The following is a 114,228-nucleotide window of genomic DNA, read 5'->3' on the forward strand; positions in this document are numbered from 1 at the left end:
CCCTAACAGATGGTACGCCCCATAACATCATGTACACCTCGGGCACCACCGGCAAACCCAAGGGTATCGTCCGGGAAAACGGCGGTAATGCTGTGGCGCTGTGCTATGCCATGCGCCATATCTATGGCATGCAGGCCGGCGATGTGTGGTGGGGCATTTCCGACGTGGGCTGGGTGGTCGGCCATTCGCTGATCGTCTACGGGCCGTTGATGAGCGGCTGCACCACGGTGTTCTACGAAGGCAAGCCGATCCGCACCCCAGACGCCTCGGCCTACTGGCGGGTGGTGGAGCAATACAAAGTCAATGCGCTGTTCTGTGCGCCCACCGCCATGCGTGCCATCCGCAAGGAAGACCCGGAGGGCGAGCTGATCCGCAAGCACGATCTCAGCTCGCTGCGCCAGCTGTTCCTGGCGGGTGAGAAGCTTGACTCAAGCACCCATGAATGGCTGGAGCGGGTCAGTGGCAAACCGGTGCACGACCATTGGTGGCAGACCGAAACCGGCTGGCCGGTCACTGCGCCCTGCGTCGGGCTGGAGGGCAGCGCGGCCAAGCCGGGCTCAAGCAACCGGGCGGTACCGGGCTACCATGTGCGTGTCGTGGATGACGAAGGCCACTTGCTGGGGCCTAATCACCAAGGCTCGATTGTCATTGCCCTGCCGTTGCCGCCCGGGTGCAGCCAGACGCTATGGGGTGACCACGAGCGTTATTTGCAGGCCTACCTGCGCACCTATCCGGGTTACTACCACACAGGCGATGGCGGCTACCTGGACGAGGATGGCTTTGTCTACATCATGGGGCGCACGGATGACGTGATCAACGTGTCCGGGCACCGCCTGTCCACCGGCGAAATGGAAGACCTGGTGGCCTGTCACCCGGCGGTGGCCGAGTGCGCGGTAATTGGTGTGCACGACGAGATCAAGGGGCAGGTGCCGCTGGCGCTCGTTGTGCTCAAGGACGGCGAGGGCATCAGCGAGGCGCAGTTGCTGGTGGACTTGGTGGGCAGCGTGCGCGAGGCAATCGGCCCGCTGGCCTGTTTCAACCGGGTTCGGCTGGTGAAGCGTTTGCCTAAAACCCGGTCGGGGAAGATCTTGCGGGCGGTGCTGCGCAAGATTGCCGACGGGCAGGACTATGTGCCGCCTTCGACCCTGGATGACCCGGCGGTGCTGGGGGAGATCGAGGGGGTGCTGGCGGATTTGCCCAGGGCGGGTTGATGAGCTGACTCTTCTGGCCTCTTCGCGGGGTTACCCGCGAAAAGGCCGTTTCAGGCAATGGAGATCTAAGGGGCTACCTGATGCAGTTGCCCCAACCGGCTGCGGGTTCGCATCAGGTCGGCAAGCGGCCCGCCAAGGCTCTCTTCCAGCGGTCGCTTGCCAATCACCGTCACTTGGCGGTCCTGGTCATACAGCACATCCACCAGGTTGACGAAGCGCTGCTGGGCTGCCAGCGAACACTCCGCCAAGTCATCCAGCCCATCAATGATCCACTCATCATACTGCTGCGCCAGCGCCAGGTAGTCGATCACCGCCGTGGCCTTTTCGCACAAGTCGTCAAACCCGAGCACCACCCGCCGGCCGTCGATGGCCAGTGCGCGCAGTGGGCGCTTGTTCACCTCCAGCATCACCGGCTGTTCGCGCGGCACGTTCAGCGCCTGGCGCTGCGCGGCATCGCCTGGCCACACATAATGGCCCTGGGTGAAACGCTGGTGCTCGCGGTTGGCCGGCAGGCTGCGAAAATCCGTATCGCCGCCTACCTCCAGCACTTGCATAGCGCTGTTGATCAGGCGGATCACGGGCAGGAAACGCTCGTGGTACAGCGGGTTGGGCAGCAAGCCTTCAGGGGCGTAGTTGGAGGTCACCAGCAGGAACACGCCACGGGCGAACAAGGCGTTGAACAACCGGGTGAGCAGCATGGCATCGCCAATGTCATGCACATGGAACTCATCGAAGCACAGCACCCGGCAATTGCCCACCAGCTCATCGAGTGTGGCGCCCAGTGCATCGTCCAATGCCCGGTGGCGGTGCATGCCCTGGTGCAGGCGGGCAAAGAAGTCATGAAAGTGCAGGCGCAGTTTGGCTTCTACCGGCACCGCCTGGAAAAAGCCATCGAGCAGCCAGCTCTTGCCGCGTCCCACCGAGCCGTACAGGTAAAGGCTGCGTGCTTGCCCTTGTTCGAGCTGTGCCAGTTGTGTGGCCATGCACTGGATCACCCGTCGCTGGCCATCACTCAGCTGGTAACCCCGGCTGCGGGCTTTTTCCTCGAACCAGTCGAGCAGTTCACTGTGGTTGGCTTCGGCGCCACGCAGGCGTTGGCCAAGCTGGCGAAGTGGGGCGGGGATCCAGGCAGACAAATGCACAGCTCCTTGGGTGATGGCGGGGCAGCGTGCAGCTTGCCCGAGGGCGGCCATTTTGACTAATACGGAAAGTGGCCGGCAATGATCGCTTCATGCGATAGGTCTGGCATCAGCGCGGGTGAAAATGACTAACTCGCTGTTTTCTGGCAATTTTTTTTCATCAGGGGCTTCACAGATCAAAACTTTGTTGTTAAAGTACCGCGCATTCCAAGACAACAACCCAGTTGTCACTCAGTTGGAATTGTCAGGGCAGCAAACGCTGCATCCGATACAGGGGCGTCGCCAAGCGGTAAGGCAGCAGGTTTTGATCCTGCCATGCGTTGGTTCGAATCCAGCCGCCCCTGCCATTTTTCAGCTTCAAACGTATATCACCCGGTGCTTAGAAAGATGAGCGCTGGGTTTTGTCGTTTTTGCGCGATGTCTGTAGAGCGGCCTTGTGCCGCTCTCAACTAATCTGCAATCCCCAGCATTTCATTCAGCACCCTGGCCAGCTCATCCGCCTGCACGGGCTTCTGGATGACCACGCTGCGCGGTAATTCCAGGCCCTGCAACTCCGCATAACCGGTAAGAAACACCACCGGCAGGTGCGGGTAGCGGTCACGGGCCGCCAGCGCCAACTGCGCGCCGTTGAACTCGGGCATGGCGAAATCGGTAAGCAGCAGGTCGATTTCCCCATCCAGCAGGACCAGGGCCTGTTCGCCGCTGTGCGCCTGGCGCACCTGGTAGCCGTACTGGCGCAACACGTCGCCCAGCATGTCGCGCACCAGGTGGTCATCATCCACCAGCAGCACCGTACGGTTGCGGCCACTGTCGCTGACCGGCTGCCTGAGCAGCGGTACGGCCGGTTCGCTCATGGCCTGCTCCTTGACCGCCGGCAGATACACCGCCACTTGCGTGCCACGGCCAGGTACGGTGTCGATGCGCACGCCGCCCCCGGACTGTTTGGCAAAGCCGAACACCTGGGCCAGGCCAAGGCCGGAGCCCTTGCCGATGTCCTTGGTGGTAAAGAACGGCTCGAACACCTTGGCCAGCACGTCTTCGCTCATGCCGCAGCCGGTATCGCGGATGCTCAGCATCACGTATTCCCCAGGCTCCGGGTCTTCGGGGCGCTGTGGGCGGGTATCGATGCAGGTATTGTGAGTGGTCAGGGTCAGCTGGCCACCATCGGGCATGGCATCGCGGGCATTGATCGCCAGGTTGAGGATGATCATTTCGGTCTGGGTAGGGTCGGTCAGGGCCTGCCACAGGGCCGGGTCCAGGTCCAGGCGTACCGAGATGTTACCGCCCAAGGTGCGGCTTAGCAGTTCTTCCAGGCCGGCCAGGGTGCGATTGAGGTTCAGCGGCACGGGTTCCAGGCGCTGACGGCGGGAAAACGCCAGCAGTTGTGAGGTCAGCTTGGCGCCACGCTCGCCGGCTTCGCGGATGTGCGTGAGGCGCGTGCGGGCTTTGTCCAGGTTGGCCTTGGCCAGGTCGCGCTCGAGAAAGCTGGCGCCGGTGAGGATTACCGTCAGCAGGTTGTTGAAGTCGTGGGCCACGCCTGCGGTCAGTTGGCCGACCGCTTCCAGCCGTTGCATCTGTTGCAGCGCCGCCTCGATGCGTTCGCGCTCGTTGATCTGCTCGCGCAGGCGCGTGTTGGCTTCTGCCAGGCCAAGAGCGGCTTCGCGCTCGCTGGTAATGTCACGCGCCACCACGTAAAGCAAGGTGTCCTCGGGCACCACCACCCACGACAGCCAGCGCTGCTGCCCACCGGCGTGCTGGATGCGCCCCACGAAGCGGGCACTGGTGCGGCCGTGGGCGAGGGCGGCCAGCTCGGTAAGCAACAGTTCCTGGTCGTGCTCGGGCAGCAGGTGCAGCAAGGAGGACTGGCTCAGGCGCTCGCGGGAGAAGCCCAGGCTGGCTTCCCAGGCAGGGTTGAGTGCGACTGGGGTCAGGTCCTTGTTGAGCACGGCCAGCAGGTCCTGCGACAGCTCCCAGGCGCGGTCGCGTTCACGGGTGCGGCGTTCCACCCGCTCGCCCAGCATCTCGTTGAGCTGGCGCAGCGCCTGGGTGGCCAGGCGCTGGGTGTGGATGTCCTGCAGTACGCCGGAAAAACGCACGCACTGGTCGTTGACGAACTGGCACTGGCCGCTGCTAAGCAACCAGCGTGGCTCCAGCCCGTTGGGTTGGGCAATACGGAACTCGACCCGGTAGTGGCCCCCGCTTTCCGGGCGCATGGCGTGCTCAACCGCCTCGCGCACCAGTGGCAGGTCGTCGGGGTAGATGCCGGCGTAGAACACGTCAAGGCTCATTTCGGTGCTGGTGGGCAGGCCGAACAGCGTCTTGCAGCGGTCGTCCCACAGCAGCAGGCCTTCTTGCGGGCGCAGGTCCCAGGTGCCCATGCCGGCGGCGTCGATGGCGATGCGGGCACAGGCTTCGACATCTGCCAGTGCCTCTTCGGCGCGGCGCCGGCGCTGGCGTTCCTGCACCTCGGTCAGGGCCCGGCGCACGGCCTTGGGCAGCAGCGGCAAGTTTTTCTTCAGCACATAGTCGGTGGCGCCGAGGCGGATCATTTCCACCGCGTGCTCTTCGCCATAGATGCCGGACAGGAAAATGAACGGTACGGCTGGCGCCAGGCGTTGGGCGATGGCCAGCACCTCGGTGCCGGACGAGCCTGGCAGCACGCAGTCGCACAGGATCAGGTCATAGTGGGCCTCACGCAGGGCATGTTCGAAACCCGCATGGTCGAACACCAGCCGGTGCTGCACATTCAGCCCGCTGCGCTCCAGGCGCATCAGGGTCAGCTCGGCGTCCATCGAGCTGTCCTCGACCATCAGTATTTTCAACGGCGTTTGCTGCATCGTTGCGGCGGCCTCAGTTGCTACCGCGACGGTTCAGCCGCAGTGAGCCGGGTGGCGGTTCGTTGAGCACTGCCCAGAATACCCCGAGGTCGGAGATGGCGGCGACGAATTCCTTGAATTCCACCGGTTTGACCACATACGCGTTCACCCCCAACTCGTAGGCGCGCAGCAGGTCAGGCTCCTCCCGCGAGGAGGTCAGCATGACGGTGGGGATGCTGCGCAGTTCAGGTGTGGTACGTACTGCCTTGAGCACTTCCAGGCCATCGACCTTGGGCAGTTTCAGGTCCAGTAGCAGCACGGCAGGGTTGCCGTCGTCGCGATCGGCATAGGCATTGCGGCGCAGCAGGTAGTCCAGGGCATCGGCGCCGTCGCGCAGCACGATGACTTCGTTGGCCAACTGGCTACGCTCCAGGGCCAGCAGCGTCAGCTCCAGGTCCCTTGGGTTGTCTTCGACCAGCAGGATGGGTTTAAGCATGGTGATAGTGGTGCCTCAGGTGGATGCGGTGTGGTGCGGTAAGGTGAAGTGGAAGCTGGCACCCTGGTCGATCTGACCAGTGGCCCAGACCCGGCCGTCATGGCGCTCGATGATACGACGTACGCTGGCCAGGCCAATCCCGGTGCCTTCGAAGTCCTCCATGCGGTGCAGGCGCTGGAACACCCCGAACAGCTTGTTGGCGTAGGCCATGTCGAAGCCTACGCCATTATCGACGATGATGATTTCGGTTTCGTCAGGGTGCTGTACCGCGCGGATGCCAATGTGCGCGGGGTTACGGCCACGCGTGTACTTGATGGCATTGGCGATCAGGTTGTGCAAGGCCATGTTGATGAATGCCGGATCGCCGATCACCTTGGGCAGTGCAGCAATGTCCCAAACGATTGCGCGGCCTTCGTAATCCGGTGCCAGCTCGCTGCGAATCGCATCGACCAGCGTGTTGAGGTCGACGTCGGACAGGCGCAAGGCCGAGCGGCCCATTTGCGAGAAGTTGAGCAGGTTGTCCACCAGGCTGCCGGCGAAGTGCGCCGCTTCTCCGATATGCTGAAGGTAGCGCTTGCCGCGTTCGCTCAGACCCTGGCCTTCGATTTCGCCGAGCAGTTCGGTGTAGCCGGCGATGTGCCGCAAGGGGGCGCGCAGGTCGTGGGACACGCTGTATGAAAATGCTTCAAGCTCCTTGTTCGAACGGCGCAGTTCGCCTGCCAGTTGCGCCAGCTCTTCGGCCTTGCGCAACACAATGCCCAGCACCGCGCTGCGCAACTCCATCACGCCCTCGATCTCCAGCGGGTCCCAGGGCTCGCAGTAGTCGCGCAGTTCTTCCTGCCAGCGTTCGAAACTGTGCCGCGGGTCGAGGTTGCCCTGCGGCCCGGCCTGCTTGGTCGGCTGGCCAGCCCAGTTCACCGTGCGCACCTGCTCGGGGCGGAACCACAGCAGGTAGTGCGAGTGGATCTGCGAGATGGCCACCGCCAGCACACCGCCGACATGGGCGGCCAGCTCGGGCAGGTCGGTGATGTCACGGCGCAGGTTGTCACTGTGGAACACAGTGTCTGCACCGCGCTGGCCAAGCCAGTGTACCAGCGCGGTCACCTGGGCTTCGGGCGGGGTCTTGCCGATCAGGTCGCAGCGTTCGGCCGAGATCACGGCGGCACCCTGGGCACCGGCAAAGGCCAGTAGCACATGGGGCAGGTCGCGCAGGCCGTCGCTGACGCTGTCATGGTCGGCCATGGACGAGATCATGCGCACGATGTGTTGGCGCAGCGCCAGCAGCTTGCGTGTGCTGGCATGCGCCTCGCGGGACTCGATCTGCAGCGACAGCACGCTGGCCAGCAGCTCGCAGGCCGTGCGGGTACGCAGGTCCACTGCACGCGGCTGCTGATGGTGGCAGGACACCAGCCCCCACAGTTCACCATCGACCACGATCGACAACGACATCGACGCCAGCGTGCCCATGTTGCGCATGTATTGCAGGTGCACCGGTGACACGCTGCGCAGCGTGGCAAAACTCATGTCCAGTGCCTTGCCGGTACGCGGGTTGGTGGCCGGATGCAGGGGCGAGGGTTGGTAGTTGGCGTCTTCGATCACGCGGATGCGGTTCATCCGGTACAGCTCGCGCGCCTGGCGCGGGATGTCTGCAGCCGGGAAGCATAGGCCCAGATAACGGGGGTAGCCCGGGTCGGCCACCTCGGCCAGCACCTGGCCGTTGCCATCGGCATCGAAACGGTACGCCTTGACCCGGCCAAAACCGGTGATGCGCTTGAGTTGGAGCACCGTTTGCTGCAGCAGGTCTTCAAGGCTGCTGGCCAGCTGAAGGCTGCCAACGAAGCTGCGCACCAGTGGGTAGTAGTCGCCTTGCCCGGCCAGGTCCGGCGGCAGGCGTGGGGGTTCGAGCTCGGCCACCAGCACGTCGTCGTGACAGTGCACCAGCAGGTGCAACGGGGTGCTGAACGGCGCGCCCTGGCGCAAGCGCACGTCGCCAATGTGAAAAGGGAAGACTTCATCGTCGGGTATGCGCGCGAGCTGCGCGCACAGGTCAAAACCGTCGCTGACCAGGTGGGTGAATTGGCAACCGATCAGCTCCCGGGCTGGCAAGCCCAGCCACTGTTCGACATTTTCACTGGCCTGCAGCACGCACAGGTCGGTGGCATCCAGCACCAGCAAGAAACCGTGGGGCTGGATGCTGCTCGGCACGTGGATCGGTTCCCGGGCACAGCGTTCCATGGCTTCTTCCAGCGTGTTGTCTGCAGTCATCAGTGAAAACGCTCCTGTCTTGTCCGTCCCTGTATGGCACAGGATGAGGTGTGTCACCCTAACAGAAATCCAGCAGTTTTACCGGCCTCTGGCCATTGGAGGCACTGGGTAGCGAGGGGTTCTACGCGGGGCTGGTTTTTTTTGACGGAGCGGTATCGCTTTATCGCTAATACAAAAAAATGGCTTGATGCCACCACGGTCGTGCTGCCTCGCTGCTACGCTCAGACCAGGCAGTTTCGATAAGGATAATAAGGTGACGGAGCGCTTGGTGGCCGCGCTGTTGGGCCTGTTGTTCAGCGGCAGTACCGTGGGAGCGGATTTTCTCGTGGAAGTGCGGGTGCTGGTGCAGCGTGGCTGCATGCTGGTTACCCAGGCACGCGATGCGGGAGCTCAGGCGCTGGGGCGGATCGACCTGGGTGCGACGGCTCGCCTGGACGGCCCTGGCGCGCCTTTGAGCGGGGTTTTGCTGAGCCAGCGCCCGCCGCGCCTGGAGTGCAACCCGGGCACCCCTTATCAAGTGCGCGTCGACGGCGGCCAGCATGGCGGCGTTGGCGAGCTGCGTTACCTGGCCAGCGACGACCGCACCGCACGGCCCATTCCTTACCGCTTGTACCGCGATGCTGCCTGGCGCGACCCCTTGGAGGTTGGCGTGGCCCAGTCGGCGCGGGTGCCAAGCAGTGGCTCGGTCGAGCTGCCGCTGTATGCGCGTGTCGACAAATTGGCCTGGGTGCCGAATGCAGGGCTGTACGCCGACCTGCTCAAAGTCACGGTCACCTGGTAGGGACGCCGCCATGCACAAGGACGCCATGCCATGAACCGTACTTCCATCCTGTTACTCACCCTTGGGCCATTGCTGGTAACTGGCGGTGCGGCGCACGGCAGCACCACCGGTTTCATCCAGGCGCGGCTGGTGATCAGCGCGGCCTGCCAGATCAGCAGCAACGACACTCAACCGGCCGTACTGGGTAACCCGGGTCTGCTGGATTTCGGTGAACGTGGCCCGAATTGGGACCAGCCGCTGCGCAGCCGGGTTGACGAAGCAAGCGGCGAGGGCAGCCTGCAGATCAGTTGCACGCCTGAGGTACGGGCGTTCAACGTGCGGATCAACGGTGGCCTGAATGGCGACGACGGCATTCGCCGACTGAGCAACGGCCGTGAACTGATCCCTTATCAACTGGCGGTCGACCCGGGTGGCAACAGCCGCTACGCCATCGGCCAGGCACGCGCCTTCACCATCAACAGCACCCGGCAGATCCCGATTCCCATCTACGGAGTGGTAGTGGCGCAACGTCGCGCGCTGCCGGCCGGGCTGTACCGCGACACCCTCAGAGTGACCCTGGACTGGTAACTACGCAAGGAGACTCCGATGCGAACGAACCTATCATGCTGCATGCTTGCAGGCCTTGGCCTCGCGCTGGCCTCCCAGGCCCAGGCGGCGACGGTAACCGGGAATATCACCTCGACGTTGACCCTGATTGCCGCGTGCCAGGTCAACGGTAGTTCGGGTACATCGGGGCTTAACTTCGGTGCCTTGGACTTTGGCACCCAGGATGCCCTGTTCACTAGCGCAAATGCCCAGGTACTGGGGGGCGGGGGCGGTGCCATGAGCATTCTGTGTTCGGCCGGTACGGTGCCGGTGGTCAAGGTACGTGCGGGCCTGCACGACGGCCAGTCGAGCGGTGGCACGCGTGCCCTCGCTGACGGCGCTGGCAACTTTGTACCTTACGACCTGTATACCGACTCGGGGCGTACAACGTTGCTGGCAATCGACGGCACCATCACCCTGCCCACCAGTACGGGTGTGGCCCAGACCGTCAACCTGTACGGCAAGGCCGTGGGCAAGGCGGGTTTGCCTGCTGGGGTGTACAGCGACACGATTTCGGTTGAGCTGTCGTTCTGAACCATGCGCCGCTGGTTGACGTGGGGCCTTACGGGCACCGGTTTGCTCCTGGCTACACCGTTGAGCGCGGTGACTACCAGCACCTTCACCGTGACGGCACAGATTGTTGCCGGTTGCCTGGTGGTGGGGGGCGTCACCAGTTATGGAACGCTGGACTATGGTACGCAGTCTGCGTTGTCCACCAGCACCCTGAGCACCTCGCTGGGTGGCACCACGGTCACGTTCCAGTGCACCCCCGGCGTTGCCATGAACATGAGCGTGGATGGTGGGCAGAACAGTGCGAGTGGCACGCGCAACCTCAAGCGCACGAGCGGCACGCAGCTGCTGGCCTACCAGCTTTACCGGGACGCGGCCTACAGCCAGACGTTGGGCATCGGCACGAGTGTGGCCGTGAGCTATTCCGACCCGACAGCGATCAAACTGCCGGTCTACGGGCGGGTTCAGCTGAGCGGCACGCTGCCAGCGGGGACCTACACCGATGTGGTGCAAGTGACGGTGACCTGGTGAGTGCCAGCGCCACCAACGACACGTGTCTAAGGAGAGTTGCATGCGGCAAGGCGCGAAGTGGGCGCATGGATTGATCGGGTTATCGTGGCTGGCGAGCCTGCCAGCCGGAGCGGCGACTTCGGTGCTGATCTGGCCGATCGACCCGGTGTTGGAGGCTGATCAGAAGGCCGGTGCCCTGTGGCTTGAAAACCGCGGCACGGCGCCGGCCAACCTGCAGGTACGGGTATTCGCCTGGCGCCAGGGCGATTATCAGGAACAGTTCCAGGCACAGCGTGAAATCATCGGCAGCCCGCCGGTGGCCAACATCGCCCCTGGGCAAAAGCAGCTCATCCGCCTTACCCGCACCGGCCCGTCACCGGCCGGTCAGGAGCAGGCCTACCGCATCATCATCGACGAAATCCCGCCCGCCATTCCTGTGGACAAGGCCGAGCCAGGCGCCACTGCGGCAATTCGCCTGCAGATGCGCTATTCGGTGCCTCTGTTCGTCTACGGCGAAGGCCTGTGGGGCAAGGCCGACACCGAGGGCAGGCGCAATGCCGAGGGCGTTGGCAAGCCGCAACTCACCTGGCGCCCGGTGACCGTGCAGGGCAAGCCCTACGTTGAGCTGCGCAACACAGGCCCGGTGCATGCGCGCCTGACCGATGTGGTGGTGCAGCAAGGCAGCCAGAGCAAACCGTTGGCCGAGGGCTTGCTGGGCTATGTGCTGCCGGGTGCGAGCATGCGTTGGCCGGCACCCGTGGCGCCCGGCAGCACCAGCGTGCTCAAGGGCCGGGTCAACGGCCAAGGCTCGGCGGACGCCATCCGCCAAGGCCAATGAGCCAGCAACTGAATGCAGTGCAGGGGCCAGGGAGGACCCGGCAATGGTTGGAAACCGTGTGTGAAATGGCTAACGGCGACGACGCGCCGCTGGTGCCTGGGGCTGGCCATGGCTGGCCCCAGCCTGGCGCTGGCCGACGACCTGCCCCCGCCGCCTACGGAGATGTCCGCCACCGCCGATGCCACGCTGTACCTCGACCTGCTGGTAAACCAGATGCCCAGGGCTGAACTGGTGCCGGTGCAGCAGCGGGCCGGGCAGTTGTACCTGGACAGCGAGGTGTTGCGCGCGGCCGGTATTTCGCTGCCGGGCAACCCCCAGGGCGAAGTGGCACTGGAAGGCATCGCAGGGTTGCACACCGACTACGACAGCCAGAACCAGCGCTTGCTGCTGCAGGTGCCGCCGGCCTGGCTGCCCGATCAACAGGTCGGCGACCACAACCTGTACCCGGCCAGTGATGCCCGCAGCAGCTTCGGCGCCTTGTTCAACTACGACCTGTACCTGAACGACACCGATGATGGCGGTACCTACCTGGCCGCCTGGAACGAGCTGCGCCTGTTCGACAGTTGGGGCACGTTTTCCAGCACCGGGCAGTGGCGCCAGTCGTTCAATGGCGCACAGGCGGATGCAACACGCCAGGGGTTCATGCGTTACGACACCACTTGGCGCCTTACCGACGAGCAGCGCCTGCTCACGTATGAAATGGGTGATTTTGTTAGCGGTGCCTTGCCCTGGAGCAGTTCGGTACGGGTAGGGGGGCTTCAGTTGTCGCGTGATTTCGGTGCACGCCCCGACCTGGTGACGTACCCGTTGCCGGCATTCGCGGGTGAAGCGGCGGTACCGACGTCGCTGGACCTGTTCATCAATGGCTACAAGTCCAGCACCACCGAGTTGCAACCGGGTCCATACACCTTGACCAATGTCCCCTTCATCAATGGCGCGGGGGAAGCGGTGGTGGTCACTACTGATTCTTTGGGACGGCAGGTGTCGACCACTTTGCCGTTTTACGTCACCAGTAGCCTGCTGCAAAAAGGCCTGTCGGACTATTCGATGGCGGCAGGTAGCTTGCGACGTGATTACGCCGTGCGCGATTTTGCTTATGGCCCAGGCGTGGCTTCGGGCAGCCTGCGCTACGGGCTCAGCGACACCTTCACTTTGGAAACCCATGCCGAAACCTCCGAATCGCTGATGCTCGGCGGCCTGGGCGGCAACATGCGGCTGGGCAACTACGGGGTGCTCAACGCTGCCTTGGCGCAAAGCCGCTTCGACGGCGAGAAGGGCCACCAGGTCGCCTTGGGTTACCAGTACAACAGCCAGCGCATCGGCTTCAGCTACCAGCGCCTGCAACGCCATGGCGATTATGCCGACCTGACGCGGGTCGATTCCCCGGACATGCAACTGAGCAAAAGCAGCGAGCAGGTCACCCTGAGCCTCAACCTGAACGAGTACGGCAGCATAGGTGCCGGCTATTTCGATGTGCGCGCCGGTGACGGCACGCGGACCCGTCTGATCAACCTGAGTTACAGCAAACCGTTGTGGGGCAGCAGCAGCGTGTACCTGTCGGCTAACCGCGAAGTGGGTGATAGCCAGTGGGCGGTGCAGGCGCAGCTGGTGATCCCGTTCGACCTGCACGGCACCCTGGCGTTGAGTATGGAGCGGAGCAAGGAAGGCGAGCGCCTGCAACGGGTCAACTACAGCCATGCGGTACCGGCCGGCGTCGGCGTTGGCTATAACCTCGGTTACGCCGCAGGCAGTGACCGCGATGCCTACCGCCAGGCTGACGTTACCTGGCGGCTGCAATCGGTGCAGTTGCAGGCCGGGGTGTATGGCAGCAGCGGCGAGATGACCCGCTGGGCCGACGCCAGTGGCTCGCTGGTGTGGATGGATGCGGGCGTTTTCGCCGCCAACCGCATTGACGATGCGTTTGTGGTAGTGAGTACCACAGGTTATGCCGATGTACCGGTACGCTACGAGAACCAGGAAATCGGCCGTACCGATTCCAAAGGTCATTTGCTGGTGCCATACAGCAGCGGGTACTACCGCGGCAAGTACGAAATCGACCCCATGGACCTGCCACCGGACGTGCTTGCTGCTGAGGTTGAACAGCGCGTGGCGGTGCGCCGGGGCAGCGGTTATTTGCTGGAGTTCCCGCTCAAGCGTGTGATGGCGGCCAGCGTCGAGCTGGTGGACGGCAACCAGCAGGTGCTCAAGCTGGGCAGCCGGGTCACCCACGAGCAAAGTGGCAGCCAGGCCGTGGTGGGTTGGGACGGATTGGTGTACCTGGAGAACCTGTCGGAGCACAACCGCTTGCAGGTGCAGATCGAAGGGGGCGGGCAGTGCCAGGTGGCCTTCGACCTGCCCGAAGCACAAGGCTCGATACCCTTGATTGGCCCGTTGGTGTGCCGATGAGTGGCTGGCTGCGTGTCCTGTGGGCGAGCGTGCTGCTGTTGCCAGCGGGTACCTCCTGGGCCCTTTGCTCGTCGGTAGCAACGTTGCCAGCAGCGTTTGGCAGTCTGAATTCAACGCAGGTTCGCACCACGGTGCAGACTGCGTCGACCCTGAACTCTGGTTTGCAGTGCACAGGTTCATTACTGACCTTGCTCAGCAGCAGTGATCATTTCTACGCGACGATAACGCCTGCCTCGGGCGGGTTGGTCGGCCCTACAGGCGATGTCATTCCTTATACCCTGTACGCGAACAACACGACCAGTTACCCGATCACCCGGGGGGTGGCCTACGACTTTGCCCGCAACGGTATTATCGACCTGTTGGGGTTGCTCGGGGGCACTACACCCAAGGCAGTGCCTATCTACATGCGCACGCAGATCGGTAGCAACGTTGCAGCAGGGTTGTATCAGGAAAACCTGACCGTGGCCTGGAGCTGGGATTACTGTTCGGGGATTGGCGCGCTTGGAATATGCCTGGGGCGTGACGTTGGTTCGGGCACCAAGACCTTGAACGTGAGCCTGACCGTGACCAACGATTGCCAGATTACCACCCCCGACATCAGCTTCAGCAGCGCGCCGGTGGTCGCAGGGTTCGGTACGGTGAGCCAGAGCCTCAACGTGTCGTGCACCAAGGGCAGCAACTACACCGTGGGGCTGGACGACGGGCAGAACGTCTCCGGTGGCCGGCGGCGAATGAAGTCATCGGCCAACAACTACCTGGCCTACGACATTTTCAAGAGTGCCGGGACGGTGCGCTGGGGCTCATCGGGGGCGGCACGACGTGCCAGTACCGATGCAGACGTAAACCCTGGGGCGGGTACCGGCACTGGGAGCCAGCTGTTCAACTATAACGCCAAGGTCTACACGGACCAGCCTACGCCGCCAGCGGCGACCTATTCCGACAGTGTGATACTGGATGTGCAGTTTTGACAAAGCCTGACGCGGTCCTGCAAGAGGGCCGCGTCAGTTGCAAAGGCAGGGCTCAGCGTAAATCGCCCACCATCTTCGCCAACGTTTCCAGCACCGCCCCGGCCAGTGCCTTCGACCGCGCCCCCGACCACCCGGTAACCGCATCGGGCGCGTCGTCATGGTCCTTGAACGGCATCTCCAGTGTCAGTGACAGGCAGTCATGCGCCATGCCCACTGCGTTGCAGGCCAGCGTGGTATTGGCCTGCCCTGGCTTGTCACGGGTGTAGCCATGCACGGTCTGGAAGTCCCGAGTCAGGCTGCACAAGGTGCTGCGGAACTGCTCCTCGAGCGTTGCCAGGCGTGGCGTGTAGCCCGGGTTGCCCTCACAGGCGGCGGTGAATACGTGGGGGATCTCTTCATCGCCGTGTACATCGACAAAGGCGTCCACCCCGTACTGCTTCATCTGCGCTTGGGCAAAGAACACCTCCGGGGTCAGCTCGACGCTGGCGTCCTGCCAGGCGCGGTTGAGGTCCTTGCCCTTGAAGTTGGTGCGCAGGTGGCCGAGGAAGGCGCCGTCCGGGTTCATGTTGGGGATCAGGTAGAGGTCGGCCTTGGCCAGTAACTGCTGGATTACCGCATCGTTGGCCTGCAGGCGATCGATTACCCCTTCCATGAACCATTCGGCCATGTGCTCGCCCGGGTGCTGCTGGGCAATCAGCCACAGCTTGCGCTTGCCAGTGGCGCCATCGCCAGCGCGCAGCAGCGGAATGTCGCGGCCCTGTACGCTTCGGCCGCTGGCCAGCAACTCGACCCCTGGCAACTGGCGAGCACGTTCGATCAGCTGGTTGTGACGGGCGCGCGAGTAGGGCTCGAAGTAGGCGAACCAGATCTGCTCCTGCTCCGCTTTCACTTCGAACGACAGCGCCGTGCCGTCGAACTGACTGGGTACGCGGAACCAGGTGTTCTGGTCGTAGCTGGCCACTGCGTTGTAGCCGCTCCAGGCATTTTTGTACGAGGAGCCCGATGCGTTGTCGAGACTGAAGCGATGGACCTGGCCCGGGGTCAGCCCACTGACCTTGAAGTGGAACCACTGGTAGTGGCCGCTGTGGGTGTCGGGGCGGATGGCCAGGTGCACCTGGGCCGGGTTGCTGGCGTCCAGCACCTGAATGTTGCCGGAATCGAAAGCGCAGTCGATCTGCACGGGGGACAGCGTCACGGTCATGGGCCGGGCTCCTTATCGGGCGTTGTTGTAGGGGTACTGTACACGGCTTGGCCCGGTCCACGCCAAAATCGCACCGGCCTGCAGGTTATTTGAAGAACTGGCTCGGTGTGGTGCCGAACTGGCGCTTGAACATGCTGGCGAAGGCACTGGGGCTGTCATACCCCAGCGCCCCCGCCACATCGATGATCCGCTCGCCCTGTGCGATCCGCTCAAGTGCCTGCATCAGCCGTGCCTGCTGGCGCCACTGGCCAAAGGTCATGCCGGTTTCCTTGCGGAACAGGCGCTGGATGGTCTTTTCATCTACGCCCAGTTGCAAGGCCCAGTCAGCCACGGTGGCGTTGTTATCAGGCCTTTCGTGCAAGGCCGAGCAGATGGCCTTCAAGCGGCTGTCGCTGGGTTGCGACAGCTTCAGCGGCAAGGTTGGCAGTACGCAGATTTCGTCGAGGATCAAGCGCATTACCCGGGCCTCACGCGAGTCCTCGGCAAAGGGGGCGGTAAAGCCCACCGAGGCTTTGATCAGTTCGCTGAGCAGCGGCGAGATGCTGATGGCCTTGCTCTGCAGGGGCAGGCCCGCTGCCGCGTCGGTGCGCACGAACACACTGCGCATCTTCACGTCGCCAACACAGCGGATGGCGTGAACCTGGCCGCAGGGCATCCACACACCGCGGCTGGGCGGCACGGTCCAGCATTCGTTACCGGACTCGACGATCATCAAGCCTTTGATGGCGTAGATCAGTTGATGCTTGGCATGCCGGTGGGGTTCGATGAACCAGTTCGTAGGGTAGTCGGTCGCACGGCTCCCGACTTCCCAGGTCCATTCATCGACCTCCACCAGCAATTCGCGCTGCGGCTTTACCATCGTGACCTCGTGTAGATGCAGCCAGGCAGCGCCACTTTAGCAGCAACGGCTCGGCCGGGCCTGCGAGCGGGTGGCCGGCAGCAGCGCGGTGGCCAGCCCGAGCAACGGCAGGAACGCGATGGCCTGGTACACCCACTCGATGCCATGCCGGTCGGCCAGTTCGCCCAGGCCGGCGGCGCCGATGCCGCTGATGCCGAACATCAGCCCGAACATCACCCCGGAGACCATGCCGACCCGCCCTGGCACCGCCTCTTGGGCATACACCACCAGGGCCGCGAAGGCCGAGGACATCACCAGGCCAATGGCCACGGCCAGTACGGCTGTCCAGGCCAGGTTGGCATGGGGCAGAGCCAGGGCGAAGGGGGCGACGCCAAGGAACGAGACCCAGATCACCGCCTTGCGCCCGATGCGGTCACCCACCGGGCCGCCGGCAAAGGTCCCCAGCGCCACGGCTGCGAGGAACACGAACAGGTACAGCTGGCTGTGTTGCACGCTCAGGCCGAAATGCTCGATCAGGTAGAAGGTGAAGTAGTTGGTGAACGAGGCGATGTAAACGAACTTGGCGAACATCAGCACGGCTACCACGGCCACTGCGCGCCACATGGCACCCCGCGACAACCCGGGCGCTTGCTGACCGGCGAAAGTCTTGAGCCGGGCCTGGCCGTGGCGCACGCTCCAGCCTGTTACCCGCAACAGCACCCATACTGCCAGTGCAGCCGCCAGCATGAACCAGGCAATGGCCGGCTGGCCGTGCGGAATGACAATGGCGGCGGTGAGCAGCGGGCCGAGGGCCGAGCCAGTATTGCCGCCAACCTGGAAGGTGGATTGCGCGGTTCCGAAGCGCCCGCCGGAGGCCATCCTGGCCACCCGCGAGGCTTCGGGGTGGAAGGTAGCCGATCCCACGCCAACCACTGCGGCGGCCAGCAACAGCATTTCATAGCTGCCGGCAAAGGCGAGCAGGGCGATGCCCACCAGCGTCACCAGCATGCCGGCGGGCAGCAGGAAGGGTTGTGGATATTTGTCGGTGAACAGGCCGACCCAGGGCTGCAGCAGGGAGGCGGTCACTTGGTAGACCAGGGCGATCCAGCCGATCTGGGCAAAGCTCAGCGCAAAATCGCTTTTCAGCATGGGGTAGATCGATGGCAGCACCGCCTGGATCAGGTCGTTGAGCAGGTGGGCGAATGCAGCAGCACCGACGATGCGGACCACAAAGCCCTGAGGCTGGTCGGCAGGCGTGGTCGAGGCTACGGAGGCAGCGGAGGTTGTCATGGGCAAGGTTCTTCTGTGGCAAGGGAGCAAGGCATTGCCGCAGCAGGTTAGCCAGTGCCCGGGTTGCCTGTCTCACGCCGAACAGGCAGCCACTGCCGCGTTTCGGGCATCCGTGCCCGCAAAGCCCTTTTAGCGTTCGTGCCTGGCCATCCAGCGCAGCAATGCCGCAATCGGTATGCTGCGGTGAACCTCGTGTCGGTAGGGCTTACCTTCGGCGCTGTAGCGCTCTCGATACCGGCTAATGACCAGGCTACGGCCATCAGCCGATAGCCGCGCCTCCAGTTCATGCAGCAACAGGGGTTGCCGGGCGGCACCTTCCAGGCGCCTAAACAGCAGCATGGCTGCCTGGGCATCATTCATGGCCGGTTGCCTCCGGGCAATGGGCTTGCCATGTTCCAGGTTTGCCTGCCTTGCCTTCTGCCACCAGGTTGCTGCGCTGCTGGGCGGTGTAGTCGCGCATTGCCAGGTAGTAATCGGGCCAGGTGTGCAGCAGATCGGTCAACGGCAGGGTGGCGGCGCGCCCATCCACGATGTGCCCGGCAGTGGCCACGGTCGTGAGGGTGGCAACCGTGTCGCTGTTATCGCCGAACGGGTCCACGGCCATGCTCAATACCTTGCCGGTAGCGTCGCGCACGTTGTGCGTACCCAGTAATGGCAGCTCGACGATGGGGCCATTGGCGATGCCCCAGACGCCGAAAGTCTGGCCAAAGTCTGAGCGGTGTTGGCTCAGCCCCATCTTCCCGGACACATCGACCAGGCCCGCCACACCCAGGGTGGTGTTGAAGATGAAGCGTGAAAGGCTGGTCATGGCCCGTTCGCCGTTGCCCTGCAGCAGGTCGTTGACGAACACCTTGGGCTCGCCGAAGTTGTTGGCAAAGTTGTGCACGCCCTGCCGGGCAAAACCAGGCAGCGCGGTGTAGCCGCGGGCGATGGGGGTCAGCAGGTAGTCATCGACCGTGCGGTTGAAGGCAAATACTGCGCGGTTGGCGGGTTCCGCCGGATCGCTGACTTGATAGGCCACAGGGCCGCAGGACGAGGCGGCAGGTGCGCGCTGGCTGCAGCCTCCGGCTGCGAGCAGCGACAGTGCCAGCGCAGCAGAGCGCGCCGAACGGGAGACGGATGATGAGCGGGACATAGGCACATTCCTGGCAAGAACTGGCGGCGATGCTGCCCGGCTTTTCTTGCCAGGTAATGTCTGGATTGTCTCGGCCCGGACACTTTGTTACCGAGTTGAAATATATGACGGCCGCAGGGTGATGGCCTTAAAGTACCGCTTGGTTACCTTGTTCGTGGTGCTTTTTCGTGAGCCATTTGCTGATCGTCGACGATGATGTCGAGGTGCTCGACCTGTTACAGAAGTTTCTTCGCCAGCATGGCTACGAGGTAGACGTCGCCTGCGATGGCAAAGCGCTCTGGCAGGCGATCGAGCGGCGCGTGCCAGACCTGGTCATCCTCGACGTGATGCTGCCCGGTGACAGTGGCCTGGTGCTGTGCCAGCGCCTGTTGGCCGAACACAAGGTGGCAGTGATCATGCTGACCGCCATGGGCGAGCTGAGCGACCGTGTGGTGGGCCTGGAGCTGGGGGCAGACGACTACCTGACCAAGCCGTTCGCTGCCCGTGAACTGCTGGCGCGGGTCAGGGCCGTGTTGCGCAGGGCCGGTGAGGGGGCTGCTGGCGCTGTTGTCGCTACGAGCCACCCCTCGGTGCTTGAGTTCGCCGGCTGGCAGCTGGACGTGGTGCGGCGCGAGTTGCGCTCGCCGGATAACGTCATGATCCCGTTGTCCAACGGTGAATTCGAGCTGTTGCTGGTGTTTGCCGAGCATCCGCGTCGGGTGCTTAGCCGCCAGCAGTTGCTGGACCTGGCCCGTGGCGAAGCCTACGACGCCTACGACCGCAGCGTTGATGTACAGGTGAGCAGGTTGCGCCGCAAGCTTGAAGCTGACAATGGCAGTGAGCCGTTGATTCGCACCCTGCGTAATGCCGGCTACCTGTTCACGCCCACGGTCGCCAGGCGATGAAGCTGTTCACCCGGCTGCGACAGGCCCTGCCGCAGCCAAGAATCACCATTGCCCGCTGGATTGCGCTGACCACTTTGACGGCGATGCTGTTCCTGTTGCTGCTCAAGGGGCTGTTCAGCCTGCTGTTGAGTGTGTGGGCGCAACCACCGCTGCTGGAAAGCGGGGTGATCGAGAAAGTGGCAGCGGTGACCCGCATCCTCGATGCGGCGCCTGTGTTGCAACGCAGCAACATTGCGGGCGCGGCGGGTGACGGCACCTATTCGGTACGCTGGTTGCAGCGCCATGACGAAGCCGGTGTGCCCATGTTGGTCGATGCCGAGTACCGCCAGGGCACGCCTATCCTGCGTGCCTTGCTCAAGCGCCCGGATGCCAGGGTCGAGGCATTCGAGCCTTCCGACATGCCGGAATACGCCCCTGAACGCGGCTATGCCCTGATGATCGAGCTGAGCGACAAGTCCTGGGTGCTGTTTCGCGCTACCAGCCGTAGCTGGGGCCTGGATGAACTGCCGCGTAACCTGATCATCCTCGCCTTGATGCTGGCTTCCAGCCTTGCTGTCGCGTTGTTGGCCACACGCTACTTGGCCAAGCCCCTGGAGCGCTTTGCCGAAGGTGCGCGGCGCTTTGGCAAGGACTTCAACGCGCCCCCCATCCCGGTGGTCGGCCCGCACGACCTGCGCCAGGCCATCCAGGCCTTCAATGCCACCCAGGCTCAGCTCAAGCATTACCTGAACGACCGCACGCAGATGCTCGCGGCCATCTCCCACGACCTGCGCGCACCACTGACGCGCATGCGCTTGCGCGCCGAGTTCATCGACGATGCCCAGTTGCAGGCCAAGTTGTTTCAGGACGTTGACGAGATGCAGGCGATGGTCGATGCCGCGCTGGCGTTTTTCCGTGATGACGCGCGGCTTGAACCCACCACCGTGTTCGACCTGGGCGAGCTGCTGCTGACCGTGGTGGACGACTTCAAGGATGCGGGCGTGGAGGTTGGCCTCAGCGGGCCGCGCCGCTGTGTTTACACCGGGCGGCCCGTGGGCATCAAGCGGGTGTTGGTCAACCTGATCGACAATGCCGCGAAGTACGGTTGCGAACCAACGGTGGTGTTGGCGGTAACTGCCAGGCAGATAGAAATTACCGTGCAGGATCGCGGGCCGGGTATCGCGCCGGAACTGCAGGAGCAAGTATTCGTGCCGTTTTACCGTATTGAAGGCTCACGCAACCGCGACACTGGCGGTGTGGGGCTGGGCCTGCCCGCCGCACGGGCCATCGTGCTGGAACAAGGTGGCAGCCTGACATTGAGCAACCGCCTCGACGGCGGTTTGCAAGCCAAAGTCACGCTGCCAGTGGGTTGATCAAAGCCCCAGTTCGCTGAGCCCGGGGTGATCGTCCGGGCGCCGGCCCAGCGGCCAGTGGAACTTGCGCTCGGCCTCGCTGATGGGGTGTTCGTTGATGCTCGAATGACGGTTGTGCATCAGTCCGTCGTCGGCAAACTCCCAGTTCTCGTTGCCGTAGGCGCGGAACCACTGGCCGCTGTCGTCGTGGTATTCGTAGGCGTAGCGCACGGCAATGCGGTTGCCGGTGAAGGCCCACAGTTCCTTGATCAGGCGGTATTCCAGTTCGTGGTGCCATTTACGGGTCAGAAACGCTTCGACCTCGGCACGGCCACGGGGGAACTCGACGCGGTTGCGCCAGACCGTGTCCGGGGTGTAGGCGAGCGCAACCTTGGCAGGGTCACGGCCGTTCCAGCCATCTTCGGCCAGCCGGACTTTTTCGATGGCACTTTCGCGGGTGAAGGGAGGAAGGGGTGGGCGGGACATCGGTGTACTCCTCGGGTCGTTTGGCTTGTAGCAGGTTAGCTGCCGCTGCCTGGACAGAGAATGGATGTGCCGGGCACTTCATAATTGCGGTCCGTGGAATAGTGCTGAGGTGTCGTGCCCAGGTGCGGCCCTTATGTAACCCCTGCACAAGGGCGTACCCCTGTCAGTCCCAGGCCGGTGCCAGGCCGTCTGGGCTGACTTCGCGGCCATTGCGTTCGAGCGTGGCGATGCGTGCCATGTCGTCTGCGTCCAGCTTCAGGTCACGGGCAAGCAGGTTGCTGGCCAGGTTTTCACGCTTGGTCGACGACGGGATGACCGCATAGCCCAACTGCAAGGCCCAGGCCAGGGCAACCTGGGCGACAGTAGCCTTGTGCTTCGCGGCAATCTCGGCGAGTACCGGGTCCTTCAGCACCTTGCCGTAGGCCAGGGTCATATAGGAGGTGACGGTGATGCCCTGTTCCTTCAGGAACGCGGTCAGCTTGCCGTTTTGCAGGTAAGGGCTGAGTTCGATCTGGTTGGTCGCGATTTCGCCTTTGCCGACGACTTCGATGGCCTGGCGGGTCAGCTCGATGTTGAAATTGGATACACCGATCTGGCGTGTCAGGCCCAGCTTTTTCGCTTCGGCCAGCGCGGTCATGTATTCGCGCAGTTCCACCCCGTTGCCCGGCGCTGGCCAGTGGATCAGCAAGAGGTCGACATAGTCGGTACGCAGTTTGCTCAGGCTGTCGCGCAGGCTGGGGATGAGCTTGTCGGCGGTGTAGTTGTCCACCCAGATCTTGGTGGTGATGAACAGCTCGCTGCGCGGCACATCGCTTTCGGCGATCGCCTGGCCAACGTCAGCTTCGTTCTTGTAGATTTGCGCGGTGTCGATGACGCGGTAGCCCAGCGCCAGGGCCGACTTGACCGAATCGATAACGGCTTGCCCGGTGAGGCGGAAGGTGCCCAGACCAAAAGATGGGATGCTCATGAAAATGCTCCTTGGCAGATCAGGGTGGACCCAGGCGTGCGGCCTGCGTCAGTGAAGCCAGTGTGCAGGTTTTGCGCGTAACGATTAATGCAGTGTGGCGGCAAGATCTTTTGCTTTGAAGTCAACAGTCGCCCCGGGACTCATGTTCAGGGCGCCAAGGGATTGCCATAGATACCACCGTGGCCACGTCGGGCCTGATGCAATGCGGTTTTCTTGCCCGGAGACCGCGATGCACCCGCCACCCTTTACCGATGGCTCGACCGATGCCCTGATTGCCAGCCGTTTACCGTCCTGGCTGACCGGGGCATCGCTGAATACCTTGTACTCACTGCATGCGAGCCAGCAATGGCAGCAGCACGTTCAACACCAGTTGCATGAGTGGTTGGCAAGTATCCTGCCTCTGGATGCATTTGCCGCCCCATTGTTGCAGCAGGCGTTGTACACCCGGCATGGTTTGACGTTGGATGTTCGCAAGGCGATGCTGCGCCGACGTACATTGCAGCGTTTCCCATCACACATTGCGACCCTTCCAGATGGGGTGAAAGAGCATGTCCATCAGCAGAGCCTTCTGGCTGCTGCGCTGCATAATTTTACCGAGGGGGAAACATTTGCCAGTGCTATTTTGCAAGGCACTGTCGTGCAGGACTCGAATGGCCAGGACGCAAGTCTTTCGCCAAAGGCATTTTACACGTTGTGCCGAACCCTCGACCTGGGTGGGCAGTACCAGGCTTATCTGAATACCCGGTTGATGCCAGGCGGAGAGCCTGGGAGGCAGCTGGAGGCCCTTTTGCAGGAGGGCTATCGGGCTGCTCTGGAGGCGGCACTGCGTCTCTCACTGTACAACGGCGAAATTTCCAGGCATGGCTTTGATCAGTGCATCCCGCTGGCCTCGCAGGTAGCTGGCAAACCCTCGACAGGTACAGGTTTGCAGCCTCATGCGCTGCGTGTATTCGGCAAGCTCGCACGCGGGGTGGTGGTATTCGACGTTGCAGCATCCGACAGTGCGCAGAGAGGGCTTCTGTGCTGGGTGCCTGACGATCCCCATGGTGCGCTTACCTGGTACTCCACATGGGACCAACTGTTCCTGACGATGGGCAAGCAGTTTCGTTTGCCTGGCTATGTCGATTTTTTCCAGCGCTTCATCAGCGAACGGGATCGTGAGGCTTACAGCCGTGCGCTGGGTGAGGCGTTGAAGCAAGGCGATGAAAATGTGCCGGTTCGTCTCGATGGGCGCCACGAAGTGATCGGGCAGCCATTGTTCGAATACCTGCGCAAGCAGCAGATCGATAACTTGTTGGACAATGCCAGGGTCCTGGCGGTGCCTACCGCCGATGTGGATGCACAGGTGCGTGACCGGCGCTTGCACTTCTATCTCGAAAGTGCGCTGGACCTACTGGGCCTGGCGAGCTTCGGGCTTCCCGCGTTGGCGCTGCCGTTGTTGGGCATCACCGCGTTGCAGGTAGCCGACGAAGTATACGAGGGCTATGCCGATTGGCGACTGGGTGATCGACAGGCGGCGCTGGAGCACCTTTATTCGGTTGCCGAAACGGTGATCATGACGGGCGCCAATGTGGGCGCTGGGCTGGCAGCACAGCGGCTGGCCAGGGCAGCGCAGGTCGATGAGCTAGTGCCGGTACGGTACGACGAGCACAGGTTGAAATTGTGCGACCCGGCGTTACCCGGCTATGAGATTGAGCCTGTGGGCAGCACGGGAGCGCTACCTTTGGGCGGGCCGGGGGAGCGGGTGCGCACGCCAGTCGGCAGCTTTGAAACCTACCTTGAGGCGCAATCGCAACAACGGCGAATCCGTCATCCGCAGCGTGCCAGTGCCTATGCGCCGATGCTTGAAGGCAACGGCGCCGGCGCTTGGCGCCACGAGCTCGAAAGCCCTCATGAGTGGCAGGGGCGCGTGCATTTGCTGCAAGACCTCGCCAGCGATCTGTCGCAGCTGGATGCTGAAGCGGCCAACGATGTGCTACTCGCCACTGGCCTGAATGAAGACCATCTGAGGCGTTTGCACCTCGATCACGCGCCGCCTCCGGCACGGCTGCTCGATGCAGCTGAGCGGCATCGTGTGCATACGCAAGAGCCATGGCTACGCGGCGATCGCTTCGAGGAGCATCTACAGGCCCAACAAGGCGTCGCTACCCCAGAACAGGCCGTGTTGCGCAGAGACTTCCCAGGGCTTTCAATCAGGGGGGCGCGCGAAATCATCGAGCATGCCAGCGAGGACCAGGTTGAACAATTGCAGATACGCCAGCGTGTTCCCCTGGCCTTGGCCGAACAGGCGCGTTGGCAACTGCACGATGCGCGACTGGATCGTGCCTGTGCCGGGCTGCGCCAGGCCGCAGCCATCAACCGCGATACCGAGCAGTTGGCGTTGAGCCTGGTCGGCGATGAGGCGCCTTGGCGAGGCACCCGGGTTGAAGTGCGGCTTGCATCGGCGCAAGGCGAAAGAATGGCCTGTGTCGGCGCTGAAACCTCCGACGAGCTCCGTACGCTGGTGCGTACCGCCGACGGTTATGAAGTAATAGCGCGCGCCGGTGACCCTTTGTCGCCCCCTTCGTCGCCATGCAGCCTGTTCGAAGCGCTGATACAGCTGCTGGACCCTTGGCAGCGCAAGCAGTTGGGCGAGGCCGCCGACAGCCCGCAGGCGTTGGTGGATGCGTTGTCACTCTGGGCAAGCCAGCGGCGTGAACGGGTGGCCGATGTGCTTGGTATGGCGCCAATCACCCCTGGTTTCAGGCCTCCAGTCAGGCTGGGAGACGGGCGCGTGGGATACCCGTTGAGCGGACGGGGGGAGAGCAGCCTTCGTGCATTGCGCCGAGGTATGCAGCGGCTGTTTCCAGACCTGGATGATCACGCATTTGAAGACCTCATCGACAGGGCGAGAAGCCTTGGGTTGACGGCCTGGAACTATCATCTGCGCCTCAGTGGGCAGCTGCGTGCACTTGACCTGGCTTTGAGCCGATGGCGACGTCAGTCATCCGGCCCTTTGCAACTGCTCAGGCGGGCCCGCATGGCACGGCGAATCCGAAATGCCTGGCGGCGCAGTATTCGCGACGAGGCCGGCAACTTCGCGTTGATTCTGGAAAACTCACGGCTGGGCTCATTGCCGGATTTGCCAGATACCGTCAGTTTTGACCATGTGACCACGCTCACGCTGACAAACCTGGAGCTGGCCCGCGTCGATGAGCGCTTTCTGTCCCGTTTCCCCAGCGTGACCAGGCTTGACCTGACGGGGAACCGGTTGACCGAACTGCCAACACTGGAACACACGCCTTGGCTGGAGACGTTACGACTGGCGCATAACCGGATCGTGATAACCGAACCGGGCAATCGGCAGCTGGCTGGTTTGAGCCATCTGACCACGCTGGACCTTGATTTCAACGCGCTTGAGGTTGAGCCAAGGGTGAACCTGTCCACTGCCCTTCGACGTTTGCACTTACGTGGTAACCGGCTGCGCACGGTCCCTTTGCATCTGCTGCAGCAAGTCGCGTTGGAGCAGATCGACTTGCGTGGTAACCGTATCGGTACCATTGACGAAGCTCAGTTGGCCCTTCTGAACGCTTATCCCGACAGGGTGCGTCTGCAAGACAACCCGCTGCCTCCTGTCATATTGGAACGGGTGGACGAACGTGTTTGGCTCCCCCCTTCACAACCATTGCCCGCACAACCAGCTGCGCATGAGTCGGACCCTTGGCTGGTTGGCTTGAGCGGGCAGGAAGCGGCCCGGCGCAGGGAGGCGTGGCAAGCGTTGCGTGCCGAACGGGGCAGTGAAGACTTTTTTGCCTATCTGGAAGCGGTGCGGGCGGCTGAGCAGTTCACGCGCCAACCGGCAGAGGCCCGCCGGCGTGTGGGCGAGTTGCTTGAAACCATGTGGCACAATTCGGTTGTCCGCAGTGCTGTGTTCCGTCAGGCGGCAATGCCGCGCGGGCGTGCCGACCTCGATGTACTGTTGGTGAGGCTGCAGGTCGAGCTGCGTACCGAAGGCGTGAGAGGGAGACGGGTGGAGCGCGCGTTGCGAGACCTGTCGCGGGAGCTGTTCCGGCTGGAGCAAGTCAATCGTTTTGCCGCGCAGCATATCGAGCGTCTGCGTCTGCCGCCCGGCGAAGCCCGTACAAATGACGTTTACCTCGCCTTCAGAGTGGGCCTGGCAGATGCTTTGGGTATTTATGGGCAACCCACCTACCTGAACCTCCAGCATGTAACCAGCGTCACACCTGAGCTGCTATCGGAAGCCGAAGCAGCGGTGCACGAGGCCGAAACGGCTGAAGCGCTGAGCCAGTTCCTGTCGCGGCAATCCTTCTGGCAGGACTATGTGCGTGTCGCGTACGCCGATGAATTTGCCGAAATACGCCACGAGTACGCTCCGCAGTTAGGTGCGTTGGAGCCCTCACCCGGTGAGGTGCATGTGCCCATGGATGCTGTGAACCGGATCGGCGCCCAACGCCAGGCATCGGAGAGGGCGCTGACGCTGAAACTGGCGCGTGGCAATGCCTGGGCGTGGTTCCGCTTTGAGCCCTCTCATGGGCCTGGCCTTCGAGCGTTTACCCGGCTGTCGAGGCAGTTGGAGCAAAGCCTGGATACTTGGCGAGGTCTGCCGACCGATGCGGAATATCATGCTCGCTCTGCCGTGGCGCAAACACTGCGCCAGGCTTGGTATTCGGGCTTTCGCGCTGAAGGCCCAGGCTTCAATCCCACCATCGAAGGGTTGTCGGTCAGCACGTTGCCGGAGCTGCCGGTGGGCATTCGTTTTGACAGGCTGCGTACGTTGTCGCTACGCAACCAGCAGGTCACGGCCATTGCAGGTGATTTTTTGCGGCGCTTTCCCAATCTGGAGGTGTTGAACCTGTCGGGTAGCAGAATTTCACGCCTGGAAGGGCTTGAGCATTTGCCTCAACTGCGCAGCTTGAACCTGGGGGGTAACCTGCTTGATACGGTGACAGGCCTGGAAAACCTGGGGCAGTTGGTCGAGTTGGACCTCAGCGGCTGCAGGCTGGAGGCATTGCCCGCTGGCATTGAGCGTTTGACGAATCTGACGAGCCTGGACCTGGCCTTCAACCAGTTGAGTGAGCTGCCGGAACAGCTGGGTGCGCTGCCAGCGCTAGAGAACTTGCAGTTGAGCGGTAACTTGTTGACAGGCTTGCCACGCACTATAGGCAACCTGGCGCGGCTGAACATTCTAAATCTCGGTGGCAACCGGTTGAGCGTAGTGCCGGAAAACCTGAATGGTCTGGCAAGGCTCACTCAGTTGTACTTGCACGATAACACCATCGTTCTTGATGCCGTCAGCGAGTCGCGACTGGAGTGGTTTTCCAGGCTGGAGGTGCTCAACCTTGAGGGCAATCCACTCGTCAGTGCGCCACTGCTGCGCTACAACGTCCACCTGCGGTATTTGTCGTTGCGTGCTACCGGCCTGAGGGCGTTCCCGCTTCAGTTAATGCAAGGTCACCCAGACTTGAGCGTGGACTTGCGAGGCAATCGCATCACTGCCTTGGACGAGGATGCCCTGCGTTGGGTGGAGGCCAACCCCCATACCGTCAATCTCGAAGACAATCACTTGAGCGAGCAGGTCATGGCTCGTGTACGCGATGCCTTGGCACGCTTGCAATTGCAATGGGTCAGGGAAGAAGAGGAGGGGGAGGTGACCGCAATCAGAAAACCACCCTCACGCAGAGGGTAATGAGCCAAGCCATGGCCTGGGTGGGCCATGGCTTGCGGTGCATCAGCGGCGGCGGAACAGCGGCAGCGGCTCGTCGGTGGCGGCCTGGTAGGTCACCGAGAAGTCCTTCAGGCTTTGCAGCGCGTCTTCCGGGTTCTTGTCGGCACGGATGGCGAATGCATCGAAACCGCAGCGGGCCATGAAGAACAGCTGGTCACGCAGCACGTCACCGATGGCGCGCAGTTCGCCCTTGAACTTGTAGCGGTCACGCAGCAGGCGCGCATTGGAGTAGCTGCGCCCGTCTGTGAACGCCGGGAAGTTCAGGGCGATGACCTGGAAGTGCTGCACGTCTTCGCCGATTTCTTCTGCCTCCTGGTCGCTGTCCAGCCACACACCCAGGCCGCCGTCGCGGGCTTTGAGCACATGGGCATGGTCGCGCCACATCTGCAGCGGGACGATGTAGTCGTCGCAGTTGGTCAGCTCGTCAAAGGACGTTTCCTTGGGCAACAGGTGCCAGGTTTCGTCGACGATCTGGTTGTTCTTAATGATTCGCTGCATAGACGCGTTCCTTGAAGGGGTCGATGCCGATACGCTGGTAGGTGTCGATGAAACGCTCTTCCTCGGTGCGTTGCTCGACATACACGGCGATCAGCTTCTCGATCACATCGGCCATGTCATCCTGGGCGAAGGACGGGCCGAGGATCTTGCCCAGGCTCGCGCCACGCGCGGCGTTGCCGCCCAGCGACACCTGGTAGAACTCCTCACCCTTCTTGTCCACGCCGAGGATGCCGATGTGGCCCACGTGGTGGTGGCCGCAGGCGTTCATGCAGCCAGAAATGTTGAGGTCGATTTCACCGATGTCGAACAGGTAGTCCAGGTCGTCGAAACGGCGCTGGATGGATTCGGCAATCGGGATCGACTTGGCGTTGGCCAGCGAGCAGTAGTCACCGCCCGGGCAGCAGATGATGTCGGTCAGCAGGCCGATGTTCGGCGTGGCGAAGCCGCCTTCGCGCAGCTCCAGCCAGAGCGCGTGCAGCTGGCGCTGCTCGACGTCGGCGAGGATGATGTTCTGCTCGTGCGAGGTGCGCAAGAAGCCAAAGCTGTAGCGCTCGGCCAGGTCGGCCACGGCGTCCAACTGCTTGTCGGTCAGGTCGCCCGGGGCAACGCCGGTCGGCTTGAGCGACAGGGTCACGGCCACGTAGCCAGGGCGCTTGTGGGCGCGGGTGTTGCGCGAGCGCCAGCGGGCGAAACCTGGGTATTCGGCGTCCTGGTTGGCGTAGTCGAAATTCTCGAGGGCCAGGTAATCCGGGTCGACGAAATGGCGCGACACGCGCTGCACTTCAGCTTCGGTCAGGGTGGTGCTGCCGCCACGCAGGTGGACCATTTCGGCCTCGACCTTCTCGGCGAACACTTCCGGGGTCAGGGCCTTGACCAGGATCTTGATCCGCGCCTTGTACTTGTTGTCACGGCGACCGTAACGGTTGTACACGCGCAGGATGGCGTCCAGGTAGCTGATCAGGTCTTGCCACGGCAGGAATTCGTTGATGAACGAGCCGACCACCGGGGTACGGCCCAGGCCACCGCCGACCAGCACACGGAAGCCCAGCTCGCCGGCAGCGTTGCGCACCGGCTCCAGGCCGATGTCGTGCACTTCGATGGCGGCGCGGTCTTCTTGCGAGCCGTTGATGGCGATTTTGAACTTGCGCGGCAGGTAAGCGAATTCCGGGTGGAAGGTGGTCCACTGACGGACGATCTCGCACCACGGGCGCGGGTCGATGATTTCGTCTGCGGCCACACCGGCGAACTGGTCGGTGGTGGTGTTGCGCAGGCAGTTGCCGCTGGTCTGGATCGCGTGCATCTGCACGGTGGCCAGCTCGGCGAGGATGTCCGGGATGTCTTCCAGCGCCGGCCAGTTGAACTGCACGTTCTGGCGGGTGGAAATGTGGGCATAGCCCTTGTCGTAGTCGCGAGCGATCTTGGCCAGGGTGCGGACCTGGGTGGCGTTCAGCTGGCCGTACGGCACGGCGACACGCAGCATCGGCGCGAAACGTTGGATGTAAAGGCCGTTCTGCAGGCGCAGAGGGCGGAATTCTTCTTCGCTCAGCTCACCGGCCAGGTAGCGGCGGGTCTGATCACGGAACTGCTTGACGCGGTCCTCGATGATCCGCTGATCGTACTCGTCGTATACGTACATAAAAGTCCTGTCTCAGGCATGCAGCTATTCGCGCGCACGGCCGCGCACTCCGGTACGGAGCCGGGGAACGATATCAGGTTGCGGTTATGCGCTAAAGTGATGTTTTAGCATATGAAAAGAACCAAATGGACTATGTGAGACTGACTGCCATTTGTGCCTCGGGTGAGGCAGGGCGTTTATAATCCAGGGTTTGCTTCGCAGAGATTTGACCCCATGCTCAAGGCCCTGTGCCAAAGCTTGTTTCTGGCCCTGCCGCTGGCGGCAAGTGCGCAGCCATCGGTGGTTTTCCTCAACCCTGGGCTGTCCACCGAGACGTTCTGGACCAGCTATACCCGCTTCATGCAGGCCGCCGCGGATGAGCTGGGCATGACCCTGCGGGTGGAATACAGCGAACGCCGCGCCGACTTGGCCCTGACCCAGGCCCGGGCGATCATGAGTGGGGCGCAGCGGCCGGATTACCTGGTGCTGGTCAACGAGCAGTACGTTGCGCCCGAAGTGCTGCGCCTGTCGCGTGGCACGGGCGTGAAGCTGCTGTTGGTCAACAACGGCCTGACGGCCAGCCAGGTTCGCAGTATTCAGGCCCAGCCCGACAAGTATGCCGAGCCGCTGGGCACTTTGACGAGCAACGACGAGCAGGCGGGCTTCCAGATGTTACACCAGATGGTCGCGCAACTGCCGCGCGACGTCGGGGCGGTGGACCTCGTGGCTTTTGCCGGGCTCAAGACCACCCCGGCCTCGCAGTTGCGCGAGGAAGGCATGCGCCGTGCGCTGGCCGACTTCCCTCAGGTGCGCCTGCGCCAGGTGGTGTATGGCGGCTGGAGCCGCCAGCGCGCCTACGAGCAGGCGCAGCAGTTGCTGGAGCGCTACCCGGCCACGCGCCTGGTGTGGTCGGCCAATGACGAAATGGCCTTTGGCGCCATGCAGGCGTTCGAAGCGGCAGGGCGCAAGCCTGGGCGTGATGTGCTGTTCAGCGCCGTCAACAGCTCGCCCGAGGCCTTGCGCGCGCGTATCGACGGTCGCCTGAGTGTGTTGATGGGGGGGCACTTTACCCTGGGTGGCTGGGCCATGGTGATGCTGCACGACGACGCACACGGGCTGGCGCTGAACCGCGATGGCCTGCGCGAGCACAGTGCCCCGGTGCTGCAGGTGATCGACCAGGCCAAGGCCAGGCGTTGGCTGAAACTGCTGGAACGGGACGACTACGGTGTCGATTTCCAGCGTTACAGTGCCGAAGGGCGGCCGTCTGGCTACCAGTACCCGTTTCTGACGGCACCGGTCGAATATTGAAAGACCTTGCTTGAGGAAAGGGCATTGCTCGTCTTAACTGCTGGTGGTGAAGTGCATTCCCATAACCACTACAAGAGGCAATGCAATGGGAAACTCAACCAAGGTCCGCAAAGCTGACAGCAGCGTCGATGCCTGGGCGATCCTTTGCCTGATCGTGTTGGTGGTGGTCACTGCCGTGTATTGGGTCAGCCACCAGTAGACCTGTTCTCAAGACCGTGAAGCCGTCAGAGCGCCTGCGGGAGGGAATCCCGCAGGCGTTTTCATTTCTAGCGGGCGGTAAGGTGCAGGGCCAGTTGCACCAGGCCGATCAAGACGGCAATGAACACCAGGGTGAACAGCGTCCCCAGTGCGATGAAATGGCTGGCTTTGCCGTGGGTAAAGTCGCGGGCGCGGTTCTTGCCGCTTTGTACGCCGAAGGCAGCGGCGAGGATGCTGTGCAGCATCTGCCAGAAGGTAGGCGGTTTGCCCTGGCTGGAATCGTCCATGGTGGCTCCTGAGAAATCAGAGGCAATCAAGGACAGTGTAGGCAATGAAAAGGCGGTTGCCTGGACTGGCTTCTTCGCGGGTTTACCCGCGAAGAAGCCAGCGCGGTCTTAGCTGTCGTACCCGAGGTTAGGCGCCAACCAGCGCTCGCTCACGCTCACATCCTGGCCTTTACGCGCGCTGTAGTTTTCGATCTGGTCCTTGTCGACCTTGCCCACGGCAAAGTACTGCGCTTGCGGGTGGGCAAAGTACCAGCCGCTGACCGCCGCCGCCGGGAACATCGCGAAGTGCTCGGTCAGGAACACGCCGCTTGGCCCGGTTTCGCCGATGGCGGTGCCATCGAGCAGGCGGAACAGGGTTTCCTTCTCGGTGTGGTCGGGGCAGGCCGGGTAGCCCGGGGCCGGGCGAATACCGCTGTACTGCTCCTTGATCAGCGCCTCGTTGTCCAGGTGCTCGTCGCGGGCATAGCCCCAGTGCTCTTTACGCACCTGCTCGTGCAGCCACTCGGCGCAGGCTTCGGCCAGGCGGTCGGCCAAGGCCTTGACCATGATCGAGCTGTAGTCGTCGCCTTTGTCCTGGTAAGCCTTGGCCACTTCCTCGGCACCGATGCCGGCGGTGGTGATGAACCCGCCTACATAGTCGGTGACGCCGCTGGTTTTTGGCGCGACGAAGTCGGCCAGCGACCAGTTGGGCTTGCCATCCGGTTTGATGGTTTGCTGGCGCAGGTGGTGCAGGGTGGCCAACGGTTGGCCGTCCTCGCCGTACACCTCGATGTCGTCATCGGCCACCTGGTTGGCTGGCCAGAACCCGAACACGGCGCGGGCGCTGATCAGCTTCTCGTCGATCAGCTTGTCGAGCATCTCGCGGGCATCCTTGTACAGCGCCGTGGCCGCCTCGCCGACCACTTCGTCGGTGAGGATGCGCGGGAACTTGCCGGCCAGGTCCCAGGAGATGAAGAACGGGGTCCAGTCGATGTATTCGGCCAGGGTACGCAGGTCGATGTCTTCCAGCACCTTGACGCCGGTGAAGGAGGGCACTGCTGGCTGGTAGCCGGCCCAGTCGTATTGCGGCTTGGCAGCGATGGCCTGGCTGTAGCTCAGGCGCTCGGTGCGGGCGCTGCGGTTGGCGGTGCGCTCGCGTACTTCCACGTATTCCTGGCGGGTTTTCTCGACGAAGCCCGGCTTGAGTTCCTTGGACAGCAGTTGGGTCGCCACGCCCACCGCGCGCGAGGCGTCGGTGACATAGACCACGGCATCATTGCTGTACTTGGGCTCGATCTTGACTGCAGTGTGCGCCTTGGAGGTGGTGGCACCACCGATCATCAGTGGCAGCTCGAAGCCCTGGCGCTGCATTTCGCGGGCAACGTGCACCATCTCGTCCAGCGACGGGGTGATCAGGCCGGACAAACCGATGATGTCGCACTTCTGTTCGCGAGCGGTTTGCAGGATTTTTTCGGCTGGCACCATCACGCCAAGGTCGACGATGTCGTAGCCGTTGCAGCCCAGTACCACGCCAACGATATTCTTGCCGATGTCATGCACATCGCCTTTGACCGTGGCCATCAGGATCTTGCCCTTGGCTTCCGGCTTGTCGCCTTTTTCGGCCTCGATGAACGGGATCAGGTGCGCCACGGCCTGCTTCATCACGCGGGCCGACTTGACCACCTGGGGCAGGAACATTTTGCCCGCGCCGAACAGGTCGCCGACCACGTTCATGCCGTTCATCAGTGGGCCTTCGATCACTTCGATCGGGCGTGCGCACTGCTGACGGCATTCTTCGGTGTCTTCGACGATGAACGCGGTGATGCCCTTGACCAGCGCGTGCTCCAGGCGTTTTTCCACCGGCAGCGAGCGCCATTCTTCGTTTTCCACTTCCTTGGTGGCGCCGCCGCCTCGGTAGTCGTCAGCGATCGCCAGCAGGGCGTCGGTGCCGTGCGGGGTGCGGTTGAGTACCACGTCCTCGACTTTTTCGCGCAGTGCCGCCGGGATCTCGTCGTAGATTTCCAGCTGGCCGGCGTTGACGATACCCATGGTCAGGCCGTTCTGGATCGCGTGGTACAGGAACACCGAGTGGATCGCTTCACGCACCGGGTTGTTGCCACGGAACGAGAACGACACGTTGGACACACCGCCCGAACTCAGCGCATGGGGCAGGTGATCGCGGATGTAGGCACAGGCCTCGATGAAATCGACGGCGTAGTTGTTGTGCTCTTCGATACCGGTGGCGACGGCGAAGATGTTCGGGTCGAAGATGATGTCTTCCGGTGGGAAGCCCACTTCATTGACCAGAATGTCATAGCTGCGCTGGCAGATTTCCTTCTTGCGCGCGGCGGTGTCGGCCTGGCCGACCTCGTCGAAGGCCATCACCACCACGGCAGCGCCGTAGCGCTTGCACAGGCGGGCGTGATGCTTGAACTGCTCGACGCCTTCCTTCATGGAAATGGAGTTGACGATGCCCTTGCCCTGGATGCACTTGAGGCCCGCCTCGATCACGTCCCACTTGGACGAGTCGATCATGATCGGCACGCGGGAAATGTCCGGCTCACCGGCGATCAGGTTGAGGAAGCGGACCATGGCGGCCTGGGAGTCGAGCATCCCTTCGTCCATGTTGATGTCGATCACCTGGGCGCCGGCCTCGACCTGCTGCAGGGCGACTTCAAGCGCTTCGGTGTAGTTTTCTTCACGGATCAGCCGGGCGAACTTGGCGGAGCCGGTGATGTTGGTGCGCTCGCCGACGTTGACGAACAGCGACTGGCGGTCGATGGTGAACGGCTCCAGGCCCGACAGGCGGCAGGCCTTGGCGATTTCCGGGATCTCACGCGGCTTGTACTTGGCCACGGCTTCGGCAATGGCCTGGATGTGGCCTGGGGTGGTACCACAGCAGCCGCCGATGATGTTCAGGAAGCCGCTGGCGGCGAACTCCTCGACCACCGCAGCCATTTCCGCCGGGGTCTCGTCGTATTCACCGAAGGCGTTCGGCAGGCCGGCGTTGGGGTGGGCCGAAACATGGGTGTCGGCTTTGGTCGCCAGCTCTTCCAGGTACGGGCGCAGGTCCTTGGCGCCAAGGGCGCAGTTCAGGCCCACGGAAATCGGCTTGGCGTGACGCACCGAGTTCCAGAACGCTTCGGTGGTCTGGCCGGACAGGGTACGGCCGGAGGCGTCGGTGATGGTGCCGGAGATCATGATCGGCAGTTCGACGTTGTCGTCCTCGAACACTTGCTGCACGGCGAAGATCGCCGCCTTGGCGTTGAGGGTGTCGAAGATGGTTTCGATCAGGATCAGGTCGGCGCCGCCCTCGATCAGGCCGCGGGTGGCCTCGATGTAGTTTTCGACCAGCTCATCGAAGGTGACGTTGCGGTAGCCAGGGTCGTTGACGTCCGGGGAAATCGAGCAGGTGCGGCTGGTAGGGCCGAGCACGCCGGCGACAAAGCGTGGTTTGTCGGGGGTTTCCAGGGTCTTGGCATCCGCTACCTGGCGGGCGATGCGCGCGCCTTCGACGTTCAGTTCGTAGACCAGCGACTCCATGCCGTAGTCGGCCTGGGAAATCTGCGTGGCGTTGAAGGTGTTGGTTTCGAGAATATCGGCGCCGGCATCCAGGTAGGCTTTCTCGATGGCGGCGATCACGTCCGGGCGGCTGAGCAGCAACAGGTCGTTGTTACCTTTGACATCGCTTGGCCAATCGGCGAAACGCGTGCCACGATAGTCGTGTTCCTCGAGACGGTAGCTTTGGATCATAGTACCCATGCCGCCGTCGAGGATCAGGATGCGCTCTTTGAGTGCGTTCTGGAGTGCTTGGAGACGAGCGCTGCGGTCGGACATAGGAACTACCTGGTCGGGCAAATATCAGAAGGTGCGGAATCATAACAAAGCTGCGCGGTTTTTACGCACATCGCCCATTTGCATGAAAACTGCTCATGTTGTTGGCGCGATTACCAGCACCCAAGGACGACCAGGCACAATCGTGATGGCTTTTAAGAACCAGGACTTTTCGCACATGGTGCATCGTATCCTTGCCGGCGCCTTCGCCCTGCTCATCAGCGGCGCGGTGTTCGGGCAAGCCCCTCAGTCGAGCCCGGCTATTTCCTACACCCGGGACATTCAACCGATTTTCACCGAGAAGTGCGTGGCTTGCCACGCCTGCAACGACGCTGCCTGTCAGCTTAAGCTGGAAAGCCCGGAAGGCGCGGTGCGCGGGGCCAGCAAGGTGCCCGTGTACCAGGGCGAGCGCAGCAAGGCGGTGCCTACCACGCGGCTGTTCTACGACGCCCACAGCGAAGAGGAATGGCGCAAGAAGGGCTTCTACTCGGTGCTCGACAACCAGGGCAGCCAGGCCGCACTGATGGCGCGCATGCTGGAACTGGGGCACAAGACCCCACTCACGCCCAACGCCAAGTTGCCCGAGGACATTGTCCTGGGCTTGAACCGCAACAACATGTGCCCGCTGCCCCATGAATTCGACGCCTATGCCGGCGCCCACCCCAAAGAGGGCATGCCGTTGGCGGTGACCGGGCTGACCGACAAGGAATACGACACCATGCGCCGCTGGCTGGCAGCGGGTGCGCCGGTGGAATACCAGCCGATCAAGCCAAGCGCAGCCGAAGCCCGGCAGATCACCGAGTGGGAAGAGCTGCTCAACCGTCCGGGCTCCACCGAGGCGCTGGTCGGCCGCTGGCTGTACGAACACCTGTTCCTGGCGCATATCTACTTCGTTGGGGGGGAGCAGGGGCACTTCTTCCAGTGGGTGCGTTCGCGCACGCCGAGCGGCAAGCCGGTCGATATCATTGCCACGCGCCGCCCCAACGACCCGCCGGGCACCGACTTCTACTATCGGTTGATCCCGGTGCAGGGTGTGATCGTGCACAAGACGCACATCACCTACCCGATGGGGCCGCAGAAACTCAAACGGGTCAAGCAGCTGTTCTATGCCGGCGACTGGCACGCCACCGCACTGCCGGGTTACGGCCCGCGTCACCGGGCCAACCCGTTCGAAACCTTCGAGGCGATCCCGGCAGTGGCGCGTTACCAGTTCATGCTGGATAACGCCGAATACTTCGTACGCACCTTTATCCGGGGCCCGGTGTGCCGTGGACAGATCGCCACTGACGTGATCCGCGATAACTTCTGGGCACTGTTCCAGGAGCCGGCCTTCGACCGTTACATCACCGACGCCAAATACCGTGGCGAGGCCACGCCGCTGCTGGCCATGCCGGGCCAGATCGATGACGTGGGCAGTGTGCTGAGCCTGTGGCACGCCTACCGCGACAAGCGCAACGAGTACGAAAAGCTGCGCCGTGACGCCTATGCCGACATGCCGGCACCGGGCTGGTCGACCTTATGGGCCGGTAACGACAACGCGTTGCTGAGCATCTTCCGCCACTTCGACAGCGCGTCGGTGAGCAAGGGCCTGATCGGTGACGTGCCGTTGACCGTGTGGTTGTTCGACTACCCGTTGTTCGAGCGCACCTATTACCAGTTGGCGGTCAACTTTGACGTGTTCGGCAATGTTTCGCACCAATTGCAGACGCGCCTGTATTTCGACCTGATTCGCAACGGTGCCGAGGTCAACTTCTTGCGCCTGATGCCTGCCGACCAGCGCAAGGCGATCCTCGGTGACTGGTACCAGAACAGCGGCAAGGTGAAAATGTGGATGGACTATGAGGACATCGACACCGACACCCCGAGTGGCATACAGCTTGACCCGCGCAACCCCAAGCGCGACTTTGGCCTAAAGCTGTTGCAGCGCACCGGCAGCCTGAATGCCACGCCCGACCCGATCAACCGCTGCCAGGGCGCGTTCTGCTCACGGCCGCAGATGAGCGAAGAGTTCCGCAATGCCGAGCAGTCGCTCAGCCGCCTGGTGTCGCGCCCGGCTGCGGGGCTGAAGGTGATCAACCAGTTGCCCGAGGCAACCATGCTGCGTATCGAAGGGCAGGGCGGCCAGCGCCAGGTGTACAGCCTGCTGCGCAACCGTGCGCACAGCAACGTGGCGTTCCTGCTGGGTGAGGCATACCGCTATCAGCCGGGGCTGGATACCTTGACGTTGGCCCCGGGTGTGCTCAGCAGCTACCCGAACTTCATCTTCAACATCCCGACAAAGGATGTGGCGGAGTTCGTCGAGGACATGGAGTATGCGAAAGATGACCCGGCGAAGTTCGAGCGCATCGTCATGCGCTGGGGCGTGCGCCGCAGTCACCCTGAGTTCTGGCGCTACTTCCATGACTTGAACAGCTTCATCAAGGAGACCCAGCCGGTGGAGGCGGGGGTGCTGGACATGAACCGCTACGAGAACCTCTGATCGGGTAAGCTGACCTTTCCGGGTACCCTGCGGTCGGACAGGTTGGGTGGTCTGGGAGCTGTCATAGGCTCCCAAGGCCTCAACGCACCGGCAAGCGCAGGGTACTTCATGCTGTATTCGCTTCAGGCACTGCGGGCGTTCGCCGCCTGGGTGGTGGTCTGCCACCATTTCATGCAGATCTTCTTCGACTTCCACGCCACCGGCCCCATTGGCCAACTGCTTACCGACCGTGGTGCCGTAGGCGTCGACATCTTCTTCGTCATCAGCGGGCTGGTCATCTACCTGTCGACCCGCGATAAAACCATCGAACCGCGCCAGTTCCTGCTCAATCGGGTGCTGCGTATTGTTCCGGCCTACTGGTTCTACACCGCGTTGATGGCCATGTTGCTGCTGGCTTTTAGCCAATGGATGCCACATCAGGTGTTCACCTGGCACCATCTGTTCTTGTCGATGCTGTTCATCCCGGCAGAAAACCCTGGAGGCTATGGCCTGTACCCGACCCTGAACGTGGGCTGGACGCTGAACTTCGAGATGTTCTTCTACCTGCTGTTCGGCCTGGCCTTCCTGGTGCGCCAGCGTCATCACCTGTTGCTGGTTACCGCGGCCTTGTTGCTGGCTAGCGAGGTGCTGGGCCGGCTGGGTGTGCTAAGCCGCTTCTACAACAACGACATCATCTACGAGTTCTTGCTCGGCATCGGTTTGGGCGTGCTGTATCGCCGTGGGCTGATCCGCCAAGGGCGGTGGTTGCCGCTGGGCGTGCTGGTTGTGGCGGGCCTGGCCATCTATCACCTGGATGCGTCCCTGCGCCTGCTGCATTGGGGCCTACCGAGCGCCATGATCGTGATGGCCTTCATCGCGCTGGAACCGCTTTTTCAAGGCAACCGGCTGCTCAAGGCCTTGGGGGACTGCTCGTACTCGGTGTACCTGGTCCATGTGCTGGTGCTGTACGCCGGCTGGTTCGCCAGCCAGCGCTTGCAGTTGAACCCGTATCTGGTGTTTGCCCTGTGCGTGCCGTCCATTGGACTAATGTCGTGGTTCAGTTACCAGTGGCTGGAGCGCGGGCTGTACCGGCGCATGCAGGCCTGGCTGGCGGCGCCACGGGGAGTGGCCCCTGAATATGCGCTTTCCCGAGTCAAATACTAGGACTTTGTTCAATGAGCGGGTTGGCGTACACTTGGCGGCAAGTCTGTGAGGAACCTACATGAGCGCTATAACCATTACCGACGCCGCCCATGACTACCTGGCCGATCTGCTCTCCAAGCAGAATACGCCTGGCATCGGCATTCGCATTTTCATCACCCAGCCGGGCACCCAGTACGCAGAGACGTGCATTGCCTACTGCAAGCCGGGCGAAGAGAAGCCTGACGACACCGCCGTGGGTCTGAAGAGCTTCACCGCTTACCTGGATGCGGTCAGCGTGCCGTTCCTGGAAGACGCACTGGTTGACTACGCCACCGACCGCATGGGTGGCCAGCTGACCATCAAGGCGCCTAACGCCAAGGTGCCGATGGTCAACGAAGACAGCCCGATCAACGAGCGCATCAACTACTACCTGCAGACCGAGATCAACCCGGGTCTAGCCAGCCACGGCGGCCAGGTCAGCCTGGTGGACGTGGTCGACGACGGCATCGCCGTGCTGCAATTCGGTGGCGGTTGCCAAGGCTGCGGCCAGGCCGATGTCACCCTGAAGGAAGGTATCGAGCGCACCCTGCTCGAGCGTGTTCCGGAATTGAAGGGCGTGCGTGACGTGACCGACCACAGCCAGAAAGAGAACGCCTACTACTAAGCCAAGGTCGGCTCTCTAGCAACAAAGTGTTACGGTTTCAACCCCTGCGACAACAGGCCGCAGCCCGTATTCAAAGGGTTGTAGGCCTTCCCCGCCTTGGTCGGGTAGAACCCCTTGGGGTGTCATGCCAGAATGCCCCGGTTTTTCAGCCGGCCCGTCCCGAGGGCCGGCACCTTCCCTGTAAAGGATGGTTTCATGAATGATCTGTATACCCGGCGCGCAGTTGTCGCCGGGATGGGCGTTCTCGGGCTCGGCCTGCTGGCAGGCTGCAGCCCGGCCCGGGGGCTCGAGTTCAAGTACGGCAAGAACATGAGCAACGAAATCCTCGGGCGCAAGTTCAGCCTCAAAGACCCACAAGGTAACGTGCGCACCTTGTCGAGCTTCTACGGCAGCATGCCGATGGTCTTCTTCGGCTTCACCCAGTGCCCGGCCGTTTGCCCGACCACGCTGGCGCGTGCGGCGCAAATCCGCAAGCTGCTGAGGGGCCGTGACCGTGATCTGTTCCAGGTGGTGTTCATCACGCTGGACCCCGAGCGCGACACCCCCGAGGTGCTTGATGCCTACGTCAAGGCCTTCGACCCGACGTTCACCGCGCTCACCGGCACCCCCGAGGAAATTGCCGCAGTGGCCAAGGAATTCAAGGTGTTCTACGAAAAGGTCCCGGCCGGTGACACCTATACCATCTCTCACTCGTCCACCAGCTACGTCTACGATACGCGTGGCACCCTGCGCCTGAGCCTGGGCCATTCCCTGAATGCCAAGGAATGTGCCGAAGACCTGGTCACCCTGATGGAGATCTGCTGAATGTCGATGCAACCGATCAAACGCGGCCTGGCTGCCCTGGCACTGATGGGCCTGGCCCTGCCAGCCCTGGCCCAGACCACCGTGAGTGAGGCCTGGGTGCGTGCCAGCGTGCCGCACCAGCAGTCCACCGGTGCTTTCATGACCCTCACCGCCAGCAGCGACAGCAAGCTGGTGAGCGTGGCTTCGCCTGTGGCCAAGACCGTGCAGGTACACGAGATGACCATGAACGGTGACGTGATGGGCATGCGTGAGGTGAAGTCTGTAGAGCTGCCGGCTGGCAAGGCCGTAACCCTCGACCCGAATGGCCTGCATGTGATGCTGATGGGCCTGAACAATCAGGTGAAGGAAGGCGAGAAAGTGCCACTGACCCTGACCATCGAAAATGCCAAGGGCGTCAAGGAAACCGTGGACGTGCAGGCTGAGGTGCGTGCGCTCAACGCCGAGGCCGGCGGTGGGCATGACCACATGCACATGAAGCACTGACCGATCGAAGGGCCGCGTTTAGCGGCCCTTTTCTTTTCAGACGTACCCTTCAGCTACGAAAGCGCGGCAGCGGCCTGTCGAGGGTCAGCGAGGTCAGGGTCTTGCGGACCTGGGCTTCGTCGGCCTCCAGCGCCTTCAGGCTTGCCCGGATCTTGCCGGCGGCGGGCACATCGCCCTGCCGGTCGATCCAGTCGGCAATCTCCTTGCAGGCACTGCTCAGGCAGGCCTGGCGCTGGTTCATCAGCGACAGAAGGGTGGTGAGCTCTCTTTCGGACATGGCAGGATCCTCCCATTCAGCCTTGTCAGTGTAGCAGTGGCTGGCCGGCTTGCCTGAGGCCGGGTGACGCAGTTCAAACTGGAAGGCAAGCGCTGCGATACGCCCCCGGCGTCACTCCGTACGCCTGCTTGAACTGCCGGCTGAGGTGGCTCTGGTCAGCAAACCCCAGGTCAAACGCCACTTCCGAAGCGACCAGGCCGCTCTTAAGCATTTCCCGGGCGCGGGCCAGGCGGCGCTGTTTCAACCAGGCATGTGGCGGCAGGCCGGTGGCCTGGCGGAATACCCGTGCGAAGTGGAACGGTGACAGGTTGACTGCGGCGGCCAGCGCTTCGAGCGAGGGTGGGTCGGCCAATTGGCTTTCCAGCAGTTCGCGGGCGCGGGCCACGGCCAGGGGCTCGTGGCCGGGGGCTGAAGGCTCGGCGCATTGCCCGTGACGCTGCACCAGGGCCAGCACCGCCTGGCGCCAGGCGGTCTGTTGCTGCAGGGCGCTGGCGCCGGCTTCGGACAGCTGATGCAGCTGGCTGAAGGCGATGGCCAGGGCAGGGTCCTGGATGACGCTGTCCTTGAAACGGGGCATGCCGTGACGGCCCAGTTCCAGCTCGTCGAGCACGCCGGTTACCCGCTCGTGCTCGGGGTAGAAGCCGCGATAACGCCAGCCCGCTTCATGGGCTGTGGCACCGGTATGCAGCTCGTCAGGGTTGATCAGCACCATGCTGCCAACCGGCGCCAAGTGCTCGCTGCCTCGGTGCCAGAAGCGCTGGGCCCCGGATTCGATCACGGTGAACACATAGCCTTCGTGCACATGCGGGGCGAAACGCTGCTGGAAATAACGCGCGTGCAGCATCTCGACGTCGCCCAGTGCAGGTGCCTGCCAGAGGTGTGTCTGCTCGCGCAGGGGCGTGCTCATGCCAGCCAGCTGCGCAGGAAGAAGATCAACATGCTCACCAGCATGCTCAGCAATACGCTGCGGGTCAACAGCACCAGGGCGATGGCCACCAGAGAGCCCAGCAGGTAGGGGTTGAGCAGGCTCAGGTTGAGCTGGTGATCGGGCATGAAGATGATCGGGCCGCAGATGGCGGTGAGCATGCCAGGCACGGCAAAGCCAAGGAACTGCCTGGCGTTGGAACTCAGACGCAAGGGCAGGCGTGGTTCCAGGAACGCATAGCGGTTGAGGAACACGATGGCGCCCATGGCAAAAATCAGGATCCAGGTCATGCTCGGGCTCCGGCAAATTTCTGGCAGATGAAACCGGCGCTCATGCCCAGCAGGCCTGCGGCCACCAGGGCGGTTTCCCAGTGCCAGTGGCTGAACAATACCGAGCAGAACAACGACACAGCTACGCATACCACCGTGGGCAGGTTGCGCACCAGCGGTGCGATCAGGGCGACGAAGGTGGCGACGATGGAGAAGTCCAGGCCCAATTGGTCCAGGTGTGGAATGTTCTGGCCCAGCAGGATGCCGGCTAGGGTAAACAGGTTCCAGGCCACGTAGAAGGTCAGGCCCACCCCCAGAGCGTACCAGCGGTTGAACTGCTGCTGGTCGTACTGGCTGGTCAGGGCGAAGAATTCGTCGGTCAGCAGAAAGCCCAGGCCCAGCCGCCAGCGCAGCGGCTGGCTGGACAGTACCGGGCGCATCGACAGGCCGTACAGCAGATGCTGCGAGGTCAGCAGCAGGGTGGTGAGCAGGATCGACGCCAGGTTGGCGCCGCCTTTGAGCATGCCGATGGCCACCAGTTGCGCGGCGCCGGCGAAGACGATGGCCGACAGCCCTTGCCCTTCCCAGGCAGTGAGGTTGGCTTCGATGGCCATGGAGCCTGCCAGCAGCCCCCAGGGGGCGACGGCCAGGGACAGGGGGAGAATGGCGATGGCGCCGTGGAGAAAGGCTTGGCGGGCGATGTGGGGCATGATGGCTGCAGTGCTTTACGTGGTAGGCCAGCATGCCAGAAGGGTTAGGGGCATGGCTTGAACGATCTTGCTGGTCGACGCGAATCCTTGTGGGGGCGGGCTACGGATGGCGGGTCAGATGCTGCTGCGCCGTCACGCAGCCATTGATGTCCACGGCCTTCTGCAGCAGGGTCAGGCGGTGCTGCGGGTCGAGGTCGCCGAGCAGGCGGTACACTTCGGCCTGGTAGTCACGCTGGCGCCCCCACAGCATGTCCAGGCCCTGTGGCCGGCTGCGGTTGCAGGCCAGGCGGGTGGCCGGTTGCGGGTAGTAGGGGGCGTACACGGTGGCCATGCTGGGGATGGCTTCCAGTGCTGCGCGGTACTCGCTACTGACGTTGTAGGGCCGGCACCAGGTGGCGATGGCCGGCGCGGGTGCGGCGAAACCCTGCTGGAGGCTGGCCACGAGTAACGGGCAGGCGGCATCCGGAATTTGCGCGACGGGCAGATACGTCATGTAGTACAGCGCCAGGCGGTACTGCGCGACCGGATGGCCCAGCTCGACCGATTTTTTCAGCAGGGCAACCGCTGTCGGCAAGGTATGGGCCAGGGCCTGGCCCTGACGGCTTAGCTCGGGGTCGCCGCCAACGGCTGTGCGCAGTGTATTGGCGTCGTCGCCCTGGTTGTCGGCCTGCTCCAGCAACGGCAAGGCCTGGCGGTAGAGCAGGTCGGCATGAGGGTCGATGCGCACCTCCAGCGCGTGCGCAGCCAGCGGCAACAGGGCGATCAACAGCGGGGGCAGGCGTCGCATACGGCTCACAGGCAAGCCCCATGGGCGGCCAGGCAAGGATGGACGGCTTCGATGTTCATGGCGGTCAAGCGTGCGCCTCGGGCAAATCGGAACGACGACGTATTCTAGCCATCCACGCGGGCTGCCGGAAGACCACCCGGCAACTGTCAGACGAGCTTGATCGGCGTGACCTTGCGCAAGGCGTGTTTTTCCTGGGCCAGACCGAGTTTGGCGGTGATCACCTTGGCCAGGGCATTGTTGCCCAGATCGTTCAGGTGCAAGCGGTCGATGAACAGGTCGGCGCCGAACACAGGTGAGCTGTTGAGCATGCAGTTCATGTCGTAGCAAGGCACAGGGTCGGCCTGGCTCTTGATGCGGCGGAAAAACGCCGAATGCAACTGGCTGTCGAATGCACCCTCTAGCAGCCGTTCGAAGTTCGCCGGCTTTTGCTGCAGTGCGGTCAGCATGGCCTGTTCGCCGGCAGGCAGGGTATCCCGGCACCAGGGCAGCAACGGCTGCAGAATGAAGGTGAGGGTGGCGTGGCTGTCTGCCAGCAGCCGGTCCCATTGGCGCAAGGTACGGCCAATGTTATCGGCAGCACGGGCCAGGCGCTTTTCCGGGGGCGACAGCGGCCAGCTGACCGGGGCGGCGACCGCAGGGGGGGCCAACGCCTGGCGGATACGCCGCCACAACGACTGCCGACGGGATGGTGCGGCGGGCTGCATGCCTTCGCTGAAACTGTTGAGAAAGTCCTGGTAGGCCTTGGCGTGCTGCGGGCCGTTGAGGTTGGCGAGGACTTCACTGAGGGCTTCGTGGGCCAGGCTGTTGAGGCCGCTGAGCACCACTACGTGGCCGAGCTGGCCAAGGCGGTGCTGGTGGGTCAGGAACATCATCAGCTCCTGGCTGGCGTTGAGGCCGCAGCCGGCCAGGCTCAGCCAGACTTCGCCGGTGAGCATCGACAGGTGTGAGGCCACCGTGTGCTCGTCGGAGCTGGCGCCGATACCCAGGGCGGTGGAGCCGCCGACCAGCAGGTTGATACGCGAAGCACCACCGCGCTCGGCTGCGGAAAAGCGCTTGCCGGCGCAATGGCTGTAGCGCAGGCCGAGCGCATCGGTATTGATGGTGCCAGACCGGTAGCCACTTTCGTGCACATGCACGGTGAGCGGGGCACGCCGACTGCCCAGCAGCAGAAAGCGTTGGTAGTCCTGCTGCAAGGGCGAAGGAGATGCGCCCATGTCAGTCGCGGTCATGGTCGCTCCTTCGGTTGCGCCGAGTGTTGCGCTTCACGTTCAGGCCGCCAGTTCCTTGAGGTTGTACAGCAGGCCGCCGGCGGCGATCAGCAGCAGGGCCACACCGGAAGCCAGGCTTATCATGCGGTTGCTCCGCTGCGAGGCGATCTTGCCGATGGCGAAGATGTACAGGCTGAGCACGGCAAAATCGATGGCCACCCACAGCAGCGACAGGACCACCATGCTTTTGCCGAACGATTCGGTGATCTGGATGAACTGCGGGAAGAAGGCGATGAAGAAAATGATGTCCTTCGGGTTGGAAATACCCACCATGAACCCTTGCAGCAGCCCGCCACGCCCGGCCTTGGGGGCTTCGCTCGCCGTTTCCGGCGCAGGCGCATTCAGGGCTTCCCTCAACGTGCCCACCGCGATGTAGCCGATGAACAGGCAGCCCAGCAGGCTCATGGTGCTGAGCCAGGCCTTGTCGATGGCGGCGCTGGTGAGAATGATCCAGGCCGCTGCACCGATAAGCACCAGTGACGCCCAGTTGGTGCCGACGGCGGTAAACATGGCCTTGCGCGAACCGGAGGCAGCCGCAGTGTTGACGATCAGTGCCACCACCGGGCCGGGGGTAGCGATCAGCAGCAGGACAGTGAGGGCATAGGTGGCGGTAAGTGCGGTATTCACGGTCAGTTCTCGATCAGTATGTCGGTTGCCGCCGGGTGTGCGGCATGGGCGTGGAACGGGCAGCGCGACGGGTTGAGCGACCCCGCCTCCTGAAGTTGGTACTGCTTCCACTCGTAGTTGTCGGCATCGCCGAAGAAGCCGAGGGTGTCAGGTACGACACCGTCGTTGTAGTGGTGCACGCGCTCGCGAATGCGCTCGCGGATTTTCTTGCCGCTCTCGGTATTGGCGTTGGCCACTTCGTCGAAGTTTTCCCGTGGGTTGATGACGAAGGTGATGTGCTGCCCCAGGTTGCGGCTTTTCATTTGCTGGTGGCCGGGGAAATTCATGTTGATGAACAGGGGCATGCCGGCGTAGCAGAACGACCAGGCGGTGTCGTCGGGGTCGGTGGGAATGCCTTGCGGCCACGGGTGTGGGTCGCGCGCATGTACGCCACGCAACACTTTCCAGGCCAGCGCCTGTTGTTCGGCCAGGGTGCTGCCCGCTGCTGTTTCGAGAAACACCACCAGGGGGCTGCCGATGCGCTGTTTGGGTTTGATCGGCGTAACGGTGCATACGTAGTCGGCCAGCCCTTGAGCGATGTCATCGGCCAACTGCTCGGCGCGGGCGAAAAGAATATGGCAGGTTTCGCCGTTGACCGCCTTGCGGCCGAACAGGCAGGGGAAGTCGGGGTTGGCGAGAATACTGCGAAAATGCTCTATGGTCTTGTAAGTCCAGTGCTGCGTGTTCCAGACATGTTCATCGGCTAGCTCTAGCGCATCCAGGCGATAGCAATTTCCATATCCCGTAAACATGATTTCCCCAGGCGTAAATTTAATGAACGTTCAAGCCACATGCAGGCAGGATCTTGGTTATGTTTATTATTTACCTGCATTTTCCGAGACGCTCTTGACGTTGTAAAACGCGTGGAACTATGACCTACTATTAGTCTTACTCATGCTCGGGACGTCGCCATGTCGGAACGGATTCAGGCCTTGCACGCCCTGCGTGCCTTCGAGGTGGCCTCTCGCTATGGCTCTTTTACCCGCGCTGCGGAAGAGCTCGCCTTGACCCAGGGCGCGGTCAGCCATCACATCAAGACCCTGGAGGCCATGTTCGGCTGCGACCTGTTCGAACGCCGTGGCCCCAAGCTCAGCCTGACCGAGCACGGTCGCCTGCTGGCGCAAGAGCTGAAAGTGGGCTTCAAGATCATCGAAAATGCCTGCGCATTGCTGCGCCAGGACCGCTATGGCCTGCGCCTGAAGGCCCCGTCCACGCTCACTGTGCGCTGGCTGCTGCGGGCACTGGATGCCTTCAAGAAGCACGAGGACAACTGCAGCGTGCAGTTGTCCAGCGTGTGGATGGACATCGACAGCGTGGACTTCTATTCCGAGCCCTACGACTGTGCCATTCTCCTGGCCAACGGGCGTTTCCCCGCCGATATCGAGAGCTTCAAGCTGTTCGATGAATGGTTGATCCCGGTGTGCCACCCGGATTACATGGCGCAAGCGCAGCCGGCCCTGGCCGACCTGACCCAGTGCGAATTCCTGCATCCGTCCCCGGACCGCCGTGACTGGCGGCGCTGGCTGGCGCGCATGGACGCGCTGGATATCAGCATCGATCAGGGGCAAGTGTTCGATACCCTCGACCAGGGTATTTCAGCCGCCCAGCAAGGCCTGGGTATTTCGGTGGTCGACCTGGTGCTGGCCAGCGCCGACCTGGCGGCCGGGCGCTTGGTCACACCGTTCAAGCACGCCGTGGCCACCGGCGACGGCTACTACATGACCTGGCTCAAGGCCAGCCCCAAGGCGCGGCAAATGCACAAGCTGCGTGACTTCCTGCTCGGCCAGGTGCCACCGCTGGCCTACAAGGACATCAACTACCTGTACGGTTGAATACGCGTTCGAGCATGAAGTCGATGAACACCCGCAATTTCGGCGGCATCTGCCGCCCGGACGGCCACAGCAGGTAGAAGCTGCCGCGTCGCTCCATGAAGTCGTCGAGCACGCTCACCAGTGAGCCATTGCCCAGCTCACGGCCCACGGTGAAGTCCGACAGGCAAGTGATGCCGCGGTGGTTCAAAGCGAAGCAGACGCGTGTCTCGACGTGGTTGCACACCATCGAGATGGGGATGTCATAGGCGTGTTCGGGGTGCTCCTGGCGCAGCGGCCAGGTTTCCAGCTTGCCGTTGCTGGGGAAGCGGTAATGCAGGCAGGTGTGCGCCGCCAGGTCGCGCGGGTGCATGGGCGTGCCGCGTTCGCGCAGGTAGCCGGGCGAAGCCACCAGGCGGTGCTGGAAATACCCCAGAAACTTGGCATTGAGCCGTGAATCCACCGGCTGCTCACCGCGCATCACCACATCGAAACCTTCGCCGATGATATCCACCATGCGGTCGGAAAAGTCCAGGTCCAGCTCCACTTGCGGGTACAGCGCCATGAACTCGGCCAGCGCCGGCATCACCAGCCCGGTGACCTGCGGCATGCTCACCCGCAGGCGCCCGCGTGGGGTTTCGCTGGCTTGCGACAGTTCCTGCTCGGTGGCCTCGATTTCGGCGAGGATGCGCCGGCTGCGCTCAAGGAACAGCGTGCCTCGGCGGTGAGGGTGATGCTGCGGGTGCTGCGGTGGAACAGGCGTACGCCCAGGCGGCTTTCCAGGCGCGCTACGCGCTTGCCCACAGCCGAGGCACTGATCCCCAAAGACTGGCCAGCGGCGACGAAGCTGCGGGTTTCGGCCACCCGATTGAAGACCACGAAACCGCTGAGGCTATCCCTGCTGCGCTCCTGATTGCGGACGTGGATGTCCGGGGTGAACGGCATTGTAACCGTCTTTTTCCGTAATGGCCTCGCCTTGCAGACTGTTCGCCTCGTTTCCTACCCTGAGCATCGCCTTGTGGGGGGGGACCTACGGCGGCGCGCCGACCTTGCTGCAGACGGCCTGTGCAGACGCGGCGGGCGAAGGGGGCGACGTGGCGCAATCGATGCGGGTGACGGTGTGGAACAGCGCCAATGCCCTGGGCGGAATCATTGGCGGGTTGTTACTGGCCGGGGCAGGGGTGGAGGGGTTTGGTGGTGTGGTACTCGCGCTGATCGCGGTGGCCTGGTTGTTGGCCTGGGCCGCGCGCAGAAGCGGCTTCGTGGCGGGGGCACGCTAGCGTAGAATCATCCTTTTCGGTAGAGGTTGACGCAGTGGAGTTGCAGCAGGGCTTTGTCCTGACCCGGCATTGGCATGACACGCCAGAAGGCACCTGCGTGGAACTCTGGCTGGCCACCGATCGGGGGCCACGGCTGCTGCGTCTGGCACCCCAGGTCTCGGTGGCGTTCATCCCGCAAGCGCAAGCGGCGCACGCGCAGGTGTTGCTGGCGAACGAGCCTGGCGCCGAACTGCGGCCCTTGCAGCTAAAGGATTTCGACCAGCGCCCGGTCATGGGCCTTTATTGCCGGCAGCACCGGCAACTGATGCAGCTGGAGCAACGCCTGCGCACGGCAGGCATCGAGGTGTTCGAAGCGGATATCCGCCCACCCGAACGCTACCTGATGGAGCGCTTCGTCACCGCGCCGGTGCAGTTCACCGGGCAACCCGATGACCAGGGCGTGGTCTGCGATGCCCAGCTCAAGCCCCTGCCGGGCTATCGCCCACCGCTGCGCCTGGTGTCGCTGGATATCGAAACCAGTGAACGTGGCGAGCTGTACAGCATTGCCCTGGAAGGCTGCGGCCAGCGTCAGGTGTACATGCTCGGTCCGGCCAACGGCGACCCTGAGGGCCTCGACTTCGATCTGCACTATTGCGATGACCGTGCCGGGTTACTTGCGTGCCTCAACCAGTGGATGGCGGAGTACGACCCGGATGCAATCATTGGCTGGAACCTGATCCAGTTCGACCTGCGCCTTTTGCACGAGCACGCCAAGCTGCTGCAGGTGCCGCTGGCACTGGGCCGCAACGGCGCCCCCATGACCTTGCGCAGCCACGCCAGTGGCGGCCATGTATTCGCCGACGCGCCGGGGCGGCTGTTGATCGACGGCATCGAAGCGCTGCGCTCGGCAACCTGGAGCTTTGCGTCGTTCAGCCTGGAAAATGTCGCGCAAACCTTGCTCGGTGAAGGCAAGGCCATCGACACGCCGTACCAGCGCATGGACGAAATCAACCGCCGTTTCGCCGAAGACAAACCCGCCCTGGCACGCTACAACCTCAAGGATTGCGAGCTGGTCACGCGCATCTTTGCCCATACCCGCCTGCTCGAGTTCCTGCTGGAGCGCGCTTCTGTCACCGGGTTGGCGGTGGACCGCAGTGGGGGTTCGGTGGCCGCCTTCTGCCACCTGTATATCCCGCAGATGCACCGCCTGGGCTTCGTCGCCCCCAGCCTGGGCAGCCGCCCTGACGAAGCCAGCCCCGGCGGTTTCGTGATGGATTCGCGCCCAGGCCTTTACGACTCGGTGCTGGTGCTGGACTACAAGAGCCTCTACCCCTCGATCATCCGGACCTTCCTGATCGACCCGGTAGGGCTGGTCGAGGGCCTGCGCTTGCCCGACGATGAGCACTCGGTAGAAGGCTTCCGAGGTGGGCGTTTCTCGCGTAGCCAGCATTGCTTGCCGGCCATCGTCGAGCGCGTCTGGCAAGGGCGGGAGGCGGCCAAGCGTGAAGGCAACGCACCGCTGTCGCAGGCGCTGAAGATCATCATGAATGCCTTTTACGGCGTGCTGGGCTCTAGCGGTTGCCGTTTCTTCGACCCGCGCCTGGCCTCGTCGATCACCATGCGCGGTCACCAGATCATGCGCCAGACCCGGGCGTTGATCGAGGCCAAGGGCTATGAGGTCATCTATGGCGACACCGACTCCACCTTCGTCTGGCTCAAGGGCGCCCATGGTGAAGCGGCTGCGGCACAGATCGGCCGAGACCTGGTCGCCCACGTCAATCAGTGGTGGCGCGAGCACCTGCGCCAGCAGATGAACCTGGAAAGCGCACTGGAATTGCAGTTCGAAGTGCATTATCGGCGTTTTCTGATGCCGACCATCCGTGGGACCGACGAGGGTAGCAAGAAGCGTTATGCCGGGATGGTGCAGCGCGCCGACGGCAGCGAGGATGTGGTTTACAAGGGCCTGGAGTCGGTGCGCACCGATTGGTCACCACTGGCGCAGCAGTTTCAGCAGGAACTGTACGGGCGGATCTTTCGCGGCCAGCCGTATCGCGACTATGTGCGCCACTATGTGCAGCAGACCTTGGCGGGCGAGCTCGACAACCTGCTGGTGTACCGCAAGCGCCTGCGTCGGCCGCTGGCCGATTACCAGCGCAACGTGCCACCCCATGTACGTGCTGCGCGCCAGGCCGATGAATACAACAGCCGGCTCGGTCGCCCTCGCCAGTACCAGCGCGGCGGCTGGATCAGTTACGTCATCACTACCGCCGGCCCCGAGCCGATGGAAAACCTTCAATCGCCGATCGATTACGAGCACTACCTCACTAGGCAGTTGCAGCCGGTTGCCGATGCCATCCTGCCGTTCGTTGGCGATGATTTCTCCACGCTGACTGGCCGCCAGTTACAGCTGTTCTGAGCGCAGGCGTTAGCTATCTAGTACCCGGTGCCGAGCCTGCTCCCTAGTCTGGCCTCTTTTCATGAAGAGGCCTCGAGCAATGGACACTACTCCGCCATCAAGCGCACAGGCAGCCATCGATGCGTTCCAGGACAGCATCATCAGCAAGCGCCTGCCGCTCTGGTTGCGTCAGACACCCCCAGGGCAACTGCCTGAGGTCAGCAAGGCATTGGCGAACAGCCTTCGCAGCCGTGAGCAAGTCAATGCGCTGCTGCGGGGTATCGAAGGTATCGACAGCTTTGTTGCGACGGGCCTGGACAAGGCCCTTGACGAACGTTACGGGCTTGGCGGCAATGCTCGCTCGTTCAAGTTTCTGGAAGGCCGTCGCGAGCCTGTGATCAACAGCCAGCCGGTAGGCGCGCACCTCACCGAGGTGGTCTATGAAGAAAAGCCGCTGCTTGAGGTGGCACTGCGCAACTTCACTGCCGAGCAGGCCCAGGCCGGTGGCCAGCCGCGCGGTAATCGGCTGCTGGTTCCGCGCCAGGGCAGGCTTGCACCGCCCACGTGCATCGAGCTTGCCGCGCTTTGCCGTGAGCTGGATTTGGGTGAGGGTTATCAACGTCATCTGGATTCCATTCTAAAGCCCGCAGGTGATGCAAGGCGCGTGGAGTCCTGCCTTGTAGATGCCAGCCGCCACGCCATGCTGGTAGACGCCTACAAAGCCAGGCAGGAAGGGACGCTGGATGACAGCGAGCTCAAGTTGGTGGTGGCTATGTGCGAGGATGGCAAGCTGCTGCGCCTGGCGGGTGACCTTGTGGAGGCCAGGCAACTGAAGTTGCTGGGTTGCCGGATTGAGCAGGTGATCGTGTTCGAGGTGATTGACCAAGGTGTCCTTTTCAACACCACGCGCCGTGTGTTGCTCTACGTGCCAGGCGACCCTGTGTCGCCTTGGCGCGCATTCGAGAGCATCGACAAGCTGAACCGCGAGTTGGGTCGTCGCCTGCGAGACAAAGCCTACCAGCGTTTTTTCAGCCGCTTCGTGCTACGACGTGACAGCCAGGCTTTCTTTGCTCAGGTTTCGGCGCTGTTCGATGACCTGGCGGACTGGGCGTTTCGCGATCTTGAACCGCATTTGCAGGGTTATTCGCAACCGTTGTTCAATGGTTTGGCACAGGCACGTATTCGCCAGATCAAGGAGGATGCGGCGATGATCGCGGTGCCTGTGGCCAGGCTGGACCGTGAGGTGCAGCGCCAGCATGACCAGCGCCTGGCCGCCGAGGGGTGGGCGCTGCTCAACCTGGCCAGTTTCTTTGTGCCTGGCCTTGGTCTTGTGCTGCTTGCCGTGACGGCCTGGGAGCTGCTGGGCGAGGTTTACCATGGCTTTGAAGCCTGGCATGAGGGGGATCGCCGAGAGGCTCTCGACCATTTGACCCATGTTGCCACCGACCTTGCCGTGCTTGCGACGACGGTGGCGGGAGTTGGTGTGGCCCGACGGCTTTGGGCACGCTCCGCGCGGGTCGATGCCATGGTTCCGGCTCGGCTGGAAGACGGCACCGTCAAACTCTGGCAACAGGATCTGACCCCGTTTCAAAGCCAGGCCCCCGATGCCTGCGCAAGCCGCGACGCCATGGGCATCCGACGTCTGGGCGGGCAGGCCTGGATCGAGATGGACGCCCATCATTATCGTGTGACCGAATCGGCCGGGGACGGTCAGTGGCAACTGTGCCCCGTTGCCGGCCATGGTCCCAAGCTGCGTCACAATGGCGCTGGCGCCTGGCGGTTATGGAGTGAACAACCGGCCCTGTGGCGGGATAGACATCGCATGTTTCGTCGCCTGGGCGAACCCTTCAACAGGCTGGATGACGAACAGATCGATCAGGTCCTGTTATTCCATGGGCTCGATGGCGATGACGTGCGAGGCTTGCATGTATATGCCCAGGCGCCCAGCCCGGGCATGCTCGACAGCGTGGTGCGGGTCAGGCTCGACCAGCGCATTCGCGGCATGATTGGCCGCTTGCGCAGCGGCGAGCCGGTAGAAGATGCGACCGTGCTTGATCACGCACGGCGGTTGCCAGGTGCGAATGGCCTGCCAGATCAGGCACTGGCTGAGCTGGCGTGGACGCAACGCCGAACATTGCTGCAGTACCTGTACGATGCGTTGCAACCCTCCGACAGCCCTGGGAGCGCAGCGCTGCGCCGGGTCTTTCCCGGGCTGGATGCTCGCACCGCGCAAGCGTTGGTAACGGCCGCCAGCAGCGTTGATCGCAGGCGCTTGTTGACCAGCGGCAGGGTTGCACTCGATCTGGCCGAAGCGGCCAGGGCCAGCCTGTCGGGTATCCGCCAGACGCGGGTTCTGGAAGCCTTGTACTTGGACACGCCCCAGAATGCGGACCTGGCACGGGTAGCCTTGGGCCTGTTGCAGGCGCTGCCTGGGGGCGAACAAGGTGTGCGCTGGCGCTTGTATGAGGGCTATCTGGGCGGGCCGATGCTGGCGCAGTGCGGTCAAGGCAGGCAGGCATTTGACCTGGTGCACCTGAACGGCGGGTTCCAGCTGTTTGATGATCAGGGTGGGGCCATCGGTGAGGCAGGCGAGTTGTTCGAAGTCATCGCGCCAGCTTATACCGAGGCGCAGCGTGAAATGATGGGAATCGGTGACCCGTTCTCGCACAACCTTCGGGTGATGCTTGGGCGCGAGGCGGTGCGACGTCGTGACCAGATCAGTCGTCTGCTAGGCGTGGTACGCCCGCGGGCTGTTCGAGCGCCGATGCGCTTGGCCGACGGGCGTTTGGGTTACCCGCTGGGTGGTGCAGGCGTGAGCGGTTTCGCGTCAAGAGGCAATGCCTTGAGGGCGGAATTGCGAGATATCTTCCCTTGGTTGAGTGACGAGCAGATTGACACCTTCGCCGATGACGTGAGACGTTCAGGGCGTCAGCTCAGAGGGCTACTGAGGGACCTGAGCACTGAATTCACGGTGCTTCGCAACACGCTGGATACCTGGGTGGCACACGAGCAGGGCGAGGTTCGGGAGGACCGGGACGCCTTGCGTCAGACGCTGTTCAATTGCTGGAGACGGTCGGTAGGGGTCGGCGATCTGCACATCGACGCACAAGAAAACCTGCATGTCATGTTTTGCAATTTCAGGCCGGGCGGTTTGCCCAGCCTGCCCGCGCAGGTCAGCTTCAGAGGTGTGAGCAGCCTGTCGTTGCTGCACCTTGACCTTATGGAAGTACCCGACAGTTTCTTGTTGGCCTTCCCAAACCTCAGAACCCTTGACTTGGGTGGCAACCTGCTGACGCGGCTGCCGCAACCGTTGCTGCAGTTCACGCAGCTACGGCACCTGAGCCTTACCAACAACCGCATTGGCCTGAACCTGCAGCAAACCGCCACACTGGCCTGTTGCACTGGCCTGGAATCCCTCGACCTGTCCCACAATCCACTGCGGCGGGGGTTCACGTTGGCTGGTTTGACCGAACTGCGCTGGCTGAGCCTGCGCGACACACAAATTACGCAGCTTCCCCCGGGCATTTTCGACCGCGATCAGTTGGTGGCTGTTGACTTGAGGGAAAACCGGATCCGGCAGGTTCCGGAGCATTACTACCAGTTACCCGTATGGCGCCGGCGAAGGATCCGCCTGAGCGGCAACCCCTTGGGCGAAGCACAGACACAACGTTTGCAGGCTTCGCTGAGGAGCGCGCATCCTGTCGTCGACGAGGAGCAAGCGCTTCTGCGGCTGGATCACGCGCGTGAAGTATGGGGGGATGCGGTAGCCCCTGAGCATCGTGGCTTGATGCTCGCAGCCTGGGATTCCCTGGATGCAGGGCCGGACTCCGAGCGTTTTTTCCGCGTCCTCGGGCAACTGTTGCTGTCCGAGGACTTTCGCGCCAATGCACGTGCGTTGGGCAATCGGGTGATAGTGGTGTTGCAGGCCATGGCCACCACACCGGAGTTGCGTGAGAACCTGTTGTCCGTGGCCAATGATGAATGGGGGTGCCAGGATGGTGCAACCTGGTGCTTGAGCAATCTCGAACTGAACCTGCTCGTGTGGCAGGTTGAACATGCCGCTCAAGGAAAAGACGAACGCGCTCTGCTTCGCCTGGGAAGACGTTTATGGCGCCAGGATGCGGTCGACAGGTTCGCTACCCGATGGGCACTCGAACATGGCAGGGAGCAAGAGGGAAGTGAGGTCGGGTTGGCCTTCAGGGTCGGGCTGAGGGAACCGCTCGACTTGCCCGTGCAGGTGGGTGATATGAGCTTCCATGCTATTTCAGGGGTTCTCCAGGCGGACCTGGCGGCGGCGCAAGCGGCAGTGCGAGATGCCGAAACCTGGGATGAACTCGCCCGTTCGATGGTTGACCGTGAATTTTGGCAGGCGCACCTGGAGCGTGCTCATTCAGACCGGTTCGCCGAAGTTGACCTGCCGTTCAGGCGTCAGCTTGAAGCGGTACTCGAGGATGAAACGCTCAGCGAAGGCGTAATGCTCGAGCAGGCAGATGCCATTCGTGACGCTCAACGTGCTGCACGCAGGGGGCTGATGCTGGACTTGACGATTCATGCCATGGAAGTCGGGCCAGAAGATCCAGGCATTCATGTGCGTTGACGACCGTTCAGGGCAAGGAGGTGCCTGCCCTTGTGCAAAGCGGCTTTGGGCTATGCTCAGTCAAGGTGACGGCGGTTTGTGCCAGTGCCGTCGCCTTGGCTTCAGGATGTCCGGAAATCGGCAGTTACTTTTCCACGGCCCGTTCTTGAGTGAAGTGGTTTAGGCTCCTTGTCGGATTTTTCTCCGTGATCTGTAGTCATTGGTATATCGAGACAATAAGGAGATACGCATGCTCGTCCGGTCACTGACTTTCGCTACCTTGCTAGCTGTTACCGGCCCCTTGTTTGCCGCAGACAGTGATGCACCCTTGGCCAAGGAGCTAGGCAAGGCCAGGCCATTGGTGGTGATTGCCCCGAGCACTGCCGACCCGACCTTGCGCGGGTTGAACAAGGCACTGGAAGACCCGGCCACCCAGGCCGCCTTCAAAGAGCGCAATCTGGTGCTCTACAGCGTCGCCAACATGATGGGTAAGCGCGAAGACAAGAACCTCGAACAGCAGACCACCATGGCCCTGATCCGCGAGCTCAAGCTGGGCGCGAGCAAGGGCACCAAGGTGATCCTGGTGGGCAAGGACGGCGAGCGGCACATGCTCAAGGATGACGAAAGCGGTGAACCTATCGACCCGCAGGCGATTTTCAAGGCGGTCGATGAATTGCCCGCCAGCGAAAAGGCGGTGACCGCACCCGAACCTGTGGCCGCAACGCCGGAAGCCAAGGCAAAGGACAGCAAACCGGCCAAGCCAGCCAAACCGGCAGCCCCGCCCAAGCCGCTGGAAGACTGAACACGCGTCATGGCCCCAAGGTAGCTTGGGGTCCGTTACCGGGCGGTGTGTATCCCACTGTATCTGCCCGCGCTGCAGACCCACTCCCATACAAAAGCGCGCCTTGCGCGATACATTCACGACAAACCGCAACGGCCTAATGGCTCCACTTTCCAACCACAGTGGAGCTGCATCATGACTCAAGCAAAAAACACCCTCGGCCTGCTCGGCGCCGCCCTGATCGGCAGCATGGCATTGACCAGCAGTGCGTTTGCCGTGGAACCGCTGGCACAAGGTTACCAACAGGCTTCGGCCAAAGTGGCCGGCGAGGGCAAGTGTGGCGAAGGCAAATGCGGCGGCAGCGGCAAGGCCACCCAGAGCGAAGGCAAATGCGGTGAGGGCAAGTGTGGCGCCAGCGCCAAGGCCGGGGCGGAAGGCAAGTGCGGCGAAGGCAAGTGCGGCGATGCCTCGTTCGCCAAAACCGACAGCAACCATGATGGCAAGGTCTCGCGGGATGAGTTTCTGGCGGTGGCCAAGGACCGTGCCGGCGACTTCGACAAGATCGACAGCAACCATGACGGCTTCATCTCCGAGCAAGAAGCGGCGGACCACCTGAAGGCGATTTATCAAGCCAACGGCAAGGCCATGCCCGAGGGGTTGTTCAGCCACCTGGCTGGCAAATCCTGACCCTTACCCTTTGAAGTGACGCAACGCCCCTCCTGCTGGTCAGGCGGGGCGTTGTGCCTGTTGGAGATTTTTTATGCGTGCTGCGACGTTGAATACCGGGCTTGGCTTGCGCCGTGGCCTGCTGCCGGAACTGCTGGCGATGGACGCTGGTGCAATAGACTTTCTTGAATGCGCACCGGAAAACTGGATAGCGGTTGGCGGTGCCTACGGCAAGGGCCTGGCCCAGTTGGCCGAGCGTTTTCCCATGACTTGCCACGGGTTGTCGTTGTCGTTGGGCGGCAGTGAGCCACTCGACCTGCATTTTCTCGACCAGACCCGCCATTTTCTCGATCGCCACCAGGTGCGCATGTACAGTGAGCACTTGAGCTATTGCAGTGACGACGGGCACCTGTACGACCTGATGCCCATACCGTTCACCGACGAAGCCGTGCACCATGTGGCTGCGCGCATACGCCAGGCGCAGGAGCAATTGGGCCGGCGTATTGCCGTGGAAAACATTAGCTACTACGCCGCGCCTTATCAGGCGATGAGCGAGCTCGATTTTATCCGTGCGGTACTCGATGAAGCCGATTGCGACTTGCTGCTGGACGTCAACAACGTTTTCGTCAATGCCTGCAACCACGGCTACGAAGCCCGGGCCTTTCTTGAAGGCTTGCCCCAGGCACGGGTGACCGGCATGCACATAGCCGGCCATTACGATGAAGCACCGGACCTGAAGGTCGACACCCATGGGGCGCCGGTCAAAGAAGATGTGTGGGCGCTGTACACCCTCGCTTGTGCGCGCTTTGGCGTGCAGCCGACCGTGCTCGAACGTGATTTCAACTATCCCCCGCTGGCCGAACTGTTGGCCGAGACGGCGCGTATCCGCAGCGTGCAACTGGATTCGGGAGGGCCGCGTGATGAATGAGACGTTGCGCGAGCAGCAATACACCTTGGCCCGTCACGTACGCGACCCGCAACGCAACGCACCGCCACCGGGCGTGGAGGCGCGACGCCTGAAGGTTTACCGCGAGTTGTTCTATGGCGCTATCGAGGGCCTCCTGGCGGGCAGCTTCCCGGTGATGCGTCAGGCGTTGGGTGAACAGCGTTGGCATGCCCGTGTGCGAGATTTCTATGCCAACTACCGTAGCCAGACGCCCTTGTTTACCGAGATTGCCGAAGCGTTTGTCGAATACCTGCAAGGCGTCGAGCTGGATGCGCCCTGGCAGTTGGAGCTGGCGCACTATGAGTGGGTCGAGGCGCAGTTGTACTTGAGCGATGCCGAGGACCCGGCCCATGACCCGGCGGGCGATTTGCGGGAGGAGGCGCCGCTGTTGTCCTGCGTGGCGAGGGTGTTGGCTTATGAGTGGCCGGTGGAGCGCATCGGGGTGGATTATCAGCCAACGGTTGCGCCCGAGGCCCCGACGTTGCTGCTGGTGTATCGCGATGCTGCGTTGACGGTGCGCTTTGCGCGCCTGGCGCCGATGGCCTATCGGTTGCTGGCGCTGGAGCAGGGTACCGGGCGGGCGCGGCTGGAGGCGTTGGGAGGGGATGTGCAGCAGGGGCTGGCATTGTTGGAGGGGTTGCGCGAACTGGGCATCATTGTTGGTACAGTTTGAGGGCGCTGGGGGCGCTTTGCGCCCCAATGGCTTTACCTGCTGAGCCGCATCCGCAGCCAATGATCCAGGCTCAACCGCCCAGCCCCTTTGAGCAGCAGCGGCAGCAACGCCACCAGGTAGATCAGCGGCAACTTGAAGTTGCCGAAACCCTGGTCAGTAATGGCATACCCCTGTGCCAGCTCGGCAAGGCTCGACCAGTGCGCCGGCCAATGCACCGCGGCAATTGCGACCACGGTTACCACCATCAGCCCCAGCGATGCCAGCCGCGTCCCCAGGCCCAGCAACAGCAGCAACGGCAGCACCAGCTCGGCCCACATCGACAACTGCCAGTTCAGCTCGGCGGGCAGTTGGTTGAAGGGAAACGGAAAGCTGCCTTGCAGGTCGGCGAACCAGTTGTTGCCATTGAACTTCTCAAGGCCGGATTCGAAAAACTCCCAAGCCAGGAACAGCCGCAGCGGCAGGTCGGCGCTCCAGGTGCCGAGGCGGTCGAAGGCGGTTAGTGTGCGGGTCAAAGTGGTCATGTCAGTGTGTACTCCAAGGCAGCTTTAGTCAGGAAAGGGCGCGGGCGCTGCGGCGCTGTTGGCGCGCCAGCTTGGCGGTGAGCTTGACGGCGATGGCGCTGAACATCAGGGCGAACGCCAGTGGGTACCAGCCGCCCATGGGGATGCGTTTGTAGAACGACAGGCAGAACACGGCTGCCAATACCCACATGCCGGTGCTGTGCAGGGCTTGCCAGGCGCGGCCGCCCAATAGCCGCATGGGGGCCTTGAACGAGGTGGCGGTGAGCAGCAGCAGGAACAGGTATCCGACGCTGCCAGGCAGGCTGGAGGTGAGCGTGCGGCCGGCCCAGAACAGTTCGGGGAATTGTTGGGCGTAACGGTAAATCAACAGGCCATGCACGGTATGGGAGAACGCGAAGGCCAGCCCCAGGTAGCGCCGTTCCTGCAGCACGCGGCGGCTGACAGCGCCGGGTAGCAAGGTGACCAGTGACGAAGCCAGGAATGCCAGCAGAAACAGTGCGAAGGAACTGCGTGCGGTAGCGCGGATGGCGCTGCGCAGGCCATCAGGGTCAGGCTGGCTGGCCAGGACTATGGCGGTCATCGCCAGGGTCAGGCCAGCGAGGGCGGCGAACAGCCTCCAGCCGGAGGGCAGGGTAAGGGCTTTCATCAAGGGGGCTCCCGGTGTGTGATTGTGTCACCGGGAGTGTGTGGGGGTGGGGTATCTGCAGTGTGTCGGGAGCGATGGGGTTGTGTATCGGTTTGTATGGATGTATCAGGCTACCCCGCTCTCACGAAGGTCTGTCAGGTCAGTTCTATCTGGGCACACAGCCCGCCGCTTTCGCGGTTGCTCAAGGTCAACCGGCCCCCCATGGCCTGGATCAACTGGTGGGCAATGGCCAACCCCAGCCCGGTACCACCCGTACTGCGATTGCGTGAACCCTCTACCCGGTAGAACGGCTTGAGCACTTCGTCCAGTTCGCCGCCGGGAATCCCCGGCCCGTTGTCGAGCACACGGATTACGGTCGTGCTGCCCTCGCGGCACACTTCCAGTTCGGCGGCGCCTGCAAACTTGAGGGCGTTGTCCACCAGGTTCACCAACACCCGGCGCAGTGCATGCGGGCGGGTTTCCAGCAGGCTGCCAGTGCTGCCGTGGCGCTCGACCTGGGCGCCGCTGTCCTGGTAGTCGAACACCAGGCTATCAAGAAAGGCATCGAGGTTGACCCGGCAGAGTGCTTCGGTGCTGGTATCCATGCTGCGGGCATAGGCCACCCCTTCGCGCACCAGGTGCTCCATTTCACTCAGGTCGCTCCACAGCTTGTCTTTTTCGACCCCATCGTCCATCACTTCAACGCGTAGTTTCATGCGTGTGATCGGCGTTTGCAGGTCGTGAGAAATGGCTGCCAGCAATTGCATGCGCTCCTTGAGGTGGGCGGCGATGCGTGCCTGCAAGGCGTTGAAGGCCACGGCGGCGTACTTCACCTCGCGCGGGCCGCTTTCATCCAGTTGCACACCGGGTTTGTCCGGGTCGAGGTTGTCCACGGCGTGGGCCAGCCGGGTGAGGGGGCCGATGGCCAGGCGCACTGCCAGCCAGGTGCACAGCAGCAGTACGGCCAGCTGAATCAGCAATACCACGGGCAACCAGCGGGCCACCGGGACCGGCGATGGGGTCACGTCGATGGTCAGGGGCGCACCGTCGGCCAGGCTCAGGTGCGCCTGGAAGTGCGCATTCGGCCCGGGTATTTCCTGGAAGGTCAGGCGGTAGTCGCTGCCAATGGCCTTCACGATCGACTCGGCGGCCATGGGCGGGTCGCTGCTGGGCATCGCCTCGCCTGTCAGGCCGTGGTCCAGGCGGTAGCGGTAGGTACGCCGCTCCAGACGTGGCAGCCAGGCGGCACGTTCGGCTGCGGGCAGGCGGTCGAGGATGGCGACCGACGTCGCCACATCCTGTTCCAGGGTGCTGAGCATCATCGAGCGGCTGCTGATGTAGCGCTCGTAGGCCTGCAAGCCAAACGACAGGCTGTACGCCAGCACCAGACCGGTGAAGAAGATCAGCGCCAGGCGCGATGCCAGGGTGCGCGGCCATTTCATGACGGTGACTCGAGCAGTTGCACGGGCAACGAGAACACATAGCCCTCGCTGCGCACGGTCTTGATGCAGTTGGGCTCGCGGGCGTCGTCGCCCAGGCGCTGGCGCAGGCGGCTGACCAGCAGGTCGATGGAGCGGTCGAAGATGTCGGCCTCGCGGCCTTGGGTCAGGTTGAGCAGCTGTTCGCGGCTGAGTACCCGCTGTGGGTGGTCGAGAAACACCCGCAGCAGGCGGTACTCGGCGCCGCTAAGGGCCACCAGGGTGCCTTCGCTGTCGAGCAGGTGGCGCGCGGTGGTGTCCAGGCGCCACTGGCCGAAACCCAGCAGGCGGCTGCTTTCACTGATGGTGAGGTTGGGCGGCAGCATGCGCGTGCGGCGCAGCACGGCGTTGATGCGGGCGAGCAGTTCGCGGGCGGAGAACGGTTTGGTCAGGTAGTCGTCGGCGCCCATTTCCAGGCCGATGATGCGGTCGGTTTCGTCGTTGCGTGCGGTGAGCATTAATACCGGGGTGTTGCGGTGCTTGCCGGCGCGCAACTCGCGGCACAGCAGCAGCCCGTCGTCGCCGGGCATCATGATGTCGAGCACGATCAGGTCGACGCTGTTGGCTTCCAGAAAGGCGCGCATCTGCCGGCCGTCGGCAACGATGCTGGTGCGCAGGCCGTTCTTCTTCAGGTAGTTGCCGACCAGTTCGCGGATCTCGCGGTCGTCGTCGACGATCAGGATGTGATCGACGTGTTCCATGCGCAGCGTTCCTGTGTAAAGGGGGGTGGGCGCAGTGTACCGAGCGCGTTCGCGCTTGCCTGCCGGGTTTTGTATTGCAGTGTATCTGGCACTGGTAGAGATACAGCAGGACGCACATCACAGCCTCGGGCGACACATACGGGATACCTGGCAGGCGTGAAATGGCTCTCGACCGGGAAGCACAACTTCCCACACCCAAGTGTTACTCAGGAGAGATGCCATGAACGTCAAGACCTTCGCCAGCGCCAGCCTGTTCGCCGTGCTCAGCTTCGGCGCTATCGCCGCCCAGGCCGCCACCGCGCCCATGGGCGATGCCGGTGCCATGCAGTACCGCTACGGTGACCACCTGGATGTGAAAAAAGTGCTGTCGGTGCAGGATGACCAGAGCAACGCCTGCGGCCTGGTGAACACCCGCATGGACTACCTCGACTCCAAGGGCCAGCAGCAAAGCGTGCAGTACCGCACCTACGCCACCGGCGGTTGCCATGAGAATTGATCGCCGCCTGATGCTGAAGGTGGGGGGGATTGCCCTGGCACTGACGGGGCTTGGCCTGGCCGGGCACCTGATGGCCCGCGACAGCTACGGTGCGATGCCGTCGCTGGCGGGGGCCAGCCAGTGGATCAACTCGACACCGCTGGATGGGCCGGCGCTCAAGGGCAAGGTGGTGCTGGTGGACTTCTGGACCTGGGACTGCATCAACTGCCAGCGCAGCCTGCCGCATGTGAACGACTGGGCGCGGCGCTATGCCGACCAGGGGCTGGTGGTGGTGGGGGTGCATACGCCGGAGTACGACTACGAGCATGATGTGGGCACCTTGCGGGACAAGGTGGCCGGGCTGGGGATCGGTTATCCGGTGGCGGTGGACAACGATTACAAGGTGTGGAATGCCTGGGGCAACCAGTTCTGGCCGGCGCATTACTTTATCGACCGCAAGGGGCAGGTGCGGCATGTGCACTTTGGCGAAGGGGATTATGGGGGGCAGGAGCAGGTGATACAGGCTTTGCTGGATGAGAAAGGGTGACTGGCCTGTGCCGGCCTCTTCGCGGGCAAGCCCGCGAAGCAGCCCACACCGATCACTCAGGAAAAACTGGCAAAGTGCGCCTGCATCCGCGCCGCATCCGCCTGGCGCCCGCTGAACAGCTCGAACGCCTTCACCGCCTGGAACACCGCCATGTTGCTGCCATCCAGCGTGCGGCAACCCAGCGCCCGGGCCGCGCGCAGCAGTTCGGTCTCCAGCGGGAAGTAGATGATCTCCGCCATCCACAAGCGCGCATGCAGCAGCTCGACCGGCAGTGGCGTACCCGGCAGTTTGGCCATGCCCACTGGCGTGGTATTGACCAGTCCGTCTGCCTCGGCCAAAGCCGTGGCCAGGTCGCTGCCAACCACGGCGCGCCCTGCGCCGAAATGGGCATTCAGGTTGTCCACCAGTGCCTGCGCACGGGCCGCGTCCACTTCGAACAGTACCAGCCGCTCGACCCCTTCACCCAGCAGGGCATGGGCCACCGCCGAACCGGCGCCGCCGGCACCCATCTGCACCACCTGGCGGCGTGCCACGTCGGGCAGGCCACGGCGCAAGCCTTCGGCAAAGCCCAGGCAGTCGGTGTTATGGCCGACCCGTTTGCCGTCCTTGAGCACCACGGTGTTCACCGCGCCGATGCCACGGGCTTCGTCCGACAGCTCGTCGAGCAGCGGCAGAACCGCCTGTTTGAACGGGTAGGTGATGTTGAGCCCGGTGAAGCCGGTGTGCTGCGCGGCGTCGAGCAGGCCGGGCAGGGCACTGTCGTCCAGCTGCAGCTGGTCGGCGTCGATCAGCCGGTACAAATAGCGTAAAGCCTGGGCATCCCCTTCGTGTTCGTGCAGGGCAGGGGTACGCGACAGCTGGATGCCACGGCCGATGAGGCCGGCGAGGATGGCGTGCTGGCTCATGCCGTGCGCTCCTGGAACAGTTCGGCGAAGTGGCTGAGGGCCATGCGGTAGCCATGGCTGCCCAGGCCGCAGATGACACCGACGGCGATGGACGATACGAACGACAGGTGACGGAACGGCTCGCGCTTGTGCACGTTGGACAAGTGCACTTCGATGACCGGCAGTTCGCTGGCCACCAGGGCGTCGCGGATGGCCACCGAGGTGTGGGTCCAGGCGCCGGGGTTGATCACGATACCGGCGCAGCGGTTGCGGGCGGCGTGAATCCAGTCGATCAGTTCGCCTTCGTGGTTGGTTTGCCGGAATTCGAGTTCCAGGCCGTGGGCATGGGCAGTATCGGCACAGCTTTGCGCCAGGTCCGCAAGGGTTTCGTGGCCATATTGGGCAGGCTCGCGGGTGCCCAGCATGTTCAGGTTAGGGCCGTTGAGCACAAGAATAAGAGGCTTCATGACGGGCATCGCTTTGTTGTTGTTGGATGCGCGTAGTTTTGTACTGACTGGTTAGTTCCGTCAATTGGACGAGGCCGCCGCACCGGGAAAGTGGGCGATTATCGAACGCAGCCAAACCTTACAAAATTGTAATGCTCCCGACACCGCCCCGATAAGCACGGTTTTTTACAGTCCCTCGCCTATACGCGTCGACGAGGACTTGTTCGTGCCCAACCCCCGCAAGATCGCCTTGCTCTACCTGTTGCTGGCCAGCGCCACCAGCGCCCAGGCCAGCCAGAGCCTGAGCCTGCCCCAGGCGCTTGCCGCCGCCTTTGCCCAGAACCCGGAACTGGCCGCCGCCGGCCGCGAAGTCGGCATTGCCGACGGCGAGCGGCGCCAGGCAGGGTTGATCCCCAACCCTGAGTTGTCCTGGGAGGTCGAGGACACTCGCCGCGACACCAGCACCACCACCGTCACCCTCAGCCAGCCGCTGGAACTGGGCGGCAAACGCGGCGCACGTATCGCAGTGGCCGGTGCCGGCCAGGCCATTGCCCAACTCGACCTGGAGCGCCAGCGCAATGGCCTGCGGGCTGATGTGGTGCAGGCCTTCCATGCCGCCTTGCGGGCGCAGACCGCGCTGGAACTGGCGCAGCAGTCGCAGGCATTGACCGAGCGCGGGCTGCGGGTGGTTCGGGGGCGGGTCACCGCTGGCCAGTCATCACCCGTAGAGGCCACCCGTGCTCAGGTGCAACTGGCCCAGGCCCAGGCCGAAGTGCGGCGTGCGCAAACTCAGCGCGGCGTGGCCTACCAGGCCTTGGCACGCCTGACCGGCAGCCCGTTGGCAGGTTTCGACCACTTGCAGGCCGCCAACCTTTCACCTGGCGTTGCGCCCAGGGCCGACACCTTGCTCGACCGTGTCGAGCAAACGGTCGAATGGCGCCTGGCCGCCGCCCAGGTCGAGCGTGGTGAAGCCTCCTTGGGATCGGAAAAGGCCCAGCGCATCCCCAACCTCACCGTCAGCCTCGGTAGCCAGTACAGCCGCGAGGACCGCGAACGCGTCAACGTGGTCGGTCTGTCGATGCCCTTGCCATTGTTCGACCGCAACCAGGGCAACGTGATGTCAGCCGCGCGCCGTGCCGACCAGGCGCGTGACCTGCGTAACGCCGTGGAGCTGCGCCTGCGCAGTGACACCCGCAGCGCTGTCAGCCAGTGGCACACGGCGATGCAGGAGGTGGACGCCTACGACCGCACCATTCTGCCGGCTGCGCAGCAGGCCGTGGACACCGCCACCCGTGGCTTCGAGATGGGCAAGTTCGCCTTCCTCGATGTGCTTGACGCCCAGCGCACGCTGATCGAGGCACGCGGGCTGTACCTCGAAGCGCTGGCCTCGGCGACCGATGCACGGGCGCAGGTCGAGCGGATCTATGGCGACCTCGATGGCCTGAGCACCCCCTTGAACAGCAGGAGCAACAATGACTAACCCACGCAAGATAGCCCTTCTGGTTGCCGCCATGGCCGCGCTCGGCCTGGGTGGCCTGGCCTGGACCGGCAACCTCGGCCCGGCGTCGAAAACAGAAGCCCGGCACGATGACCACGGCGAAGACGGCCACGGCCATGGCACCGAGAAAGCCGCCGAAGGCCACGAAGAGGAGGGCCACGGCGAAGAAGAGGGCCAGTTGCACCTGTCCATCGCCCAGATCGAGGCCGCCGGTGTGCAGTTGGCTACCGCCGGCCCTCGGGCACTGGGTACCGCTATCGGTTTTCCGGGGGAGATTCGCTTCGACGAAGACCGTACGGCTCACGTGGTGCCGCGTGTACCCGGCGTGGTCGAGGCGGTGCAAGCTGAGCTGGGCCAGGCGGTCAAGCGCGGTCAGGTATTGGCGGTGATCGCCAGCCAGCAGATTTCAGACCTGCGCAGCGAGCAACAGGCCGCCCAGCGCCGGCTGGAACTGGCGCGCCTGACCTTCCAGCGCGAACAGCAGCTGTGGCAGGAACGCATCAGTGCCGAACAGGATTACCTGCAGGCACGCCAGGCGTTGCAGGAGGCCGAGATCGCCTTGGCTAACGCCCGGCAGAAGGTCGCCGCCGTGGGCCCGGCTGGCGCTGGCAACCGCTATGAGCTGCGCGCCCCCTTCGATGCGGTGGTGGTGGAAAAGCACCTGACCGTGGGTGAAGTGGTCGACGAGACCAGCAATGCGTTCACGTTGTCTGACCTGAGCCGGGTGTGGGCTACCTTCGCCGTGGCCCCGCGTGACCTGGACAAGGTGATGACCGGCCGTGATGTCACGGTCAGCGCACCGGACCTGGGCGCCCAGGTCGAGGGCAAGGTCAACTACGTTGGCAGCCTGCTTGGCGAGCAGAACCGTGCCGCCACCGTGCGTGCCACCTTGGCCAACCCCAACGGCGCCTGGCGCCCCGGGCTGTTCGTCAATGTGGCTGTCAGCGTCGAGCGCTTCAATGCCGCTGTCGCGGTGCCGGAAAACGCCCTGCAAACCTGGGAAGAGCAAACCGTCGTGTTTGCCCGCACTGAAGAGGGTTTCGAGGCTCGGCCAGTGAAAACCGGCCGCCGCGATGCTGGCCAGGTAGAAATCACTGACGGTCTTGCCGCCGGTACCCAGGTGGCCGCCGCCGGCAGCTTTGTCCTCAAGTCGGAACTGGGCAAAGGCTCGGCCGAGCACAGCCATTGATCACGGGGACGCCTGCATGTTCGAACGCCTGATCCAATTCGCCATCGAGCAGCGCCTGGTGGTGATGCTGGCCGTGGTCCTGATGGCCGCGGTGGGTATCCACAGCTACCAGAAACTGCCGATCGACGCTGTACCGGACATCACCAACGTCCAGGTGCAGATCAACACCGCCGCCCCCGGCTACTCCCCGCTGGAAACCGAGCAGCGCATTACCTTTGCCATCGAGACGGCCATGGCTGGCCTGCCAGGGCTGAAACAGACCCGCTCGCTGTCGCGCTCGGGCCTGTCGCAGGTCACGGTCATTTTCGATGACGGTACCGACCTGTTCTTCGCCCGCCAGCTGGTCAACGAGCGCCTGCAAGTGGCCCGCGAGCAGTTGCCCGAGGGCATAGAGGCGGGCATGGGGCCGATTTCCACCGGCTTGGGCGAGATTTTCCTGTGGACCGTGGAAGCCGAACAGGGCGCCCTGAAGGAGGATGGCACGCCCTACACACCCACCGACCTGCGGGTGATCCAGGACTGGATCATCAAGCCGCAGCTGCGCAATGTGCCGGGGGTGGCCGAAGTGAACAGCATCGGCGGCCATGCCAAGCAGTACCTGATTGCACCGGAGCCCAAGCGGCTGGCGGCCTACAAGCTCACCCTCAACGACCTGATCGGCGCGCTGGAACGCAACAACGCCAACGTGGGTGCCGGTTACATCGAGCGCAATGGCGAGCAGCTGCTGATCCGGGCGCCGGGCCAGGTGGCCTCGGCCGAAGACATCGCCAATATCGTCATATCCAGCGTGGACGGCACGCCGATCCGCGTCAGCCATGTGGCCGAGGTTGGCCTGGGTGAAGAGCTGCGTTCGGGCGCCGCCACCGAGAACGGCCGTGAAGTGGTGTTGGGCACGGTGTTCATGTTGATCGGCGAAAACAGCCGCACGGTGTCTCAGGCGGTGGCCGCCAAACTGGTCGAGATCAACCGCAACCTGCCCAAGGGCGTGGTGGCGGTGACGGTGTACGACCGCACCAACCTGGTCGAAAAAGCCATCGCCACGGTGAAGAAAAACCTGGTTGAAGGCGCCATTCTGGTCATCGCCGTGCTGTTCCTGTTCCTGGGCAATATCCGCGCTGCGCTGATCACCGCCATGGTCATCCCGCTGTCGATGCTGTTCACCTTCACCGGCATGTTCAGCAACAAGGTCAGCGCCAACCTGATGAGCCTGGGCGCGCTGGATTTCGGCATCATCGTCGATGGCGCCGTGGTGATCGTGGAAAACGCCATCCGCCGCCTGGCCCACGCCCAGCAACGCCATGGCCGCATGCTGACCCGCAGCGAGCGCTTCCATGAGGTGTTTGCCGCCGCCCGCGAAGCGCGCCGGCCGCTGATTTACGGGCAACTGATCATCATGGTGGTTTACTTGCCGATCTTTGCCCTGACCGGGGTCGAGGGCAAGATGTTCCACCCCATGGCGTTTACCGTGGTCATGGCCCTGCTGGGTGCGATGATCCTCTCGGTTACCTTCGTGCCGGCGGCCATTGCCCTGTTCGTCACCGGCAAGGTCAAGGAGGAGGAAGGCCTGCTGATGCGCACGGCGCGCCAGCGCTATGCCCCGGTGCTGGCCTGGGTGCTGGGCCGGCGCAAGCTGGCGTTCGCGGCGGCTGGCACTTTGGTGCTGCTTTCCGGCGTAATGGCCAGCCGCATGGGCAGCGAGTTCATCCCCAGCCTCAGCGAGGGCGACTTTGCCTTGCAGGCCCTGCGCGTGCCGGGCACCAGCCTGTCGCAGTCGGTGGACATGCAACAGCGCCTGGAGCAGGCGATCATCGCCCAGGTGCCGGAAGTGGAGCGCGTATTTGCCCGCACCGGCACCGCCGAGATCGCCTCCGATCCGATGCCGCCGAACATTTCCGACGCCTACGTGATGTTGCGCCCGCGCGAGCAATGGGCAGACCCGGGCAAGCCGCGTAACGAGCTGATCGCCGAAGTACAACGTGCGGCGGCCAGCGTACCGGGCAGCAACTACGAGCTGTCGCAGCCGATCCAGTTGCGTTTCAACGAACTGATTTCCGGGGTGCGCAGCGATGTGGCGGTAAAGCTGTTCGGGGACGACATGGACGTGCTCAACCGCACCGCCGCGCAAATCGCCAGCAGCCTGCAGCGCGTGCCGGGTGCGTCTGAGGTGAAGGTTGAGCAGACCACCGGCCTGCCCGTGCTGACCATCGACATCGACCGTGACAAGGCTGCCCGCCATGGCCTGAACGTGGGTGACGTGCAGGACGCCATCGCCATCGCCGTAGGGGGGCGCACGGCAGGCACGCTGTATGAAGGTGACCGCCGCTTCGACATGGTGGTGCGCCTGCCCGAAACCTTGCGTACCGATGTGGACGGGTTGGGCAGCCTGCTGATTCCGGTGCCGGCCAGTGCCACAGCCGGCGCTGCGCAGATCGGCTTTATACCGCTGTCGCAGGTGGCCACGCTGAACCTACAACTGGGGCCGAACCAGGTCAGCCGCGAGGATGGCAAGCGCGTGGTGGTGGTTAGTGCCAACGTGCGTGGGCGTGACCTGGGCTCGTTTGTCGAAGAGGCTGAACAGACGCTCATTGGCCAGGTTCAAATCCCGCCGGGCTACTGGACGCGCTGGGGTGGCCAGTTCGAGCAGCTGCAGTCGGCGGCCGAGCGCTTGCAGGTGGTGGTGCCAGTGGCTTTGCTGCTGGTCATGGCGCTGTTGCTGATGATGTTCAACAACCTCAGGGATGGCCTGCTGGTGTTCACCGGCATCCCGTTTGCCTTGACCGGTGGAGTGCTGGCGCTGTGGTTGCGGGACATTCCGCTGTCCATCTCAGCGGGTGTGGGGTTCATTGCGCTGTCAGGCGTGGCGGTGCTCAACGGGTTGGTGATGATTGCCTTCATCCGTGGGTTGCGCGAAGAAGGGCGCACCCTGCGAGCGGCCGTGGAAGAGGGCGCGCTGACGCGCTTGCGGCCAGTCTTGATGACCGCGCTGGTGGCGTCTCTGGGGTTCATTCCGATGGCCTTGGCGACCGGGACCGGGGCGGAGGTTCAGCGGCCGCTGGCGACGGTGGTGATTGGCGGGATTCTGTCGTCTACGGCGCTGACGTTGCTGGTGTTGCCGGCGTTGTATCAGTGGGCGTATCGGCGCGAAGAGGTGCAGGAGGGCTGAGACCCTGGGGCTGCAAAGCAGCCCCAAAAATCTCAGACGGTACTACGAACCCCCGGCCGCACGCCGTCTACCCCAACTTCATCATGCAACGAAATCCGCGAAGTCTCCGGCAACGCCAACCCCCCCACCAATGCCACCAGCGCAATCACCACCAGGTAAAACGCCGGTGCCAGGCTGCTGCCGGTCTGCCCGATCAGCCAGGTCGCCACCAACGGCGCGGTGCCGCCAAACAGCGTATAGGCCACATTGTAGGTAATCGCCGAAGCGGTATAGCGGGTGCGGGTAGGGAAGCTTTCCGACAGCAACGCTGCGGTAACTACACCACTGCACAACGCCCCCACCGCCAGCAAAATCACGCCGATCAGCGCGCCGGACATCGAGCCCGAGCTGGCCAGCCAGTACGCCGGGAACACGCACAGCATCACCCACAGGCAGGTAAAAGCGATGGTCTTGCGCCGCCCCACCCGGTCCGAGAACGCCCCGGCCAGTGGGCAGCCGACGGCGGCGAACAGCAACGCCACGGTGGTCACCAGCAGCGATTGCGCGCGGGTCAGGTTGCCCACCAGTTGCAGGTAGGTGGCGAAATAGGTGGTGAACATGTAGAACGACAGCGCAGTCAACGAAATGAACGCCCCCAGGTTGCGAATGGCCCGGCCATGGTTGCGCAGGGTTTCCTTGAGCGGCGAATGCTCGTGCTCTTTGCCCTGGGCGATGGCTTCACGGAACGCCGGGGTTTCTTCCATGCGCCAGCGCAGGTACAGGCCGACCAGCCCCAGCGGTGCAGCGATCAGGAACGGAATGCGCCAGCCCCAGGCATTCATCGCCTCGCTCGACAGGCTGGCCTCCAGGCCATAGGCAATGACCGCTGCACAGGCAAAGGCAGAAAAGGTCGAGACCGGCACGAAGCTGCCATAGAAAGCGCGCTTGTCGTTGGGCGCATGCTCCATCAGGTAGGCGCAGGCCCCGGCATATTCGCCACCGGCAGAAAAACCCTGCAGGCAGCGCGCCAAGGTCAGCAACGCAGGTGCGGCCAAGCCGATGCTGGCGTAGGTCGGCAGCAGGCCGATCAGGGTGGTGGAGCCTGCCATCAGCAGAATGGTCAGCGACAGGATGCGTTTGCGCCCCAGGCGGTCGCCCAGCGCGCCAAACACGATCCCGCCCAGCGGGCGCAGGGCAAAGGCCACGGCAAATACTGCAAAGGTCTTGAGCAAGGCCACGCTGGCGTCTTCGCTGGCAAAGAACTGGCTGGCGATCAAGGTGGCGAGAAAGCCATAGACGGCGAAGTCGAACCACTCGACGAAATTGCCGATGGCCGAGGCGGTGATCACCCTGCGCAGGGTGGCGGGGGATACCTCATGAGGTGCGGACATGCGAGTGCTCTCCGGTTCCATTGGCAGGCATGATGAACGTGGCGCGGTCGGGCCGCGCCATCATTGTTGTGTTTGCCAGTAGATCGCCGGGCGCTGGAGCGTGCTTTGTCGAGGGCGACCTCGGGATACCTGAATCAACCGCAAGTTATTCGCAAGGCCGCACACAAGAGCCAATTCAGGCCGGGATGTTCATGCAAGACAGGCCATTGGCTCAGAAGCGCATGTCCAGCGCCAGCTCGAAGGTGCGCGGCGGCCCCATGTAGTACTGGCTGTTGTAGGCCTGCTTGGCATACACCTCGTCGGTCAGGTTGCGCACCCGCCCGGTCAGCGTGGTGTGCTCGTCCAGCCGGTAGCGGGCGAACGCGCCGAACAGCGTGTAGGCGGGGGCCTTGAGGCTGTTGGCGTTGTCGGCATACACCGAACCCACGTAGCGCCCGTCCGCGCCCACCGACCACGCCGACGACAGGCTGTAGGTCAGCCACAGGTTGGCGACATTGGCCGGTACGTTGGTCGGTGCATTGCCCTTACGCGAGACCGATACCCCGTTGACGGCCTCGTTGAATTCGTCGTACTGCGCATCGACGTAGGCGTAGTTGGCTTCGGCCAGCAGTTTTGGCGTTACCTGCAGGCGCCCGGACAGCTCCACCCCGCGTGAAGTCTGCTGCCCCGCCTGGACCGTGAGGTTGGCGTCGTTCGAGTCGCGCACGGCGAAGTCCTTGCGCACGATCTGATACAGCGCCAGGGTGGCCGCACCGCGCCCGTCGAGGAAGTCGAACTTGCTGCCCACTTCCCATTGCTCACCCTTGGACAGGTCGAACAACCCCACATTGGAGTAGGTCGCGGCTGCCAGCGAGCCGGCGGGCAGGTCGGCCGAGGTGCTGTATTGCGCATACAGGCTGGCCGAAGGTGTCAGTGCATAGGTCAGGCCGATACGCCCGGACAGCGGCTCCCAGCGCCGTTCGAAATAGGCCGGCGAGGTGGGCGTCACGGCGCCGTAGTTGGTGACTTCCATGTCCAGGTAGTCGTAGCGCAAGGCGGTCAGCAGGGCCAGGCGCTCGGTGAGTTGCAGGCGGTTTTCGGCAAACACCGCACGGTTGATCACCTCGTGGCGACGTTGTTTGGTCAGGCCGGCATTCACCCCGGGGATGTTATCGAAACTGCCAGGGTTGAAGTGCTCGGCATCGACCACGTCGCTCCAGCTGCCCGAAGTGGGATAGAGGGTCTGGCGCATGCGTGAGTATTCCAGCCCCAATGACCACTGGCTGGCCAGGCCGAACAGCTGGTTGTCGTGGCGCAGCTCGATGCGGTCGCCCAGCAGGTTCTGGTCGTGGCGTTGCAGGTAAGGGCTGCTGCGTTGCACCTGGCCAGTCGGGGTGTAGGCGTAGCGTTCAAGGTTGCGGTAGTCGCGTTGGGCGTTGTAGTGGTACAGCGTGTTTTGCACGCTGGTGCTGTCGCTGACCTGGTAGTCGAGGATCGAGCGCAGCCAGCGTACGCGCTGCTCATAGCGGCCGTCAGCAACGTTGTAGTTTTCGAAGCGGCGGCTGTTGTCGATCTTCATCGTGCTGCGCCCGGGCAGGATCGGCGAGCCCCAGTAGGGGCTGTCTTCGCGGTCTTCCTGGTACTCCAGCGCCAGGGTGTGGGTGAGGTTGGGGGCCAGGTCGCTGAGCAGCGAAAAGGCCAAGCTGTCGGTGTGCCGTTCGTTGCGGTCGACGTAACCGTTGCCCTGCCCGCGGCTGAAGTCCAGGCGCATGAAATGGCGGGCGTCAGCGGGGTTGCTGGCCAGCGCCTGGTTGATTCCGAACGCCACCTCGCTGTCGTCGAAACTGCCATAGCGGATACGCCCGTCAATGGTCTGCTGGTCGCGGCTGGCGAGTTTGGTGATGTAGTTGATCGAACCGCCCACGGCACCGGCACCATGCAGGAACGAAGACGGCCCGCCAATCAGCTCGACGCGGTCGAGCACCCAGGCATCCACTGGCCGGGTGGCGCTGCTGTAGCCCAGGTTGATGCCGTTGTACAACTGGGTGACCTGGTTCTGGGTAAAGCCACGGTAGGCAACGAAGCCGCCAAAGCCTGGGTTGGCCGAGGCGTTCACGCCGGTCATGGCGTTGATCACGTCCTGGCTGTCCTTGGCGCCGCGTTCTTCGATCAGGCGGCGGTCCGAGACGCTGACCGAGGCGGGTGTTTCCCGCGCGGTGAGGCCCAGGCGCGAGCCGGTGCGGATCGGTTCGTCCAGTTGCACACCGCTGGCGGCATCGCGTTCGCCGTCTATGGTGGTGGCGCCCAGTTCAACGGGGGCGATTTCGGCGCAGGCGAAGCTGCAGGTGCCCATCAGGAGCACCAGGGAGGTGTTACGAAGCATGTTGGTGTGTCTTCCACGCAAAGGTCATGGCTGACGGCGAGCGCGCACGCAGGCGTGCCCGGCTGACGTCAGGCGAAAGGCATTACAGCGACGGGGAAGGCGGTGGGGGAGGCGCGGGGGTGGAGGGCGGGGCGTTGATAGCGCGGTGGCGGTTGTGCCCAGCTACGTACGACGATGGGCGAGGTGGCCACGGCTTGCGCCGGGGTGAACGACCAGCCGCCGCTGCCGAGCGGTACGGCCAGGCCGAACGAGGAGCACACCGGGCAGTCCAGCTGGGCCATGTGCTGGTCACCGCCGGCGCCGTCCAGGTCGATGGCCACGCCGTGTTCGCTGTTCACCGAGCAGAAGCCGCCCTCCAGCCCGGCCAGGCGCAGTCCGCCCATCTGGCCATGGTGCAGGCCGCACAGCAACAGGCTGAACAGGACGCTGGCGTAGAGCGTCCAGGCAGTCAGCGTGCGAGTGTGCCGGGTGGTTTTCATGGCGGCGAATCTACCATCCGGATGAACGGTCGGGTAGCTCTTTTGCTGCAAGATTCACGGGGCTGCTTTGCGCCCCCAAAATCTGTCAGGCTGCCCGCTCAAGCACATCCAGCAAATCGACAAACGCCAGCGCCAGTTGATGCCGTGGCGCCAGGTTACCGCCCCACAGGTCAGGCGATGACTACCCGATTGCGCCCCTCCTGCTTGGCCCGGTAAAGCGCCCGGTCAGCCCTGCTCAGTGTTTCCACAGGCTCACTGCCTGCCTCGCCATCCCAGCGCGCTACCCCCAGTGAAATTGTCACCGCCCCCACAGGTTCCAGCGGCGTATCCTGTACTGTAACCCGCAACCGTTCAGCCACCACCGCGGCCACCTCCAGGCTGGCCCCCGGCAGCATCATCAGGAACTCTTCGCCGCCGGTGCGGCACAGCAGGTCCCCTTCACGGCAACAACGGCGCATCAGCTCGGCCAGCTGGCGCAGCGCCTGGTCGCCGACCTCGTGCCCATGGCTGTCATTGACCCGCTTGAAATGGTCGATGTCCAGCACGATGGCCGCAAATGCCCGTCCTTCGGCTTCCAGCAACGACAGGCTGAGTTCCAGGCTGCGGCGGTTGCCCAGGCCGGTCAGCGGGTCGGTCTGGGCATCACGGTCAAGCCTGCCGATGCGCTCGTGCAGCAGGTTCAGCCCGAATAACAGTGCGCGCTTGAGCTCGGCCGCCTCGAAGTACCAGGCGGGCACCCGGTGCAAGCGTTCGGCTGTACCGGCTCGGTCCATCGAACGGGCGCCGGCGGCCAGTTGCCAGAGTGGCCGGGCAATGGTCAGGGCCAGCCACCACAGCAGCAGGCTGCCCACCAACGCGAAGGGCGCGGAGGTGCCGATCACGTTGAGAATCAGGTGGCTCAGCGGCGTTACGGTCTGTGCCAACGGCTGCTGCGCCACCACGCCCCAGCCGGCGCTGGGCACGGTGGCGTACCCGGCCAGCATTTCCACGCCCTGGCTGTTGGTCAGTTGCCGAGTACCGCTGTCCAGTGTCGCCAGTTGGTCGACCAGCGCGTTGCCTTCCACCACGGTGCCTACTCGTTGGCTGTTGGGGTGATACAGCAGTCGGCGGTTGCGGTCGACCACATACAGGTACGAGCCGTCCTTGTAGAAGTGTTCGCCCAGCAGGCTGTTGAGGATGTTGCGTTCTCGCAGGTACAGGCTGCCCCCCACGTACCCGAGGTAACGGCCGTTGTCGTCGAAAATGGGGTGCGACAACACCACCACCAGGTTGTTGGCCGCCGACAGGTAGGGCGTGGAAACCAGAGGGCGGCGTTCGTGCAGTGCTTCCTGAGCACCCGGCGATTGCATGCGGGTGCCGACAAAGTGGCGTAGCGAGGCTGGAGAAATCGCCAGCAGCACGCCGTTGGCATCGATCACGAACGTGGAGTTGAAGGCCATGCTCTGGCCCAGTACACGGTCGGTCTCCACCTGCAGTGCTGCCGCTTCGCTCAACTGGTGGCCCTGCACGCCGGCGCTGAATGAAAGCTGCTGCAAGGCGTTGCCGATGAAGGTCTCGGTGATGGTTGCCAGTTTCGTCGCATACACCCGGTTGGCTTCCAGGGCGTGGTCGATCAGCAGCTGGCGCTGCACCCGGTAGCTGGCGAAATAGCTGGCGCACAGCATGACCAGGGCAGTAAGGGCGCAGAGCACCAGAATGAGTGTTCGCAGATCCAGGCGCAATCCGTGCTTGGCGTGTGGCAATCCTGACCTCGGGCTTTGAAAATAGCTAAGAAATGGAAACAGCCTTGCGCGCTAGGGGGTGGACGGGCGCTGCATTCAGGAACCTGCCCTGTCCAGCGCATTCAGCTCGTCTTCCACCTGTTGCATGCGTCGCTCCACCAGCGCCTGCACCTTCACATCGCGGGCGGTTTCGCGCATCAGGGCAGTGAGCTTTTCGCTCAGGCGCCTGCCGGCTTCGGTGTCTTCCAGCGCGCGGGCCTTGGCCGGGTCCTGGGTGGCTTCGACGATGGTGGCGAACTCGGCATCGCTGAAATTCTTCTCGCTGTAGAGGCGGAACAGGTCCTGGTGCTGGTCCTCGACGGTGAGGTACTTGCGCAGTACACCCTGGATAGTGGCTTGCGACAGCTGCGGGTGAGTGCGACCGAGCAGCGTGGCCATGCGCTCGATATTGTGCGTGTAGGCATCCTGCAGCGGTAGCTGGGCGAGGATCTGTTCTTCACGGGTTGGCTTCTGGTCGCAGGCGGTAAGGGCGGCAGTCAGCAGCAGGGGCAACAGCAACTTCTGGAAGCGAGGCATGGCGTGGCCTGGTCTGGTCTGGCAGTGAAGACTGCCGATTATACCGATGTCCGCATGGCCGCGACGAGCCCCGTTATTTGCCTTGATCGGCACGCTGGTGTAGAACCCAGCCCTCCAACCATTGCCAGCAGCCCCATGCCAAACCGGACCCTGCAACCTGTCGCGCGCGTCGCCATTGCCGAAGTCGTGGCGTTTGTCGAAAGCGCTCGCCGCGAGCTGTTCCCGATGCTTGTCGCGGCACCCTTGCCGCACGACCTTGCGCACTTTGCCGAAACCTACCTGGACGGCGCGGGCTGCTTTCTTGAAGCCCGCGATGACGGTCGGCTGGTCGCTGTGATCGGCTATGTGCCCTATGACCATCGTTTTGCCCAGCTTGACTATCACGCTGAGCGGGTAGTGGAGGTGGTGCGCCTGTTCGTGCTGCCGGCCTATCGCAGGCAGGGTCTGGCGGGCGCGTTGTTCAGTGCATTGCGCGAGCAGGCGGTGCAGGCGGGTATCGACTGCCTGTACCTGCATACGCATCCGTTTCTCCCGGGTGCGATTGCGTTCTGGGAACGGCATGGGTTTGCGGTGGTGGACGTGGAGCAAGATCCGGTCTGGCAGACCACGCACATGCAGCTGCGGCTGCGCTGATTTGTGGGAAAGCGCCTACAACGGCCTTTTCGGCGTGATCGACGCGTTCATTTTCAGGGCGGCCCGGCTTGCTTACCTTCCCTCATGCAAGGCTTTTTCACTGCACCGAGGGAGACTCACGATGCCACACATGGCCCTGTACAAACTTAAACTGCTGGACGAGTTCGAGGACCGCAGCGACTTGTGGACCTTCGGCGATTTCGAGAACAGGTTGATGGACTTGTGGCGTGGCGCGACGCGGCATGATGCCAAAGGCATCATCAATGCGGCGCACAAGGAACGGCGCTGGCCGAGGACGGTGAAGCGCTACCTGCTGACCAACTACCGGGTATTTGGCAATGTCAGTTCGGAGCTTGAGCAGACGTTTGCCGAGGTATTGGCGACGATGAGTGTGCAAGAACGGGCGGAGTGGGGCTTGCTGCCTGCTGCCGGCACGGTTGCCTGACAGAACCTGGGGCTGCCCGGCAGCCCCGATTCAGGCAATGCAGCCATCAGAACCCGCCCGACAACGGCCACTCCACCGCCAGGCGTATCTGGTCACCATCCAGCTCGGCCTGCGCCGTGTTCCCCCGGTGCACGTTATGTCGCAGCGAGAACGTGGTGCCCTTGGCCTTGCCACTCTGCACCACATACCGCGCCTCCAGGTCGCGTTCCCAATGTTTGCCACCCTTGCCATACCCCAGGTACGCATACCCGCCAGTCGGGTCGACATGCGTGCCGTCGATATCGAACCCGCGCACGTACAGCGCCGTCAGGTTCAGCCCTGGCACCCCATAGGCCCCCAAGTTCAGGTCATAGCGTGCCTGCCATGACTTTTCGTTCGGTGCGTTGAAGTCCGACATCTGTACCGCGTTGGCAATGAAGATCGCACCCCGCGTGACGTAGTCGAAGGGCGTATTTCCGTCCACTTGCTGCCAGCCCAGGCTGAACCCGTGCGGCCCTTGGTTGTAACGCGAGACCAGGCTCCAGGTGGTGTTGTCGATACGCCCGGACAGCGCCTTGCCGGTGTCGGTGGTGCGGTACAGGTTGAGGTCCAGGCTGACGCTGCGGCGGTTATCCAGCACATGGCTGAGGGTGCTGCCCAGGTAATGCTGGTTCCAGCTGTCCTCGTAGCGCGAGGTGGAGAGGCTGCCGCTGAAGCTGGCGCCCGGGTTCCAGACCACGCCGGCCAGGTCGAAGCTGTTGCCCTGTTTGCTATTGGAGTAGTTCACCACAAAGCCCTGATCGTGGCTTGTGGCATTGCGGTCGGTGCTCTCGTTGAAGTGCCCGGCCACCAGCTTGAGCGTGTCGAAGTCGTTGCTGGTAAGGAAGAAACCGGTGGCGGTCTCGGGTAACAGGCGGCTGTCGGAAGAGCTGAACACCGGGGTCTTGACCCGCTGCTCACCGTAGGCCAACACGGTATTGGCCATGCGCACTTTCAATGCCGCGCCTGCGCGGCTGTACTCGTTCTTTGGGTGCCCGTCGTTATCGACCCCCAGCAAGCGCGCTTTGCCCGCACGCCCACCGCCACTGTCGAGTTGTACGCCCAGGTAGGCGTGGGCATCGACGCCGACACCCACCAGGCCTTGTGTAAAGCCAGACTGGAAGGTGCCCATCAAACCGTAGGCCCATTCTTCAGCCTTGCCACTGCGTTCGCTGCGTGGTTTGTAGGCATTGCGCGCGGAACTGTTGCGCCCGCCATGCGTGTAGTCGCGCTGGTCGAACACGCTGCGGTTGAGGATGCTCCAGCTGCCATCCTCCACAAAACCGTTGCTTTGCGGCTGTGCAGAGTCGGCCTGGGCGAACGGCGCCAGCCCCAGCAGTGGCAGCGCCAACAACAACCGGCTCATTGCGCGGCCTCAAGTTTCTGCAACTGGGCAGCAAAGCGGGCCTTGGCCCGGGTCGGCAAGTTGGCGGGCAGTTCGGTAGCCGATGCGTCACCTACCTGGATGACCATCACCATGCCCATCGCCAGGTGCGGAATGCACTGGATGCCGTACACGCCCGGCACGCTGAAGGTTTGTTCGAACGGCTGGTTCAGCTTGCTCTTGAAGGGCTTGGCCCCGGTGGGCAGCAGGCCTGCCACGCTGGCCGCATTGTGCCCGCTCTGGGTGGGCAGGAAGCGCACGGTGTCGCCGGGCGCGATGCGCAAGTGGTCCGGCTCGTAAACCATCGCGCCTTCGCTGCCACGGTTGAGCATTTTCACTTCGTGCACGTCGGCCAGCGCGGCCGGGGCGAGCAGGGTGCTGGCAAGCAGCAAGGCGAGAGGACGCAGCGGCATCGGTAGAACTTCCTGGTTCAGGGGGCGCGAAAGCGTAGGATGCGCGCGCCGTCGAAGGGGTCGGTAAGGTAATGGGCGTGAACGCCGAAGGTGTTCAGCAGGCGCTCGGGGGTGAGCACTTCAAGGGGGTTGCCCAGGGCGACCAGGTGCCCTTTGTCGAGTACGGCCACGCGGTCACAGGTGAGTGCCTGGTTGAGGTCGTGCAGCGCTACCAATGTGGTGACCGGCAGGGCCTGGACCTGTTGCAGCAGGCTCAGCTGGTGCTGGATGTCCAGGTGGTTGGTCGGCTCGTCCAGCAGGAGTACTTGTGGCCGTTGCGCCAGGGCGCGGGCGATGTGCATGCGCTGGCGCTCGCCACCGGACAATGAGCCCCAAAGGCGTGTGCGCAGGTGCAGGGCATCGAGGTCAGCCAGCGCCTGCTCGACGATGGCGCGATCCACTTGCGAGAACGGTGCCAGTGCTGAGAGCCAAGGTGTACGGCCCAAGGCCACGGCATCGAACACGCGGATTGCATCGAGGGTGTCGGCCTGTTGTTCGACCAGTGCCAGGGCCTGCGCCACACGGCGGCGGGGCAGCTGTGCCAGTGGTTCACCCAACAGTTGCACGCTGCCGCTGGCCGGCTTGCGCAGCCCGGCCAGCAACTTGAGCAGCGAAGACTTGCCCGAGCCGTTAGGGCCGACAATGCCGAGCGTTTCGCCCGCGACAACGTTCAGCTCGATACCGCTGAGCACGGTATTGCCGGCCAGTTGCAACCCCAGGCCCTGGCAACTCAGGGGCGAAATCTGTACAGCGGTCATGACGGTCATGAGCGCCCCCGGCGGCTGATCAGAATCAGCGCGAAGACCGGTGCCCCGATCAGTGCGGTGACCACCCCCACAGGGATCACCTGGCCCGCAATCAAGGTGCGTGAAAGCACGTCGGCGGTAATCAGGAACAGCGCGCCGCCCAGTGCGCTGGCTGGCAGCAGGCGGCTGTGCCCGGGGCCGAGCAGCAGGCGCAGGGCGTGGGGAATCACCAGCCCAACAAAACCGATGGCACCGACGATGGACACCATGACCGCCGTCACCAGCGCCGCGCAGCTGATCAGCAGTAGCTGGGTGCGCCGCACCGGTATGCCCAGCGAAGCAGCCGAATCGGCGCCGAAGGTAAAAGCATCCAGCGCGCGGCGGTGCAACAGGCACACCACCAGGCCGAACAGTGCCACCGGCACGGCCAGCCACACCGATGGCCAACGCACCCCGCTGAGGTTGCCCATCAGCCAGAACAGGATGCCGCGTGCCTGTTCGGCAGTGGCCGACTTGGTAATCAGAAAGGCAGTTAGCGCGTTGAACAGTTGTGAGCCGGCAATGCCGGCAAGGATGACCTGGGCGTTGTTGTTGCCGGGGCCGGCCGCGCGGGCCAGTACCAGTACAAGGGTGAATGCGGCCAGTGCGCCGATGAACGCCCCGGCGGACATGCTCAATGCCAGGCCACCCAGCCCCAGCAGGCCGACCAGCACCGCCCCGGTCGAGGCGCCGGCAGACAACCCCAGCAGATAAGGCTCGGCCAAGGGGTTGCGCAACAGCGCCTGGAGGATCACGCCACACGTCGCCAGGCCGGCACCGCAAGCAGCGGCGACCAGGGTGCGGGTAAGGCGGTAATTCCAGACGATGCCGGCGTCGATCGGGTCGACCGGGTAGCCGGCCTGCCACAGGTGGTTGGCCAGCACCTGGCCAACCACACGGGGCGACAGGTTGGTTTCGCCAATGGCGGTGCCGGCCAGCAAGGCGGCCAGCAGGGCTGCAAGGGCGACCGCGATGCAAGGTAACAGGCGAATCATCACTGGGCTGCTTTACCGCTGGCAAAGGCTGCAGACAACGTCTGCAGGCCGCTGAAAAGGCGGATGCCGGCCTGCATGGCATCGGCGTCGAGGATGATGATGCGGTCATGCTTTACCGCGTCCATGTTGCGGGTAACCGGGTCGTTACGCAGGAATTCGAGCTTTTTCTGGTAGTCGTCGGCGGGGAAGCGGCGACGGTCCATGCGCGCGATGATCAGCCAGGTGGGGTTGGCCTTGGCCAAGGTTTCCCAGCCTACGGTGGGCCATTCCTCCGTGGACTCGACCACGTTGCGCACCCCCAGGGTGCGCAGCATGAAGTCGGCGACGCCTTGGCGGCCGGCCACGTACGGGTCGATGTCGAGGTCGGCGCTGGAGAACCAGAACAGTGCCGAGGTGGCGGACAGGTCCTTGCCCGCCAGTTGTGCCTTGGCGCTGTCCAGGCGGCCTTTGAGCTCGGCATTCAGGGCAGTGCCGCGGTCTTGCACATCGAAGATCTCGGCCAGCTGGCTGACGCTCTTGTAGATGCTGCCTACCTGGAACGCTTGCAGGCGAGTACCGTCGGCGCCGACCAGGTTGTCCTTGCCTTCGCAGTCCGAAGGCAGCAGGTAGGTGGGTATCTTCAGTTCGTCGAACTGTTCGCGGGTGCCGACAACACCCTGTGCGCCGACCATCCATTCGAACTGTACCGCGACCAGTTGCGGGCGCTTGCCCACTACGGCCTCGAAGCTCGGGTCGTTGTCAGCCAGGCGCGGCACCTTGTCGTTCTGCGCTTTGTATTCGGGCAGTACGTTGTTGAACCACAATGAGGTGCCAGCCAGTTTGTCACCCAGGCCCAGTGCGTAGAGCATTTCAGTGCCGGCCTGGCCGATGGTGACGGCGCGTTGAGGCGCCTGAGCGAACGTCTGCGGCCTGCCGCAATTCTCGACTGTAAGCGGGTAGTGGGTGGCGGCGGCTTGGGCCAGGCCAGTGAGGCCTAGGCCGGCGAGCAGGGTGGCGAAACGGGGCAGCATGCTGGGGCGATCTCCTATCGGACAGTTCGGGTGAGGAACGCACGGACAGGCATCGCCGCGCCCCGCCGTTGGCAGGGGCAAAACGGATGGCCAATCCCGGACACCCCGCCGGTTGGTGAATGTAGGCCGGCAGGTCTCCTGACTGGTGCGTCATGGCCCGGCTCCAGCCTTCCCGGGCAATTACGCCCAGTGGCATCAATGGAGCAGGCTCGGCACCTACAGTTGCGGGGGCAGTTCCGTTTGGCCCGTGTTGGCGGGCCTGGGATTCCCTATTAATTCCGTGGTGGAAACCGGCGGCCCGCATGGTAGACCATCGCGCTGCCGGGTGAAAACGCTTTTCAGAAGTACTTCAGCCAGGTGATGTCGCGGCGGCGTGCCTTCAAGCGGGCGAACTTGCGTACCGGCAGGTACAGCGACGCGGCCAGCAGGATGGCGATCAGCCACACGGCGGCGATGCCATCGAAACCAAAATAGTCGCCACGGTTGAGGCCGAACAGCGCCACGCAGGCCAGGTACAGCAGCTTCAGCACGTACAGGTGCAGCAGGTAGAAGAACATCGGCGCAGCACCAAACACCGCCAGCGCGCTGATCCAGCGGGCCTGGCCGGCGCGTTCGAAGGCGCGCAGCAACAGCAGGCCGCAGCCCAGGGTCAGGGCCAGGAACAGCAGTGACGGCGGGTATTTGGTGATGTTGAAGAAGCTCATCAGGGTTTGTGTGAAGGTTGGGTAGCCGCTCCAGGGCGCCTCGCCATAGCCATTGAACATACGCAACACGGCAAAGCCCAGCAGCGCGGCCAGCCCGGCCAGCAGCAGGCGGTGCTGACGTTCGACGGCCTCGCTGCCACGGGCGAACCACGGGCCCAGGCCGTAGCCCAGGGCGATGACGCCGATCCACGGCAGTACCGGGTAGGACGTGCGCAGGCGCAGGGTGTCGGAAAACGCCAGCCAGCCACGGTCATGCAGGATCGCCCACGGCACATGCAAGGCCGATTCCACGCCGAAGTGCAGGCCATCGAGCAGGTTGTGGCCGGCGACGATGACTGCGCCCAGGGCGAGCAGGGCGGCGCGTGGCAGCCATACCAGCAGCGACAGGGCGATCATGCTGATGCCAATGGCCCAGATGACTTGCAGGTAAATGACGCTGGGCGGCAGCTGAAAGGTCCAGGCGAAGTTGACCAGGGTGAACTCCAGCGCCACCAGAAACAGCCCGCGTTTGAACAGGAACGCCGACACATCGCCACGGCCCTGATGCTTTTCGCCGTACAGCCAGGCCGACAGGCCGGTCAGCAGGACGAACACCGGCGCACAGAGGTGGGCCAGCGTGCGGCTGATGAAGAGCGACGGCTCGGTGGTGTCGATGGCCATTGGGTCGCTAACCTGACGGTGCAGGAAGAAGGTTTCGCGGACGTGATCCAGGAGCATGAAAAGGATCACCAGGCCGCGCAGGGCGTCGATGCTCTGCAGGCGCTGGGTGAGCAGGGTGGGGGTGGCGCTGGCGCTTGTCATGGAGGGTCGCTGATAGGAATGAATGTCATGTGAAACGTTATCTTATAACTAATTGGTCAGCGGTTGGTAGAGGTTTTTGTGTTGCCTGCTCCGGCCTCTTCGCGGGCACAGGCAACTCAATCAGAAGCTGTAATCCACCGTCGCAAAATACGACCGTGGCATCCCCATCAACCACTGCTGCCCACTGAACGCCGACTGCACATACTCCCGGTCGAACAGGTTGTTCAACTGCAACCCCAGCCGCACATCCGGCAGCACCTGCCAGGCGACGTTGGCATCGACCACGGTGTACCCAGGCGCGCTCTGGGTATTGGCAGTATTGGCAAAGCGCTCATCCACATAACGCGCACCAATGCCGGCCTCCACTTGCTGCCCGAAGCCTTTGCTCAGCCACAGGTTGGCAGTACGCCGTGGCACATTGGCCGGCCGATTGCCCGCACGGTCCTGCGCTGCTCCACCGACCATTTCGTCAAAGTCATCATACTTGGCGCGCACCAGCGACGCGTTCGCCGACACCTGCCACTGATGCGCCAGCGCCAGTTCCAGGGTCGCTTCCAGGCCATCGGACGTCTGCTGCCCGGCCTGCTGCTTCTCGTGGGTGATCGGGTCGTCCACCAGCAGCTTCTTCTTGACGATGTGGTAGGCCGCCATCGTCCATTCACCGCGACCGTCCCAGAAGCGTTGCTTCAGGCCCACCTCGGTCTGCTTCGCTTCGGTCAGCTCATAGTGCATCTGGGCCGGGCTGAGGCTGATGAGATTGTTCACCCCGTCCTCGCTGGTGGAGTACTGGCCGTACAGCGACAGGTCGTCGGTAAATGCATACACCAGGCCGGCGCGCCAGTTGCCGCCTTGCAGGCTGTGGTCGCTGCGGCTGCCATCGGTCAGGTTGTCGCGGTCGATGTGGTTCTGGTCGCGGCGCACGCCCGTGACCAACGACAACCGATCGCTCAGCTGCAGGCGGTTCTCGGCGAACAGGGCGAAGGTGTGGGTGGTGGACAAGGTTTGCGGGCGCAGGGGGGAGGCGCTATGGAACCAGCCAGACTGCGCCTGCCACGGGTCGATGTAGTCGCCGCCCACATCGTTGTAGGGGGCATTGCTGTCGACGTTGAAACGCACCTTGTTGTACTCGGCGCCGACCACGGTCTTGCTGGCCAGGCCGAACAGGGTGTGGTCGAAGGTGAAGGTCTGGCGGTCGCCGAACTGCTCCTGGTTGTGCTTGATCTCCAGGTAGCTGCCGCGTTGCAACTGCTGGTGCTCGGCGTCCCAGCTGTAGTCTTCGGCGTTGCGCCAGTGGCGGCGGCTCTTGATGTAGTACAGCTGGTTGCTGGCGCTGAGGTGGTCGTTCAGCGTCCAGTCGGTGTTCAGCCGGGTCCATTCATCGACGTAGTGCTGCACGTCGTTCTGCACGTTGTAGTTTTTTTTGCGCAGGCTGCTGCGGTAGTGGCCATCGATCAGTGGCGTGCCGTAGTAGTTGGCGGGTTGCGCATCGCCACGGTCGTGGGCGAGGGTGAAACTGAGGTCGTCGCTGGCATCGAAACGCAGCGCGGCGCTCAGGGCCAGGCTGCGCGAAGGGGTGCGGTCGACCCAGCCATTGCCCCCTTGCTGGTTCAGGGTCAGGCGGTAGCTCAGGCGTTCGCTGAGGCTGCCACCGCTGTCCAGGCCGAGCTGCTGGCGGTCCCACGAACCGTAACCCAGGCGCAGGTGGTTACGCACTTCGCCGGCAAACGGCTTTTTCGGGATTACGTTGACCACCGCACCGGTGGCGCCCTCGCCATGCAGCACCGAAGCCGGGCCGCGAATCACGTCGATGCGCTCGACCATCCACGGGTCGACTGGGAAGGTCTGGGTGCCGGCACCGGTGTACAGCCGTGCGCCGTCGAACAGGGTCATCACCGAGCTGTGCCCGGCAAAGCCGCGAGCAGAAAGGCCTGTGCCGCCGTCGCCCGGGGAGCCGACGAAGGTGATGCCCGGCGAACGGGTCACGGCGTCCTGCACCGTGAGGTTGTTGCGCTGCTGGATCTGCTCGGTGCTGATGCTACTGGTGCTGGCCGGCGTCTCCAGGGCGTTGAGGCCAAGGCGCGAGCCGGCCTGGGTCGGCGTGACCAGGTCGATAGCGTGGTTGTCGAGGGTGTCGGTAATGGCCGTGGTGGGCAGGGCCAGGGGTTGTCGGTCCTGGTCATCGGCCAGGGCTGGAAGGGCGACGGCCAGGCAGGCCGCCAGGGGGTGAAGCTTGAACATACGGGACATGTCGTTCCACTGCTGCAGGAATGAATGGATCCCGGTGGAAAACACGCAAAGGCGCACCGTGCAGGCAGGCGCGCGCACGGATACCGGCCTGCGCCCGCCCACCGCGGGTTGCCAAGTGAAGCTTCAGGCCGGTCTCCGGGCTTGCGAGGGGCATGAAACCTTCACCTTCCCATGCCTGAGCACAGTGGTATGTCGAAGGGTTCGCTCGCTTACCGTTGCGGGGGCAGCGCCGGACTTGTCGTGGTCGATACGACGCACCGGCTTCCCGTTTCACCCTGCACGCGGCGGTACAGGGCACCTGAAACTGGCGCGCATCTGACCATTGAAACGCCGGGGCGTCAAATGTTGGTACGCCATGAATGCCGCGATAAATCACAAGGTTGCACGTTTTTACTGATTTTTTTTCGAACTTTTTTGGCGGCGTTTGTCTCGAACCGGACGTTAGCCTTTCGTTATCAAGTCATGGAGACTTCCCGCATGCCTGCTCGTCAACTGTTGCGCCACTCCTGCCTGCTCGCCCTGATCGCCGCGCCGCTGGCTGCCACCGCCGCGCCCAGCACCGATCCGTTGTTCACAATCGGTCTGCAGGGCGCCTACGACAAGTTCAAGTTTGAAGGTGGCAGTGAAAGCGACAAGGAACACATGGGCCAAGGTGGCGTGTTCGCCACATTCGGCAACAAGCTGACAGCCGAATCTGGTTTCATCTACCAACTCGGCGCCGAGGCCAAATTCGGCAAAAAGAACGACAACAAGCTCAAGGAGGCTCAGGCCGATCTTGATCTTGGCTGGCGTGCGGCGTTGGACGCTCGCAACTTTGTCGACGTGACTGTGGGCGGCGGCTACAGCTGGTCGCGCTTCGAGCCGGAAATCAACGACCTTGATACCAAGCTCACCGTGAAGTCGCCCTTTGCCAAGGCAGCGCTGGGCTACAACCACCAGTTCGACGCCTCGACACTGCGGGTGGAAGTGGGCGCGCGGCATACCCTGGACGGCCGCGCGCGGCTGAAGGTGGATGACTTTGGCAGCGACACGGTCGACCTGAAAGACCGCACCAACCCGTATGCCGAGGTGACGTTGCTGATGAATCAGCAAGGCGGTATGCCGGTACAGGCCGGGGTTTACTACACCCGCACCGAATACAAGCTGGATGAAGACTCCCCAGTAGCAGACAACACCAAGCTCAAGCGTGACGAGTTTGGTGTGAAGGTAGGCTTGGCTTTCTGAAGCTGAGCGCTTGGCAGGCCCGACCGCTTCGCGGGCCTGCTCAAGAACATCAGCGTCCGCGACGGCGCGACACCCGTGCCTCGATGTTCTTGCGCCCGATCAGCAATGGCGGCTTCTCCACCACCGGCTCGTCCGCCAGCCATTTGTACATCACCAGGCAGTCCACCAGCCCCAGGCGGGCATGGCGATAGGCCTTGGGCAAGCGGCCAACGGTCTCGAAGCCCAGTTTGTGCCACAGCGCCACGGCCACTTCATTGCTGGCCACCACCGAGTTGAACTGCAGGGCCAGAAAGCCCTCCTGGCGTGCCAGCTTCTGCGAGTGCTCGCACATCAGGCGCGCCACGCCACGGCCACGCGCCTGTTCGCAGACCATGTAGCCGCAATTGCCCACATGCGCACCAGGCCCGGCAGCATTGGCCTTGAGGTAATACGAACCCAGCATCTCGCCATCTTCTTCGGCCAGCAGCGTGTGCAAGGGCAGTTCCAGCCACACCTGGCGGGCTTGTTCGAAGCTCAGGGCCGGGTCGAAGGCATAGGTTTCACGGGCCTGGACAATGGCCTGGAAGGTAGGCCAGAAACGGTCGAAATCGTCGGGCGTCATGGGGCGAATGTGGATCATGCGGGTTCCTGCGCGGGCTAAGCCGCACAGTCTGGGTCGCGCGGCGCCGTCGCGCAAGGGCGGCGGCGCCGTTTGTGCTCAGCCGTTGGCCTTGCCGACAGCATCCATGGCCCGCGCTGAGTAGACCAGCGCGGCACCGGCATTCATCGCCACCGCCACGCCCAGCGCCTCGGCAATTTCCTCGCGGCTGGCGCCATGCTTGACCGCCTGCTGCGAATGCACGGCGATGCAGCCGTCGCAGCGGGTGGTCACGGCCACCGCCAGAGAGATCAGCTCGCGGGTCTTGGCGTCCAGATGGTTGGTCTTGGCCCCCGCACCGCTGGCGGTCATGTAGCCGGCCACGGTGTCGGGGGAAAGTTGCTTGAGATCGCCGATGCCGGCCATCAACTGCTTACGGTAGGCGTCCCAGTCCATCATGCTCATCGTCTTCACCTTGGGGTGGTTGCGAGTGGAGCTTTCAGGCTAGTCGAAGTGTGGCAAGTGTGAGGCTTGTACTTTGGTGGGTGTTTGCTGAGCTGTTTGTGGGAGCGGGCTTGTCCCGCGAAGGAGGCTGCGCGGAGCATGGCACCGGCTTCGCCGGTGTTTGCGGGGCAAGCCCGCTCCCACATCGGTCAGATGTAGATGAACACCAGCACCAACGCCGCGACCACGGCCCATTTTTCCAGGTAGTAACGCATGCGGTTACGCTTTTTCAGCGCCTTGCCGCGCTCGCGGATCTTATAGATGCGGGTGAACAGCCGGTTGATACCACCGGTCTTGTCGCCGTCACCGTTGGGCGCGGCGGCGGCGGCCATGACGTTGCGGCTGAACCAGCGGTTGAACGCCGTTGCCCAGCGGTACTTGAGCGGGCGCTCGACGTCACAGAACAGGATGATGCGGTTGTGTTCGGTGGTATTGGCTGCGTAGTGGATGTAGGTTTCGTCGAAGATTACCCCCTCACCGTCGCGCCACGAGTACTTCTCGCCGTCCACGTCAATGTAGCAACCGTCGTCGTTTGGCGTATCCAGGCCCAGGTGATAGCGGTACGAGCCAGCATACGGGTCACGGTGGCGTACCAGCTTGGCGCCCGGCGGCAGGGTGGCGAACATGGCGGCCTTGACCGTGCCGATGCCTTGCAGCAGCTCGGTGGTACGTGGGCACAGGGCCATGGCCGATGGGTGGCTTTCGCCATACCACTTCAGGTAAAAGCGCTTCCAGCCGGTTTTGAAGAACGAGTTGAAACCGACGTCATCGTAATTTTCGGATTTTTTGATTTCGCCCACATGCAGCAACTGGCGGCCCTCTTCACGGATTTCCTGCCAGTGGTCTTGCAGCGGCTTCAGTTCGGGGAAGGCCTCGACCGGCAGGTAAGGCTTAGCCGGGAGCTTGGAAAACAGGTACAGGAAGCTGTTGACTGGGGCCAGGAAACTGGAGTGGTCGCCCAGCTGGCGGGTCAGCTTGTGACGAACCCGACCGCGCAGGTGAACATAGGCGATCGAAAGGACGAAGATGAGTACGAGTGCAATTTTCATGGACGTTTACTTGTCGAAAAATGGCCATGCGCCATGGCATAAGCCAGCCAGCATAAACAATCATGGGGGCAGTTTGTACTTATTGTTACGAAACGACGGGGCGACATTGGTGTAATGCCCTACAGTCTTGCGCAAACGTTTCATGTTCGGGAGTTTGTATGGTTCAGGATGTACGACCCAGCGGTAGCCCCTTCAAACGGCTGTTTTTCGCCCTGCCGGTCAGCGATGTACAGCGCCGTGCCCTGGCCCAGTGGCGCCGGGGTTTGAACCTGCGCAGCGGCAAACCGGTGCCGGCGGCCAACTTCCACGTCACGTTGCTGTTTCTTGGCGATGTGGATGCCGCGCAGGTGCCTGCGATCTGTGCGGTGGTCGATCAACTGGCGCTGCCGGCTACGGCACCACGGCTGTTGCTCGACCGCTTGCAGGTGTGGCCGCGGGCCGGAGCCTTGGTGCTGGAGGCACAGCAGACACCGCCGGCCCTGTTGCAACTGGTGTACGGGTTGCAGCAGGCGTTGTTGCCGCTGGGAGTTGAGGCGGCCGCCCGTGAATATCGGCCGCACTTGACGCTGTCCAGGGATTACCGTGGGCAGCCACCCGAGGCCACCAGCGCGCCGGAGTTCCACCTCGCGGCACGCCACTTCACGCTTTACGAGTCGCGCAAGGGAGCATACTGGCCATTGGCGCAGTGGCCACTTTCGAGTTGACGGTGGCCAAGGCTGAGCTCAAGGCCGCAATCATTGCCATGGTCGAGCGGCAGTAATGGCGCGCTACACCGGCAAGCTCTGATACGGCAACTCATCCCCCGGGCTGCGGTCGAACTGGCGCTTGTACTCGCGGCTGAACTGCGAGGTGCTCTGGTAGCCCACCCGGTGCGCAGCTTGTGCCACCCCCAGGCCTTCGCCAATCAGCATCTGCTGCGCCTTTAACAACCGCAGGCGCTTGAGGTACTGCATCGGTGCCATGTCGGTGCAGCGCTTGAAGTGTTCGTGGAAGGTCGAAACGCTCATGTTTGCCCGCGCAGCCAGTGCTTCCACGCTCAGCGGCTCGTTGTAGTGCGCGCGCAGGTGGGCGAGGGCGGCGCCGATGCGGGCGAAGTGCCCCTGTTGCTCCACCAGCGCCCGCAACACACCGGCCTGTGGGCCGCGCAGGGCGGTGTACAGCACTTCGCGTACGCGCGCCGGGCCCAGCACTTTGGCATCCAGCGGGTCCTGCAGGCAGTGCAGCAGCCGCTCGACACTGTCGCGCATCGGCGCATCCAGCGCTGCCGAGGTCATCGATTGCGGGGTTTGTGCCTGTACTGCAGCGTCCGGTGCCAGGTCCATGCTCTGCACCAGTTCACCCAGAACGCCACGGTCGATGTCCACCGCCACGCCCAGTAAGGGCGCTTCACGGGTGGCGAAGGTTTCACACATGAACGGGACCGACAACGCCTGCACCAGGTAATGCCCGGCGCCATATTCCAGGGTACGCGGCCCCAGGCGCGCCAGCTTGCTGCCCTGGGCCAGGATCATCAGGCTGGGCTCGTAGATCTGAGGGCTGCTGGCCACATAGTGGTCCCAGCTCAGCACCTGCACCTGGGGCAGGTGCGTGGGGACGAAGCCAGGGCGCGTGGCGAGGCTGCGGATCAGCGCGCAGAGCGGCGCGTTGGCGTCGACGTGGCGGGTCAGTTGCATGGTGAACCTGGGGGCAGAGAATCGGACAGCCTAATCATCGCAGATTGAGGGTGTGGCGCCAGATGCTGGCTGGCATCTTCGGAGAATCAGGCATGCATGCCGGAGAATCAGCCGTGTGCCAGGCGGCAAACAGCGCGCAAAATGCGCCGACTGAATCGTTTCACTTTACTGCGAGGCCCTGCATGTATACCGCCATCGGTTACGCCGCCCAAACCCCCACCAGCCCCCTGGCCCCTGTCACCTTCGAGCGCCGCAGCCCACGCCCGGACGATGTCGCCATCGAAATCCTTTACTGCGGCGTGTGCCATTCCGATATCCATCAGGCGCGCAACGAATGGGGCATTGCTGTATACCCGCTGATGCCCGGCCACGAAATCATCGGCCGCGTCACGGCGGTGGGCGGCCAGGTGACTGCGCACAAGGTCGGTGACCTGGTGGGCGTTGGCTGCATGGTCGACTCGTGCCGCCACTGTGAAGCCTGCGCCAAGGACCTGGAGCAATATTGCCTGGAAGGCCCGACCATGACCTACGCCACCCCGGACCGGGTCGACGGCAGCAACACCATGGGCGGTTACTCCAGCAGCATCGTGGTCAGCGAGCACTTCGTGGTGCGCATTCCGGCCGGCATGGACTTGCCCAGCGCGGCGCCTATCCTGTGCGCCGGCATCACCACCTATTCGCCGCTCAAGCACCACGGCGTCGGCCCGGGCCACAAAATCGGCATCCTTGGTATGGGTGGCCTGGGCCACATGGGCATCAAGCTGGCCAAGGCCCTGGGTGCCGAGGTGACCCTGTTCACCCGGTCCCAGGCCAAGGCCGAAGAAGCCCGCCGCCAAGGTGCCGACCACGTGATCGTGTCCACCGATGCCGAGCAGATGCGCGCCGCTGCCGGCCGGTTCGATTTCCTGCTGGACACCATTCCGGTGCAGCACGACCTCAACCCGTACCTTGAAACCTTGAAGTTCGATGGTGTGCACATTCTTGTCGGCCTGATCGAACCGATCGACCCGGCGGTGCACGCGGCCAACCTGGTGATGAAGCGCCGGGTGCTGGCGGGGTCGTTGATCGGGGGCATTGCCGAGACTCAGGAAGTGCTGGATTTCTGTGCCGAGCACAACATCCGTTGCGATATCGAGATGCTGGATATTCGCAATATCAACCAGGCGTACGAGCGGATGATTGCCGGTGATGTGAAGTACCGGTTCGTGATCGACATGGCCACTTTGCAGGGCTGATTATTCGGTTGGCTGTACCGGCCTCTTCGCGGGTAAATCCCTCCCACAAGTACTGCACAGTTTTCGAAGCTTGTGCGATCCCTGTGGGAGCGGGTTTACCCGCGAAGAGGCCTGTACAGGCAACCAAGAGGCTGAATCTGTTACCAGACCATCGCCTTGTCCAACCCCTTCCAGAACAACCACCGCCGGACCTCGCCATGCGCCCCGGTGCCGATCTGCCATTCAGGCCGCCCGCTGTCCAGCGCGATCACCGAAACAACCCCCGCATGGCTCGCCGCCACCAGCGTTTGTCCATCGGCGCTGATATCCATCGCACAGATGGTCGACCCCAAATAATGCTGCCAATGTTCGGTGCCATCCTCGCCGAACGCCCGCAGGTAGCCATAGGCATCCCCCACAATGTACTCGCCATCGCGCGCCACCCCGGCATATACCCTGGCGCCATCCTGCACCAGCGGGGTACGCGGGTCCTGGCTGTAGTAATCGGTATCCAGCCCTGGCAAGTCCGCCACCTTCACTGCCAGCGTGGCACCGCTATGGAAATGGCAGGCATTGACGATCAGCTGGTCACCCGTGCGGTTGAACAACGCAAAGTGCGGGTACTCGCTGCCTGGGCCGATTTCGGCAACCGGCCTGAACTGGGCATCCAGCACCCGGTGACGGGTACCTTGCTCGCCCACCACGATCAGCCGGCCATCCGCCGACACTGCGCCATGCTCCATGCTCAGCCCCAGGCTGATGTCGTCCGGGTCGGTGCCTTCGGCCAGCTCGTCGAGCACCCGCGTTTGTTGCGGCAGCAGGCGAGTCGCACCTTGAGTGGTCAGCACGAAGATCCCTTCGGCGCTTACCAGCAGCACACGCTGGCCATCGGGGAAGGGGACCAGCGCGGTTGGCGCGGGCGGCAGGTCGAACGGCTCGAACGGGTACCCCGGCGGCAACCCCTCAAGCCCGCTTGGCCATGCCAGTCGCTGTACTTGCGGGCCACCCCAGCCGTCTGTCACGCGCACGCCCTCGGCATTGGCCAGGGCGAAGTAGCGGCGGGCCGGGCAGCGGCCGAAGTGCTCGATGCCGATCACCGGTGTCACCCCTTGGCGGTCGATACGCACGACCTGGCCCTTGTCGTAAGGCATGCCGATGCGGGCCAGCAGGCTGCCGTCGTCCAGCAGCAGGACATTGCTGATCCCTTGGCCGTGGTCATCGAGCAACGGTACCAAGGGGTGGTGTGCGGGTGGCCAGGCCTCGCGAAACGCTCGGCGTTGCTGTTCGTCGACGCCAGGGCGATTGGCGGCGTGCAGGGCAGCCAGCCAGGCGTCCAGCAAGTGCCCGGTGGCTGGCGCCTTTGGCTCTTCCAGTTTATCCCAGCCTTGCGCACGGCCCTGCGCGACGTAGTCGTTGACGGCCTGGGCGTAGGCGGTTACCGCCTGCTGCCACTGCTGCTGGGGGTGCTGCTTGTCCATGAGCGGATCGGGCTCCTTGTTGCACTCGCGTTTCACACAAAAGGCGCATGGTACTCCTTCTGCCTGCCACGCGGTTGTGAGGCTCCGGCTTGACGCGTACCATGCCGGGCATTCCTATCAATAACAAAGCGTGCGTTGGCGCCCCTGCAAGCGGGTGGCTGGCGTGCGACCTGTTGCCTTGCCTGCGGAGAAGCGGTTTGCACCCATGAACGGACCCATACCCACCCACCAGCCACCCACGGCGGGCAGCGGCAGCTGGCTGAGCGTCATCGCCCTGGCCCTGGCAGCCTTCATCTTCAACACCACCGAGTTCGTGCCGGTGGCGCTGCTGAGTGACATTGGCCGCAGCTTCGACATGAGCACCGCCCAGGTCGGCCTGATGCTGACCATTTATGCCTGGGTGGTGGCATTGGCCTCGCTGCCGATGATGCTGCTGACCCGTAACGTCGAACGGCGGCGTTTGTTGCTGTGCGTGTTCTTGGTGTTCATTGTCAGCCACTTGTTGTCGTGGCTGTCGCAGAGCTTTGCCATGCTGCTGGTCAGCCGTATCGGTATTGCCTTGGCGCATGCGGTGTTCTGGGCGATCACGGCCTCGCTGGCGGTGCGCGTGGCACCACCGGGCCAGCAGGCCAAGGCGCTGGGCCTGCTGGCCACCGGCACCACCCTGGCCATGGTGCTGGGCATTCCGCTGGGCCGCGTGGTGGGTGAGGCGCTGGGCTGGCGCATCACCTTCCTGAGCATTGCCGGTGTGGCGCTGGTCACCATGCTGTGCCTGATGAAATCGCTGCCGCTGCTGCCCAGCCAGAACTCCGGCTCGTTGCGCAGCCTGCCGATCCTGTTCAAGCGCCCGGCGTTGGTCATTACCTATGCGCTGGTGACGCTGGTGATCACGGCGCAGTTCACCGCCTACAGCTACATTGAGCCGTTCGCGCTGCATGTGGCGCAGATTGGCGGTGAGCGCACCACACTGTTGCTGCTGCTGTTTGGCGGTGCCGGGGTGTTCGGTTCGTTGCTGTTCAGCCGCTACAGCGATCGCTTCCCCCATGGTTTCCTGGTGGGTTCGATCGGCCTGTTGGCAGCGTGCCTGCTGTTGTTGTTGCCGCTGTCGGGCAACTTCTATGCGTTCGCTGCGCTGAGCATGTTCTGGGGCGTGGCGATTCTCAGTTTCAGCTTGTCGCTGCAGTCGAAGACGTTGAAGCTGGCATCCGACGCCACCGATGTGGCCATGGCGTTGTTTTCGGGCATCTACAACATCGGTATTGGTGGTGGTGCGCTGCTGGGCAGTATCGTCAGCAGCCAGATGGACGTGGCGGATATCGGCCTTGTGGGCGGTAGCGTGGCAGTCATCGGGCTGGTGCTGGCGGTTACCAGCACCCGACGGTTCCGCGAGGCACTGGCGCACTGACCCGCGCCTGGCGCGCACGTGTGCCGCTTAGGGGCGCAAGGCGCGCCCCAGCATTCAAACCGCCACGGCGCAGGGCCTGTGGGGTGGGCGTTTGCGGGGAGGGCATGTTATGGGGGGCTGCTGTGGCAGCAATCGGGCAGCAGTGGATGCTGGGACAGCAGCATAAGGGCTGCGGGAACAGGGCCTGCGCGAAATTCTTTTACTTGATAAACCGCACTTGACTGTTGATCTTCTCCATCACCGCCCCCTTGCGCTCATTGAAGCGCGCCTTGTTCTGCTCGAACAGGTTGTTGCCCTTGGTATCGATCGAGATGATCAGCGGCCCGAACTCACGCACGCGGTTCACCCACAGCGTTTCCGGCATGCCCAGGTCCTGCCATTCTGCCCGCTCGATCTCTTCCACCTGAGTGGCCGCCAGCACCGCGCAGCCCCCCGGGAACACCGCATGTACCGCCTTGTTCTCCAGGCAGCCGGTGGTGGTCTCCGGGCCCATGCCGCCCTTGCCGACAATCAGCTTCACACCGGTCTGCTCGATGAACTGTTTCTCGAATTTTTCCATGCGCATGCTGGTGGTTGGCCCGATGGAAACCATCTCGAAGCTGCCGTCGTCTTTCTTCCTGACAATGGGGCCGGCGTGGAAGATCGCGCCGCCACGCAGGTCTACCGGAAGTTCGCGACCCAACTCGATGAGGCGCCGGTGTGCCACGTCGCGGCAGGTCACCAGTTGGCCGGTGAGGTAGACGACATCGCCCACGTTGAGGTTGGCCAGGTCTTCGTCGCTGATCGGGGTGCTGAGGATCTTTTTCACAGTACTACCCCTTCATGGGAGAGGATGTCGTAGGTCAGGTCGGCGTTGATGCGGATCTTGCCGCGGCGGTGGGCCCAGCAACCGGTGGACACCGCCACGCCTATGGTGGAGGGGTGGCGGGCCGAAGACTCGATGTTCACCCCCATCACGCTGCTGTTGCCGGTCAGGCCCTGCGGGCCGATACCGATTTCGTTCAGGCCTTCCTCCAGCAGCTTTTCCATCATGGCCGCGCTTTCATTGGGGTGGCTGGAGTCCACTTCACGCAGAATGGCCTTCTTCGACAGGCGTGCCGCTGTTTCTACCGAGGTCGAAACCCCAACCCCCACCAGCAAAGGCGGGCAGGCATTGACCCCGCGCGAGGTGATCACATCGAAGACAAACTCGGTCACCCCTTCATAGCCTTGCCCCGGCATCAGCACCTTGGCCGAACCTGGCAAGGTGCAGCCGCCACCGGCCATGTACACATCGACAATGCAGTGATCGGCATCGGGGATGGTTTCCCAGTCCAGCCACGGGATTTTCGAGCCGGTGTTGGTGCCGGTGTTTTTCTCGATGAAGGTTTCCACCGCGTTGTGGCGCAACGGCCCCTGAATGGTGGCTTCCTTGGTGGCGTTTTCGAGGATGCCTTCCATCTCACCGTCCGGCCAGTGGCCCGCCTTGCAGGGTGTAGTCGACCCACACCGAGGCCAGGTGGCGCGGCACACGTACCGGCGCATTGCCCGCGCACCATCAAGGTGTTGTCGGTCCGGTTGTTGCCGGACACGTGGGTGTGTACGCCAGCGGTGTAGCTCACGGCTTCGGTAATGATGAACACAGCAAGACGTGAGGGGTACGAGGTATACAAGGTTTGATGAATCGAATACGATGCATTCTCAAGGTTTTTCTATTTTTGCACTGTATTCGATGCACTCAAGTATGAATGAATTAGGCAATCTGATAAAAAAACTGCGCAAGGAGGCCGGCCTGTCACAGGCGCAACTTGCCCAGCGGCATGGTATGAGCCGGGCGACCATCTCTGGCATCGAGAACAACACGATTCCCGAAGTCGGGATCCGCAAGGTCGCCGCAATCCTTGAGGGCCTGGGTTACGAGTTGACGGCAACGCCCAAGCGTCGGCGCAAGACCCTTGACGAGTTGAAGGCCGGGGGTATCCATGACCAGTCAGCGTGATCGTTTGTACATTGGCGCCAGCGGTGAGGCTGTCGGAACACTTGGCCGCAGCGAGGATAACCTGCGTGATTCGGTCTTTGTTTACAACGCGGCGGTCACTGAGGAACAGGCTGTTTCCCTGACCATGCCGGTGCGCCTCGAAAGCTACAAGTGGGAGTACGGCATACACCCACTGTTCGAAATGCATATCCCGGAAGGGCACCTCAAAGAGGAATTGATGCGCCGCTTCAGCAAGTCGGTGCGGGGTTTTGACGACTTTGCGCTGCTGGGTATCGTCGGTCCACACCAGCTAGGCCGCATCAGCATTGCCCAGCATGCCAGCGACCAGCCGCTACCGGGCATCAAGCTCGCCAACCTGCTGATTCACGACGGAGCCACAGACCTGTTCAATGACCTTTTGAGCACTTACGCGACCTATTCAGGGGTATCAGGTGTTCAACCCAAGGTGCTGGTGCGTGATACCGATGAAGTAGGAGCCGAAGTTGGCCGGTTCACCCATCGAGGTGCTACGCACTTGGTGAAGGCATTCAATGAAGCAGAGTTCCCGCAGTTGGCCGCCAACGAGTTTTTCTGCATGCGGGCGGCCCTTCACTGTGGCCTTGAGGTACCGGAATTTCAACTGAGCCAGCATGGGCAGTTTCTGGTTGTGAGACGCTTCGACATCGGCAGCGACAGCTACCTCGGGTTTGAAGACATGTGTGTGCTTTCCGGGTGGGGGACGCGCAAGAAGTACGACGGCAGTTACCAAGGCTGCGCGCAACTGATCAAACTTTATGTCACCCCCGGCCGGGTACCGGACGCGCTGGAAAGCTTCTTCACGCTGGTAGCGCTTTGTGCGGGCATTCAGAACGGCGATGCTCACTTGAAGAACTTCGGCCTGCTGTACGAGAACTGTGCGGAAGATGCCGACATCCGGCTTGCACCCGCTTACGATTTGGTGACCACGACGGTGTACAACAGCCACGATATCATGGGGCTGTTGCTGGGTGGCTCCAAGGCCTGGCCCAAACGCAAGATGCTGGTGCAGTTCGGGCGCACCGCCTGCAACCTTACGCAATCGCGCTGCGATGAGTTGCTTAACAAAGTCGAAGTCGGCATCAACCGTGCGATGGCGGAATTATCGGATTATCGCAACAGCCATCCGGCATTTGAGCGCATAGGGGAGAAGATGGCCGCTGCGTGGGCCCAGGGCATGAACAGAAGTATTGTGGCCTAGGGTTTGGGACCTGGCCACGCGTTATACTCCGCGCCATTTTGCCAATGGCCGGAGTACGCTATGCGCCAGGTTTTGCTCATCGTCGATGTCCAGTCCACCTTCAGCCCGCCCGAGTGGCTGGTTGATGGTTTGCGGCGGTTGTCAGCGAATATCCCTACCATTGCTTCGGTCGAGTTGCATGACGAACAGGTCACACCGTTCGAGCGGCAACTCGGCTGGCACCCGGCGGCTGAGGACGAGAGCCTGGTCGAAGCCGACCAGGTCTTTATCAAGCATGGCTACGGGCAGAGCGCCGAAGCTATCGAGTACATTCGGCAGCTGGGTGTAGAGCGGGTGCTGGTGTGCGGGCTGCAGACCGAAACCTGCGTGCTGGCCGCTGGCTTTGCCCTGTTCGATGCGGGGCTGACGCCTACCCTGGTGACGGACATGACCGTAGGCTCTTCGCTGGACCGTTCGGGCAAGCTGGGCATCGCGTTGTGGCAGCATCACTTCCGTCAAGTCACTACTTCGGTAGAGGTACTGGCCGAACTGGCCGGACAGGCCTGACGCATGTCGTCACTTTACCGTCATCTGGCGCCTCGAGCTCCCGGGCCAGGTCAATGTGCTGGCGATTCCCAAACCTGTGAAGTTGCAGGATGGCGACGTCGATTATAGCGCCCGCTACAGTACGTGGTATCGGAATTGCCCAGCCTCAAGCGGAGGTGGCGCGCTCGGCTGCATCTGCTCCGCGCGCCGGGTTCTGCCTGTTCTTGCGGTTGAATAGAAGGCGCAACAGGGTATTCCAGCAGTAGGCCACCAGCACCCCGCCGGCCAGTGCCAGGGTTACCTCGAACAGTGGGTGATTGAAAATACGGCCCGCCAGCGACAGGAACTGGAAATGTGTCAGGTAGATATACAAGGTTGACGAGGCAATCACCGCACCTGCCCGTGCCACCAGGGCAGGCACTGGCACCGAGCGAACCCAGATCAGGGCCAGCATCGCCGGCAGCGCGATATCGATATAGCGCGAGAATGTCTGCCAGCCCACGCCGGCAATCGCCATCAGGTCCAGCTCGCCGACCACCAGCACCGCCACCGCGCTGGCCACCCATTTACGCGCGGTAGTGTCGGCATGGTGCACAGCCATGCCCAACACCATGACGGCCAGGAAATGCTGTGGTACCCGGTTGAACAGCGCACCGGCGTCGAACACGAAGCGGCTGACCAGCACATCCAATGCCACCAGCGCACAGGTCGCAATGATCAGGCAGCGGAACGGGTCGGCGAGGACCACCTGGCGCACACGCCGGATCGACAACACCAGGCCGATGATCAGGATCATCTGCACCAGCACTTCGATGTACCAGTAATTGAACACACTGACCTCGCTGGCCGGGAACCAGTTGGAAACCAACAGCAGCGATTGCCAGTGCAGGTGGTCGAATACCAGCTGGATCAGCGCGGTGTACAGCACCGTTGGCACCACGATGGCTGCCAGCGACCTGAGCAGTGTGCGCGCATCGCCACGTTCTTCGATGGCCTTGAGCTGGAATCGCGCCAGGCTGATGCCGGAAACCAGGAACAGCACCGACGTTTCGCCCACGATCAGCCAGTGGTCGAACGCGCTCAGGTGGCCGACCACGATCAGGATGATGGCAAGCATGCGCACGAACACCGGCATTTCCATCACCCGCCAAGGGCCCTTGGGCGGTGCGCTCAGTTCGGCCAGCTGGCTCACCGGCAGGGTTTCCCAACGTTCAGGGAGGTGACCGATCAGTTCCTCCAGCACGCGTGAAGCCTGCACGAACGACAGTGAATCGCCGCCCAGCTCGACGAAACTCAACCTGGCATCCAGGCGTGGCACCTGGAGGATGCGCGCCCAGGCGGTGCTCAGCTTTTCCGCCAGTGGGGACAGGAGCACGTTGGCCGTGTCGTCAAAGGGCGCAGGCAGGGCGCGTTTGTCGAGCTTACCGTTTGGGGTGAGCGGCAGGGCATCGAGGAACACGAAAAGCGCCGGCACCATGTAGTCCGGCAGTTGGCCGCTGAGCGCCTGGCGCAGTGCATCGGGGGTGGTGGGCGTGCGGCTGACGCAATAGGCAACCAGCCGGGTCGAGGCGCTGTCGTGATTAGCCACGACCACGCATTGCCCGATGTGCGGGTGGCGGGTGATGGCGTTTTCGATTTCCGCCAGCTCGATGCGATGGCCACGGATTTTCACCTGGCTGTCGCCGCGTCCCAGAAAACGGGCGCTGCCATCGACCAGGCAGGTGCCCAGGTCACCCGTGCGGTAGCAGCGGTCGCTTGAGTCGCCGGTGAACGGGTTGGCGACGAACTTGGCCTCGGTCAGTGCCGGGTCGCCCCAGTAGCCTTGGGACAGGTAGGGGCTGCGGATCAGGATTTCGCCCGTTTCCCCTTCGCTGACCAACTGGTTGGCCGGGTTGACCACCAGCAACTGTGCATTGGCGATGCCCTTGCCCAACGGGACACGCGCATTGTCGGCGTGCGGGTCAAGCATATGGAAGGCCATTGCTTGTGGTGTTTCGGTGGTGCCGTAGAAGTTCACATTGACGGCGTTGGGCGCAATGGCGCGGATTTGTTGGTACAGCGCCGGGCTGAGCGCATCGCCGCCCCAGAACAGGTAGCGTAGCCGGTCGAGCACCTGGCCATTCAGGTGTGCGCCGGTTTCGATCAGCTTGCCCAGTGGCGGGGTGAGGTGGATCACGCTCACGTTGTGCTGATGAATCCAGCTGGCCAGCCGGGACGGGTCGGTCAGGGTTGGCTGGGCAGGGCAGGCGATGGTCGCGCCGATCGACAGAGGCGTGAACACGTCGCGGTACACCGGGTCGTGGCCCAGGCCGGAAAGCAGGGAGAAGGTGTCGGCCTGGCTGAAGCGATGCCGGCGTACATGCCAGTCGATGAAGTGCACCAGCGGCGCGTGGTGGGTGACGATGCCCTTGGGTTCACCGGTGCTGCCCGAGGTGAAGGTGATGTAGGCAGGGTGTTCGGGGTTTACGGCGGGCAGCGCCACAGGCAGGTTGGGGAAGGCTTGCAGTGCGTCAGCGGGGGCTTGCGGCACCGTAACGACAAGAGGGCAGTCGGTATCGACGGTCGCCTCGCCACAGCGCAGGACCACGGCCGGCCCCAATGTGCGGACGATCTGTGCAATGCGCGCAGGCGGGTAGGCGGCGTCGGCCACGGTAAAGGCCAGGCCGGCGCGCAGGCAGCCGAGCATGGCGTATACCAGGGCGGCGCAGCGGCTGGCGACGATGACCACACGATCGGTGCCGCTGGCAGCGTTTTCTACCAGATAGGCGGCAATGCCCTGACTGATCTGCGCGAGCTGGGCATAGCTGCAGGTGGTGTGCTGGGCATGAATGGCGATGGCATCCGGGCAGTGACCGGCCTGTTCGAGGAAGGCGTGGTGAATGGGCTGCTCGGCACGGTACTCCAGGCACAGCGTCGGGTTCGGGCGCAGGTCCGGCATGATGGGTAAGGGCTCCGCATGAACGTTGGGGCTGGCTGGTAGCACAACGCTAGTGCACGGTGGCCGGTGGCGCCAATCCGAGTGGCTGCTGCGCGATAGCCGGGTGCGCACCCTGTGAGAGAGGATTTACCTGCGAACACTCGCAAAGACGGTGCCACGCACCACGCTGTATTTTTGACCGCCCAAAGGATCAATCTCAGATGTTTCCTACAAGGAATTAGGACGCCCCATGAACCTTCGGCAAGCGATTCCTCGTTAGTGTTCAGGGACCATCACGGTCCCTTTCAAGGCCTACTGGGCTATCGCCCGGCTCTTCATGCAGCAAGGCCCTGAAGCCCTACCCACATTCGTGCACCCACCCCGCGACTGGAACGACGACGATGGCCTGAGCCACATGCATTGCCTGGCACCAAAGGTTGAATGGCCAGCGGACATAGACCGCGAATCCCGTACTGCACCCTCTGAAGAAGCTGCAGTGGATGGCACCGGCTAGAACCGCTCTCACAGGGGCTCTGCAAAAATTGCTACGGTGGATTCACCCCCTCTTCAGCCTGTAGGCCAGGGCAGGGCGGGTCATGCCGAGCAGGCGGGCGGCTTCGGAAACGTTCTGCCCACAGCGCTGCATGGCCTCCTGCATCAGCACCGCCTCGACGGCGTCCAGGCCTGTACCGCTGTCGAGAATCTGCGCCACCCAGCCGGGCGTAGCCTGGTCACCGTCTGCCACCAGCCGGCCATCGCTGCCCAGTCCGATACTGTCGAAAGCCGGAGGGGCATGCGGGAACAGCGCGTCCAGGCCGATGCTCTGATTCTCGTCGGTGATGATCACCCCGCGCTCCATGAGGTTTTCCAGTTCGCGGATGTTGCCCGGCCAGTCGTATTGCAGGCACACCTGCATCGCCCGGTCGCTGAGCCCACGGGTTTTCTTGCCGTAGCTGTGGTGCAGGCGGCCGAGGAAGTGCTCGATCAGCAGCGGGATGTCTTCGCGGCGTTCGCGCAGTGCCGGAATGTGCACCGGGAACACGTTCAGGCGGTAGAACAGGTCGGCCCGAAAGCGCCCATCCTTCACGGCCTGTTCGAGGTTTTCGTGGGTGGCGGCGATCACCCGTACATCCACCGACCGCGTGCGGCTGTCACCCACGCGCTCTAGTTCGCCTTCCTGCAGCACACGCAACAGGCTGGCCTGGGCGCGTGGGGTCAGCTCGACGATTTCGTCCAGGAACAGCGTGCCGCCGTTGGCCCGTTCGAAGCGGCCCATGCGTGCCTGCTGGGCGCCGGTGTAGGCGCCTTTCTCCACGCCGAACAGCTCGGCTTCGATCAGGTCCGGCGGTATGGTCGCGCAGTTCAGCGCCACGAACGCGGCGCCAGCGCGCTCGCTGCGCAGGTGCAGGCTGCGGGCGATCACTTCCTTGCCAACCCCGGTTTCGCCCAGCAACAGCACCGAGGCCTTGCCAGGGGCGACTTTGTCGGTGAGTGCGCAGCAGCGCCGGTACACCGCCGACTGGCCGATGCCATAGAACTGCCCCGACTCGTACTGCAGGCGCTGGCGCAGGTTGGCCACCTGCACCTGCAGCGACTGCAGCTCGTCGATCACCGGGTCGCTCTGGAAGTAGCGCAGGAAGGTGTCGGCATCCTCCCATTGCTCCACTGGCTTGCCGATGATGCGGCATTCGCTGCCACCGCAGCCACGGCAACTGACCTCCTTGTACAGCACCTGGCGGCCGAGGAAGAACGAGCTGTAGCTGATGGCGTAACCGAGCAGCATCCAGCACACCGGTTGCTCGGAATGGATGGCTTCGGACTGGCAGTTTTCCACCTCGAAGGAGTCCTGCCATTCGATGTCGGCGTAGAAATGGCCGTTGTCCAGGTCGATTTCCAGCTGCAGCGGGCGCACCTTGACCATGCCCTTGAGCGAATGCAGTTGCGGGCCGATGAAGAACATGTCCACCGGGTTGCCATTGGGCCGCAGCTTGCGCGCCAGCTCGGCGTCCTTCAGCCCCGACTGGTAACCCAGGCGCAGGAAGAAGCCCTTGGCCCGCTCCACGCCAAGCATTTCGATCAGCTCGCGGCGCATGCTGGCCATGGTTGCGGCCTGCACCAGCAGCATGCGCTGCTCGTCCAGCCAGATCTTGCCTTCGGTGCCTTCGAACCGTACCCGTTCGGTCAGGTCCTTCAGCGCCGGCGCAGGTTCCGGTGCCCTGTACTGGGTAATCATTCGCTTGCGCCCCTTGTTTGTAGTTGTATGGGGAATTGGCGTGCACCCGCTCAGGCAAGGCGGGTTTGCTGGTCACGCCGGGACGACCGCAGTCTGCAGGCAAGGCCCGGGTCGTTCTCTTTTCTAAACCGCCTGAAAGCGGCGCAAAAGTCAATCGCCGGTGACGTTTGCCATTTGCTCAAACGGCGCTGGCGCATTTGAGCAAATGATCAAACGGGCAGACTGCAGCGTGCGCATAGCGCTGCCTCAGGGTAACGCGTAAAAAAATTAAAAGCCTTTAAAAACAATTAGTTGTGTTGAATTTTTGGCGATTTCAAAGCGCCTGGCACAGCCGTTGCTCTAGCCCCTGGCACGTCCAACCAGAGCACCAGCGCATGACTCAAGCCACCACCACCTTCGAGCAAATGCCGCGCTACGTCCGTGTACGTAGCGAGCCGGACGCCGCCTTCGTCGAGTTCGACTTTGCCATCGGTTACCCGGACCTGTTCGTCGAACTGGTCCTGCCGCGCACGGCCTTCGCCAGCTTCTGCGCCAGCAACCGGGTGCGCCACATGGACGCTGCGATGGCTGCTGCCGTCGATGCCGACATGCGCAAGTGGCGCTATGGCGAAAGCCGCGACGCGGACGAGTAGCGCGCCGCCTGCTGGCGCATTGCATTCCCACAACAACAAGTACAGGACGCCTTGCATGAGTATCGAGATCAAGACGGCCACGGTCGAGCCGATCCGCCAGACCTTCAGCCACATCCGCCGCCGTTTCGGTGACAAGCCGGCCAGCCGCTACCAGGAAGCCAGCTTCGACATCGAGGCCGCCACCAACTTCCACTACCGCCCGCTGTGGCAGCCCGACAAGCTGCTCAACGACCCCAGCCGTACCGCCGTGCAGATGGCTGACTGGTACGCCGTCAGCGACCCGCGCCAGTACTACTACGGCGCCTACGTGCAAGCCCGGGCACGCATGCAGGAAAACGCCGAGCACAGCTTCGCCTTCTGCGAAAAGCGCGAGCTGCTGGCCAGCCTGCCGGCCGAAACCCGTGCTTTGGTCGCGCGCCTGCTGCTGCCGCTGCGCCATGCCGAGCTGGGCGCCAACATGAACAACAGCGGCATTGCCGCCGACGCGTTCGGCACCAGCGTCACCCAGATGCACATGTTCCACGCCATGGACCGCCTGGCCATTGCCCAGTACCTGTCGCGCATCGGCCTGCTGCTGGAGGACGACGGCCTGGCGTTGTTGGCCGAGGCCAAGCAGCGCTGGCTGGACGAGCCGGCCTGGCAAGGGCTGCGCCGCTATGTGGAGGACAGCCTGGTGGTGCGTGACTGGTTCGAGCTGAGCCTGGCGCAGAACCTGGTCAGCGACGGCCTGCTGTATCCGCTGTTGTTCGAACACTTCGATGCGCAGCTGGTGGCCATCGGGGCAGGGCAGCTGGGCATGCTCACCGAGTTCATGCGCCTGTGGTTTGCCGAAAGCCAGCGCTGGGTCGATGCGCTGGTCAAGACGGCCGCAGCCGAGAGCCCATACAACCGTGAGTTGATCGAAGGCTGGGTGTGTGAGTGGCGCAGCCGTGCCGTGCAAGCGCTGCTGCCGCTGGCCGAGGCCGGCCCAGGCCGTGACGCGCTGGATGCTTGTGACAGCGCCTTTGGCGCACGCCTGAAAAAACTTGGCCTCAGTGGAGACGCCGCATGACTTCCCTCGTGTACATCGCCTTCCAGGACAACGACAGCGCCCGCTACATCGTCGAGGCCATCACCCAAGACAACCCGCATGCCCAGGTGCAGCACCAGCCGGCGATGATCCGCGTGCAGGCCGAAGGGCGCCTGGAAATCCACCGCGCCACGGTGGAAGAAATGATCGGCCGTGAATGGGACGTGCAGGAAATGCTGATCGACGTGATCACCCTCGGCGGCAACGTCGAGGAAGACGAAGACTGCTTCGCCCTGCACTGGAACTGATCCGCACAACGACAAGAACAAGGGAGACCACCATGGCCGCCAAGCGCCTCAACCAGAAAGACAAGTACCGCTGCCTGACCCGCGACCTGGGCTGGGAGCCAAGCTACCAGAGCAAGGACGCCATCTACCCCTACGAGCGGTTCGAGGGCATCAAGATCACCGACTGGGACAAGTGGGAAGACCCGTTCCGCCTGACCATGGACGCCTACTGGAAGTACCAGGCCGAAAAAGAGAAGAAGCTGTACGCCATCTTCGATGCCTTCGCCCAGAACAACGGCCACCAGAACATCTCTGACGCCCGCTACGTGAACGCCCTGAAACTGTTCCTGAGCGGCGTCACCCCGCTGGAGTACCAGGCCTACCAGGGCTTCGCCCGTGTCGGCCGGCACTTTGGTGGCGCCGGCGCACGGGTGGCCTGCCAGATGCAGGCCATCGACGAGTTGCGCCACGTGCAGACCCAGGTGCACGCCATGAGCCACTACAACAAGCACTTCAACGGCCTGCATGACTTCGCCCACATGCACGATCGGGTGTGGTTCCTGTCGGTGCCCAAGTCGTTCTTCGAAGATGCGCGCACAGCCGGCCCGTTCGAGTTCCTCACCGCCATTTCGTTCTCGTTCGAGTACGTGCTGACCAACCTGTTGTTCGTGCCGTTCATGTCGGGTGCCGCGTTCAACGGTGACATGGCCACGGTCACCTTCGGCTTCTCGGCGCAGTCCGACGAAGCCCGGCACATGACCCTGGGCCTGGAGGTGATCAAGTTCCTGCTGGAGCAACACGAGGACAACGTGCCCATCGTGCAGCGCTGGATCGACAAGTGGTTCTGGCGCGGTTACCGGCTGCTGACCCTGGTCGGGATGATGATGGACTACATGCTGCCCAACAAGGTGATGTCCTGGGCCGAAGCCTGGGAGGTGTACTTCGAACAGGCCGGTGGCGCGTTGTTCAAGGACCTGGAACGCTATGGCATCCGCCCGCCGAAGTACGTCGAGCAGACCACCATCGGCAAGGAACACATCAGCCACCAGGCCTGGTCGATTTTCTACCAGTACAGCCAGGCCACCAACTTCCACACCTGGATCCCCACCGACGAGGAGCTGGACTGGCTGTCGGCCAAGTACCCGGACACCTTCGACCGCTACTACCGGCCGCGCTACGAGCATTGGCGCGAGCTGCAGGCGCGCGGCGAGCGCTTCTACAACCCGACGCTGCCGATGCTGTGCCAGATCTGCCAGATCCCGCTGGCCTTCACCGAGCCGGATGCGCCCACGCAACTGAGCCACCGCAGCCTGGTGCATGAGGGCGAGCGCTACCACTTCTGCTCCGATGGCTGCTGCGACATCTTTGCCTTCGAGCCGGAAAAGTACGTGCAGGCCTGGCTGCCGGTGCATCAGATCCTGCAGGGCAACTGCGGTGGCGGCGATGTCGAGGCGGTGGTGCGCGACTACTACAACATCGACCCCGGGCAGGACAACTTCGAGTACCAGGGTTCGCCCGAGCACCAGCGCTGGGATGCCTTGCAAGGCACCGGGCGCAAGGCCGGCTGAGCCACCGAACCACCAGGGCGCCGTTGACGCGCCCTGGCCTTACAAGAACAAGAGGAACAACGCCATGCCCGTGACCGCCATTGGCACCTACACTGCCCAGCCCCTTGACCGCCAGGCCAACTTCCACGGCGCCCAGCTGGTGTACCTGTGCTGGGAAAACCACCTGCTGTTCTGCGCACCGTTCACCCTGCCGGTGGACCCGGCGCTGCCCTTCGCCGCTTTCATCGAGCAGGTGGTCAAACCGGCCATTGCCCTGCACCCGGATGCCGCCCAGGTGGACTTCGCCACTGCGCGGTGGCGCCTGGATGAGCAGCCCTTCACGCCCGACCTGGCCCGTGGCCTGGCGGCCAACGGCATCACCCACAAAAGCCTGCTGCACCTGCATACCCCCGGCCTTGAAGGCCTGGGCGGCAGCCACAACTGAGGAGTGCCGCCATGAGCTATCAAGTCACCATCGAACCCACTGGTGAACAGATTGAAGTAGAGGAGGGGCAGACCATTCTCGAAGCCGCCCTGCGCCAGGGCGTGTGGCTGCCGTTTGCCTGCGGCCACGGCACCTGCGCTACCTGCAAGTGCCAGGTACTGGAAGGCGAGGTCGACCTCGGTGCCGCTTCGTCCTTCGCCCTGATGGACATGGAACGCGACGAGGGCAAGGTGCTGGCCTGTTGCGCCATCCCGCAGAGCGACCTGGTCATCGAGGCCGACATCGACGTCGACCCGGACTTCGCCGGCCTGCCGGTGCAGGACTACCACGCCGTAGTCACTCGGCTGGTCGAACTGTCACCGACCATTCGCGGCGTGCACCTGAAACTCGACCGGCCGATGGCCTTCCAGGCCGGGCAGTATGTGAACCTGCAACTGCCAGGCATTGAAGGCAGTCGCGCATTTTCCCTGGCCAACCCGCCCCAGCAGGCGGATGAGATGGAACTGCATGTGCGCCTGGTGGAAGGCGGCGTGGCCACGGGGTACATTCACCAGCAGCTCAAGGTGGGCGATGCGCTGGCGCTGTCCGGCCCATACGGGCAGTTTTTCGTGCGCAGCTCACAACCGGGCGACCTGATTTTCATCGCTGGCGGCTCGGGGCTTTCCAGCCCGCAGTCGATGATCCTCGACTTGCTGGCCCGTGGCGATACCCGCCGCATCACCCTGTTCCAGGGCGCTCGTACCCGTGCCGAGCTGTACAACCGCGAACTGTTCGAAGCGCTGGCTGCCCGCCATGCGAACTTCAGCTATGTGCCAGCCCTCAGCCAGGCTGCCGAAGACGCGCAGTGGCAAGGTGTGCGCGGTTATGTGCACGACGCGGCCAGGCAGCATTTCGATGGCCGCTTCAACGGCCACAAGGCTTACCTGTGCGGCCCACCACCCATGATCGATGCGGCCATCACTTGCCTGATGCAGGGCCGACTGTTCGAACGCGACATCTTCATGGAGCGCTTCTACAGCGCCGCAGACGGTGCCTCCGAAGGCCAGCGTTCGGCCCTGTTCAAACGCATCTGAACCTTTTGGCGTCTGGCTCCCTGGCCACAGGGGGCTGGCGTGCACCCGACCGATAACAACAAGAAAGGTTGACCCGATGACCCCGACCCTTGCAAACCTGCTGCGCCTTGCCGTGTGTGCCTCGTTGTTCGGCGCTGCCAACCTGTCCCATGCCACCGAAGGCGGCGGCACGTCTTACCCGCTCGGTGCCGAAAACTACATGTCCGGCGCCATGCCACCACCGGGTTTTTATGGCCAGCTGTTCGTCAACCACTACGAAGCCGACAACCTGCGTGGCAACGACGGGCGCAAACTACCGGTGGACTTTCGTGTACGTGCCAACGCCATCGTGCCGCGGTTGATCTGGGTGAGTGACTACACCGTGCTAGGTGGCAGCCTGGCGTTGCATGCCATCGTGCCGCTGGTGGATGTGAGGGTCTCGCTCAATGGCCAGTCGCAGCACAACAGCGGCCTGGGCGACGTGATCTTCGGCCCGGCGCTGGGCTTTCACCACAGTGACAAGTTTCACAGCATCCTGGCCTTCGACATGATTGCCCCCACCGGCCGCTACGACAAGAACGACCTGGCCAACCCCGGGCGCAATTACTGGGTGTTCGAGCCGGTGTATGCGATGAGCTACATCGACCCGGCCGGGCTCAACCTGGATGCCAAGGTGATGTACGACTTCAACCGGCGCAACCCGGCCACCGATTACCGCTCGGGGCAGGAGTTTCATGTGGACTATGCCGTGGGATGGGGGCTTGGGAATGGCTGGGTGCTGGGGGTAGGGGGGTATTACTATCGGCAGACGACTGACGACCGTCAGGACGGTGAGCGTATCGAAGACAACAAGGGGCGCAGCTTTGCCATCGGCCCGTCGATCAAGTACAGCGGCAAGGATGGCTGGTTCGTGACGGCGAAGTGGTCTAAGGAAACCGAAGTGCGCAACCGCGCCCAGGGTGATGCTTACTGGTTGAAGCTGACGCTACCCTTCTGAAAATGGGGCCAGTGCAGACATTACAAGGCTGCCTGTACTGGCCGATTCATCAGGCCACATCTACCAGCACGATCTCGCTGTCTTCGATGGCGGTCACCCGCAACACTTCTTCCTGCTCGATCGCCACGCCATCACGCGCCTTGGCCCGCAACCCGTTCACCTCCACCAGCCCCTTGGCCGGCACCAGGTAACCCCGGCGTGCGGCATCGAAGCGGTACTCGGCAGTTTCACCCGCACGCAAGGTAGCAGCCACCAGCCGCGCATCGGTGCGAATCTGCAGGCTGTCTTCATCGCCCACGCGGCCGCTGGCCAGGGTCACGAAGCCTTCACCACGTTCGCCTTTGGGGAACGGCCGGGTGCCCCACTGCGGTGCTTCACCGGTGCGCTCCGGCACGATCCAGATCTGGAAGATACGGGTATCGACGTCCTCCAGGTTGTACTCGCTATGCACGATGCCGGTACCGGCGCTCATTACCTGCACGTCACCGGCTTCGGTGCGGCCCTTGTTGCCCAGGCTGTCCTGGTGGCTGATCGCGCCTTCACGCACATAGGTGATGATTTCCATGTCGCGGTGCGGGTGCGGCGGGAAACCGCTGCCGGCTGCGATCAGGTCGTCGTTCCATACCCGCAGGTTGCCCCAGTGCATGCGCGCCGGGTCGTAGTACTCGGCAAACGAGAAATGGTGGTGGGCGTCGAGCCAGCCATGGTTGGCGTGGCCGAGGCTATCAAACGGTCGCAGTTGCAGCATGATCGTGCTCCTTGAATCAGTGGAATGACGCCATGATGCGCTAAAGAAACATCGAAAATAAGCGTAAATATCGGCTTAAAATAATCAGTTTAATAGATGTTAATTCTGCTGGCCTTTCTTCGCTTCATCGCCTAATCCACTGATCTGCAAGCATTCGCTGGCGATTTTCCGTCGATGCAGCGAACATGCCCGCTGATTTTGTTTTTCAACGGAGTGACCGTGGCCCACGAGCAACCCCAGGCCCCCGCCGACCTTACCCCGCCCGCCCAACTGCCCTGGTTTCGCCGCCTGGTCGCCCGCCTGCTGGGGCGTGGCCTGACCCGCCTGCAGGCTCAGCACCGCGACTCCTGGTTCCTCGGCCACGCCAGCGGGCAGCGCACGGGCCATGCAGAGGGTGAGCGCGAAGGGTTCGAGCGCGGTCGGGTGGAAGGCTACGAGGCCGGGCGCCAGGTGCTGGTTATTCGCGATACCCGCCCCGACACCGCCGCCGTGCCTGGCCAGGACGATAACCTGTTCGATGACTGGCGCCTGCCATTGACGGCCGAGCTGAAAAAGCGCTTCAAGGCTGATGTGGCCCAGCGTCTGCCCGCCGAGGCCCAGCCCAGTGTCGCGCAATGGAAGCTGATTTTCAGTGACACGCCCTCCACCTGCGTGGTGGCCGGGGCCGGGGCGGGCAAGTCCACGTCGCTGGTGCTGCGCATTTTGCTGCTGCGCCATTACCTGGGCTACGAGCTGGACGCGATGACCGTGGTCACGTTTACCCGCGAGTCGCGCAAGGACTTCATCAAGCGCCTGATGCAAGTGTTCGCCCTGTGGCAGATCAACCTGCAACCGGTGCAGGCACGCGAGCTGGTGCGCACCTTCCATTCGCGCATTCTGCCGCTGGTGCGCAGCCTGCCGGGTTTCGGCCAGGTGCGCGCATTCGAGACGCTGGGCAACGAGATGGCCGCCGGGCGTGAGGCCGAGGCCGACAGCAACCCGTTCGACCTTCGACTTAACGATGCCCAGCGCCAGCAACTGAACCAGTGCTACAGCAGCTTGCTGGGCGAGAGCCCGCGTTTTGCCGAGCTGGTCGGCCTGTTGCGCAGCGAAGCGTTGCAACTAAAGCCACTGGACCCGAACAACCCCGATGTGCAGAAGCGCGCACAGGTAACGCAGCTGGCGGCCCAGCGCGACGAAGAGCTGTGCGATGTGATCGAGGACCTGTGGTTCGCCGCTGGTGCCTGGCCGATCAAGGGTATCGAACCTTGCCGCGAAACCGTCGACATCCGTGGCAGCCGCTTCCATGTGCATGGCCGGCTGGAAGGCCAGGGGCCTTGGGTGGTGCTGGGCTTCGACCCCGCAGAAAGTGCCCAGTATCAGCGCCCCGGCGCCAAGCTGGCCGTGCGTGCCGAGTGGGCGGTCAAGCGCACCTTGTTGCAGGCCTTCTGCGACAGGCCGCTGATCTGGCTGGACAACTACGCCATGGCCCGGCGCCTGGCGGCCTCGCTGGCGGGGGATGCCGTGGCTGGCCCGGGGTTCGAGTACAAGGTCAAGGGTGAGCTGGCCCCGGCGCCGTTGCTGGATGCCTTTGTCGGCGCGGCCAACTTCATCGAGAACCTTGGCCTGGACGTGAACAACGCGGTGGCGGCGATGAGCTTCCCGTCGGGCGACAGTGATGCCTTGTTCTTCGAGGCCCTGGCCCTGTACTGGAAAGCCCTGGAGGCGCACCTGCTTGACCAGTCGCCGCCTGTGATGAGCTACAACCGTATGTTCGCCTTGTTTGGGGAGAACAACCCGGAAAACCTGAAACTGCTGCCCGACCCGCTGCTGCGGCCACTGGCGCACCTGATGATCGACGAGTTCCAGGACGTGTCGCCGCAGATCGTCAGCTGGCTGCGCGCCAGCCTCGCCGAAATCCGCCGACGCGGCCCGGCCATGCACACCGGGCGCCATGCGCAGCATTCGTCGTTGCTGTGCGTGGGGGACGACTGGCAGTCGATTTACGGCTGGCGAGGCAGTTCGCCCAAGTACTTCATGGAGTTCACCAAGGCCTTCCCGTCGCCGTCCAGCACCCGGGTGATGCTGGTCGACAACTACCGCTGCCAGCAGCAGGTGATCGACGCGGCCGAGCACCTGGTCAAGGGTACCCCGGCGATTGCCGGCAAGAAAGCCCGGGCCAGTGGCCCGGCAGCCGAACTCCCGGGTTCGCCAGTGAAGGTATTCGACCGTGACGAGGCCGCCCTGGGCGAAACGCTGATGGAGCACTATCAGCGGGGCGAGACGGTGATGATGCTTTACCGCAAGGGCAGCGACAGGGCCTTGATGAACGAGCACCTGCAAAGCGTGCTGCACGCCGAAGCCGCATTGC

96 protein-coding genes, 1 tRNA gene, 3 pseudogenes and 2 riboswitches (1 of these 102 only partly in view) are annotated in these 114,228 nt (G+C 63.2%); of the genes and pseudogenes, 48 read left to right on the forward strand and 52 right to left on the reverse strand.

The genetic code is table 11. The annotated features are described in order from the left end of the window. On the forward strand, positions 1-1,211 hold a 1,211-nt coding region (locus tag PM2_RS16575; RefSeq protein WP_042132186.1), incomplete at its 5' end, for an AMP-binding protein. 65 nt (positions 1,212-1,276) lie between these two features. Here the strand turns inward: PM2_RS16575 and zapE are convergent. Continuing rightward, on the reverse strand, positions 1,277-2,347 hold the full coding sequence (gene zapE / locus PM2_RS16580) for a cell division protein ZapE (protein WP_016714729.1): 1,071 nt from the start codon (positions 2,345-2,347) through the stop codon (positions 1,277-1,279). 275 nt (positions 2,348-2,622) lie between these two features. Here zapE and PM2_RS16585 point away from each other — a divergent pair. Then, positions 2,623-2,697 (forward strand) — tRNA-Gln (locus PM2_RS16585). Between the two features lie 102 nt (positions 2,698-2,799). On the opposite strand, the gene PM2_RS16590 is transcribed toward PM2_RS16585, so the two are convergent. Genes PM2_RS16590 through PM2_RS16600 form a run of 3 tightly spaced genes read right to left on the reverse strand, consistent with a single transcriptional unit; the run spans position 2,800 to position 7,927 of the window. Then, a complete protein-coding gene (locus PM2_RS16590) occupies positions 2,800-5,187 on the reverse strand; it encodes a PAS domain-containing hybrid sensor histidine kinase/response regulator (RefSeq protein WP_028699341.1) in 2,388 nt (795 codons plus the stop codon). A gap of 13 nt (positions 5,188-5,200) precedes the next feature. After that, a complete protein-coding gene (locus PM2_RS16595) occupies positions 5,201-5,662 on the reverse strand; it encodes a response regulator (RefSeq protein WP_016714727.1) in 462 nt (153 codons plus the stop codon). A 15-nt stretch (positions 5,663-5,677) separates the two neighbouring features. After that, entirely contained in the window at positions 5,678-7,927 is a 2,250-nt protein-coding gene (locus PM2_RS16600; protein WP_028699340.1) for an ATP-binding protein, read from the reverse strand. Positions 7,928-8,180: 253 nt separating this feature from the next. On the opposite strand from PM2_RS16600, the gene PM2_RS16605 reads away from it, so the two are divergent. From PM2_RS16605 to PM2_RS16635, 7 genes are all read left to right on the forward strand, one after another. Continuing rightward, complete coding sequence (locus PM2_RS16605) at positions 8,181-8,708, forward strand: Csu type fimbrial protein (RefSeq protein ID WP_028699339.1); 528 nt, start codon at positions 8,181-8,183, stop codon at positions 8,706-8,708. Between the two features lie 30 nt (positions 8,709-8,738). After that, on the forward strand, positions 8,739-9,275 hold the full coding sequence (locus tag PM2_RS16610) for a Csu type fimbrial protein (protein ID WP_019098003.1): 537 nt from the start codon (positions 8,739-8,741) through the stop codon (positions 9,273-9,275). 18 nt (positions 9,276-9,293) lie between these two features. Beyond that, complete coding sequence (locus tag PM2_RS16615) at positions 9,294-9,827, forward strand: Csu type fimbrial protein (RefSeq protein WP_028699338.1); 534 nt, start codon at positions 9,294-9,296, stop codon at positions 9,825-9,827. Positions 9,828-9,830: 3 nt separating this feature from the next. Continuing rightward, entirely contained in the window at positions 9,831-10,334 is a 504-nt protein-coding gene (locus PM2_RS16620) for a Csu type fimbrial protein (RefSeq protein ID WP_016714722.1), read from the forward strand. Positions 10,335-10,374: 40 nt separating this feature from the next. After that, positions 10,375-11,151, forward strand: coding sequence for a fimbrial biogenesis chaperone (locus tag PM2_RS16625; RefSeq protein WP_016714721.1), 777 nt, complete (start codon positions 10,375-10,377; stop codon positions 11,149-11,151). A 108-nt stretch (positions 11,152-11,259) separates the two neighbouring features. Continuing rightward, positions 11,260-13,557 carry a fimbria/pilus outer membrane usher protein gene (locus PM2_RS16630; RefSeq protein WP_016714720.1) on the forward strand — a complete coding sequence of 766 codons (2,298 nt, stop codon included), beginning with the start codon at positions 11,260-11,262 and terminating at the stop codon, positions 13,555-13,557. Next, the gene (locus PM2_RS16635; RefSeq protein ID WP_016714719.1) at positions 13,554-14,525 is read left to right on the forward strand and encodes a Csu type fimbrial protein; all 972 of its coding nucleotides are present in this window, start codon (positions 13,554-13,556) and stop codon (positions 14,523-14,525) included. Before PM2_RS16630 ends, PM2_RS16635 begins: the two co-directional genes overlap by 4 nt. 52 nt (positions 14,526-14,577) lie before the next feature. Here PM2_RS16635 and PM2_RS16640 read toward each other — a convergent pair whose 3' ends face one another. The 5 genes from PM2_RS16640 to PM2_RS16660 all read right to left on the reverse strand — a co-directional run bounded on the left by PM2_RS16640 (position 14,578) and on the right by PM2_RS16660 (position 18,989). Further along, positions 14,578-15,726 (reverse strand): M14 family metallopeptidase, encoded by a 1,149-nt coding sequence (locus PM2_RS16640; RefSeq protein ID WP_028699337.1) that lies wholly within the window; start codon positions 15,724-15,726, stop codon positions 14,578-14,580. An 85-nt stretch (positions 15,727-15,811) separates the two neighbouring features. After that, positions 15,812-16,585, reverse strand: coding sequence for an AraC family transcriptional regulator (locus tag PM2_RS16645; RefSeq protein WP_016714717.1), 774 nt, complete (start codon positions 16,583-16,585; stop codon positions 15,812-15,814). Between the two features lie 36 nt (positions 16,586-16,621). Further along, a complete protein-coding gene (locus PM2_RS16650) occupies positions 16,622-17,854 on the reverse strand; it encodes an MFS transporter (RefSeq protein WP_016714716.1) in 1,233 nt (410 codons plus the stop codon). Between the two features lie 129 nt (positions 17,855-17,983). Then, the gene (locus PM2_RS16655) at positions 17,984-18,214 is read right to left on the reverse strand and encodes a hypothetical protein (protein WP_016714715.1); all 231 of its coding nucleotides are present in this window, start codon (positions 18,212-18,214) and stop codon (positions 17,984-17,986) included. Then, positions 18,207-18,989: an MlaA family lipoprotein gene (locus PM2_RS16660; RefSeq protein WP_016714714.1), complete on the reverse strand. Its 783-nt coding sequence runs from the start codon at positions 18,987-18,989 to the stop codon at positions 18,207-18,209. Before PM2_RS16660 ends, PM2_RS16655 begins: the two co-directional genes overlap by 8 nt. 167 nt (positions 18,990-19,156) lie before the next feature. Between PM2_RS16660 and PM2_RS16665 the strand changes: the two genes are divergently transcribed. Beyond that, positions 19,157-19,873 carry a response regulator gene (locus PM2_RS16665; RefSeq protein ID WP_016714713.1) on the forward strand — a complete coding sequence of 239 codons (717 nt, stop codon included), beginning with the start codon at positions 19,157-19,159 and terminating at the stop codon, positions 19,871-19,873. After that, on the forward strand, positions 19,870-21,225 hold the full coding sequence (locus PM2_RS16670) for an ATP-binding protein (RefSeq protein WP_028699336.1): 1,356 nt from the start codon (positions 19,870-19,872) through the stop codon (positions 21,223-21,225). The genes PM2_RS16665 and PM2_RS16670 overlap by 4 nt, the downstream gene beginning before the upstream one ends. Here PM2_RS16670 and PM2_RS16675 read toward each other — a convergent pair whose 3' ends face one another. Beyond that, positions 21,226-21,690 (reverse strand): nuclear transport factor 2 family protein, encoded by a 465-nt coding sequence (locus PM2_RS16675; RefSeq protein WP_028699335.1) that lies wholly within the window; start codon positions 21,688-21,690, stop codon positions 21,226-21,228. Between the two features lie 163 nt (positions 21,691-21,853). Further along, positions 21,854-22,657, reverse strand: a complete 804-nt coding sequence (gene dkgB, locus PM2_RS16680; protein ID WP_028699334.1) for a 2,5-didehydrogluconate reductase DkgB — start codon at positions 22,655-22,657, stop codon at positions 21,854-21,856. Positions 22,658-22,886: 229 nt separating this feature from the next. Here dkgB and PM2_RS16685 point away from each other — a divergent pair, with 229 nt between their 5' ends. Beyond that, entirely contained in the window at positions 22,887-28,343 is a 5,457-nt protein-coding gene (locus PM2_RS16685) for a dermonecrotic toxin domain-containing protein (protein ID WP_028699333.1), read from the forward strand. A gap of 42 nt (positions 28,344-28,385) precedes the next feature. Here the strand turns inward: PM2_RS16685 and PM2_RS16690 are convergent, their stop codons facing one another. Together PM2_RS16690 and PM2_RS16695 are read right to left on the reverse strand one after the other, a co-directional pair. After that, a complete protein-coding gene (locus PM2_RS16690; RefSeq protein WP_016714708.1) occupies positions 28,386-28,880 on the reverse strand; it encodes a DUF934 domain-containing protein in 495 nt (164 codons plus the stop codon). After that, positions 28,864-30,516: a nitrite/sulfite reductase gene (locus PM2_RS16695; protein ID WP_016714707.1), complete on the reverse strand. Its 1,653-nt coding sequence runs from the start codon at positions 30,514-30,516 to the stop codon at positions 28,864-28,866. Before PM2_RS16695 ends, PM2_RS16690 begins: the two co-directional genes overlap by 17 nt. A 213-nt stretch (positions 30,517-30,729) precedes the next feature. Here PM2_RS16695 and PM2_RS16700 point away from each other — a divergent pair, with 213 nt between their 5' ends. Further along, positions 30,730-31,803 (forward strand): ABC transporter substrate-binding protein, encoded by a 1,074-nt coding sequence (locus PM2_RS16700; RefSeq protein WP_016714706.1) that lies wholly within the window; start codon positions 30,730-30,732, stop codon positions 31,801-31,803. Between the two features lie 266 nt (positions 31,804-32,069). Here the strand turns inward: PM2_RS16700 and PM2_RS16705 are convergent, their stop codons facing one another. Next, positions 32,070-32,288 (reverse strand): DUF2970 domain-containing protein, encoded by a 219-nt coding sequence (locus PM2_RS16705; protein ID WP_012271636.1) that lies wholly within the window; start codon positions 32,286-32,288, stop codon positions 32,070-32,072. Positions 32,289-32,396: 108 nt separating this feature from the next. After that, complete coding sequence (metH, locus tag PM2_RS16710; protein ID WP_016714704.1) at positions 32,397-36,104, reverse strand: methionine synthase; 3,708 nt, start codon at positions 36,102-36,104, stop codon at positions 32,397-32,399. A 175-nt stretch (positions 36,105-36,279) separates the two neighbouring features. Between metH and PM2_RS16715 the strand changes: the two genes are divergently transcribed. The 5 genes from PM2_RS16715 (at position 36,280) to PM2_RS16735 (ending at position 41,653) form a co-directional block, all read left to right on the forward strand. Next, positions 36,280-38,580 carry a fatty acid cis/trans isomerase gene (locus tag PM2_RS16715; RefSeq protein ID WP_028699332.1) on the forward strand — a complete coding sequence of 767 codons (2,301 nt, stop codon included), beginning with the start codon at positions 36,280-36,282 and terminating at the stop codon, positions 38,578-38,580. Between the two features lie 108 nt (positions 38,581-38,688). Continuing rightward, positions 38,689-39,723, forward strand: a complete 1,035-nt coding sequence (locus PM2_RS16720) for an acyltransferase family protein (protein ID WP_028699331.1) — start codon at positions 38,689-38,691, stop codon at positions 39,721-39,723. Between the two features lie 58 nt (positions 39,724-39,781). Then, a complete protein-coding gene (nfuA, locus tag PM2_RS16725; protein WP_016714701.1) occupies positions 39,782-40,366 on the forward strand; it encodes a Fe-S biogenesis protein NfuA in 585 nt (194 codons plus the stop codon). 195 nt (positions 40,367-40,561) lie between these two features. Further along, the gene (locus PM2_RS16730; RefSeq protein WP_016714700.1) at positions 40,562-41,170 is read left to right on the forward strand and encodes an SCO family protein; all 609 of its coding nucleotides are present in this window, start codon (positions 40,562-40,564) and stop codon (positions 41,168-41,170) included. Further along, positions 41,171-41,653, forward strand: coding sequence for a copper chaperone PCu(A)C (locus tag PM2_RS16735; protein ID WP_016714699.1), 483 nt, complete (start codon positions 41,171-41,173; stop codon positions 41,651-41,653). It begins immediately after the preceding gene. Positions 41,654-41,702: 49 nt separating this feature from the next. Here PM2_RS16735 and PM2_RS16740 read toward each other — a convergent pair whose 3' ends face one another. The 8 genes from PM2_RS16740 to PM2_RS16775 all read right to left on the reverse strand — a co-directional run bounded on the left by PM2_RS16740 (position 41,703) and on the right by PM2_RS16775 (position 47,307). Continuing rightward, a complete protein-coding gene (locus PM2_RS16740) occupies positions 41,703-41,930 on the reverse strand; it encodes a hypothetical protein (RefSeq protein WP_003250422.1) in 228 nt (75 codons plus the stop codon). A gap of 73 nt (positions 41,931-42,003) precedes the next feature. Then, positions 42,004-42,837, reverse strand: coding sequence for an AraC family transcriptional regulator (locus PM2_RS16745; RefSeq protein ID WP_028699330.1), 834 nt, complete (start codon positions 42,835-42,837; stop codon positions 42,004-42,006). Further along, positions 42,834-43,145 (reverse strand): AzlD domain-containing protein, encoded by a 312-nt coding sequence (locus tag PM2_RS16750; protein WP_028699329.1) that lies wholly within the window; start codon positions 43,143-43,145, stop codon positions 42,834-42,836. Before PM2_RS16750 ends, PM2_RS16745 begins: the two co-directional genes overlap by 4 nt. Continuing rightward, positions 43,142-43,834, reverse strand: coding sequence for an AzlC family ABC transporter permease (locus tag PM2_RS16755; RefSeq protein ID WP_016714696.1), 693 nt, complete (start codon positions 43,832-43,834; stop codon positions 43,142-43,144). Before PM2_RS16755 ends, PM2_RS16750 begins: the two co-directional genes overlap by 4 nt. Before the next feature lie 100 nt (positions 43,835-43,934). Then, positions 43,935-44,630: an SEL1-like repeat protein gene (locus PM2_RS16760; RefSeq protein WP_028699328.1), complete on the reverse strand. Its 696-nt coding sequence runs from the start codon at positions 44,628-44,630 to the stop codon at positions 43,935-43,937. A 137-nt stretch (positions 44,631-44,767) separates the two neighbouring features. Next, the gene (locus PM2_RS16765) at positions 44,768-45,850 is read right to left on the reverse strand and encodes a hypothetical protein (RefSeq protein WP_016714694.1); all 1,083 of its coding nucleotides are present in this window, start codon (positions 45,848-45,850) and stop codon (positions 44,768-44,770) included. 39 nt (positions 45,851-45,889) lie between these two features. Continuing rightward, positions 45,890-46,516, reverse strand: coding sequence for a LysE family translocator (locus tag PM2_RS16770; protein ID WP_016714693.1), 627 nt, complete (start codon positions 46,514-46,516; stop codon positions 45,890-45,892). Between the two features lie 2 nt (positions 46,517-46,518). Beyond that, entirely contained in the window at positions 46,519-47,307 is a 789-nt protein-coding gene (locus tag PM2_RS16775; RefSeq protein WP_016714692.1) for a YqcI/YcgG family protein, read from the reverse strand. Between the two features lie 159 nt (positions 47,308-47,466). Between PM2_RS16775 and PM2_RS16780 the strand changes: the two genes are divergently transcribed. Next, on the forward strand, positions 47,467-48,387 hold the full coding sequence (locus PM2_RS16780) for a LysR substrate-binding domain-containing protein (RefSeq protein WP_025754379.1): 921 nt from the start codon (positions 47,467-47,469) through the stop codon (positions 48,385-48,387). Here PM2_RS16780 and PM2_RS16785 read toward each other — a convergent pair. Beyond that, positions 48,368-49,308 (reverse strand): annotated as a pseudogene (locus PM2_RS16785) (LysR family transcriptional regulator). The gene PM2_RS16780 and the pseudogene PM2_RS16785 overlap by 20 nt on opposite strands. 59 nt (positions 49,309-49,367) lie before the next feature. Here PM2_RS16785 and PM2_RS16790 point away from each other — a divergent pair. The 7 genes and pseudogenes from PM2_RS16790 to PM2_RS16820 form a co-directional block, all read left to right on the forward strand. Beyond that, positions 49,368-49,643, forward strand: a pseudogene (locus PM2_RS16790) (MFS transporter); the annotation flags it as partial. Positions 49,644-49,677: 34 nt separating this feature from the next. Next, positions 49,678-52,038: a DNA polymerase II gene (locus PM2_RS16795; RefSeq protein ID WP_016714688.1), complete on the forward strand. Its 2,361-nt coding sequence runs from the start codon at positions 49,678-49,680 to the stop codon at positions 52,036-52,038. A 79-nt stretch (positions 52,039-52,117) separates the two neighbouring features. Further along, positions 52,118-56,614, forward strand: a complete 4,497-nt coding sequence (locus PM2_RS16800; protein ID WP_028699327.1) for an NEL-type E3 ubiquitin ligase domain-containing protein — start codon at positions 52,118-52,120, stop codon at positions 56,612-56,614. A 229-nt stretch (positions 56,615-56,843) separates the two neighbouring features. Further along, positions 56,844-57,395, forward strand: coding sequence for a DUF4174 domain-containing protein (locus tag PM2_RS16805; protein WP_028699326.1), 552 nt, complete (start codon positions 56,844-56,846; stop codon positions 57,393-57,395). A 174-nt stretch (positions 57,396-57,569) separates the two neighbouring features. Next, the gene (locus PM2_RS16810; RefSeq protein WP_028699325.1) at positions 57,570-58,061 is read left to right on the forward strand and encodes an HvfA family oxazolone/thioamide-modified RiPP metallophore; all 492 of its coding nucleotides are present in this window, start codon (positions 57,570-57,572) and stop codon (positions 58,059-58,061) included. A gap of 73 nt (positions 58,062-58,134) precedes the next feature. Then, on the forward strand, positions 58,135-58,968 hold the full coding sequence (locus tag PM2_RS16815; protein WP_016714684.1) for an HvfB family MNIO-type RiPP peptide maturase: 834 nt from the start codon (positions 58,135-58,137) through the stop codon (positions 58,966-58,968). Next, positions 58,961-59,659, forward strand: a complete 699-nt coding sequence (locus PM2_RS16820) for an HvfC family RiPP maturation protein (RefSeq protein ID WP_028699324.1) — start codon at positions 58,961-58,963, stop codon at positions 59,657-59,659. The genes PM2_RS16815 and PM2_RS16820 overlap by 8 nt, the downstream gene beginning before the upstream one ends. 32 nt (positions 59,660-59,691) lie before the next feature. Here PM2_RS16820 and PM2_RS16825 read toward each other — a convergent pair whose 3' ends face one another. The 4 genes from PM2_RS16825 to PM2_RS16840 form a co-directional block, all read right to left on the reverse strand. Then, positions 59,692-60,180: an HvfX family Cu-binding RiPP maturation protein gene (locus tag PM2_RS16825; protein ID WP_016714682.1), complete on the reverse strand. Its 489-nt coding sequence runs from the start codon at positions 60,178-60,180 to the stop codon at positions 59,692-59,694. Positions 60,181-60,208: 28 nt separating this feature from the next. After that, on the reverse strand, positions 60,209-60,826 hold the full coding sequence (locus PM2_RS16830) for a ferric reductase-like transmembrane domain-containing protein (protein ID WP_016714681.1): 618 nt from the start codon (positions 60,824-60,826) through the stop codon (positions 60,209-60,211). A gap of 134 nt (positions 60,827-60,960) precedes the next feature. After that, a complete protein-coding gene (locus tag PM2_RS16835) occupies positions 60,961-62,247 on the reverse strand; it encodes a sensor histidine kinase (protein ID WP_016714680.1) in 1,287 nt (428 codons plus the stop codon). Next, positions 62,244-62,984, reverse strand: a complete 741-nt coding sequence (locus tag PM2_RS16840) for a response regulator (protein WP_016714679.1) — start codon at positions 62,982-62,984, stop codon at positions 62,244-62,246. Before PM2_RS16840 ends, PM2_RS16835 begins: the two co-directional genes overlap by 4 nt. Positions 62,985-63,204: 220 nt before the next feature. On the opposite strand from PM2_RS16840, the gene PM2_RS16845 reads away from it, so the two are divergent. Together PM2_RS16845 and PM2_RS16850 are read left to right on the forward strand one after the other, a co-directional pair. Continuing rightward, positions 63,205-63,480 carry a DUF2790 domain-containing protein gene (locus PM2_RS16845; RefSeq protein WP_016714678.1) on the forward strand — a complete coding sequence of 92 codons (276 nt, stop codon included), beginning with the start codon at positions 63,205-63,207 and terminating at the stop codon, positions 63,478-63,480. A 10-nt stretch (positions 63,481-63,490) separates the two neighbouring features. Then, a complete protein-coding gene (locus PM2_RS16850) occupies positions 63,491-64,006 on the forward strand; it encodes a thioredoxin family protein (RefSeq protein WP_028699323.1) in 516 nt (171 codons plus the stop codon). A gap of 56 nt (positions 64,007-64,062) precedes the next feature. Here PM2_RS16850 and PM2_RS16855 read toward each other — a convergent pair whose 3' ends face one another. Both PM2_RS16855 and aroQ read right to left on the reverse strand, forming a co-directional pair. Further along, positions 64,063-64,911: a shikimate dehydrogenase gene (locus tag PM2_RS16855; RefSeq protein ID WP_028699322.1), complete on the reverse strand. Its 849-nt coding sequence runs from the start codon at positions 64,909-64,911 to the stop codon at positions 64,063-64,065. After that, entirely contained in the window at positions 64,908-65,357 is a 450-nt protein-coding gene (gene aroQ / locus PM2_RS16860; RefSeq protein WP_016714675.1) for a type II 3-dehydroquinate dehydratase, read from the reverse strand. The genes PM2_RS16855 and aroQ overlap by 4 nt, the downstream gene beginning before the upstream one ends. 205 nt (positions 65,358-65,562) lie before the next feature. Here aroQ and PM2_RS16865 point away from each other — a divergent pair, with 205 nt between their 5' ends. From PM2_RS16865 to PM2_RS16875, 3 genes are read left to right on the forward strand one after another with little or no spacing between them, the layout of a single operon-like run. Beyond that, positions 65,563-66,816, forward strand: coding sequence for a TolC family protein (locus tag PM2_RS16865; protein ID WP_028699321.1), 1,254 nt, complete (start codon positions 65,563-65,565; stop codon positions 66,814-66,816). Then, entirely contained in the window at positions 66,809-68,023 is a 1,215-nt protein-coding gene (locus PM2_RS16870) for an efflux RND transporter periplasmic adaptor subunit (protein WP_016714673.1), read from the forward strand. Before PM2_RS16865 ends, PM2_RS16870 begins: the two co-directional genes overlap by 8 nt. Before the next feature lie 16 nt (positions 68,024-68,039). Then, positions 68,040-71,186 carry an efflux RND transporter permease subunit gene (locus tag PM2_RS16875; protein ID WP_016714672.1) on the forward strand — a complete coding sequence of 1,049 codons (3,147 nt, stop codon included), beginning with the start codon at positions 68,040-68,042 and terminating at the stop codon, positions 71,184-71,186. Between the two features lie 32 nt (positions 71,187-71,218). On the opposite strand, the gene PM2_RS16880 is transcribed toward PM2_RS16875, so the two are convergent. From PM2_RS16880 to PM2_RS16900, 5 genes are all read right to left on the reverse strand, one after another. Continuing rightward, positions 71,219-72,556, reverse strand: coding sequence for an MFS transporter (locus PM2_RS16880; protein WP_016714671.1), 1,338 nt, complete (start codon positions 72,554-72,556; stop codon positions 71,219-71,221). Positions 72,557-72,767: 211 nt separating this feature from the next. Next, entirely contained in the window at positions 72,768-74,918 is a 2,151-nt protein-coding gene (locus PM2_RS16885; protein WP_016714670.1) for a TonB-dependent receptor, read from the reverse strand. A 68-nt stretch (positions 74,919-74,986) separates the two neighbouring features. After that, positions 74,987-75,397, reverse strand: a complete 411-nt coding sequence (locus PM2_RS16890; protein ID WP_016714669.1) for a DUF2946 family protein — start codon at positions 75,395-75,397, stop codon at positions 74,987-74,989. A gap of 170 nt (positions 75,398-75,567) precedes the next feature. Beyond that, positions 75,568-77,139 (reverse strand): sensor domain-containing diguanylate cyclase, encoded by a 1,572-nt coding sequence (locus PM2_RS16895; protein ID WP_016714668.1) that lies wholly within the window; start codon positions 77,137-77,139, stop codon positions 75,568-75,570. Positions 77,140-77,214: 75 nt separating this feature from the next. After that, positions 77,215-77,694 carry a hypothetical protein gene (locus tag PM2_RS16900; protein ID WP_016714667.1) on the reverse strand — a complete coding sequence of 160 codons (480 nt, stop codon included), beginning with the start codon at positions 77,692-77,694 and terminating at the stop codon, positions 77,215-77,217. A gap of 135 nt (positions 77,695-77,829) precedes the next feature. On the opposite strand from PM2_RS16900, the gene PM2_RS16905 reads away from it, so the two are divergent. Together PM2_RS16905 and PM2_RS16910 are read left to right on the forward strand one after the other, a co-directional pair. Continuing rightward, positions 77,830-78,327: a GNAT family N-acetyltransferase gene (locus tag PM2_RS16905; RefSeq protein WP_019098425.1), complete on the forward strand. Its 498-nt coding sequence runs from the start codon at positions 77,830-77,832 to the stop codon at positions 78,325-78,327. A gap of 121 nt (positions 78,328-78,448) precedes the next feature. Next, positions 78,449-78,772 (forward strand): hypothetical protein, encoded by a 324-nt coding sequence (locus tag PM2_RS16910; protein ID WP_016714665.1) that lies wholly within the window; start codon positions 78,449-78,451, stop codon positions 78,770-78,772. Positions 78,773-78,818: 46 nt separating this feature from the next. On the opposite strand, the gene PM2_RS16915 is transcribed toward PM2_RS16910, so the two are convergent. From PM2_RS16915 to PM2_RS16945, 7 genes are all read right to left on the reverse strand, one after another. Next, positions 78,819-80,156, reverse strand: a complete 1,338-nt coding sequence (locus PM2_RS16915) for an OprD family porin (RefSeq protein ID WP_028699320.1) — start codon at positions 80,154-80,156, stop codon at positions 78,819-78,821. After that, the gene (locus tag PM2_RS16920) at positions 80,153-80,587 is read right to left on the reverse strand and encodes a pseudoazurin (RefSeq protein ID WP_016714663.1); all 435 of its coding nucleotides are present in this window, start codon (positions 80,585-80,587) and stop codon (positions 80,153-80,155) included. Before PM2_RS16920 ends, PM2_RS16915 begins: the two co-directional genes overlap by 4 nt. A gap of 17 nt (positions 80,588-80,604) precedes the next feature. Further along, positions 80,605-81,393 carry an ABC transporter ATP-binding protein gene (locus PM2_RS16925; protein ID WP_028699319.1) on the reverse strand — a complete coding sequence of 263 codons (789 nt, stop codon included), beginning with the start codon at positions 81,391-81,393 and terminating at the stop codon, positions 80,605-80,607. Further along, a complete protein-coding gene (locus PM2_RS16930; RefSeq protein WP_016714661.1) occupies positions 81,390-82,406 on the reverse strand; it encodes a FecCD family ABC transporter permease in 1,017 nt (338 codons plus the stop codon). The genes PM2_RS16925 and PM2_RS16930 overlap by 4 nt, the downstream gene beginning before the upstream one ends. After that, positions 82,406-83,416 (reverse strand): ABC transporter substrate-binding protein, encoded by a 1,011-nt coding sequence (locus PM2_RS16935; protein ID WP_016714660.1) that lies wholly within the window; start codon positions 83,414-83,416, stop codon positions 82,406-82,408. The genes PM2_RS16930 and PM2_RS16935 overlap by 1 nt, the downstream gene beginning before the upstream one ends. A gap of 111 nt (positions 83,417-83,527) precedes the next feature. After that, positions 83,528-83,726: riboswitch (cobalamin riboswitch) on the reverse strand. Positions 83,727-83,754: 28 nt separating this feature from the next. Next, on the reverse strand, positions 83,755-84,921 hold the full coding sequence (locus PM2_RS16940) for an acetyltransferase domain-containing protein (protein ID WP_016714659.1): 1,167 nt from the start codon (positions 84,919-84,921) through the stop codon (positions 83,755-83,757). 120 nt (positions 84,922-85,041) lie between these two features. Continuing rightward, a complete protein-coding gene (locus PM2_RS16945; protein WP_028699318.1) occupies positions 85,042-87,168 on the reverse strand; it encodes a TonB-dependent receptor in 2,127 nt (708 codons plus the stop codon). A 109-nt stretch (positions 87,169-87,277) separates the two neighbouring features. After that, positions 87,278-87,485, reverse strand: a riboswitch (cobalamin riboswitch). 160 nt (positions 87,486-87,645) lie between these two features. On the opposite strand from PM2_RS16945, the gene PM2_RS16950 reads away from it, so the two are divergent. Next, positions 87,646-88,392: an outer membrane beta-barrel protein gene (locus tag PM2_RS16950; protein WP_016714657.1), complete on the forward strand. Its 747-nt coding sequence runs from the start codon at positions 87,646-87,648 to the stop codon at positions 88,390-88,392. Positions 88,393-88,441: 49 nt separating this feature from the next. Here PM2_RS16950 and PM2_RS16955 read toward each other — a convergent pair whose 3' ends face one another. The 3 genes from PM2_RS16955 to lpxO form a co-directional block, all read right to left on the reverse strand. Beyond that, complete coding sequence (locus PM2_RS16955) at positions 88,442-89,011, reverse strand: GNAT family N-acetyltransferase (RefSeq protein ID WP_028699317.1); 570 nt, start codon at positions 89,009-89,011, stop codon at positions 88,442-88,444. Positions 89,012-89,089: 78 nt separating this feature from the next. Beyond that, complete coding sequence (locus PM2_RS16960; protein WP_013973174.1) at positions 89,090-89,434, reverse strand: carboxymuconolactone decarboxylase family protein; 345 nt, start codon at positions 89,432-89,434, stop codon at positions 89,090-89,092. A 188-nt stretch (positions 89,435-89,622) separates the two neighbouring features. Then, positions 89,623-90,522, reverse strand: a complete 900-nt coding sequence (lpxO, locus tag PM2_RS16965) for a lipid A hydroxylase LpxO (RefSeq protein ID WP_016714655.1) — start codon at positions 90,520-90,522, stop codon at positions 89,623-89,625. A gap of 158 nt (positions 90,523-90,680) precedes the next feature. Here lpxO and thpR point away from each other — a divergent pair, with 158 nt between their 5' ends. Then, positions 90,681-91,226 carry an RNA 2',3'-cyclic phosphodiesterase gene (gene thpR / locus PM2_RS16970; RefSeq protein ID WP_016714654.1) on the forward strand — a complete coding sequence of 182 codons (546 nt, stop codon included), beginning with the start codon at positions 90,681-90,683 and terminating at the stop codon, positions 91,224-91,226. A gap of 63 nt (positions 91,227-91,289) precedes the next feature. Here the strand turns inward: thpR and PM2_RS16975 are convergent, their stop codons facing one another. Next, on the reverse strand, positions 91,290-92,195 hold the full coding sequence (locus PM2_RS16975; protein ID WP_028699316.1) for an AraC family transcriptional regulator: 906 nt from the start codon (positions 92,193-92,195) through the stop codon (positions 91,290-91,292). 182 nt (positions 92,196-92,377) lie between these two features. Between PM2_RS16975 and calA the strand changes: the two genes are divergently transcribed. Continuing rightward, positions 92,378-93,430 (forward strand): vanillin reductase, encoded by a 1,053-nt coding sequence (gene calA, locus PM2_RS16980; RefSeq protein WP_016714652.1) that lies wholly within the window; start codon positions 92,378-92,380, stop codon positions 93,428-93,430. 140 nt (positions 93,431-93,570) lie between these two features. Here calA and PM2_RS16985 read toward each other — a convergent pair whose 3' ends face one another. Continuing rightward, complete coding sequence (locus PM2_RS16985) at positions 93,571-94,887, reverse strand: WD40 repeat domain-containing protein (protein WP_016714651.1); 1,317 nt, start codon at positions 94,885-94,887, stop codon at positions 93,571-93,573. A gap of 205 nt (positions 94,888-95,092) precedes the next feature. On the opposite strand from PM2_RS16985, the gene PM2_RS16990 reads away from it, so the two are divergent. Further along, complete coding sequence (locus PM2_RS16990) at positions 95,093-96,292, forward strand: sugar transporter (RefSeq protein ID WP_016714650.1); 1,200 nt, start codon at positions 95,093-95,095, stop codon at positions 96,290-96,292. A gap of 199 nt (positions 96,293-96,491) precedes the next feature. Here PM2_RS16990 and ttdB read toward each other — a convergent pair whose 3' ends face one another. Then, positions 96,492-97,100 (reverse strand): L(+)-tartrate dehydratase subunit beta, encoded by a 609-nt coding sequence (ttdB, locus tag PM2_RS16995; RefSeq protein WP_016714649.1) that lies wholly within the window; start codon positions 97,098-97,100, stop codon positions 96,492-96,494. Continuing rightward, positions 97,097-97,738, reverse strand: a pseudogene (gene ttdA, locus PM2_RS17000) (L(+)-tartrate dehydratase subunit alpha); the annotation flags it as partial. The pseudogene ttdA and the gene ttdB, both read right to left, overlap by 4 nt. A 277-nt stretch (positions 97,739-98,015) precedes the next feature. On the opposite strand from ttdA, the gene PM2_RS17005 reads away from it, so the two are divergent. From PM2_RS17005 to PM2_RS17015, 3 genes are read left to right on the forward strand one after another with little or no spacing between them, the layout of a single operon-like run. Continuing rightward, the gene (locus PM2_RS17005; RefSeq protein ID WP_019097992.1) at positions 98,016-98,270 is read left to right on the forward strand and encodes a helix-turn-helix transcriptional regulator; all 255 of its coding nucleotides are present in this window, start codon (positions 98,016-98,018) and stop codon (positions 98,268-98,270) included. Continuing rightward, positions 98,254-99,486, forward strand: coding sequence for a type II toxin-antitoxin system HipA family toxin (locus PM2_RS17010; protein ID WP_016714646.1), 1,233 nt, complete (start codon positions 98,254-98,256; stop codon positions 99,484-99,486). The genes PM2_RS17005 and PM2_RS17010 overlap by 17 nt, the downstream gene beginning before the upstream one ends. A 60-nt stretch (positions 99,487-99,546) precedes the next feature. Beyond that, a complete protein-coding gene (locus PM2_RS17015) occupies positions 99,547-100,032 on the forward strand; it encodes an isochorismatase family protein (protein ID WP_016714645.1) in 486 nt (161 codons plus the stop codon). 145 nt (positions 100,033-100,177) lie between these two features. Here the strand turns inward: PM2_RS17015 and PM2_RS17020 are convergent, their stop codons facing one another. Both PM2_RS17020 and PM2_RS17025 read right to left on the reverse strand, forming a co-directional pair. After that, positions 100,178-102,949, reverse strand: coding sequence for an amino acid adenylation domain-containing protein (locus PM2_RS17020; protein WP_028699315.1), 2,772 nt, complete (start codon positions 102,947-102,949; stop codon positions 100,178-100,180). Between the two features lie 535 nt (positions 102,950-103,484). Next, positions 103,485-105,161: a sigma-54-dependent Fis family transcriptional regulator gene (locus PM2_RS17025; RefSeq protein WP_028699314.1), complete on the reverse strand. Its 1,677-nt coding sequence runs from the start codon at positions 105,159-105,161 to the stop codon at positions 103,485-103,487. Positions 105,162-105,535: 374 nt separating this feature from the next. Here PM2_RS17025 and PM2_RS17030 point away from each other — a divergent pair, with 374 nt between their 5' ends. The 7 genes from PM2_RS17030 (at position 105,536) to PM2_RS17060 (ending at position 111,130) form a co-directional block, all read left to right on the forward strand. Beyond that, the gene (locus PM2_RS17030; RefSeq protein WP_016714641.1) at positions 105,536-105,793 is read left to right on the forward strand and encodes a phenol hydroxylase subunit; all 258 of its coding nucleotides are present in this window, start codon (positions 105,536-105,538) and stop codon (positions 105,791-105,793) included. Positions 105,794-105,848: 55 nt separating this feature from the next. Further along, on the forward strand, positions 105,849-106,844 hold the full coding sequence (locus tag PM2_RS17035) for an aromatic/alkene monooxygenase hydroxylase subunit beta (protein ID WP_016714640.1): 996 nt from the start codon (positions 105,849-105,851) through the stop codon (positions 106,842-106,844). Further along, the gene (locus tag PM2_RS17040) at positions 106,841-107,110 is read left to right on the forward strand and encodes an MmoB/DmpM family protein (RefSeq protein ID WP_016714639.1); all 270 of its coding nucleotides are present in this window, start codon (positions 106,841-106,843) and stop codon (positions 107,108-107,110) included. Before PM2_RS17035 ends, PM2_RS17040 begins: the two co-directional genes overlap by 4 nt. 32 nt (positions 107,111-107,142) lie before the next feature. After that, a complete protein-coding gene (locus PM2_RS17045; protein WP_016714638.1) occupies positions 107,143-108,657 on the forward strand; it encodes an aromatic/alkene/methane monooxygenase hydroxylase/oxygenase subunit alpha in 1,515 nt (504 codons plus the stop codon). Positions 108,658-108,721: 64 nt separating this feature from the next. Next, a complete protein-coding gene (locus PM2_RS17050) occupies positions 108,722-109,081 on the forward strand; it encodes a phenol hydroxylase subunit P4 (RefSeq protein WP_016714637.1) in 360 nt (119 codons plus the stop codon). Positions 109,082-109,092: 11 nt separating this feature from the next. Further along, positions 109,093-110,154, forward strand: a complete 1,062-nt coding sequence (locus tag PM2_RS17055; protein ID WP_016714636.1) for an NADH:ubiquinone reductase (Na(+)-transporting) subunit F — start codon at positions 109,093-109,095, stop codon at positions 110,152-110,154. A 76-nt stretch (positions 110,155-110,230) separates the two neighbouring features. Beyond that, positions 110,231-111,130 carry a SphA family protein gene (locus PM2_RS17060; RefSeq protein ID WP_016714635.1) on the forward strand — a complete coding sequence of 300 codons (900 nt, stop codon included), beginning with the start codon at positions 110,231-110,233 and terminating at the stop codon, positions 111,128-111,130. 49 nt (positions 111,131-111,179) lie between these two features. On the opposite strand, the gene PM2_RS17065 is transcribed toward PM2_RS17060, so the two are convergent. Next, the gene (locus PM2_RS17065; protein ID WP_016714634.1) at positions 111,180-111,878 is read right to left on the reverse strand and encodes a pirin family protein; all 699 of its coding nucleotides are present in this window, start codon (positions 111,876-111,878) and stop codon (positions 111,180-111,182) included. Positions 111,879-112,052: 174 nt separating this feature from the next. On the opposite strand from PM2_RS17065, the gene PM2_RS17070 reads away from it, so the two are divergent. Further along, positions 112,053-114,228: the 5' portion of a UvrD-helicase domain-containing protein gene (locus PM2_RS17070; RefSeq protein ID WP_016714633.1), read on the forward strand. 341 nt of this gene lie beyond the right edge of the window; the window shows 2,176 of its 2,517 coding nt (coding positions 1-2,176); the start codon lies at positions 112,053-112,055; its stop codon lies off the right edge, out of view.

It is taken from the genome of Pseudomonas monteilii NBRC 103158 = DSM 14164 (genome assembly GCF_000730605.1).
GTDB lineage: Bacteria > Pseudomonadota > Gammaproteobacteria > Pseudomonadales > Pseudomonadaceae > Aquipseudomonas > Aquipseudomonas monteilii.

What these genes read in the sequence shown, in the direction of transcription:
- PM2_RS16925 (WP_028699319.1), bottom strand. Translation starts at nt 81,393, where the DNA reads ATGACCGTCATGACCGCTGTACAGATTTCGCCCCTGAGTTGCCAGGGC.
- PM2_RS16820 (WP_028699324.1), top strand. Translation starts at nt 58,961, where the DNA reads ATGAATGAGACGTTGCGCGAGCAGCAATACACCTTGGCCCGTCACGTA.
- PM2_RS16635 (WP_016714719.1), top strand. Translation starts at nt 13,554, where the DNA reads ATGAGTGGCTGGCTGCGTGTCCTGTGGGCGAGCGTGCTGCTGTTGCCA.
- PM2_RS16950 (WP_016714657.1), top strand. Translation starts at nt 87,646, where the DNA reads ATGCCTGCTCGTCAACTGTTGCGCCACTCCTGCCTGCTCGCCCTGATC.
- PM2_RS16825 (WP_016714682.1), bottom strand. Translation starts at nt 60,180, where the DNA reads ATGACCACTTTGACCCGCACACTAACCGCCTTCGACCGCCTCGGCACC.
- PM2_RS16840 (WP_016714679.1), bottom strand. Translation starts at nt 62,984, where the DNA reads ATGGAACACGTCGATCACATCCTGATCGTCGACGACGACCGCGAGATC.
- PM2_RS16755 (WP_016714696.1), bottom strand. Translation starts at nt 43,834, where the DNA reads ATGCCCCACATCGCCCGCCAAGCCTTTCTCCACGGCGCCATCGCCATT.
- dkgB (WP_028699334.1), bottom strand. Translation starts at nt 22,657, where the DNA reads ATGAGCATCCCATCTTTTGGTCTGGGCACCTTCCGCCTCACCGGGCAA.
- PM2_RS16910 (WP_016714665.1), top strand. Translation starts at nt 78,449, where the DNA reads ATGCCACACATGGCCCTGTACAAACTTAAACTGCTGGACGAGTTCGAG.
- PM2_RS16600 (WP_028699340.1), bottom strand. Translation starts at nt 7,927, where the DNA reads ATGACTGCAGACAACACGCTGGAAGAAGCCATGGAACGCTGTGCCCGG.
- PM2_RS17040 (WP_016714639.1), top strand. Translation starts at nt 106,841, where the DNA reads ATGACTTCCCTCGTGTACATCGCCTTCCAGGACAACGACAGCGCCCGC.
- PM2_RS16695 (WP_016714707.1), bottom strand. Translation starts at nt 30,516, where the DNA reads ATGTACGTATACGACGAGTACGATCAGCGGATCATCGAGGACCGCGTC.
- PM2_RS16955 (WP_028699317.1), bottom strand. Translation starts at nt 89,011, where the DNA reads ATGATCCACATTCGCCCCATGACGCCCGACGATTTCGACCGTTTCTGG.
- PM2_RS16595 (WP_016714727.1), bottom strand. Translation starts at nt 5,662, where the DNA reads ATGCTTAAACCCATCCTGCTGGTCGAAGACAACCCAAGGGACCTGGAG.
- PM2_RS16735 (WP_016714699.1), top strand. Translation starts at nt 41,171, where the DNA reads ATGTCGATGCAACCGATCAAACGCGGCCTGGCTGCCCTGGCACTGATG.
- PM2_RS16765 (WP_016714694.1), bottom strand. Translation starts at nt 45,850, where the DNA reads ATGACCGCGACTGACATGGGCGCATCTCCTTCGCCCTTGCAGCAGGAC.
- PM2_RS16890 (WP_016714669.1), bottom strand. Translation starts at nt 75,397, where the DNA reads ATGAAAACCACCCGGCACACTCGCACGCTGACTGCCTGGACGCTCTAC.
- PM2_RS16675 (WP_028699335.1), bottom strand. Translation starts at nt 21,690, where the DNA reads ATGTCCCGCCCACCCCTTCCTCCCTTCACCCGCGAAAGTGCCATCGAA.
- PM2_RS16700 (WP_016714706.1), top strand. Translation starts at nt 30,730, where the DNA reads ATGCTCAAGGCCCTGTGCCAAAGCTTGTTTCTGGCCCTGCCGCTGGCG.
- PM2_RS16615 (WP_028699338.1), top strand. Translation starts at nt 9,294, where the DNA reads ATGCGAACGAACCTATCATGCTGCATGCTTGCAGGCCTTGGCCTCGCG.
- PM2_RS16930 (WP_016714661.1), bottom strand. Translation starts at nt 82,406, where the DNA reads ATGATTCGCCTGTTACCTTGCATCGCGGTCGCCCTTGCAGCCCTGCTG.
- PM2_RS16685 (WP_028699333.1), top strand. Translation starts at nt 22,887, where the DNA reads ATGCACCCGCCACCCTTTACCGATGGCTCGACCGATGCCCTGATTGCC.
- PM2_RS17005 (WP_019097992.1), top strand. Translation starts at nt 98,016, where the DNA reads ATGAATGAATTAGGCAATCTGATAAAAAAACTGCGCAAGGAGGCCGGC.
- PM2_RS17055 (WP_016714636.1), top strand. Translation starts at nt 109,093, where the DNA reads ATGAGCTATCAAGTCACCATCGAACCCACTGGTGAACAGATTGAAGTA.
- lpxO (WP_016714655.1), bottom strand. Translation starts at nt 90,522, where the DNA reads ATGAAAATTGCACTCGTACTCATCTTCGTCCTTTCGATCGCCTATGTT.
- PM2_RS16915 (WP_028699320.1), bottom strand. Translation starts at nt 80,156, where the DNA reads ATGAGCCGGTTGTTGTTGGCGCTGCCACTGCTGGGGCTGGCGCCGTTC.
- PM2_RS16875 (WP_016714672.1), top strand. Translation starts at nt 68,040, where the DNA reads ATGTTCGAACGCCTGATCCAATTCGCCATCGAGCAGCGCCTGGTGGTG.
- calA (WP_016714652.1), top strand. Translation starts at nt 92,378, where the DNA reads ATGTATACCGCCATCGGTTACGCCGCCCAAACCCCCACCAGCCCCCTG.
- PM2_RS17010 (WP_016714646.1), top strand. Translation starts at nt 98,254, where the DNA reads ATGACCAGTCAGCGTGATCGTTTGTACATTGGCGCCAGCGGTGAGGCT.
- PM2_RS17060 (WP_016714635.1), top strand. Translation starts at nt 110,231, where the DNA reads ATGACCCCGACCCTTGCAAACCTGCTGCGCCTTGCCGTGTGTGCCTCG.
- PM2_RS16990 (WP_016714650.1), top strand. Translation starts at nt 95,093, where the DNA reads ATGAACGGACCCATACCCACCCACCAGCCACCCACGGCGGGCAGCGGC.
- PM2_RS17025 (WP_028699314.1), bottom strand. Translation starts at nt 105,161, where the DNA reads ATGATTACCCAGTACAGGGCACCGGAACCTGCGCCGGCGCTGAAGGAC.
- PM2_RS16730 (WP_016714700.1), top strand. Translation starts at nt 40,562, where the DNA reads ATGAATGATCTGTATACCCGGCGCGCAGTTGTCGCCGGGATGGGCGTT.
- PM2_RS16780 (WP_025754379.1), top strand. Translation starts at nt 47,467, where the DNA reads ATGTCGGAACGGATTCAGGCCTTGCACGCCCTGCGTGCCTTCGAGGTG.
- PM2_RS16935 (WP_016714660.1), bottom strand. Translation starts at nt 83,416, where the DNA reads ATGCTGCCCCGTTTCGCCACCCTGCTCGCCGGCCTAGGCCTCACTGGC.
- PM2_RS16985 (WP_016714651.1), bottom strand. Translation starts at nt 94,887, where the DNA reads ATGGACAAGCAGCACCCCCAGCAGCAGTGGCAGCAGGCGGTAACCGCC.
- PM2_RS16810 (WP_028699325.1), top strand. Translation starts at nt 57,570, where the DNA reads ATGACTCAAGCAAAAAACACCCTCGGCCTGCTCGGCGCCGCCCTGATC.
- PM2_RS16945 (WP_028699318.1), bottom strand. Translation starts at nt 87,168, where the DNA reads ATGTCCCGTATGTTCAAGCTTCACCCCCTGGCGGCCTGCCTGGCCGTC.
- PM2_RS16900 (WP_016714667.1), bottom strand. Translation starts at nt 77,694, where the DNA reads ATGCCTCGCTTCCAGAAGTTGCTGTTGCCCCTGCTGCTGACTGCCGCC.
- PM2_RS16835 (WP_016714680.1), bottom strand. Translation starts at nt 62,247, where the DNA reads ATGAAATGGCCGCGCACCCTGGCATCGCGCCTGGCGCTGATCTTCTTC.
- PM2_RS17045 (WP_016714638.1), top strand. Translation starts at nt 107,143, where the DNA reads ATGGCCGCCAAGCGCCTCAACCAGAAAGACAAGTACCGCTGCCTGACC.
- PM2_RS16850 (WP_028699323.1), top strand. Translation starts at nt 63,491, where the DNA reads ATGCTGAAGGTGGGGGGGATTGCCCTGGCACTGACGGGGCTTGGCCTG.
- PM2_RS17065 (WP_016714634.1), bottom strand. Translation starts at nt 111,878, where the DNA reads ATGCTGCAACTGCGACCGTTTGATAGCCTCGGCCACGCCAACCATGGC.
- PM2_RS16645 (WP_016714717.1), bottom strand. Translation starts at nt 16,585, where the DNA reads ATGGTAAAGCCGCAGCGCGAATTGCTGGTGGAGGTCGATGAATGGACC.
- PM2_RS16630 (WP_016714720.1), top strand. Translation starts at nt 11,260, where the DNA reads ATGGCTGGCCCCAGCCTGGCGCTGGCCGACGACCTGCCCCCGCCGCCT.
- PM2_RS16690 (WP_016714708.1), bottom strand. Translation starts at nt 28,880, where the DNA reads ATGCAGCGAATCATTAAGAACAACCAGATCGTCGACGAAACCTGGCAC.
- PM2_RS16715 (WP_028699332.1), top strand. Translation starts at nt 36,280, where the DNA reads ATGGTGCATCGTATCCTTGCCGGCGCCTTCGCCCTGCTCATCAGCGGC.
- aroQ (WP_016714675.1), bottom strand. Translation starts at nt 65,357, where the DNA reads ATGAAGCCTCTTATTCTTGTGCTCAACGGCCCTAACCTGAACATGCTG.
- PM2_RS16750 (WP_028699329.1), bottom strand. Translation starts at nt 43,145, where the DNA reads ATGACCTGGATCCTGATTTTTGCCATGGGCGCCATCGTGTTCCTCAAC.
- PM2_RS16855 (WP_028699322.1), bottom strand. Translation starts at nt 64,911, where the DNA reads ATGAGCCAGCACGCCATCCTCGCCGGCCTCATCGGCCGTGGCATCCAG.
- PM2_RS16920 (WP_016714663.1), bottom strand. Translation starts at nt 80,587, where the DNA reads ATGCCGCTGCGTCCTCTCGCCTTGCTGCTTGCCAGCACCCTGCTCGCC.
- PM2_RS16830 (WP_016714681.1), bottom strand. Translation starts at nt 60,826, where the DNA reads ATGAAAGCCCTTACCCTGCCCTCCGGCTGGAGGCTGTTCGCCGCCCTC.
- PM2_RS16660 (WP_016714714.1), bottom strand. Translation starts at nt 18,989, where the DNA reads ATGTCCCGCTCATCATCCGTCTCCCGTTCGGCGCGCTCTGCTGCGCTG.
- PM2_RS16640 (WP_028699337.1), bottom strand. Translation starts at nt 15,726, where the DNA reads ATGACCGTGACGCTGTCCCCCGTGCAGATCGACTGCGCTTTCGATTCC.
- PM2_RS16590 (WP_028699341.1), bottom strand. Translation starts at nt 5,187, where the DNA reads ATGCAGCAAACGCCGTTGAAAATACTGATGGTCGAGGACAGCTCGATG.
- PM2_RS16880 (WP_016714671.1), bottom strand. Translation starts at nt 72,556, where the DNA reads ATGTCCGCACCTCATGAGGTATCCCCCGCCACCCTGCGCAGGGTGATC.
- PM2_RS16745 (WP_028699330.1), bottom strand. Translation starts at nt 42,837, where the DNA reads ATGAGCACGCCCCTGCGCGAGCAGACACACCTCTGGCAGGCACCTGCA.
- PM2_RS16845 (WP_016714678.1), top strand. Translation starts at nt 63,205, where the DNA reads ATGAACGTCAAGACCTTCGCCAGCGCCAGCCTGTTCGCCGTGCTCAGC.
- PM2_RS16905 (WP_019098425.1), top strand. Translation starts at nt 77,830, where the DNA reads ATGCCAAACCGGACCCTGCAACCTGTCGCGCGCGTCGCCATTGCCGAA.
- PM2_RS16655 (WP_016714715.1), bottom strand. Translation starts at nt 18,214, where the DNA reads ATGAATGATGCCCAGGCAGCCATGCTGCTGTTTAGGCGCCTGGAAGGT.
- metH (WP_016714704.1), bottom strand. Translation starts at nt 36,104, where the DNA reads ATGTCCGACCGCAGCGCTCGTCTCCAAGCACTCCAGAACGCACTCAAA.
- nfuA (WP_016714701.1), top strand. Translation starts at nt 39,782, where the DNA reads ATGAGCGCTATAACCATTACCGACGCCGCCCATGACTACCTGGCCGAT.
- PM2_RS16805 (WP_028699326.1), top strand. Translation starts at nt 56,844, where the DNA reads ATGCTCGTCCGGTCACTGACTTTCGCTACCTTGCTAGCTGTTACCGGC.
- PM2_RS17030 (WP_016714641.1), top strand. Translation starts at nt 105,536, where the DNA reads ATGACTCAAGCCACCACCACCTTCGAGCAAATGCCGCGCTACGTCCGT.
- PM2_RS16720 (WP_028699331.1), top strand. Translation starts at nt 38,689, where the DNA reads ATGCTGTATTCGCTTCAGGCACTGCGGGCGTTCGCCGCCTGGGTGGTG.
- PM2_RS16620 (WP_016714722.1), top strand. Translation starts at nt 9,831, where the DNA reads ATGCGCCGCTGGTTGACGTGGGGCCTTACGGGCACCGGTTTGCTCCTG.
- PM2_RS17015 (WP_016714645.1), top strand. Translation starts at nt 99,547, where the DNA reads ATGCGCCAGGTTTTGCTCATCGTCGATGTCCAGTCCACCTTCAGCCCG.
- PM2_RS17050 (WP_016714637.1), top strand. Translation starts at nt 108,722, where the DNA reads ATGCCCGTGACCGCCATTGGCACCTACACTGCCCAGCCCCTTGACCGC.
- PM2_RS16800 (WP_028699327.1), top strand. Translation starts at nt 52,118, where the DNA reads ATGGACACTACTCCGCCATCAAGCGCACAGGCAGCCATCGATGCGTTC.
- PM2_RS16975 (WP_028699316.1), bottom strand. Translation starts at nt 92,195, where the DNA reads ATGCAACTGACCCGCCACGTCGACGCCAACGCGCCGCTCTGCGCGCTG.
- PM2_RS16740 (WP_003250422.1), bottom strand. Translation starts at nt 41,930, where the DNA reads ATGTCCGAAAGAGAGCTCACCACCCTTCTGTCGCTGATGAACCAGCGC.
- PM2_RS16670 (WP_028699336.1), top strand. Translation starts at nt 19,870, where the DNA reads ATGAAGCTGTTCACCCGGCTGCGACAGGCCCTGCCGCAGCCAAGAATC.
- PM2_RS16960 (WP_013973174.1), bottom strand. Translation starts at nt 89,434, where the DNA reads ATGAGCATGATGGACTGGGACGCCTACCGTAAGCAGTTGATGGCCGGC.
- PM2_RS16775 (WP_016714692.1), bottom strand. Translation starts at nt 47,307, where the DNA reads ATGTTTACGGGATATGGAAATTGCTATCGCCTGGATGCGCTAGAGCTA.
- PM2_RS16610 (WP_019098003.1), top strand. Translation starts at nt 8,739, where the DNA reads ATGAACCGTACTTCCATCCTGTTACTCACCCTTGGGCCATTGCTGGTA.
- PM2_RS16815 (WP_016714684.1), top strand. Translation starts at nt 58,135, where the DNA reads ATGCGTGCTGCGACGTTGAATACCGGGCTTGGCTTGCGCCGTGGCCTG.
- PM2_RS17035 (WP_016714640.1), top strand. Translation starts at nt 105,849, where the DNA reads ATGAGTATCGAGATCAAGACGGCCACGGTCGAGCCGATCCGCCAGACC.
- PM2_RS16705 (WP_012271636.1), bottom strand. Translation starts at nt 32,288, where the DNA reads ATGGACGATTCCAGCCAGGGCAAACCGCCTACCTTCTGGCAGATGCTG.
- PM2_RS16885 (WP_016714670.1), bottom strand. Translation starts at nt 74,918, where the DNA reads ATGCTTCGTAACACCTCCCTGGTGCTCCTGATGGGCACCTGCAGCTTC.
- PM2_RS16650 (WP_016714716.1), bottom strand. Translation starts at nt 17,854, where the DNA reads ATGACAACCTCCGCTGCCTCCGTAGCCTCGACCACGCCTGCCGACCAG.
- PM2_RS16625 (WP_016714721.1), top strand. Translation starts at nt 10,375, where the DNA reads ATGCGGCAAGGCGCGAAGTGGGCGCATGGATTGATCGGGTTATCGTGG.
- PM2_RS17020 (WP_028699315.1), bottom strand. Translation starts at nt 102,949, where the DNA reads ATGCCGGACCTGCGCCCGAACCCGACGCTGTGCCTGGAGTACCGTGCC.
- PM2_RS16870 (WP_016714673.1), top strand. Translation starts at nt 66,809, where the DNA reads ATGACTAACCCACGCAAGATAGCCCTTCTGGTTGCCGCCATGGCCGCG.
- thpR (WP_016714654.1), top strand. Translation starts at nt 90,681, where the DNA reads ATGGTTCAGGATGTACGACCCAGCGGTAGCCCCTTCAAACGGCTGTTT.
- PM2_RS16940 (WP_016714659.1), bottom strand. Translation starts at nt 84,921, where the DNA reads ATGACAAGCGCCAGCGCCACCCCCACCCTGCTCACCCAGCGCCTGCAG.